At 44.9% G+C, this 114,141-nt stretch carries 122 protein-coding genes, 2 tRNA genes and 4 pseudogenes (1 of these 128 cut by a window edge); 38 read left to right on the forward strand and 90 right to left on the reverse strand.

All coding sequences use genetic code 11. The features are described 5' to 3' along the window. The 6 genes in view from NWE96_10080 to NWE96_10105 are tightly spaced (at most 12 nt apart) and all read right to left on the reverse strand, a layout consistent with a single transcriptional unit that may run on beyond the window. Window positions 1-1,264, reverse strand: the 5' portion of a protein-coding gene (locus NWE96_10080; GenBank protein MCW3984324.1) for a hypothetical protein. Its footprint begins 317 nt before the window's first position; only the first 1,264 of its 1,581 coding nucleotides appear in the window; its start codon is at window positions 1,262-1,264; its stop codon lies beyond the left edge, outside the window. Further along, the gene (locus tag NWE96_10085; GenBank protein ID MCW3984325.1) at window positions 1,261-2,919 is read right to left on the reverse strand and encodes a type II/IV secretion system ATPase subunit; all 1,659 of its coding nucleotides are present in this window, start codon (window positions 2,917-2,919) and stop codon (window positions 1,261-1,263) included. Before NWE96_10085 ends, NWE96_10080 begins: the two co-directional genes overlap by 4 nt. A gap of 12 nt (window positions 2,920-2,931) precedes the next feature. Further along, a complete protein-coding gene (locus tag NWE96_10090; protein ID MCW3984326.1) occupies window positions 2,932-3,633 on the reverse strand; it encodes a flagellar accessory protein FlaH in 702 nt (233 codons plus the stop codon). Beyond that, on the reverse strand, window positions 3,630-4,154 hold the full coding sequence (locus NWE96_10095) for a hypothetical protein (protein MCW3984327.1): 525 nt from the start codon (window positions 4,152-4,154) through the stop codon (window positions 3,630-3,632). The genes NWE96_10090 and NWE96_10095 overlap by 4 nt, the downstream gene beginning before the upstream one ends. Window positions 4,155-4,163: 9 nt before the next feature. Further along, complete coding sequence (locus NWE96_10100; GenBank protein ID MCW3984328.1) at window positions 4,164-4,661, reverse strand: flagellin; 498 nt, start codon at window positions 4,659-4,661, stop codon at window positions 4,164-4,166. A gap of 11 nt (window positions 4,662-4,672) precedes the next feature. Then, window positions 4,673-5,395, reverse strand: coding sequence for a hypothetical protein (locus NWE96_10105; GenBank protein MCW3984329.1), 723 nt, complete (start codon window positions 5,393-5,395; stop codon window positions 4,673-4,675). 348 nt (window positions 5,396-5,743) lie between these two features. On the opposite strand from NWE96_10105, the gene NWE96_10110 reads away from it, so the two are divergent. Genes NWE96_10110 through ftsY form a run of 4 tightly spaced genes read left to right on the forward strand, consistent with a single transcriptional unit; the run spans window position 5,744 to window position 8,017 of the window. Continuing rightward, entirely contained in the window at window positions 5,744-6,430 is a 687-nt protein-coding gene (locus NWE96_10110) for a translation initiation factor IF-6 (GenBank protein MCW3984330.1), read from the forward strand. Continuing rightward, window positions 6,427-6,657 carry a 50S ribosomal protein L18Ae gene (gene rpl18a / locus NWE96_10115; GenBank protein ID MCW3984331.1) on the forward strand — a complete coding sequence of 77 codons (231 nt, stop codon included), beginning with the start codon at window positions 6,427-6,429 and terminating at the stop codon, window positions 6,655-6,657. Before NWE96_10110 ends, rpl18a begins: the two co-directional genes overlap by 4 nt. A 1-nt stretch (window position 6,658) precedes the next feature. Then, window positions 6,659-7,099 carry a prefoldin subunit alpha gene (pfdA, locus tag NWE96_10120; GenBank protein ID MCW3984332.1) on the forward strand — a complete coding sequence of 147 codons (441 nt, stop codon included), beginning with the start codon at window positions 6,659-6,661 and terminating at the stop codon, window positions 7,097-7,099. A 12-nt stretch (window positions 7,100-7,111) separates the two neighbouring features. After that, the gene (gene ftsY / locus NWE96_10125; protein MCW3984333.1) at window positions 7,112-8,017 is read left to right on the forward strand and encodes a signal recognition particle-docking protein FtsY; all 906 of its coding nucleotides are present in this window, start codon (window positions 7,112-7,114) and stop codon (window positions 8,015-8,017) included. Between the two features lie 10 nt (window positions 8,018-8,027). Here ftsY and NWE96_10130 read toward each other — a convergent pair whose 3' ends face one another. Further along, window positions 8,028-8,387: a hypothetical protein gene (locus NWE96_10130; protein MCW3984334.1), complete on the reverse strand. Its 360-nt coding sequence runs from the start codon at window positions 8,385-8,387 to the stop codon at window positions 8,028-8,030. 243 nt (window positions 8,388-8,630) lie between these two features. Continuing rightward, window positions 8,631-8,707: transfer RNA gene (locus tag NWE96_10135), tRNA-Ile, on the reverse strand. Between the two features lie 505 nt (window positions 8,708-9,212). Between NWE96_10135 and NWE96_10140 the strand changes: the two genes are divergently transcribed. Beyond that, a complete protein-coding gene (locus NWE96_10140) occupies window positions 9,213-9,407 on the forward strand; it encodes a hypothetical protein (protein ID MCW3984335.1) in 195 nt (64 codons plus the stop codon). A 4-nt stretch (window positions 9,408-9,411) separates the two neighbouring features. Here the strand turns inward: NWE96_10140 and NWE96_10145 are convergent, their stop codons facing one another. After that, window positions 9,412-9,693 (reverse strand): hypothetical protein, encoded by a 282-nt coding sequence (locus NWE96_10145; protein ID MCW3984336.1) that lies wholly within the window; start codon window positions 9,691-9,693, stop codon window positions 9,412-9,414. 101 nt (window positions 9,694-9,794) lie between these two features. Here NWE96_10145 and NWE96_10150 point away from each other — a divergent pair, with 101 nt between their 5' ends. The 4 genes and pseudogenes from NWE96_10150 (at window position 9,795) to NWE96_10165 (ending at window position 11,666) form a co-directional block, all read left to right on the forward strand. Beyond that, window positions 9,795-10,169 carry a methionine-R-sulfoxide reductase gene (locus NWE96_10150; GenBank protein ID MCW3984337.1) on the forward strand — a complete coding sequence of 125 codons (375 nt, stop codon included), beginning with the start codon at window positions 9,795-9,797 and terminating at the stop codon, window positions 10,167-10,169. Between the two features lie 76 nt (window positions 10,170-10,245). Continuing rightward, window positions 10,246-11,052 carry a mechanosensitive ion channel family protein gene (locus NWE96_10155; protein ID MCW3984338.1) on the forward strand — a complete coding sequence of 269 codons (807 nt, stop codon included), beginning with the start codon at window positions 10,246-10,248 and terminating at the stop codon, window positions 11,050-11,052. A 36-nt stretch (window positions 11,053-11,088) separates the two neighbouring features. After that, a complete protein-coding gene (locus tag NWE96_10160) occupies window positions 11,089-11,424 on the forward strand; it encodes a cupin domain-containing protein (GenBank protein ID MCW3984339.1) in 336 nt (111 codons plus the stop codon). A 44-nt stretch (window positions 11,425-11,468) separates the two neighbouring features. Then, window positions 11,469-11,666 (forward strand): annotated as a pseudogene (locus NWE96_10165) (PIN domain-containing protein). Window positions 11,667-11,698: 32 nt separating this feature from the next. Here NWE96_10165 and NWE96_10170 read toward each other — a convergent pair. The 5 genes from NWE96_10170 to NWE96_10190 all read right to left on the reverse strand — a co-directional run bounded on the left by NWE96_10170 (window position 11,699) and on the right by NWE96_10190 (window position 17,101). Then, the gene (locus NWE96_10170; protein ID MCW3984340.1) at window positions 11,699-12,304 is read right to left on the reverse strand and encodes a nitroreductase family protein; all 606 of its coding nucleotides are present in this window, start codon (window positions 12,302-12,304) and stop codon (window positions 11,699-11,701) included. A 51-nt stretch (window positions 12,305-12,355) separates the two neighbouring features. Then, window positions 12,356-13,381, reverse strand: coding sequence for a zinc-dependent dehydrogenase (locus NWE96_10175; protein ID MCW3984341.1), 1,026 nt, complete (start codon window positions 13,379-13,381; stop codon window positions 12,356-12,358). Window positions 13,382-13,409: 28 nt separating this feature from the next. Then, on the reverse strand, window positions 13,410-14,207 hold the full coding sequence (lsrF, locus tag NWE96_10180) for a 3-hydroxy-5-phosphonooxypentane-2,4-dione thiolase (protein MCW3984342.1): 798 nt from the start codon (window positions 14,205-14,207) through the stop codon (window positions 13,410-13,412). A gap of 72 nt (window positions 14,208-14,279) precedes the next feature. After that, window positions 14,280-16,208, reverse strand: a complete 1,929-nt coding sequence (locus NWE96_10185; protein ID MCW3984343.1) for a PQQ-binding-like beta-propeller repeat protein — start codon at window positions 16,206-16,208, stop codon at window positions 14,280-14,282. A 131-nt stretch (window positions 16,209-16,339) separates the two neighbouring features. Then, the gene (locus NWE96_10190; GenBank protein ID MCW3984344.1) at window positions 16,340-17,101 is read right to left on the reverse strand and encodes a hypothetical protein; all 762 of its coding nucleotides are present in this window, start codon (window positions 17,099-17,101) and stop codon (window positions 16,340-16,342) included. A 721-nt stretch (window positions 17,102-17,822) separates the two neighbouring features. On the opposite strand from NWE96_10190, the gene uvrC reads away from it, so the two are divergent. Beyond that, a complete protein-coding gene (uvrC, locus tag NWE96_10195) occupies window positions 17,823-19,472 on the forward strand; it encodes an excinuclease ABC subunit UvrC (GenBank protein ID MCW3984345.1) in 1,650 nt (549 codons plus the stop codon). Here the strand turns inward: uvrC and NWE96_10200 are convergent. From NWE96_10200 to NWE96_10210, 3 genes are read right to left on the reverse strand one after another with little or no spacing between them, the layout of a single operon-like run. After that, window positions 19,432-19,992: a manganese efflux pump MntP family protein gene (locus tag NWE96_10200; protein ID MCW3984346.1), complete on the reverse strand. Its 561-nt coding sequence runs from the start codon at window positions 19,990-19,992 to the stop codon at window positions 19,432-19,434. The two genes, uvrC and NWE96_10200, sit on opposite strands and share 41 nt — an antisense overlap. 57 nt (window positions 19,993-20,049) lie before the next feature. Further along, the gene (locus NWE96_10205) at window positions 20,050-20,460 is read right to left on the reverse strand and encodes a nucleoside 2-deoxyribosyltransferase domain-containing protein (GenBank protein MCW3984347.1); all 411 of its coding nucleotides are present in this window, start codon (window positions 20,458-20,460) and stop codon (window positions 20,050-20,052) included. Between the two features lie 54 nt (window positions 20,461-20,514). Then, the gene (locus NWE96_10210) at window positions 20,515-22,011 is read right to left on the reverse strand and encodes an NAD(P)/FAD-dependent oxidoreductase (GenBank protein MCW3984348.1); all 1,497 of its coding nucleotides are present in this window, start codon (window positions 22,009-22,011) and stop codon (window positions 20,515-20,517) included. Between the two features lie 112 nt (window positions 22,012-22,123). Here NWE96_10210 and NWE96_10215 point away from each other — a divergent pair, with 112 nt between their 5' ends. Further along, window positions 22,124-22,996, forward strand: a complete 873-nt coding sequence (locus NWE96_10215; protein ID MCW3984349.1) for a hypothetical protein — start codon at window positions 22,124-22,126, stop codon at window positions 22,994-22,996. A 52-nt stretch (window positions 22,997-23,048) separates the two neighbouring features. On the opposite strand, the gene NWE96_10220 is transcribed toward NWE96_10215, so the two are convergent. From NWE96_10220 to NWE96_10235, 4 genes are all read right to left on the reverse strand, one after another. After that, entirely contained in the window at window positions 23,049-23,759 is a 711-nt protein-coding gene (locus tag NWE96_10220) for a PH domain-containing protein (protein ID MCW3984350.1), read from the reverse strand. A 2-nt stretch (window positions 23,760-23,761) separates the two neighbouring features. Then, on the reverse strand, window positions 23,762-24,259 hold the full coding sequence (locus NWE96_10225; GenBank protein MCW3984351.1) for a hypothetical protein: 498 nt from the start codon (window positions 24,257-24,259) through the stop codon (window positions 23,762-23,764). A gap of 189 nt (window positions 24,260-24,448) precedes the next feature. Then, the gene (locus tag NWE96_10230) at window positions 24,449-24,919 is read right to left on the reverse strand and encodes a hypothetical protein (GenBank protein MCW3984352.1); all 471 of its coding nucleotides are present in this window, start codon (window positions 24,917-24,919) and stop codon (window positions 24,449-24,451) included. A 91-nt stretch (window positions 24,920-25,010) separates the two neighbouring features. Continuing rightward, window positions 25,011-25,088 (reverse strand) — tRNA-Lys (locus tag NWE96_10235). Window positions 25,089-25,212: 124 nt separating this feature from the next. Here NWE96_10235 and NWE96_10240 point away from each other — a divergent pair. After that, window positions 25,213-25,785: a DUF4184 family protein gene (locus NWE96_10240; GenBank protein MCW3984353.1), complete on the forward strand. Its 573-nt coding sequence runs from the start codon at window positions 25,213-25,215 to the stop codon at window positions 25,783-25,785. An 18-nt stretch (window positions 25,786-25,803) separates the two neighbouring features. Here the strand turns inward: NWE96_10240 and NWE96_10245 are convergent, their stop codons facing one another. The 3 genes from NWE96_10245 to NWE96_10255 all read right to left on the reverse strand — a co-directional run bounded on the left by NWE96_10245 (window position 25,804) and on the right by NWE96_10255 (window position 28,231). Beyond that, window positions 25,804-26,469: a glycerophosphodiester phosphodiesterase family protein gene (locus NWE96_10245; GenBank protein ID MCW3984354.1), complete on the reverse strand. Its 666-nt coding sequence runs from the start codon at window positions 26,467-26,469 to the stop codon at window positions 25,804-25,806. A gap of 14 nt (window positions 26,470-26,483) precedes the next feature. After that, a complete protein-coding gene (locus tag NWE96_10250; protein ID MCW3984355.1) occupies window positions 26,484-26,822 on the reverse strand; it encodes an antibiotic biosynthesis monooxygenase in 339 nt (112 codons plus the stop codon). 221 nt (window positions 26,823-27,043) lie between these two features. Then, window positions 27,044-28,231 carry a CorA family divalent cation transporter gene (locus tag NWE96_10255; GenBank protein MCW3984356.1) on the reverse strand — a complete coding sequence of 396 codons (1,188 nt, stop codon included), beginning with the start codon at window positions 28,229-28,231 and terminating at the stop codon, window positions 27,044-27,046. Window positions 28,232-28,476: 245 nt separating this feature from the next. Between NWE96_10255 and NWE96_10260 the strand changes: the two genes are divergently transcribed. From NWE96_10260 to NWE96_10270, 3 genes are read left to right on the forward strand one after another with little or no spacing between them, the layout of a single operon-like run. Continuing rightward, window positions 28,477-29,538, forward strand: coding sequence for a phosphoribosylaminoimidazolesuccinocarboxamide synthase (locus tag NWE96_10260; GenBank protein MCW3984357.1), 1,062 nt, complete (start codon window positions 28,477-28,479; stop codon window positions 29,536-29,538). Next, a complete protein-coding gene (locus NWE96_10265; GenBank protein ID MCW3984358.1) occupies window positions 29,535-30,635 on the forward strand; it encodes a formate--phosphoribosylaminoimidazolecarboxamide ligase family protein in 1,101 nt (366 codons plus the stop codon). Before NWE96_10260 ends, NWE96_10265 begins: the two co-directional genes overlap by 4 nt. Beyond that, window positions 30,632-31,717 (forward strand): formate--phosphoribosylaminoimidazolecarboxamide ligase, encoded by a 1,086-nt coding sequence (locus NWE96_10270; protein ID MCW3984359.1) that lies wholly within the window; start codon window positions 30,632-30,634, stop codon window positions 31,715-31,717. Before NWE96_10265 ends, NWE96_10270 begins: the two co-directional genes overlap by 4 nt. On the opposite strand, the gene NWE96_10275 is transcribed toward NWE96_10270, so the two are convergent. The 3 genes from NWE96_10275 to NWE96_10285 all read right to left on the reverse strand — a co-directional run bounded on the left by NWE96_10275 (window position 31,714) and on the right by NWE96_10285 (window position 33,142). Next, the gene (locus NWE96_10275) at window positions 31,714-32,073 is read right to left on the reverse strand and encodes a DUF5615 family PIN-like protein (GenBank protein MCW3984360.1); all 360 of its coding nucleotides are present in this window, start codon (window positions 32,071-32,073) and stop codon (window positions 31,714-31,716) included. The genes NWE96_10270 and NWE96_10275 overlap by 4 nt on opposite strands. Next, on the reverse strand, window positions 32,070-32,303 hold the full coding sequence (locus tag NWE96_10280; GenBank protein ID MCW3984361.1) for a DUF433 domain-containing protein: 234 nt from the start codon (window positions 32,301-32,303) through the stop codon (window positions 32,070-32,072). Before NWE96_10280 ends, NWE96_10275 begins: the two co-directional genes overlap by 4 nt. Window positions 32,304-32,377: 74 nt before the next feature. Further along, on the reverse strand, window positions 32,378-33,142 hold the full coding sequence (locus tag NWE96_10285; GenBank protein ID MCW3984362.1) for a serine/threonine protein kinase: 765 nt from the start codon (window positions 33,140-33,142) through the stop codon (window positions 32,378-32,380). 134 nt (window positions 33,143-33,276) lie between these two features. Here NWE96_10285 and NWE96_10290 point away from each other — a divergent pair, with 134 nt between their 5' ends. The 4 genes from NWE96_10290 to NWE96_10305 are packed head-to-tail and all read left to right on the forward strand — an operon-like array spanning window position 33,277 to window position 37,287. Next, on the forward strand, window positions 33,277-33,951 hold the full coding sequence (locus NWE96_10290) for a hypothetical protein (GenBank protein MCW3984363.1): 675 nt from the start codon (window positions 33,277-33,279) through the stop codon (window positions 33,949-33,951). A 58-nt stretch (window positions 33,952-34,009) separates the two neighbouring features. After that, window positions 34,010-36,133, forward strand: a complete 2,124-nt coding sequence (locus tag NWE96_10295; GenBank protein MCW3984364.1) for a GTP-binding protein — start codon at window positions 34,010-34,012, stop codon at window positions 36,131-36,133. 2 nt (window positions 36,134-36,135) lie between these two features. Next, entirely contained in the window at window positions 36,136-36,996 is an 861-nt protein-coding gene (locus NWE96_10300; GenBank protein MCW3984365.1) for an 8-oxoguanine DNA glycosylase, read from the forward strand. A gap of 36 nt (window positions 36,997-37,032) precedes the next feature. Further along, window positions 37,033-37,287: a hypothetical protein gene (locus tag NWE96_10305; protein ID MCW3984366.1), complete on the forward strand. Its 255-nt coding sequence runs from the start codon at window positions 37,033-37,035 to the stop codon at window positions 37,285-37,287. Window positions 37,288-37,547: 260 nt separating this feature from the next. On the opposite strand, the gene NWE96_10310 is transcribed toward NWE96_10305, so the two are convergent. The 10 genes from NWE96_10310 to NWE96_10355 form a co-directional block, all read right to left on the reverse strand. Continuing rightward, complete coding sequence (locus NWE96_10310; GenBank protein MCW3984367.1) at window positions 37,548-38,132, reverse strand: hypothetical protein; 585 nt, start codon at window positions 38,130-38,132, stop codon at window positions 37,548-37,550. Window positions 38,133-38,136: 4 nt separating this feature from the next. Further along, window positions 38,137-38,724, reverse strand: a complete 588-nt coding sequence (locus NWE96_10315) for a hypothetical protein (GenBank protein ID MCW3984368.1) — start codon at window positions 38,722-38,724, stop codon at window positions 38,137-38,139. Window positions 38,725-38,952: 228 nt separating this feature from the next. Then, window positions 38,953-39,261, reverse strand: a complete 309-nt coding sequence (locus NWE96_10320; GenBank protein MCW3984369.1) for a YhbY family RNA-binding protein — start codon at window positions 39,259-39,261, stop codon at window positions 38,953-38,955. Further along, window positions 39,224-39,583 (reverse strand): ribonuclease P, encoded by a 360-nt coding sequence (locus NWE96_10325; protein ID MCW3984370.1) that lies wholly within the window; start codon window positions 39,581-39,583, stop codon window positions 39,224-39,226. The genes NWE96_10320 and NWE96_10325 overlap by 38 nt, the downstream gene beginning before the upstream one ends. 53 nt (window positions 39,584-39,636) lie before the next feature. Beyond that, entirely contained in the window at window positions 39,637-40,527 is an 891-nt protein-coding gene (gene rfbD / locus NWE96_10330; GenBank protein MCW3984371.1) for a dTDP-4-dehydrorhamnose reductase, read from the reverse strand. Then, the gene (rfbB, locus tag NWE96_10335) at window positions 40,524-41,531 is read right to left on the reverse strand and encodes a dTDP-glucose 4,6-dehydratase (protein MCW3984372.1); all 1,008 of its coding nucleotides are present in this window, start codon (window positions 41,529-41,531) and stop codon (window positions 40,524-40,526) included. Before rfbB ends, rfbD begins: the two co-directional genes overlap by 4 nt. A 6-nt stretch (window positions 41,532-41,537) precedes the next feature. Then, the gene (locus NWE96_10340) at window positions 41,538-42,041 is read right to left on the reverse strand and encodes a dTDP-4-dehydrorhamnose 3,5-epimerase family protein (GenBank protein ID MCW3984373.1); all 504 of its coding nucleotides are present in this window, start codon (window positions 42,039-42,041) and stop codon (window positions 41,538-41,540) included. 64 nt (window positions 42,042-42,105) lie between these two features. Beyond that, window positions 42,106-43,164: a glucose-1-phosphate thymidylyltransferase gene (locus NWE96_10345; protein ID MCW3984374.1), complete on the reverse strand. Its 1,059-nt coding sequence runs from the start codon at window positions 43,162-43,164 to the stop codon at window positions 42,106-42,108. Window positions 43,165-43,298: 134 nt separating this feature from the next. Next, on the reverse strand, window positions 43,299-44,867 hold the full coding sequence (locus NWE96_10350; GenBank protein ID MCW3984375.1) for an oligosaccharide flippase family protein: 1,569 nt from the start codon (window positions 44,865-44,867) through the stop codon (window positions 43,299-43,301). A gap of 160 nt (window positions 44,868-45,027) precedes the next feature. Further along, window positions 45,028-46,371 carry a UDP-glucose/GDP-mannose dehydrogenase family protein gene (locus NWE96_10355; protein ID MCW3984376.1) on the reverse strand — a complete coding sequence of 448 codons (1,344 nt, stop codon included), beginning with the start codon at window positions 46,369-46,371 and terminating at the stop codon, window positions 45,028-45,030. A gap of 95 nt (window positions 46,372-46,466) precedes the next feature. Here NWE96_10355 and NWE96_10360 point away from each other — a divergent pair, with 95 nt between their 5' ends. Next, window positions 46,467-47,336, forward strand: coding sequence for a sugar phosphate nucleotidyltransferase (locus tag NWE96_10360; protein MCW3984377.1), 870 nt, complete (start codon window positions 46,467-46,469; stop codon window positions 47,334-47,336). Next, a complete protein-coding gene (locus NWE96_10365) occupies window positions 47,333-48,340 on the forward strand; it encodes an SDR family oxidoreductase (GenBank protein ID MCW3984378.1) in 1,008 nt (335 codons plus the stop codon). Before NWE96_10360 ends, NWE96_10365 begins: the two co-directional genes overlap by 4 nt. 482 nt (window positions 48,341-48,822) lie before the next feature. Here NWE96_10365 and NWE96_10370 read toward each other — a convergent pair whose 3' ends face one another. The 14 genes from NWE96_10370 to NWE96_10435 form a co-directional block, all read right to left on the reverse strand. Further along, the gene (locus NWE96_10370; GenBank protein MCW3984379.1) at window positions 48,823-51,816 is read right to left on the reverse strand and encodes a hypothetical protein; all 2,994 of its coding nucleotides are present in this window, start codon (window positions 51,814-51,816) and stop codon (window positions 48,823-48,825) included. A 146-nt stretch (window positions 51,817-51,962) separates the two neighbouring features. Further along, complete coding sequence (locus NWE96_10375) at window positions 51,963-52,688, reverse strand: SDR family oxidoreductase (protein ID MCW3984380.1); 726 nt, start codon at window positions 52,686-52,688, stop codon at window positions 51,963-51,965. A gap of 68 nt (window positions 52,689-52,756) precedes the next feature. Further along, window positions 52,757-53,749 (reverse strand): polysaccharide biosynthesis protein, encoded by a 993-nt coding sequence (locus tag NWE96_10380; protein ID MCW3984381.1) that lies wholly within the window; start codon window positions 53,747-53,749, stop codon window positions 52,757-52,759. 162 nt (window positions 53,750-53,911) lie between these two features. Beyond that, a complete protein-coding gene (locus NWE96_10385) occupies window positions 53,912-55,144 on the reverse strand; it encodes a glycosyltransferase (protein MCW3984382.1) in 1,233 nt (410 codons plus the stop codon). A gap of 499 nt (window positions 55,145-55,643) precedes the next feature. Continuing rightward, complete coding sequence (locus NWE96_10390; protein ID MCW3984383.1) at window positions 55,644-56,792, reverse strand: glycosyltransferase family 4 protein; 1,149 nt, start codon at window positions 56,790-56,792, stop codon at window positions 55,644-55,646. 38 nt (window positions 56,793-56,830) lie between these two features. Continuing rightward, complete coding sequence (locus tag NWE96_10395) at window positions 56,831-57,688, reverse strand: glycosyltransferase (GenBank protein ID MCW3984384.1); 858 nt, start codon at window positions 57,686-57,688, stop codon at window positions 56,831-56,833. Beyond that, window positions 57,672-59,144, reverse strand: a complete 1,473-nt coding sequence (locus NWE96_10400; protein ID MCW3984385.1) for a B12-binding domain-containing radical SAM protein — start codon at window positions 59,142-59,144, stop codon at window positions 57,672-57,674. Before NWE96_10400 ends, NWE96_10395 begins: the two co-directional genes overlap by 17 nt. After that, window positions 59,141-60,097: a glycosyltransferase gene (locus NWE96_10405; GenBank protein ID MCW3984386.1), complete on the reverse strand. Its 957-nt coding sequence runs from the start codon at window positions 60,095-60,097 to the stop codon at window positions 59,141-59,143. The genes NWE96_10400 and NWE96_10405 overlap by 4 nt, the downstream gene beginning before the upstream one ends. A 2-nt stretch (window positions 60,098-60,099) precedes the next feature. Further along, on the reverse strand, window positions 60,100-60,870 hold the full coding sequence (locus tag NWE96_10410) for a glycosyltransferase (protein MCW3984387.1): 771 nt from the start codon (window positions 60,868-60,870) through the stop codon (window positions 60,100-60,102). Beyond that, window positions 60,867-61,124 (reverse strand): hypothetical protein, encoded by a 258-nt coding sequence (locus tag NWE96_10415; protein ID MCW3984388.1) that lies wholly within the window; start codon window positions 61,122-61,124, stop codon window positions 60,867-60,869. The genes NWE96_10410 and NWE96_10415 overlap by 4 nt, the downstream gene beginning before the upstream one ends. 121 nt (window positions 61,125-61,245) lie before the next feature. Further along, window positions 61,246-61,638 carry a hypothetical protein gene (locus NWE96_10420; GenBank protein MCW3984389.1) on the reverse strand — a complete coding sequence of 131 codons (393 nt, stop codon included), beginning with the start codon at window positions 61,636-61,638 and terminating at the stop codon, window positions 61,246-61,248. A 119-nt stretch (window positions 61,639-61,757) separates the two neighbouring features. Next, window positions 61,758-63,272, reverse strand: coding sequence for a hypothetical protein (locus NWE96_10425; GenBank protein MCW3984390.1), 1,515 nt, complete (start codon window positions 63,270-63,272; stop codon window positions 61,758-61,760). A 108-nt stretch (window positions 63,273-63,380) separates the two neighbouring features. Then, window positions 63,381-64,826: a DUF3131 domain-containing protein gene (locus NWE96_10430; protein ID MCW3984391.1), complete on the reverse strand. Its 1,446-nt coding sequence runs from the start codon at window positions 64,824-64,826 to the stop codon at window positions 63,381-63,383. 90 nt (window positions 64,827-64,916) lie between these two features. Next, window positions 64,917-66,173: a glycosyltransferase family 2 protein gene (locus NWE96_10435; GenBank protein ID MCW3984392.1), complete on the reverse strand. Its 1,257-nt coding sequence runs from the start codon at window positions 66,171-66,173 to the stop codon at window positions 64,917-64,919. A 681-nt stretch (window positions 66,174-66,854) separates the two neighbouring features. Between NWE96_10435 and NWE96_10440 the strand changes: the two genes are divergently transcribed. Further along, window positions 66,855-67,763: a matrixin family metalloprotease gene (locus NWE96_10440; protein ID MCW3984393.1), complete on the forward strand. Its 909-nt coding sequence runs from the start codon at window positions 66,855-66,857 to the stop codon at window positions 67,761-67,763. Here the strand turns inward: NWE96_10440 and NWE96_10445 are convergent. The 8 genes from NWE96_10445 to NWE96_10480 are packed head-to-tail and all read right to left on the reverse strand — an operon-like array spanning window position 67,747 to window position 73,644. After that, window positions 67,747-68,361: an MBL fold metallo-hydrolase gene (locus NWE96_10445; GenBank protein ID MCW3984394.1), complete on the reverse strand. Its 615-nt coding sequence runs from the start codon at window positions 68,359-68,361 to the stop codon at window positions 67,747-67,749. The genes NWE96_10440 and NWE96_10445 overlap by 17 nt on opposite strands. Window positions 68,362-68,365: 4 nt before the next feature. After that, the gene (locus tag NWE96_10450) at window positions 68,366-68,851 is read right to left on the reverse strand and encodes an HD domain-containing protein (GenBank protein MCW3984395.1); all 486 of its coding nucleotides are present in this window, start codon (window positions 68,849-68,851) and stop codon (window positions 68,366-68,368) included. Between the two features lie 23 nt (window positions 68,852-68,874). Further along, a complete protein-coding gene (locus NWE96_10455) occupies window positions 68,875-69,666 on the reverse strand; it encodes a DUF72 domain-containing protein (protein ID MCW3984396.1) in 792 nt (263 codons plus the stop codon). Then, on the reverse strand, window positions 69,659-71,125 hold the full coding sequence (gene ligD / locus NWE96_10460; GenBank protein ID MCW3984397.1) for a non-homologous end-joining DNA ligase: 1,467 nt from the start codon (window positions 71,123-71,125) through the stop codon (window positions 69,659-69,661). Before ligD (NWE96_10460) ends, NWE96_10455 begins: the two co-directional genes overlap by 8 nt. Then, window positions 71,122-71,949: a Ku protein gene (locus tag NWE96_10465; GenBank protein ID MCW3984398.1), complete on the reverse strand. Its 828-nt coding sequence runs from the start codon at window positions 71,947-71,949 to the stop codon at window positions 71,122-71,124. Before NWE96_10465 ends, ligD (NWE96_10460) begins: the two co-directional genes overlap by 4 nt. 3 nt (window positions 71,950-71,952) lie before the next feature. Further along, entirely contained in the window at window positions 71,953-72,831 is an 879-nt protein-coding gene (ligD, locus tag NWE96_10470) for a non-homologous end-joining DNA ligase (GenBank protein MCW3984399.1), read from the reverse strand. A 35-nt stretch (window positions 72,832-72,866) separates the two neighbouring features. Further along, entirely contained in the window at window positions 72,867-73,376 is a 510-nt protein-coding gene (locus NWE96_10475; protein MCW3984400.1) for a type II toxin-antitoxin system VapC family toxin, read from the reverse strand. Continuing rightward, complete coding sequence (locus NWE96_10480; GenBank protein MCW3984401.1) at window positions 73,369-73,644, reverse strand: hypothetical protein; 276 nt, start codon at window positions 73,642-73,644, stop codon at window positions 73,369-73,371. The genes NWE96_10475 and NWE96_10480 overlap by 8 nt, the downstream gene beginning before the upstream one ends. 255 nt (window positions 73,645-73,899) lie before the next feature. Between NWE96_10480 and NWE96_10485 the strand changes: the two genes are divergently transcribed. Together NWE96_10485 and NWE96_10490 are read left to right on the forward strand one after the other, a co-directional pair. After that, on the forward strand, window positions 73,900-74,523 hold the full coding sequence (locus NWE96_10485; GenBank protein MCW3984402.1) for a hypothetical protein: 624 nt from the start codon (window positions 73,900-73,902) through the stop codon (window positions 74,521-74,523). Window positions 74,524-74,701: 178 nt separating this feature from the next. Beyond that, window positions 74,702-75,040, forward strand: a complete 339-nt coding sequence (locus NWE96_10490) for a hypothetical protein (GenBank protein ID MCW3984403.1) — start codon at window positions 74,702-74,704, stop codon at window positions 75,038-75,040. 22 nt (window positions 75,041-75,062) lie between these two features. On the opposite strand, the gene NWE96_10495 is transcribed toward NWE96_10490, so the two are convergent. Beyond that, complete coding sequence (locus tag NWE96_10495) at window positions 75,063-77,597, reverse strand: hypothetical protein (GenBank protein MCW3984404.1); 2,535 nt, start codon at window positions 77,595-77,597, stop codon at window positions 75,063-75,065. 299 nt (window positions 77,598-77,896) lie between these two features. On the opposite strand from NWE96_10495, the gene NWE96_10500 reads away from it, so the two are divergent. Beyond that, complete coding sequence (locus tag NWE96_10500) at window positions 77,897-78,826, forward strand: hypothetical protein (protein MCW3984405.1); 930 nt, start codon at window positions 77,897-77,899, stop codon at window positions 78,824-78,826. A 223-nt stretch (window positions 78,827-79,049) separates the two neighbouring features. Here NWE96_10500 and secY read toward each other — a convergent pair whose 3' ends face one another. From secY to NWE96_10520, 4 genes are all read right to left on the reverse strand, one after another. After that, on the reverse strand, window positions 79,050-80,471 hold the full coding sequence (gene secY, locus NWE96_10505) for a preprotein translocase subunit SecY (GenBank protein ID MCW3984406.1): 1,422 nt from the start codon (window positions 80,469-80,471) through the stop codon (window positions 79,050-79,052). Between the two features lie 8 nt (window positions 80,472-80,479). Continuing rightward, window positions 80,480-80,902, reverse strand: a complete 423-nt coding sequence (locus NWE96_10510; protein MCW3984407.1) for a 50S ribosomal protein L15 — start codon at window positions 80,900-80,902, stop codon at window positions 80,480-80,482. Between the two features lie 1,217 nt (window positions 80,903-82,119). After that, window positions 82,120-82,560 (reverse strand): Ig-like domain-containing protein, encoded by a 441-nt coding sequence (locus tag NWE96_10515; protein MCW3984408.1) that lies wholly within the window; start codon window positions 82,558-82,560, stop codon window positions 82,120-82,122. A 187-nt stretch (window positions 82,561-82,747) separates the two neighbouring features. Then, complete coding sequence (locus NWE96_10520) at window positions 82,748-85,030, reverse strand: PQQ-binding-like beta-propeller repeat protein (GenBank protein MCW3984409.1); 2,283 nt, start codon at window positions 85,028-85,030, stop codon at window positions 82,748-82,750. Between the two features lie 155 nt (window positions 85,031-85,185). Here NWE96_10520 and NWE96_10525 point away from each other — a divergent pair, with 155 nt between their 5' ends. Continuing rightward, window positions 85,186-85,461, forward strand: coding sequence for a DUF2250 domain-containing protein (locus NWE96_10525; protein ID MCW3984410.1), 276 nt, complete (start codon window positions 85,186-85,188; stop codon window positions 85,459-85,461). Next, on the forward strand, window positions 85,449-85,967 hold the full coding sequence (locus NWE96_10530) for a hypothetical protein (GenBank protein ID MCW3984411.1): 519 nt from the start codon (window positions 85,449-85,451) through the stop codon (window positions 85,965-85,967). Before NWE96_10525 ends, NWE96_10530 begins: the two co-directional genes overlap by 13 nt. Window positions 85,968-86,134: 167 nt before the next feature. On the opposite strand, the gene NWE96_10535 is transcribed toward NWE96_10530, so the two are convergent. Continuing rightward, window positions 86,135-86,440, reverse strand: coding sequence for a hypothetical protein (locus NWE96_10535; GenBank protein ID MCW3984412.1), 306 nt, complete (start codon window positions 86,438-86,440; stop codon window positions 86,135-86,137). A 283-nt stretch (window positions 86,441-86,723) separates the two neighbouring features. On the opposite strand from NWE96_10535, the gene NWE96_10540 reads away from it, so the two are divergent. Then, window positions 86,724-87,293: a hypothetical protein gene (locus NWE96_10540; GenBank protein MCW3984413.1), complete on the forward strand. Its 570-nt coding sequence runs from the start codon at window positions 86,724-86,726 to the stop codon at window positions 87,291-87,293. An 81-nt stretch (window positions 87,294-87,374) separates the two neighbouring features. On the opposite strand, the gene NWE96_10545 is transcribed toward NWE96_10540, so the two are convergent. From NWE96_10545 to rplV, 17 genes and pseudogenes are all read right to left on the reverse strand, one after another. Further along, entirely contained in the window at window positions 87,375-87,866 is a 492-nt protein-coding gene (locus NWE96_10545) for a 50S ribosomal protein L30 (GenBank protein ID MCW3984414.1), read from the reverse strand. A gap of 2 nt (window positions 87,867-87,868) precedes the next feature. Next, entirely contained in the window at window positions 87,869-88,528 is a 660-nt protein-coding gene (locus NWE96_10550; protein MCW3984415.1) for a 30S ribosomal protein S5, read from the reverse strand. Window positions 88,529-88,986: 458 nt separating this feature from the next. Continuing rightward, window positions 88,987-89,574: pseudogene (locus tag NWE96_10555) on the reverse strand (50S ribosomal protein L18). 1 nt (window position 89,575) lies between these two features. Further along, entirely contained in the window at window positions 89,576-90,031 is a 456-nt protein-coding gene (locus tag NWE96_10560; protein ID MCW3984416.1) for a 50S ribosomal protein L19e, read from the reverse strand. A 170-nt stretch (window positions 90,032-90,201) separates the two neighbouring features. Then, window positions 90,202-90,594 (reverse strand): annotated as a pseudogene (locus NWE96_10565) (50S ribosomal protein L32e). Next, window positions 90,594-91,139, reverse strand: a complete 546-nt coding sequence (locus NWE96_10570; GenBank protein ID MCW3984417.1) for a 50S ribosomal protein L6 — start codon at window positions 91,137-91,139, stop codon at window positions 90,594-90,596. The pseudogene NWE96_10565 and the gene NWE96_10570 overlap by 1 nt, the downstream one beginning before the upstream one ends. A gap of 14 nt (window positions 91,140-91,153) precedes the next feature. After that, window positions 91,154-91,537, reverse strand: coding sequence for a 30S ribosomal protein S8 (locus tag NWE96_10575; protein ID MCW3984418.1), 384 nt, complete (start codon window positions 91,535-91,537; stop codon window positions 91,154-91,156). A gap of 17 nt (window positions 91,538-91,554) precedes the next feature. Beyond that, window positions 91,555-91,719, reverse strand: a complete 165-nt coding sequence (locus NWE96_10580; protein ID MCW3984419.1) for a 30S ribosomal protein S14 — start codon at window positions 91,717-91,719, stop codon at window positions 91,555-91,557. Between the two features lie 16 nt (window positions 91,720-91,735). After that, a complete protein-coding gene (locus NWE96_10585; GenBank protein MCW3984420.1) occupies window positions 91,736-92,275 on the reverse strand; it encodes a 50S ribosomal protein L5 in 540 nt (179 codons plus the stop codon). After that, a complete protein-coding gene (locus tag NWE96_10590) occupies window positions 92,268-93,032 on the reverse strand; it encodes a 30S ribosomal protein S4e (protein ID MCW3984421.1) in 765 nt (254 codons plus the stop codon). Before NWE96_10590 ends, NWE96_10585 begins: the two co-directional genes overlap by 8 nt. Window positions 93,033-93,165: 133 nt before the next feature. Then, window positions 93,166-93,519, reverse strand: a pseudogene (gene rplX / locus NWE96_10595) (50S ribosomal protein L24). A gap of 9 nt (window positions 93,520-93,528) precedes the next feature. Further along, window positions 93,529-93,927, reverse strand: a complete 399-nt coding sequence (locus NWE96_10600; GenBank protein ID MCW3984422.1) for a 50S ribosomal protein L14 — start codon at window positions 93,925-93,927, stop codon at window positions 93,529-93,531. A gap of 46 nt (window positions 93,928-93,973) precedes the next feature. After that, the gene (locus NWE96_10605; GenBank protein ID MCW3984423.1) at window positions 93,974-94,288 is read right to left on the reverse strand and encodes a 30S ribosomal protein S17; all 315 of its coding nucleotides are present in this window, start codon (window positions 94,286-94,288) and stop codon (window positions 93,974-93,976) included. Window positions 94,289-94,295: 7 nt separating this feature from the next. Beyond that, window positions 94,296-94,577 (reverse strand): ribonuclease P protein subunit, encoded by a 282-nt coding sequence (locus NWE96_10610; GenBank protein MCW3984424.1) that lies wholly within the window; start codon window positions 94,575-94,577, stop codon window positions 94,296-94,298. After that, the gene (rpmC, locus tag NWE96_10615) at window positions 94,574-94,876 is read right to left on the reverse strand and encodes a 50S ribosomal protein L29 (GenBank protein MCW3984425.1); all 303 of its coding nucleotides are present in this window, start codon (window positions 94,874-94,876) and stop codon (window positions 94,574-94,576) included. Before rpmC ends, NWE96_10610 begins: the two co-directional genes overlap by 4 nt. Next, a complete protein-coding gene (locus tag NWE96_10620) occupies window positions 94,877-95,662 on the reverse strand; it encodes a 30S ribosomal protein S3 (protein ID MCW3984426.1) in 786 nt (261 codons plus the stop codon). Beyond that, the gene (gene rplV / locus NWE96_10625) at window positions 95,663-96,148 is read right to left on the reverse strand and encodes a 50S ribosomal protein L22 (GenBank protein MCW3984427.1); all 486 of its coding nucleotides are present in this window, start codon (window positions 96,146-96,148) and stop codon (window positions 95,663-95,665) included. A 424-nt stretch (window positions 96,149-96,572) separates the two neighbouring features. On the opposite strand from rplV, the gene NWE96_10630 reads away from it, so the two are divergent. The 4 genes from NWE96_10630 to NWE96_10645 all read left to right on the forward strand — a co-directional run bounded on the left by NWE96_10630 (window position 96,573) and on the right by NWE96_10645 (window position 100,158). Then, window positions 96,573-96,863 (forward strand): hypothetical protein, encoded by a 291-nt coding sequence (locus tag NWE96_10630; GenBank protein ID MCW3984428.1) that lies wholly within the window; start codon window positions 96,573-96,575, stop codon window positions 96,861-96,863. A gap of 98 nt (window positions 96,864-96,961) precedes the next feature. Continuing rightward, window positions 96,962-98,023: a hydrogenase expression/formation protein HypE gene (hypE, locus tag NWE96_10635; GenBank protein MCW3984429.1), complete on the forward strand. Its 1,062-nt coding sequence runs from the start codon at window positions 96,962-96,964 to the stop codon at window positions 98,021-98,023. A gap of 85 nt (window positions 98,024-98,108) precedes the next feature. After that, entirely contained in the window at window positions 98,109-99,701 is a 1,593-nt protein-coding gene (locus NWE96_10640) for a glycosyltransferase family 39 protein (protein MCW3984430.1), read from the forward strand. A gap of 283 nt (window positions 99,702-99,984) precedes the next feature. Continuing rightward, window positions 99,985-100,158 (forward strand): hypothetical protein, encoded by a 174-nt coding sequence (locus NWE96_10645; GenBank protein ID MCW3984431.1) that lies wholly within the window; start codon window positions 99,985-99,987, stop codon window positions 100,156-100,158. An 8-nt stretch (window positions 100,159-100,166) separates the two neighbouring features. On the opposite strand, the gene hypD is transcribed toward NWE96_10645, so the two are convergent. Genes hypD through hypF form a run of 3 tightly spaced genes read right to left on the reverse strand, consistent with a single transcriptional unit; the run spans window position 100,167 to window position 103,829 of the window. Next, window positions 100,167-101,258 (reverse strand): hydrogenase formation protein HypD, encoded by a 1,092-nt coding sequence (gene hypD / locus NWE96_10650; GenBank protein ID MCW3984432.1) that lies wholly within the window; start codon window positions 101,256-101,258, stop codon window positions 100,167-100,169. Between the two features lie 12 nt (window positions 101,259-101,270). After that, a complete protein-coding gene (locus NWE96_10655) occupies window positions 101,271-101,495 on the reverse strand; it encodes a HypC/HybG/HupF family hydrogenase formation chaperone (GenBank protein ID MCW3984433.1) in 225 nt (74 codons plus the stop codon). Between the two features lie 51 nt (window positions 101,496-101,546). Further along, on the reverse strand, window positions 101,547-103,829 hold the full coding sequence (gene hypF / locus NWE96_10660; GenBank protein MCW3984434.1) for a carbamoyltransferase HypF: 2,283 nt from the start codon (window positions 103,827-103,829) through the stop codon (window positions 101,547-101,549). 99 nt (window positions 103,830-103,928) lie between these two features. Here hypF and NWE96_10665 point away from each other — a divergent pair, with 99 nt between their 5' ends. Both NWE96_10665 and NWE96_10670 read left to right on the forward strand, forming a co-directional pair. Next, on the forward strand, window positions 103,929-104,132 hold the full coding sequence (locus tag NWE96_10665) for a hypothetical protein (GenBank protein ID MCW3984435.1): 204 nt from the start codon (window positions 103,929-103,931) through the stop codon (window positions 104,130-104,132). 163 nt (window positions 104,133-104,295) lie between these two features. Further along, window positions 104,296-105,711 (forward strand): MEDS domain-containing protein, encoded by a 1,416-nt coding sequence (locus tag NWE96_10670; GenBank protein ID MCW3984436.1) that lies wholly within the window; start codon window positions 104,296-104,298, stop codon window positions 105,709-105,711. Window positions 105,712-105,782: 71 nt separating this feature from the next. Here NWE96_10670 and NWE96_10675 read toward each other — a convergent pair whose 3' ends face one another. Then, on the reverse strand, window positions 105,783-106,046 hold the full coding sequence (locus tag NWE96_10675; protein MCW3984437.1) for a hypothetical protein: 264 nt from the start codon (window positions 106,044-106,046) through the stop codon (window positions 105,783-105,785). A 224-nt stretch (window positions 106,047-106,270) separates the two neighbouring features. Here NWE96_10675 and NWE96_10680 point away from each other — a divergent pair, with 224 nt between their 5' ends. Continuing rightward, window positions 106,271-108,523, forward strand: coding sequence for a PocR ligand-binding domain-containing protein (locus NWE96_10680; GenBank protein ID MCW3984438.1), 2,253 nt, complete (start codon window positions 106,271-106,273; stop codon window positions 108,521-108,523). Between the two features lie 30 nt (window positions 108,524-108,553). On the opposite strand, the gene NWE96_10685 is transcribed toward NWE96_10680, so the two are convergent. After that, complete coding sequence (locus NWE96_10685) at window positions 108,554-109,882, reverse strand: tRNA (N(6)-L-threonylcarbamoyladenosine(37)-C(2))-methylthiotransferase (protein ID MCW3984439.1); 1,329 nt, start codon at window positions 109,880-109,882, stop codon at window positions 108,554-108,556. Window positions 109,883-110,090: 208 nt separating this feature from the next. On the opposite strand from NWE96_10685, the gene NWE96_10690 reads away from it, so the two are divergent. The 3 genes from NWE96_10690 to NWE96_10700 all read left to right on the forward strand — a co-directional run bounded on the left by NWE96_10690 (window position 110,091) and on the right by NWE96_10700 (window position 111,310). Beyond that, on the forward strand, window positions 110,091-110,246 hold the full coding sequence (locus NWE96_10690; GenBank protein MCW3984440.1) for a ribbon-helix-helix domain-containing protein: 156 nt from the start codon (window positions 110,091-110,093) through the stop codon (window positions 110,244-110,246). Then, the gene (locus NWE96_10695) at window positions 110,239-110,526 is read left to right on the forward strand and encodes a hypothetical protein (GenBank protein MCW3984441.1); all 288 of its coding nucleotides are present in this window, start codon (window positions 110,239-110,241) and stop codon (window positions 110,524-110,526) included. Before NWE96_10690 ends, NWE96_10695 begins: the two co-directional genes overlap by 8 nt. A 73-nt stretch (window positions 110,527-110,599) precedes the next feature. After that, complete coding sequence (locus tag NWE96_10700) at window positions 110,600-111,310, forward strand: DNA alkylation repair protein (protein ID MCW3984442.1); 711 nt, start codon at window positions 110,600-110,602, stop codon at window positions 111,308-111,310. Window positions 111,311-111,349: 39 nt separating this feature from the next. Here NWE96_10700 and NWE96_10705 read toward each other — a convergent pair whose 3' ends face one another. The 3 genes from NWE96_10705 to NWE96_10715 all read right to left on the reverse strand — a co-directional run bounded on the left by NWE96_10705 (window position 111,350) and on the right by NWE96_10715 (window position 113,917). Next, window positions 111,350-111,748, reverse strand: a complete 399-nt coding sequence (locus NWE96_10705; GenBank protein MCW3984443.1) for a hypothetical protein — start codon at window positions 111,746-111,748, stop codon at window positions 111,350-111,352. 28 nt (window positions 111,749-111,776) lie between these two features. Next, the gene (locus NWE96_10710) at window positions 111,777-112,703 is read right to left on the reverse strand and encodes a hypothetical protein (GenBank protein MCW3984444.1); all 927 of its coding nucleotides are present in this window, start codon (window positions 112,701-112,703) and stop codon (window positions 111,777-111,779) included. Between the two features lie 62 nt (window positions 112,704-112,765). Then, a complete protein-coding gene (locus NWE96_10715; GenBank protein MCW3984445.1) occupies window positions 112,766-113,917 on the reverse strand; it encodes a DEAD/DEAH box helicase in 1,152 nt (383 codons plus the stop codon). Window positions 113,918-114,141 lie beyond the last annotated feature (224 nt).

Genomic DNA, 114,141 nt, shown 5'->3' on the forward strand with positions numbered 1-114,141 from the left:
CCACTATCAAGGGCTGCGTAACCAAGACGACCGTCTGGAAACTGTTAGCCACTACATCCCGCAGCTTTCTGAGTTCCAAAAACTTGACAACCCTGTTTCCTAAAGCGTTACCGATAACGAGTGCATCTGCGCCTCTGCCCATGGAGTCAAGCAGAATCTTGTTGCTCATATGCACATGGTAAGATGAGGACTCTTCAGAAAGGGTTTCGAGTGCTTGCCTGTGGTTAATATCTAGTTTTAGTCGTGCGAGGGCGGCTTTGACGAGGTTGCGTAGTGGTCCAAGTTCCATGTGAAGGATAAAGGCAAGTGACGTTTTCAGATCCGAGGTTGAGGCCAAGTTTTCGCCCAGTGCCTTGAGGAAGGTTGGGTAGTTCTTGTCGATTTTTGCGACATGACGCTCTAGCAGGTACCCGAATATGCCTGGAATTATTACGCCTAAACCCATAACGATAAATGCGTAAGGCGCACCGAAATTGACGTATACAACGTACGCGAATACGGTTGATAGGGGTATGATTGTTAGGGCTGTTATTTTCATACAGGTGTAGAGTTTGGGCGGGTACTTGCCGATGTATACGATTTGTTCGGTTGGCGCGGAAGATTTAAAAAGGAAATACATGAGCACCGTGGACACGATAGAGATTATGTAGCCTAAAGGTATGACACTGGGGTCTATCATGAAAACCGTCATAATCACAAGAGTCATAATCAAAAAAACCGTAATGCTCTGAAAAGACGTGAAGACACCGCCCAAGGTTTCCATTGTTTTGATGGATCTTGAATAGTATCCTGCGTATTCTTCTACTATCATGGATGACTCGATTTCTAGGTACCCTTTAGGTTCTACACTTGAGAATGTGTTTGTGCAGCGTACAAGAATGTCCTTTAATGGGGGTTTGACTGTCTTGGCGACCTGCGAGGTGGCGTTCGTGATTCCGTAACCAAAATGGCTGGCTAAGTTTTGGATTCTTTTGAATACCGTTGAGTAATACCCGTATTCTTTGTTTTTTGCAATCGTGCCTATGAGGTCTGTTGGAGTTGTTTCGCCAAGTGAGAGACTATACATATGGAATATGACCGTGGTGAGTGCTTGGTCGATTCTGGTTTTGATGCTTCTTTTTTCCATGAACTTGAGCATACACCAAACGGCTAAGCCTACACCTAAACTGATCAATGCTTCGATTAGTTCTCTGTTGACCATGAAATAGACTGAAAAAATGACTGAAGGTGTCAAAATCAAAACTAGTTTTGTAGTACTGCTCAAACCCATGGGACTTTCATCTCTTTCACTCTTCGATGAACTTCCCAGACGCCTAAAGTTCGGGCGGCAGTCATGGTTTGAGTAACTTCGCTGTGTGTCGGATAGTATTCTGCTAAGTAATTGAGTATTTCTTCTCTTGCTTTAAGCTCCTTGTAGAGGTCTCGGATTCTGTCTTCGCCCCATCCTCTAAACGCCAAAACACGGTTTTCCAGATGGAAACTTGAACCCATGAAGCGGAATTTATCTAAGTCTTCATCGTACATAAAAGTAGGCAGATAGTTTAGTCGTCCTGCGTCAGGTTCGTAGCCGATTACCTCGTTTATTGAGGTACATCTGCGGATGAATTTGCTTCCGCGTTCGATTCTTGCTTGAAAAATCACCAAGTTTAAGCCATCTATGTGACTTTTTGGCACATCGATTGGGTAAGACGTGAGTCTTTGGAAGAGTTGTCCAAGGTTGCCTGCGTGCATGGTTGATAATACGGGGTGACCTGTTTCAACAGCTTGAAAGGCGATTTTGCCTTCTTCGCCTCGGAGTTCGCCCACAATGATGTAGTCGGGTCTCTGTCTTAGAGCTGCTTTTAGCAGGTCAAACATGGTTACCTGTACGCCTGTGTGCATTCTTGTGATTTCTCGAATCCAGTTTTTCTGGTAGACGTTGATTTCAGGGGTTTCTTCGATGCTGATAATTTTCGAGTCTGAACTGATAAAACTGGTAAGCGCATTCAAAGTGGTGGTCTTGCCAGAGGCAGTTTCTCCGCAGACCAAAGCAGTGATGCCTACTTCAAAGAGCATCCACAAGTAGGCTGCCAGTTCGGATGTGAGCGTGTGCCATTTGATTAATTGCGCGATTGATATGGGTTCTTTGGGGAACTTTCTTATTGTGAAGTTGCTACCTCGCAGGCTTATGTCCTCGCCGAAAACGATGTTAAGTCTTGAGCCATCGTTGAGGTGAATGTCTATGATTGGGTGTGTGTAGCTTAGGACTTTTCCATGCCGTTCTGCGATGTTTCTTAAAAGTTCGTTAATTGCTTCCTGTGAAACGTCAACGCTGGTTTCAAGGTTCCCAAAAGTTCTATGATAAACAAAGACGCTGCCTGCACCTGGAATGCTAATATCTTCAAGACCAGGGTCAGCTAAAAAGCCATCCAGAAAGCCGTGCCCAATTTTATCTCTCAAGAAGTGGTAGAGTAAGACATCTTGGTTTGCGTCTTTGGGTATTTTGACCATTTTTTTCTTGATTGCCTGTCTAAACAAACTGGCTAGAATTTGGGCTTTTTGATCACCGTATTCTTTTCCTTCTACAAGCCTTGCAACAGCGGTTTCGATTTCTGCCAGCAATTTGGGGTCTGGTTTTGGGGGTTCGATGATGTTATATTTGTTAACTTTTTCGCCCATAGTGATGTGAGCGTATATGCCTAAACCCAGAGGGTACATGACGTTTACTTTTTCGTTGAAATGTTCTGATTCTATGTTTAAAGTATACTGGGGCGGTTCCTCGAGATTTTTAACATAAGCGTCTAAATATGGATGCTTCTGTGTTGCGCTTTGCAGCGTTTCACAAATCGGTTGATTGAAAAGCCCCAAATCTTCCATCATTTTCGCAGAGTTGCCTTTAACGGGTTTTTCAGGTTTCTGTGTGGGGGTTTTATTTGACATGGGGGCACGCTCCTACAGTCTCACTCCGCTAAGAGGCATTACTCGTAAACCGATTTGGGGGTTAATTGCAAGCGTTATGGAGCTTTTTCTTTCGCCGTTTGCTCCCCAGAGCTTAACCGTTTTTAGAAGTTTGACGTCTATGCCTGAAATTGTGGCGGTTTCCATTACAAAGTAGGCGTCAGAGTTTGCTCTAAGCTTCATAACTGATTCAGATGAGAGAAATTCAGGGTGGATAGTAAGTATCACTGTTTTTCCATTTGAGACGAGGTTCTTTATTCGTGTAATAAACGAGAGAAATTCGTGGAGGGGTGTGTCAACCGTTAGTACACTCAAACTGTCTATGACGACTACGTCATAGTTCTCTTTTTTTTCCTCCAGGAACTTGGTTGTCACATTCAAAAAGAGAGAGCTCATGGGTTTGTTCCATTTTCCCCCTTCAACGTGGAGGGGATAGATTTTGAGGTACCCATAAAGGTAGTAACTGGAAGGGTCAAGTCTAACTGACTCCATCATAGCGAGATATTCTTTGGTCATAGCTTCGCTGGAGATGACGTAAACCCTTGACTTATGCTTCAACATCGCATAAGCGATTAACTGGACAAAAACAGTTTTTCCCGATCCATGGTTACCTTCAATCAAGATCAGACTGGGTGTAGGTATCCCGCCGCCGAGGTCTCTATCTAATTCAGGTATACCTAAGCGAACTACGCTCACGTCATCATACCCTCCGAAGTAGCTGCTGCACCGTAGTATGAAGCAAAAGTTACAGAAACAACATCGCTAGCTGAGATTTCTGGAGCTCCAGATGGAAGGTTTAGGCTAATTGTCGCTTGCTCGCCGGGGTTAATGTATTTGTGTGTGGCTGTGTTGAAGCTGTTGTTTGAGCCGATTACTTTGATTTCTTCTATAGAGTAGCTTTCGATGCTGTAAGAGTACCTCTGGGCGCTGCTTCCGTAAGATAAGATTATTGTGTTCCAGTTGTATCCGTTGGAGTTTTGGAGAAAGATGGTTTTTGAGCCAATATTTTTTACTGTTACCTCGCTTCTTGTTGCGGTAACTGAATCCACAGTCAACTGTATCTGCGTGTTGAGTTTATCATGTTGATTGCTTATGTAGACGCTTGTAGCGTATGAGATATCCTGCATGCTGGTAAGGAAGGCTGTGCAAACCGTAGAGAATAGCGCTACAAACCCTATAAGCACAATAAACGATGCAAGCCCGACTGAAAACCCCATGTCATCACCTCAAGATGCTGGCGCCGAAAAGAGGTAGTCACTTCCGATTCCTTTTGATGGAACTATTTTAGCTTCTAAAACTGAGCCATCAATGGCGCCAGTTGGATAAGCAAGAATTGTTGCAGTTTCACGTGGTTCCCATACGCCATTACCGTTAGCATCTGTAATGGTGAATTTTCCGCTTCCCCCCGCGGCAGTCGCATCGTAGTTATAGAGTTGGGCAGACCCATAGTTTCCAACGTAAACATCTAAGAAGGTGAAGTCATTAATGGAAAGTTTACCTACGTTTTTTGCGTATATAGCAAAAACGGGTGTCCCTGTCTGGTTTGCTGTAGCGTAAACTATCTCTACTTGAGTAGAAATCGTACTTTTAGCGTCACTGACCGCCTGAGTAAATTCGTTTTGAACAACATTACCCGTGTATAAGGCGCAGGCCACGAAAGCACTTGCTAAAATTACAGATGCTATAACCACGATGATATGCGTGATTGTAAGCGAGAAGCCCAACCTTTGCGCCTCTACTCATCTTTTTGCTTTTTCAACTGTTGCTCAGTTAAATCTATGAGGGCTTTCATGTCTTCAGGGTCTATACTAGTTTTTGACAGCGAAGCTGCCTTGTACATAAACAGCAGCAGATGACTTTTTGAGAAACCTATCAACCTGATCCTTTCAGCTGTAACAGCCAAAGAGTAGATGAATTCGTTGGCGTGTTTTGGTAGATAATTTGTCATTTCACATAGGTTAGCGAGTTGCCGTATGTTCTCTGCGGTTAATCCATCATCCAAAAGCTCCCAAATCCAATCCAGATAGGCAGTTGGTCTGATTGACGGCGTCTGAGTGATCGGTGGAAGCGGCATGGTGGGTTTAGGTATAGCTTCCTCAATTTGGGGGATAAGATCAGGTTTCTTTGGAGGAACCTCTTTTTCTTCATCAATGTTTTCTTCAGGTTTTCCTAAAACTAGGGATTTTACTCCTGGCGGAAGTTTCTCTGAACTAACTTTTTCTTCATCCGCGGTTCGCAATACGTTGAATGGGTTTTCCATCTCGCTAACGGTTGAACGGATTTCAGCTATTGATTTCTTTAGGTCACCCACAGCTGCTTGCACACTTTGTGACAAATCTTCAACGTCTGACCGAAGCGCACTTATGTCATTTTTTTCCGTAGCGTTAATGATGAACTGAGGTTTTTCTTTGCTTACGCTACGTGAGCGTTCGTCAGTACTGCTTCCGTTGGTTGGCAAACGAGTGTTCTCCTAAGGTGGGGGTTTGATGTAACTGTCTGCTCGTATGCCATATCTGCTTTACGAATTCTAAATCAATATTGAGCAGATATGTTGCCTGACACCATTTGTAGAAGTTAAATATCTATGGGAATCTGCGTCAGTGGCTCTTTTTTGAATCATTAATACATTGTTCAGTAACTGAATAGTATGATGTTTTCTATACTCGAAGAAAAATCCCAAACTGATGAATCAATGTACGCTTAAAGTCATCTGAATATGTAAACAAGGACTTTGCTATGCGTGAACTTTAAATGTGTGACTCCTGAACAGTATTGTCCGTAAATATAACAGCAAAGGTAGATTTTTTTGCCTGTTTACTTATCAAGCATCGTTGGAAGCCCAAGCATCGGCGTCTACTCATTGGCAAACGAAAAAGTAGTGATTATCCCAGTCATGGTGCCGCAGCAGAAAGCCCAAGAATTCGCCGACTGGCTCAAAGCTGACCTCATCTACACATCCATAAGCGGCTCAGTTCTCATCGGCGCCCTCGCCTGCGCTAACAGCAACGGCATGCTGCTCCCAAACTCAGTTCGCCAAGAAGAGCTTGACCGCATAAAAGCCGTCTTCAAAGGCAACATAACAGTTATGGAAACAAAAAAAACCGCCTACGGCAACCTCGTTTTAGCAAACGACAAAGGCGCATTGGTTGACCCCCGCTTCAAGGCTAAGGAAATCCAACAAATCTCTGAAACCCTTGGCGTGGAGGCGGTCCCTGCAGAAATCGCTACATTGCCATACGTGGGCTCACTTGCATGTGCGACTAACAAAGGCGTCTTAGCCCACCCCATGCTCAAGCCCGAAGAAAAGAAAATCCTCGAAAACGTCTTCAAAGTCCCCGTGGACGTGGGCACAATAAACTGCGGTATCCCCTATGTTGGCACAGGATTAATCGCCAATTCCCATGCAGCAGTCGCTGGTTCTTTGACAACTGGACCCGAGATGTTTATAATTGGGAATGCACTGGATGTTGTGCAGGAAGAGAAAAATCCATGAAAGCTTTCAAAGTAACCGGTGAAATCAACAAGCCAGAACTTTCCACTCCATTCGCACGCGAAGTCTTAGCTGACAAAAGCGAACACGCTGTTGAAAAGGTCTACGCAGAAATCGGTAGCAGACACCGTGTAAGGCGTTGCCACATCAAAATCAACGGCACAAAAGAGTTGAAAGCCGACGAAATTGAGAACCCGGTAGTTAAAAAAATCATTACTGGAGAACAGTAAATTGACTCAAAGAGCCCCTGCTGAAGAGGAACTTCGAAGACTCAGCGTAGAAATGCGCTACCTCGAGCAGACAGCAGAAGTGTTACAGCAACGCATAAACATGGTCAACACCGCCATAGCTGACCTCACATACGCCAACGCAACACTCGACGGCATAGAAAAAGAAAAAGAAAACACAGAGATGCTGGTTCCAATCGGCGGAAGCTCATACGTAAAAGTCAAACTAGCAGACCCCAACAAAGTCATCGTCGGCTTAGGGGCAGGCGTATCAATCGAGAAAACCCTCGCAGAAGCAAAAGCAACCCTCAAAGAACGCCTCGATGAACTCGAAAAAACCATGACCAGCGCCCAGCAACAATTCAGCCAAGTCGCCGAACGCATAAACAGCGGTCGCGGCAGACTAGAGTCGTTGCTTTCTGACGCACGACAAGCCAAACGTTAGAGCGTTTGAGCTATGTTTGAGAAGCTCAAGTCTGGTTTCAAGGGTTTAGTTACCAAAGTTACCACGACTGAGCTTAAAGAAGAAAACCTGACCCCAATTTTATCCGACTTCAAAATGAGTCTAGCCGAAAACGACGTGGCTTTCCCAGTCGCAGACAAAATCGGCGACGACCTAATCAAACGGCTTTCAGGCGTACAAGTTAAACGCCTAGAAGACCGAAAAAAAATCGTTGACGAAAACCTCCGCCAAGTCCTCCTCGAAGTCATGCTAACCAATATACGCATCGATCTACTGCAGAAAGCTGACGAAAAACGCGCCAAAAAAGAACCACTCACCTTAATGTTTGTAGGTATAAACGGCACTGGAAAAACCACCACCATCGCTAAAGTAGCCAAATTCTTCCAAGACAAAGGCTACTCCACCGTTTTAGCGGGCGCAGACACTTACCGAGCGGGCTCAATTGAACAACTAGAAGAACACGGCAAACGTTTGGGCATTCGAGTTATCAAGAGCAACTATGGCGGCGACCCCGCGGCGGTGGCTTATGACACGGTGAACCATGCTAAAGCACACGGCATAAACGTCGTCCTAATCGACACAGCGGGCCGCATGCAGACCAACCAAAACCTGATGAATGAACTCATCAAAGTCAAACGGGTCGTTAAACCTGACCTGACGATTTTCACAGTAGATTCACTGATCGGCAACGACGCTGTAATGCAGGCAGAAGAATTCAACAAAGCGGTCGGCATAGACGCAACCATACTCACCAAAGTCGACGCCGACGTCAAAGGCGGCTCAGCCCTCAGCGTAACATACGTAACTCAAAAGCCGATTCTATTCATCGGCGTGGGACAAACCTACAAAGATCTAGAACTGTTTAACCCTGACAAGTTTGTCAACATGATTCTCCGCTAAAAATGCGCTTTTAGGGTTCTTCGGCTTCTACGAGTTCAAATCGAATTTTGGCTGGGTAAATCCAATACGCCCTGATGAAGTCGTCTGTGCTTTGCTCTACGTCGATGGCTTCAAAGAAACCAATGAACTCCTTATCCACGTCAGCCACGTTTTTTGAGGTCTCTACCTTAAGGGTGAAGAGGTACTCGTTATTAACCTCTAAGGACTGCATATCAAAACTTGCAGGTACCTCGACAGCAAACATCAGATTAGAAACTATGTCTTGGACTGCAACTTTACGGACTGCGGCACTTTTGGTTTTAACAACTACTAAACGCTTGTCCAATTTTCGGAAGTTAAAGCCACTCTCAACGTTTAAAGAAGCCGACATAGAGTCCACAATCAAAACATGGAGGTTCACCCATAAAAACTCTCACTAACCCGCGGTCATAAGGAATCCAGTGTTCTGCCCCCTATAACTCCACCTAATTTTAAGGGACATTCGAGACCGTAACCGCCGACCTGCTGCTCTGTCCCTTCCCTCATATATAAGGGAGGGGAGGTAGCTGCAGAGAGGCTGCGCTATCCCAACATAACCAGATAAAAACTAAATTTTGGAAATGAATTTAATTAATGGTGGGCCCGATCGGATTTGAACCAATGACCAACAGATTATGAGTCTGGCGCTCTACCTAGCTGAGCTACGGGCCCACAGTGGCGTTGGTTATATTGCTGTTTCTGAACAGATTTAAACGTTTTTGGGGCTACAACTCAACGTTCGGTTTCTGGGTTATTTTCTTGTTGTTTGGGGAAATCGATAAGAAATCCATCAGTAAATCCGAATGGTGACTGGTCAGTGGAGTTAGTTATTTTTTTTACTGCTAAAAAGTTTACGCCTATCAGTTGGGCTGGATATTCAGAGCGTTTATGTCGTTAATGACTGCAAAGTCACCACAACTATCTCTTAGTCGCCTAAACCAGCGAATAACAAAACGCAGCAACTCATGGTCGTATTTTGTGGCCCCAATTCGCCTTTCTATATATAGATACAAGGGCAGGTTCAAGTGTTGGTTCTCAGTGGCCAATGCGACTGCCCGAATATATAAGCAGACCATTTAGTCAAAGAAGTTGGACACACTTCAATTTCTGAGTCAAGAAATCTTGACAAGAACGCTTTTAAACAAAACCTAACCCCAAAACCATTTTGGTGACTGCGATGAATAAAGCAATTCCTCTGCTGTTGATTTTGATTCTTGTCTCATCTGCTCTTCTGCTCTTGTTAGCCTTCACCATTTCCTCTTCCGCTGACCTTTCCCCCTTCCTCATAGCCGCAACCATCGTAGCATCGGTTGCCCTTTTAGGCGCTGTATTTTCGCTCTACACCGAAAACAGAGCCAAAAGCAGAGTTTAACAAGTTACTCTTTGCATTGTCTGAGGTTGCGTAACTCTTCCAGTGTCTGGTTGAGCATGGCGACGTCAGCGATGGCTTTAACTGCTGAAACAGGTAGGCAAACGGTGACTCTGCCGAGGTAGGGTTGCTTGAACCCAAACTTCTTGGTTGCCTCATCGGTTAAGTTTACGTAGAGGCTGGTTATTTGCCAAGTGCTCATGTCCAACTCTGCACTGTGCACTTCGCCTAACTCAAAATTGTCCGCCGTATAGGCTTTCTTCCAGAATAACCTTGTAATTTCAACCATAAAAGAAACCTTCACCTATAAAGTGCCAAACGCATCTTATATGCCTTCATTTAGAATACTATTTTACAAACCTTAACTATAATTATTGATGGTGACGTCTTTTGTCAGTTTCTCAACATCAAAGGAAACTCACGCCTGAAGAGGAACAAGTCATAGTTCACAAAGGCACCGAGATGCCCTTCACAGGCAAATACTACACTTTCTGGGAAAAAGGCACCTACGTCTGCAAACGCTGCGGAGCCAAACTTTACCGTTCAGAAAGCAAGTTTGAAGCCCACTGCGGTTGGCCAAGCTTCGACGAAGAAATCCCCGGCGCAGTTAAACGGCTACCTGACCCTGACGGAATGCGAACCGAAATTCAGTGCGCTAACTGCGGGGCCCACCTTGGGCATGTTTTCACGGGGGAACAGTTTACGGAGAAGAATACGAGGCATTGTGTTAATTCGCTGTCTTTAGAGTTTATCCGCGACAGATAGCTCGGCAGCGCCATAGTTCGCGAAAGAGTTATAGTGCCACTCTGTGTAAGTAGAGGTAGCAAGCGGCGAAGCAGCGATGTCGACGCCTACACCTGAACCCACAGTTGCACCTGAACCGTCTTTTTTGGGCGTACCAGTGGACACCATAATTGGAATCATAATAATCTCAATAATCGCTATCTCGCTTGAGCGAATTGTAACCCGTTATCTGTTGCGGTTTGCTAAACGCACAAAACTGGAGCCCAACGTAGCCAACAACCTCGCTTTAACTTTCCGCATCTTCGTGTTGATCGGAGCCGTTGCTGCAATTAGCCATGTGGGTGGATTTAGTGCAGATTGGATTGTTTCCATCTCAGCTATCGGTGCCGCTGCTGTCGGCTTTGCTTCGCAGAAAACCATCGGCAACTTTGTAGCAGGTCTCTTTTTAATCGCGGCGAGGCCGTTTAAGGTGGGTAACTATGTTCGAATAGGCACCGTGGAAGGCATAGTCACCGAGATTAACATTAACTACACAAAAGTGTTCACTGCCGCCAACAATACGGTTTCAATCAGTAACTTGCAGATTTTAGATAGAGAAATAACAAATTTCCTCTATGAATCAGTGGATCATGTGGACTTGTACTGTTATACTTTTGATTTGGGTTTTGATCACCTGGTTCCAGCAGACAAAATCGCCGAGCTTTTCTCTGAGGTTTTTTCCAAAATCACGCAGCCACTGCCCCGAAATCCCTGTGTGGTTTTCGCCCGTTCAACTGCCGCGGAGAGAGTTTTCACAATCTACCTCTACGTGAACAATCCGCAGGATATTTTTGTTCTTAAGCCAATGATTGCTCAAGAAATGTTCCAACGCTGGGATGAGGAAAGAGCTAAACTAAAGAAATAACCATATGTGAACATAATAATGCAGTTAGGGATGAATATGGCGAACACAAAAAAAGAATCACTCAATGCACAAGCAGCTAATCTGTCTGAGTTGATTGGTTACCAAGAAGGCTCAGTAGTTAGCCGAACAATAATTGACAAGAAAGCGGGAACGGTGACCCTTTTTGCGTTTGATGCCAATCAAGGCTTGAGTGAGCACACGGCGCCCTACGATGCCATGGTTTACGTGTTGGACGGCGAAGTCGAAGTTACAATCGCAGGTAAACCCATCAACCTCAAAGCAGGCGAAATGACCATCATGCCCGCAAACAAACCGCACGCTTTAGCTGCTAAAACGCGGTTCAAGATGTTGCTGGTTATGATAAAATCTTAAGCTTGTTTCTGCATTTATGAAGAGAAACGGCTAAACTAAGAACGGCATTGACTGAACAAGATTTTGAAGTAATTGACGTTACGGCTGACATCGCAAAGTCAGCTGCTGAGTTAAGGTCAAAATACAACATGTCGATGGCTGACAGCATAATCGCAGCGATAGCGCTGGCTCTGAAAGCAACTTGTCTCTCAGATGGCTCTCATTTTAAGGCGGTTAAGGAAATAGAAACTGACTGGATTTAGCAAATGCCCATCCAAGACAAGGACTTGCCAAATCACTTTTCATCTAAAGGTTTACCCCAAACATCAATGAAACAGTAAGCACCAAGCGTTTTTCTCGGCGGAATCTTGGGGGCTTCCGCAGGGTAACCAAGGATTATTAGCGCGGCCGGTTCAACCTCCGTGGGAATTGCCAAAACTTTTCTGACAGCCTCTTTTGCGAAGGCGGGTGCACAGAACCAGCAAGCACCCAACCCCGCCGCATGCGCCGCTAAGAGCAGATTCTGCAACCCTGCACCTAAACTTTCCACCGCCAAGTCCCTTTCAAAGCCCTGCCTTTGTGCATCGGGGAATTTTCTGAGCCCCTCCATCGTCAGACAGGCAAGAATGAGGGCGGGAGCTTTTGCAAATCTCAACTCTCTTTCACGGCGTAAGTTTGGGTCAACTTGCGAGCCTTCTTTTAAGAGGTCAGCGGCCCATGCATCAGCCAAATCTTTGGATAGTTTCTCTTTGACTTCGGGTTTTTCAATTATTATAAAACGCCATGGCTGGGAGTTATGCGCGGAAGGAGCCCACCCCGCCGCCTCCAAAACCTCCAAAACAAGCCTTCGCGGGACCTCTTTGGGCAGATACTTCCGTATGCTGCGCCTCTGCCTGATCAATTCATGCAGGTTTGACATAATCGGAAAGTAAGGGAAAAGGTGGTTTTATGTTTATATGCGATTGGGTTCCAAGATTACTTTTAGCGAGTTGCCTGCTTCGGCCATCAAACGGAAACCTTCCTGCGCTTCGGTTAGGGGTAGACGGTGGGTTATCATGCCTTTCACGTCAAGTTCCCCTGTCGCTAAAACGTGCAATGCGTCTTCGATGTCGTTGGGTGCGGCGCCGTAGCTTGTGCGCATGGTGATTTCGTTTCGCCAAAACTGGTTAATCGGCACGGGTAACTTGACGGTGGGGTCTGGTACTGCGAAGAAGAGGATTGTTCCGCCGTTTTCTACGCAGTCCATTGCTGAAATCGCTGCGGATGTGGCGCCTGTGCATACGACGACTTGGTCGGCTAAGTGCCCTGTTAATTCTTTGAGTTTTGCTGGCAAGTTATCTTTGGCGTCGAGAGCGTGGTGTGCGCCAAATTTCTTGGCAAGCTCCAAGCGGTATGGGTTGATGTCGGCGACTATGATGTTTTCTACCCCCTTGAACTTCGCTAGTTGTACATGGAGGATGCCTGAGATGCCGCTCCCGATGACGAGCAGGGTATCGTCGGCTTTTAGTTTGGAGAGGCGCTGCCCACGTGAAACGCAGGCCAGAGGCTCGATAAATGTGCCCTCCTCAAAGCTTAGGGCGTCGGGGAGCTTGTAGATGCCGTACTGCACGTTGATTTTTGGCACCAACACGTACTGTGAGAAGCCGCCGGGGTAGTAGTTGGTGGTGTGGAGTGTGTGACAGGCTGTGTGGTTGCCCCGTTTGCAGTGGCGGCATTCAAAGCAGGGAACGTGATGTGAGACAAATACGCGGTCGCCCACGGCCACGTTTTTGACTTTTGCGCCGACTTGGCTGATTACGCCTGTGGCTTCGTGACCCAATACACGCGGCGCCTTAGGCACGCGGTACCATTCGATGACGTCGCTGCCACAGATGCCGCTGGCCATAACTTTGAGCAGAACTTCTTCTTCGCCTGCGCGGGGCGTAGGAATCTCTTGCACGCGAACGTCATGATTATTGTAGTAAAAGGCAGCTAACAAAAAAATTCACCAAAGAAAAGAAGGCGGGTTAAGCTTTGCCCGCGATGATTTGGTTGTATAGGTCGTCAGCTTCTTGTGCGGTGTAGCCTTCATGGATTATAGCTTTGATGGCTCGGATTGAGGCGACGGGGTGCTCAGTTTGCCAGATGTTCCGTCCGAGGTTAACGCCTGCCGCGCCCTTCTGCATACCGTCGTAGACAAAGTCGAAGACTTCACGCTGAGTTTCGGTTTTTGGTCCACCTGCGATGACGACAGGAACTGGACAGCCGTCGATGACCTTTTCGAATTTCTCTTTACAATAGTAAGTTTTGACTACACGTGCGCCGATTTCCGCGACGATACGTGCGGCTAAGGCGAGGTAGCGGGCTTCACGTTTCTCCAGTTCCTTGCCGACAGCGCAGACAGCCATGACAGGTATGCCATAGTCTTCGCATTCGTCAACAAGCTTTGCGAGGTTGGTTAAGCTTTTGTTTTCGTATTTGCTTCCCACGAAAGCAGACATTGAAACTGCAGAGGCATTCAGTCGGATGATTTCTTGGATGGATGTAACTAAGGATTCGTTGGCTAAGTCTTCTCCAACTACTGAAACCGCGCCTGAAACCCGCATGATAACTGGCTTTTCAAGAGCAGGATCTACGCAGTTGCGCAGTATGCCCCGTGTGAGCATTAAGCCGTCGGCGTATTGTATGATTGGTTTTATGGTTTCGCCGGGTTTTTCAAGGCAGTGTGTTGGTCCTTGGAAGTAGCCGTGGTCGATTGGTAAGAAGAGGGCTTTTTTGTCTTTTTGGAATAATCGGTTTAAGCGGTTTTGCATTCCCCACTCCATATCTCATTGCTCCGAGACAGCAGTTGGCTTAAGAAATAAATAACCTTATCCTTTCAAGACAGAAAAAAGAAGTTAGGCTAAAAATAGCCAAAGCAAATAAACCGACAGAGCCGCCGAGAAAAGAATCAGCCATTGCTTTTTGCTGGCCTTAAAAATGTAGCGTCCATACATCGGGGGAATCGGAAAAGTATCAAACAATGCGTCTATAACACACATTGCCAACCCTGCACTGCCAATCAACACAAAGCCGCTTTCGAGCAAGACAAAAAAGAAGCCAGCAAAAGATAGAGATAAGAGGGCAGAGGCAACGGCCAAGGATTTGCCCAGTTGAGGGGTAAACTTGGGGGAATAGGAAACGTTGCGTGCAGGTTTAGAGAAAGGCGTCTTTAGCAAAAGAGTAGTTAAGACAAAGAGCGCCAAGCCAAGGTACCATATTTTATATTCAGTCCAGACCCCTTTACGCCTCGACATGGCGATTAATATGAATGTTTTCGCGAAACCCACAAGGATGCTGGTTGCAAAAAAAGTGGGCAAAATAATCAAAATCTCCGCTAACTGGTCTACTTTGACGTAGGCAAAAGACAACGTTAAAAGCCCAATCGCAACAGCGTAAACCACAAGCTCAATTTTGGTCGGTTTAAACACGGAGCCCGTTTTTTCTTCAACTTTGAGTTTGTGCTTGGAAATTATGAAGCTAGAAAGCCAACTCTTAACGCCTGAGGGCAGAACCTTTTGGAATTCTTTTGCCAACTTATCAGTGGGCACTCCCTGTGTGCTTACGGCGGCTATGGCTGCCGAGGCAACAGCGGTCCCCACTGCCGCTACCACAGGTGCGGCGATGGCATTGGCTGGTTGTGGGGTCCATACTGTGGTTGTCAGGTTTGTGTTTGTGGCTGGTGAACTGGTGGGGTTGGATGTCGTATTTGGAGCCGAGGGCGCAGGAGTTGGTGTTTCAGAGGTGACCGTTGGATTGTATTCACCGAAAGCATAGATGTTTTTGTCATATGCACCGACAAATATGGCGCCGTTAACAGCAACCATAGGCGCAAAAACACTTCCTTGAACATCATAACTCCACACAACATTGCCTGATTGGGCATTTAAAACATACAACACGCCACCTGAACCATAAGTGCCGATGAGCACTTTTCCATCAGCCAACGTGGGAGGCGCAAAAATCTTGGAGCCTAAAGGGTTACTCCACACAAGGCTGCCCGACTGAGCATTAAGGCAATATAGTGTGCCGCCCTCTGAACCAATATACAACAGCCCGTTGTCTATTGCTGGAGAGGACGAAACCTTGTCATCGGTCTGGTAACTCCAAGCCTGTGCTCCTGTACCAGCATCAAAAGCGTAGACGTTTTTGTCAGTTGAACCGACATAGATGACTCCGTCGGCGTATGCCGGGGAAGAGTTGGTGTAGGTGTCGCCGTCGTTTGTGTGGGACCTCCAAATCAAGCTGCCTGTTCCAGCATTCAAAGCGTAGAGGTAGCCGTCTTGAGAGCCAAAATAAACCACGTTGCCCACCACAACTGGTGAGGAGCGAATATCGCCTTGGGTGGCGTAACTCCAAAGTTCCGCGCCCGTCTGAGCGTTAAACGCATAAAATTTGTCGTCGGTCGAACCTACATAAACAACGTTTCCGACAACAGCTGGGGATGACCAAACGGCGCCGCCAGTGGGTACACTCCATACAGAGCTTCCTGTTTCAGCGTCTAAAGCGTAGAAGTTAAAATCGTTAGAGCCGATATACACCAAACCATTCGCGACTGCAGGGGAAGACCAAACGTTATCTCCTGTTTTGATGGACCACAAGGTAGCGCCTGTAGCTGCATCAAGCGCATAAACGTATCCTCCGAAAGTACCCGTATAGAGTACATTATCCACTACCGCAACTGAGGAACGGACCTGAGCGTCGGTTGCTTTAACCCAAAGCGTCTGGCTGGTTGCGGGAACGGATGAGGATGAACGCGCTGAATGCGCAAGGTCTCCGCTAAACATCGGCCAAGAACTCGTAGCTTGGCTTTTAACTAAGGTAACCGATAAAGAGCAGACTATAATTGAAATAAAAAAAATAAGGTTAGTTTAATCAATGTTTTCTGCAAGCTTTCTTCCTTCAAACATAATTTTATTTAATTTTGCACTGTTGGTTCGGGGGGTGGCGGTGGAGGCGGTAGCGAGTCTCCTATGCCCATTATGTTCATCTTCATCAGGAAATGCAGCACAAGCCCTGTAACCACGAAAGCTAAGAACTCCACATAGTATGGAACGAAGTCTAGGTAGACGAAGTCTGAGATCCAGTAGATGATCATGAAGCCTAAGCCGATTTCGCCATAGAGGAGCAATGGGGGGAACGGGAAGCTGATGTAGTTTTTAACTGCATAGAAAAGCCCAGCCATCGAGACAGCTATTACTGCGTCAGTGAAAGCCCATGTTAATCCTGCGCCTAAACCATAGACTGCCAATGAGAAAACGATGTAGAAGACCAACAGAATAATGTAGCTAAGCAGTACAAAGTTGAGTTTTGGTCGATAAACCCAGAACAAATAAAAGCCACCTGCCGAGAGCAGTCCCCAGAAGAATGTTGCTGGCAAGTAGAGTATGTCGCCGACTACTGATTGAATTACGTTGCTGCTTGAGATGTTGCTGAGCCAGAAAATTAAGGTGATCAAAGATACCGGCGCGCTGTAAGCAACTCCCCATTTCAGGGCGGCGCTTGGCTTCTTGTCTGAATTAATGAAGTAGAGGTATGTCAACATGAAAGCGGCAAACAGTTCAATTGCGTTTATTGCAAAGTCTTTTAGTTCCATAAGGATTGGGTCAACGGTTGGCGCCATTGGATTGAGGAGGTCGGTTGTGGTTCCCATGGGCGCGTAATCGTATAGTTCAGCCATGATGAAGACGGCGAGGAATACGCTGATGTAGATAAGTTCTTTTTTCCGGGTTTCCAGTTGTTTTTGATGTAGTCGGTTACTTGTTGTTGGGTGAAGTTAAAGCCTAAGAGAGCCATGGCTTGGTTGTTCGAGTTTTGAATATTTAACATTTTGCGTATCAGGTGTATGAAGGTTCAATTTAGTCGTTAAAAGCCAGCTTATTTAGCATATTATACAAAATGTACACGCAGAGTTATCAAAAAATTGTAAACCCGCCTCAGATTAAAAAGACACACACCACACACAAAAACTCCAATCTTCAGCAAACCTTTAGAGTTGATTTTCCATGTTTGCTTAAACCATAAATGACCTCATGCAGAGTTATAACTGTGATAGCGAAATCTTCTTGCTTTCCACGATACGCTTGAACGCTTGACTTCCTTTTGAGATTTTTTCTAGAATCTCAATCAAAACGTCTGAATCAATCACTATCATCAAAGCTTCGCCGATTTGCTCTTTTAACCCTGATTTCTGCGCGTATCTCGTCCTTTTCGATTTCAGAAAGCTCCACAGAGACTCTAAGCTTTGTCAATGATTCGCTACTCCCCTGTTTTCGGTAAGTCGGTCACATACATGCGAACATACTAAATTTTCTTCTTTAGACTTATCCCCACGTTTTGATGCTGGTTTTTGAGAAACGCTTAATGCATCCCTCGTTCTGTGAGATAGCAGCGGCAAACCCATGATTAAACTGTCCAGCCCATCCGAATTCAAAGCTAGCGACATCCCAACCGAGCCAGGCGTATACCTTTACCGTGACGAGGCAGGCGAGATACTCTACGTGGGCAAAGCCAAAAACCTGCGCAGCCGAGTAAAAAGCTACTTTTCAGGCATCGACCAACCCGCCAAAACCCGCCAGCTCCTATTGCACATTCGAAGCATCGACTGGATTGTGGTCAACAACGAGGTTGAGGCATTGCTTTTGGAGAACAAGCTGATAAAGCAGCATTCGCCCAAATACAACATCGACCTCAAGGACGCGAAAAGCTACGCTTACATCTCGCTTACTCGCGAGCCGTTTCCGCGTGTTTTGACGAGCCGCAAAGTTAGTCGAAAACTCGAATCCTTTGGCCCTTACACTGAAGGTTTTACGCGCCAAGACCTTCAACGCGCTGTCGTCCGCGTCTTCAAACTGCGCACCTGCAAAAACATGCATAAACGCGCCTGCCTAAACTACCACATCCACCTTTGCACCGCTCCCTGCGTCGGCAACGTGTCCGCCGAACAGTATGCTCAGCAAGTCAAGCAAGCCAGGTCTTTTCTTAGCGGCAACTACACGCAAACTATAGAGCAACTCACTCGCCAAATGCAGCAGGCCTCCGCAGAGCAACGGTTTGAGGAAGCCCTCGAACTGCGTAAACAAATCGCCTCAATTCGCCTTCTAACAGAGAGGCAAATAGTGGACAACGAGCGGCGCTTCGATCAAGATGTGATGGCTTTCAAGCGGGTGGGCGAGAAGTTGCATGTTGTACAGATGGGCGTCCGCAAAGGTGTTTTGTTGGGCAAAAAAGAGTTCACGGTGGATTTGCAGCCGCAGATCGAACAGGAATTTTTGAAAGCCTACTACACCAGCAATCAGATTCCACGCGAAATCCTCCTCAACCAAGCTGTCTGGCAGGAACCAGAGGAAAAGCATGCGCTCGAAGAGTTTTTGGCTGCTAAGCGGCTGGCGCCTGTTTCTTTGACTATCCCCAGAAAAGCTGACAAGTTGGCGTTGCTCAAGTTGGCGGAGAAGAATTTGGAGTCCACGCTCGAAGTGGACAGCGCAATCGTGGACCTGCAAAACAACCTTAACCTGCCCGCGTTACCCCGCATAATAGAGTGCTTTGACATATCTAACCTCGGCACCGAACACGTCGTCTCAGGCATGGTCGCATTCAAGGACGCTAAACCCGACAAAAAGAACTACCGCAAATTCAAAATCAAAACTTTCCAGGGGCAAGACGACTTCGCCGCAGTCAACGAGGTCGTCACCCGACGCTACACGCGCCAACTGGAAGAGAAAAACCCCTTGCCCGACCTCGTGGTAATCGATGGCGGACCTGGACAGGTCAGAGCCGCACAGGCTGCGTTGCAGAAGCTGGGTTTGCAGGTGCCGTTGATTGGGTTGGCTAAGGAACGCGAAGAAATTTATTTCCCAGATGACCCTGAGCCGCATGTTTTTGGTAAGAACAGCCGCATGATGCTTCTGCTAAGAAAAATCCGCGACGCCACCCACGAATTCTCGTTGGGCTACAACCGCAAACGACGACAAATGCAGGTCCGAGAAGAATTCAAACCCAAAAAGCGCTCTAAGCAAGTAGGTGCTCCAAAAGAATCCGCAGCCCAATAAGAATCAAAACCGCGCCGCCCACGATTTTTATTCGGTGACCAAACTGTTTGCCCAGTCCACAGCCAAAATAGAAGCCGACAAACGACAATCCAAACGTCACAGCGCCAATCACCGCAATAGGCACCGCAATCGCGGTTTGGAGAAACGCTAAACTCAACCCAACCATCAACGCATCGATACTGGTGGCAACCGCCAAAACCAACATCGTCCGCAACTTTAGGTCGACTGGTCCATCTTGTGGCTTCTCTTTTTTTAAGCCGTCGAAGAGCATTTTTGCGCCGATAAACGCCAGCAACCCAAACGCCACCCAGTGATCCACGCTGGATATGACGCTTTCAAGGCTCAAGCCCGCGAGGTACCCGATTGCGGGCATAAGCATCTGGAAACCGCCAAACGCCGTCGCCGTCAACAGCGCTGAGCGACGTCTGTTACCGGTGATGGTCATGCCGTTCGCAATTGAAACTGCAAAAGCATCCATAGCCAACCCGACAGCGATCAAGACGACGGTTAAGGCATCCACTAGTTACACCGTAATGCCTCTCTGCTAGCTTTACGCCGATATAGGCTTTTCTAAGACTCAGACAAATTCTTTTAGTGCCCCTTCTAATTCGTCAAAACTCTTGATTATTTTGTCTGAGTGGAAAACGATCCATGGACTGAGGCACTTTATGGGGGAGACCACGATGATTTTTTTGCCTTTGCGTTTGGCGTAGAACATTTCCATGCAAGCCCCAGCCGAAAGAATCGGCAAGTAGACGACCATGATGTCGCAACGGTCGGCGTCATCGAGGTCTCGCTGCACAAAATCAAAAGTAGGCACCTTATCCCACCAGCACTCCTCCGTGCCGTTGTAGAGAACACGCTCACGTTTCCATGGGTCGATAATTTGGAGCCCCAGTTTCTCGACGACTTCGGTTATGGTTTTTCGGTAGTCTTGCTGTTTTTCCATGCCGATGATGGGACCTGAAATGAACACCTGCTTCTTCATCGTGTGACCTTAACCAATTGACTGTTTTAAGATTAATATTGTTTCTCGATCACATCATGCGGTCTTGAATTGTTTGCCATCTAACTTGCAGAAGTCTTTGATGAGGTTGCGCCCCATAAGTGAAACAGTGCTTAACCCGATGGTTCCGCCCGCCCATTGACCCACACCGTAAAAGTTAGCTAAACCAGGCAGAGTTTTGAATAAACCGTTTTTGTTGATTTCTTTTTGGTGCTCTGCTGGTGCAGGCCAAGCTTGACAACCCCTATACAGCGCCGTCCAACGCTCCACAGAAATGGGGGTTGCTACGTCGATGACTTCGATTTTGCTTTGAAAGAGGGGGAACCGTTTTTCCAGCGCTGCTGCGATTTGGTCTGCGACTTTTTGTTTTTCTTTTTTGTAACCCTCTGGGTCCGCGGAGAGGTTTTTCCAGTAATCGTAGTTGGATTCCAGTACAACTTTGACGACTGTTTTGCCTTTAGGCGCCATCGTGGGATCAAAGTTGAAGATTTCGATATCCAAGCGGTCACGCGGGATACCCTCGATGGTTATGGGTTGCTCAAGGAAACAAACGATTGCATGGGGCTCTTTGGGGAATTCCATGTTGACTCCGTACCAGACTTCCAGCCCAAACGACTGCAGCTTAGGATACGCCCTATAGTATGCTTCTATGGTTTTGGTAACGTATTTACCTCCTAGCATGCCATAGATTGTTGAGTAGCCGTCAGCATTCGAAACGATGCGGTCAGCAAAATGTTCTGAGCCGTCCTCCAACTGCACACCCACCGCAACGTCGTTTTTGACTATGATTTTTTCGACCTTCTTGTTGTACTCTATTTCGCCGCCGAGTTCAAGGTAGCGTTTGGCGATGTTGCCTGAGAGCGCGTTTGAACCGCCGATGGGCCAGCCTGCATCACCTTTCTCTTGAACCGAGAGGAACAGCAACGGAACCAAAGTGGGCACTTCAGCGATGTCATACTGGATTGTGGGGATGGCTTTTCGTAGAAAAGGGTCGCTGAATTTTTCGCCGTAAGCTTTGATGTTGATTTTGCCGAACTTTACGAGTGTGCTCATTAGTGGTAGCATCTTGATTTTCGCAAATGTACCTCCCACCATGGCATCGAATAAGTCGTGTCCCCCGATTTTTCTAGCCGCATCCACAAACTCTTCTATGATTTTGCTATCTGCAGGAGCGAGTTGCTTTAGGTGGGCTTCAAGCTTGTTTAGGTCTGTGTAGAGGGTGAGGACTTTACCGTCTACATCCTCAACTTGTACAAACTCCTCAAAATGATAAGTCGCTGTGTCTTTGAGGGCGCCAAGTTCCTGCCAAAGCTGCGTGTAGACGTTTTTCACTTTTGGGTTTGTGGTGACTCCGAAAACGTTGTGAACGGCGTAGTCGAAGCTGTAACCTTTGCGTTGCCACGCGACGCAGACTCCGCCTGGTTTGTTCTGCATCTCAAAAATCTTGGTTTTGTAACCGTTCATTTGTCCATAGCAGCCTGTGGCTAAACCGCCGAGGCCTGCCCCGATTATAATGATTGATTTGCCCGCCAACTAAATACCCAAACACTGATGCCTGTTCCCAGTATTATACTCTTTTACTTAACAGCCAATCTGCTTGGTTGCAACTCTTATTAGACAAAGCAACCATACCACTACGGTCAAAATGTACAAAAACACCCTACTGCAAGAAAAAGCCGCAGCATACGACAAAAACAACGCCATAAAACACGAAGTCAACATCACACTCGGCAGACTAAAAGAGTTCAGACAAAAATTCACCTTCGCCGAAAACCTCGCCTCCATAGAGTGGCTTGACGCCGATAAACTTTACAAGGTTAACCCCGACGAAGTAGGCGAATTCTTCCAATTCATAGAAAAAAACCTCAACATCCAAGGAACACCAATCCAGAACAACTCCAACCTTTACCGCAACACCCGCCTCCAAATCAAAGAATTCCGAAACCTCCTCCGCACCACAGTAGATGACCGCAAATCGCTGGCTCAAAAAGTGGATGCTCCATGGGAAAGACTCGGCGGAATGTCACAGGACAAATTCTTGGCTAAAAAAATCATCTACTGCTTCAACTACGAGAAAGGGCACGTGCTACCCGTTTTTGCCAATCAACACATGCGGCACTTTGTTAACCGAGTGGTAGGTGTAGCTGCTGTACAGACAAAGTACCTTTCGCTTGGACAAGAATACGAGCACTACACCACAGAACTCCTCAACGCTAAAAACAGCTTGCCCCTCACAAAAGACTGGGATAACCTGTACTTTGCGCGGTTCCTTTACGCTACGTATCCGCCGCCAGATACTGAACCCATCGGCGTCAACGTCCAAAGCGAGCGAAAAATTGGCAACGCGGTATCGAATGAGCAGTTAGAGTTGCAGGGATTCATGAGGTTGTTGGGTGACTTGCAGAAGCAAAGCAAAATCAGCGGTGAACAGTTTAGGGAAAACCGCCAGTTATGGATGCAGCAACCCTCGGAGCGGGAAGCATTGATCCAGCGTCTAAAACGTTTACTAACTAATTAAACAGAAAAGGGTTCAATCAGCGAGTTAAAAACAAGAAAAAATGTGGCACCCGCTATTTCTTTTTTAGCAGGTCGCGTATTTCCCGCAAAGTAGCCAAAACCTCATCGTGGTTGCTACCTGTTGGTTCGGGTGTTGGCTGGTTTACCTCGGTCATTGTAGTGTAAGGTTCTCGGTATTTTCTTAGTTCTCTTAAGATAAAGTCGCGTACTTCCTCGTAGAATACGATGCCGTTGAGGACGGTTTCGGGGCCTTTCTGGTTGGGGCCTGAGTAGCCAGCGGTTTCTACGTGCACGGAGCCGATTTTGAACAGTCTGTCAAACGGGCCTGCTTTGCTTGATATGTTGGTTATGCATCTGAAGGGTACGTGTCGGCGGGTGATTGTTATGATGCCTTCTTTGGAGTAGATTTCAGGCATGGTGTCGCCGCTTTGGGCTTTCACTGAGTATTCTATGCTGTTGAAGTACATCGGCGTCAGAACCAAGGCGGGAATGAACCATAGTAGATTTGCTATTAGCGACCAGAAATTCACTGGCAGGATATAATCTTGGATTATTTGCGCTGCACTTGGACTCGCGGGGTCAGCGGCAGCCATGTATGCAACGGCTATAAACAAAAGGAACACCAACAGCAAGATGAATACGAAGATGATGATGTTTTGGACCTGCATCTTTTTCAGGTAAGCCCGGGATGGTTTGAAGATTGTTCCGCTGGTGATCTGCTCAACGGGCGGTCGGATGACTTTTTCTGCGTCGTTTTTTCCCATATCTATTCGCTTCCTTTTCGTTTATATCGCGGCGTTTCTTTGGCTGCTAGTTTGTTGAATACTGTGATGGCTTGTTGGGTTAGGCATAGCTGTTTTTCGTCTTCTCTTAATGTGATGTTGTACTCGCTGATGATTGTGCTCAGGGTTTCTTTGCATTCTTTTTCTTTGGGGCACTCAGGGCAGAGTTTTCCACCGTACGAGTCATGTTTGTACCAGACGATGACGCCGAGTTTTTGGGTGTAGACTATGTAGACTTGGCTGCTTGTTTGATAGTCGAAGCCGATGAGGAGGCCTTTGTAGTCTAGGAGGGTTTCTATGTCGAGGCGGTGGCTGTTGGCGTGGGCTTTGAGGGTTTTGGCGATTTTTTCTCTGGCGCGGTTTAGGACTCGGGAAACGTATGCGGGGTTCCATTGTGGGTGTTGTTCGGCGATGGTGCTGGTGGTTTTGTCTTGTTGGAATTCTTGCCATACTGTTGCTTCGTCTTTTGAGAGTGTTTCCATCACAATTTCCAATCTTTACCAAAATACAGTAAAGATTTACTTATATGGATTTCGGACAAACACAACCCAATAAAACACAGAACTCAAAAACCAGAGGTCGCTCACTAATGCCACTGAGCAATGAGTCCACAGGCACTATTTACCAGCAAACCACTAAATAAAAAACAGTTTATGCAGAGGCGTTTACGGTTAATTTGGCGTTAGGCGTTTTTTTGTTCGCCAAGTTAAACCGCTAAAAATTGTAAATGCTAAAAGAACTACAAAAACCGACACTTTGATGACCGTGAAGTCTTGAATGGCAGAGTAAAGTGCGAATGATGCTGGAAACGCCCCGACAAACAGACTGAAGAATATTGCTGGGGGCAGTTTGTAGCTGTATTTGTAGTCTTTTAGTATGCGTTTGCCAAAGTATAATGCTGCTAGGCGTCCCATGCCGTGGGTGCATTTTATGCAGTTGTAGCAGGGGCGCAGACACCCGATGAAGTGCAATACTCCATAGATTGCTATTAGTGCAACTATGAAAAATGCGATGCCTGTGTTTGTGTCATATAGCAGGAAAGCGACTGTGTCAAGAACGATCCATATGAAGAGGGCGAGGTTGCCTAATATTACTAGTTTTTCTGGGAAGAATATTGGTCGACCGTTTTTTGGTTCTGTCATGAACGCCTAATGCCTCGGATAAGATATAAGGTTTACAATGTTTTTGTCGCTAGTCAGTGTACCCGGGTTTCCCAAAACGAGAAGTGAACGGTGGCGGGCCCGACGGGAATTGAACCCGCGACCTAAGGATTAAGAGTCCTCCGCTCTAGCCTGACTGAGCCACGGGCCCACACGCGCTTTTTAAAAAGGTTCCATTGCGAAATATAGAGATTGCGGTTTCCCAACAAAGCTTGAAGCGGTCAACGACGTAAATAATTATTAGCCGCGTCCCCGTTGGACTTCTAGTCCTCAACATGCCTGTTACGCCATTCCATTACCCAATCGCAAAGATACTCCACCAACTTGGCGGAAAAATCAACCTCAGCTTACCCGCTTTAATCGTGGGTTCTATGGTTCCCGACTTGGAAGTCCCCTTCATATCTCTGGTGTCCCAAACGCAGGACAGACTGGTTCTCCACAGCTTAATCGGAGGTTTAACTCTGGGAACCACCATCGCAGTGTTTTTGACGGTGCTTGTTTATACCCCATTAGTCGGCGCGTTTTTTCCCGTAAACAAAGAAAACCTCAAGCAGAAATGCGCCTTTTCAGGGGTGGTTGTTGTTTCGTGTTTAATCGGAGTGTTGTCTCACGTTTTGCTGGATGTTGCCAATCATACATATAATCCGCTGTTTTGGCCCCTGCTCTCCGCAGCGCAAACTCCAAACCCACTTATCCAGCTTCTGGGCGGTCCAGACCTTGCGTCGCTGCTCGTTCATGGTTCTATGGGTGTGCTCTTTATTGGAATCTGTATAGTTAACCGCAATAATTTTTGGGAGCAATTACTCGTTGGAGACAAGCCCGCCAAAATTGAAAAATCGCTTCTTTGAGCAAAAACTGCAGTCGCATCATTGGCTGTTGAGTATGTCTGGTTTGTCGCTGGCGATGCCATCCACACCCTTCTTGAGGTAATCTTGCACCTCTTCAGGGGTATTTATGGTCCAGACGACGACTTTCAAGCCGTTTTGGTGCGCCTTCTGCACGTTTGCAGTGTGGGTAAACCTGTAGAGAGGCAACAGGTAATTGGCTTTCAGGGTCAATGCAGCTTTGAGGGGGTTGCTGTGTTTAGCATAGATTAAACCTGTGGGGATGGCAGCGTCGAGTTCTCTAACTTTTTTAAGGGCCTCCTCAAGAAAAGAAGTGATCACAACATCTTTTTCCATACCGCGCTTCCGCACTTCAACAAGAACCTGCTCTTCGCTGCCTTGCTCTTTGAGTTCGATGAAGACTTTGACTTTGCCCCTCAAAAAATCCAGCGCCTCACCCAAAGTGGGAACCTTCTCCCCATCTGAAGATAACTCCTTAATCTGGGCAAGAGTCAAATCGCTAACCAAGCCCTTGCCATTGGTGGTCCGCTTCACATCAGCGTCATGGATAACGACCAGTTCGCCGTCACGGGTTTTTCTGACGTCTAACTCGACAGCGTCTACGCCGATTTCTACGGCTTTCTTAAAACTCGCCAACGTGTTTTCGGGGGCGTAAGCTTTTGCCCCTCGGTGACCCACACGCAGCATCTATCCACCAACCGTTATGTGGTTTGGCGTATGGCTTCTTTTTCTATACGCTGGAACAACTCTGTGGAGAATATGCGGTAGTTCTTGCTGACAGGTGGTTTTTCTAGGTACTTTTGGATTTTTTGTGTAGTTTGGGCGAAGACGCCTTTTTCGGATGCTTTGCGGGATTCTTCGTCTTGCCAAAGAGTCAAAACCACTGCATTGTTAGGGTCCTCTTGTGGAAGCAGGGACATGTATCCGCGGAACCCCTCCGCATGTCTAGTTAGCGAGTTGAGCAGGTTGTCTAATTCTAAAAAACCCTCTTCTCGTTTGCCCGCCTTAAAAGTCCAAGTGGACATTCTTGCAAAAACCAAATCGTTCACCACTTACCACTTTGGAGTTTGGATATTTAGCGTTTTGGGCACAGGTATATAGCCAAATTCACGCGACGTCTCACAGTGTACCTCCCCTCCCTTATTTAAAGGACAAATCGAGTTTTTTTGCTTCGGTGGGCTTTAGTCTAAAAAAACACTTTTTGGGTCAACACGTCATTTGTTATTATCTGCAAAACTGTAGAAAAACTGGAAATATACGGTTAGGTGGTATGAATAGGGGGATTGTTATCTGCACTTTGTTCATGTTCGTGATTTAATAAGCCTGCTCTTTTAATCCATACCCACATTAGGATGCTACCAACCGCAGTGGCTCCAAACATTAACGCCAGATATGCAGGTAGAAAATCTGGCCCCAAAACCCAAACCGAGTTACCGAGCATGGTGGCGATGGTGTTAGGTATCAATATCGCCGTTCCAATTATCGTTAGGTAAGCGACTATTTTTGATAGACGGTTGTTAAGCAAAGTCAATCTGTTGTTGGATATCGTTAACTGATTGTTCGCGATCGTTAATTGATTGTTGTATATGGCTTGTGTGGCTTCTATTCCTGACGCTAACACTTCGGACATGTGCTCAGAAAGAGCAATTTGACTTTTAACTTGATCCACCATCGCAGCAAACATGTTTACAAGTTTCGGATCATCAGTGAGAAGTTCTGCGTCGCCGTAGCGAATCGTCTGCAGTACATCCACGCTTTCCCATAGTGCATTCAAATAAATGATGAGCGCGTGTTTCATCTCGTAGATTTTTGGCCCCAGAGTGGATTTATCTACGTCCTTATCCATTAAGTCGCGGTTTAGTTCGTCGCCGAATTCTTCGATTACTCGTAGGTGTCTAAAGTTGCTGTCATTGTTTGCTTCAAGTATACGGGATAGTACGATTGTTAGTCTATCTTCTGGTTTGCTTTCAGGAGGGATTTTGCGAAGAATTGTTTCTGAATACCTTCTTAGCCGCAAGAATCGTTTGTCAACGAGTCGGACATGGAAGGTTACAACTAGATTTTTTCGAATCAAAAAGACTAGCGGGTAAGGTTTAACGTCGTTTCCCCTAATCTGGATGGCGGGGAAAGTCAACCACATTTCAGTATCAAAATCAGAATAATTCAGTTGATCCCGAGAGGATAGACTTGCGATAAAGTTTTCACTGAAACCCATCTGGGAAGCTACCATAGGTAAATCATTCACGGGGTCATCGGTGATGTAGTCAACCCAGGTAATCACGGAGCGTTTCAACAAATCCATAAAACTTGCGGGTGATTCAGCTTCTTGTCTGATTGTTTTTCCTGAGGCTTCTAAACCCGTACAGAACCATCTTTTAGGGAGCAGTTCTAGTGTGGATGGTGTGGTTGAGAATCTCGTTTGTGTAGAGGTGTCTACCTGTGGATCCATATGGGTTGCGCTCCCGACGTTTATGTATTATATTAGTCCATGCATTGGTTGGCATAGTTAAATATTCTTTACTGTTAATTCAGGTTTTTTTTGATATGCTTGTACATTGATAAAGGTGTTTGGTGAGTTTTGCAAGCGGATCCTTGCTTTAAGTTTCAACAGCACTCACAGTCTATAAGCAATTATCTTAGGATAAAGCGATATAAAGGCAAAACAGAATATTCACAGCAACTGAGGAGACAAAGATGGGAAGCGTTAAAGATTTACAAATCATCACTAAACCAACCCAAACCGCCATGGGCACAGGCAGATTCCTGTTTTCTGACCGCTACAGCGTTTTTGACTGGGGCGAAATGCCCGATCACATCGATGGCAAAGGCGCTGCTTTGTGCCTTATGGGGGCTTACTGTTTTGAACAGCTAGAAAAGCTTGGTGTAAAAACCCATTACCGAGGCTTAGTTAACTCGGCGGGCAAAGCAGTCAGGCTTGATGAACTCAAAGAGCCCTCAAACATCATGGAAGTCGCTTTAGTTAACGTTTACAAACCCAAAACCAGCGTTGTAAACGGCAAAATAGTGCATGACTACAGCCAGTACAACTCTGCCCTCAAAAACTGCCTCATCCCCCTCGAAATCATCTACCGCAACGGCTTACCAGAAGGCTCATCCGTATTCAAACGACTAGCACAAGGCAAAGTCACCTTAGCAGACCTCGGCTTAGACCACCAACCCAAACCAGGCGAAAACCTCACCAAACCCATCTTTGACGTAAGCACAAAACTGGAAGAAACCGACCGCTACGTCACATGGACTGAAGCGCAAAAAATCGCAGGCTTAACAAACTCCGAATTAGCCGACATCAAAGCTGTCCTCCTAAAAGCTGACGAAACCATAACCAAAGCCGCCTCCAACGCAGGTCTCAAAAATGAGGACGGCAAAATCGAGTTAGCTTTCGACGACCAACGCAAACTCATGCTCGTTGACGTGCTAGGCACGTTGGATGAATGCCGCTTCACATTCGACGGTGTTCATGTTAGCAAGGAAGTGGCAAGGCAATTCTACAAAAAAACCCAGTGGTACAACGATTTAGAGCAAGCCAAAAAAGACGCGGAAGCCAAAGGCGTACAGGACTGGAAGTCACTTTGCAAGTCTCAGCCACCTAAACTTGACCCCAAACTTAAAACCATCATAAGCCAAATGTACACTTCAGTAGCTAACGAGATGAGCGGCAAAAAACACTTCAACACACCCCCGTTGCCCAAAGTTATTGACGATTACAAAGCGTTTATGGGTGAAACAACACCATGAATATGCAAGACAAAATAAAACAAGTCCTGATGGATTACGATCCCAAAAAAATCCGCATAGGCGTTTTGGGCTCGCACTCTGCGCTTGAGATTGCGTCAGGTGCTAAACAAGAAGGCTTCGAAACTGTGGTGGTCTGCCAGAACGGCAGAGAAAAAACCTACGCGCGCTACTACCGCAACGTTTTTGATAAATTCATTTTTCTTGATCAATTCGCTGACATAACTAAACCTGAAACGGTTAAGGAACTCCAAGATTTAAACACGATTTTTGTGCCCAACCGCAGCTTCAGCGTCTACGCAGGCTACGACGCCATCGAACAGAAATTCACCGTCCCCCTGATGGGCAACCGCTGGCTGCTAAAAACCGAAGAACGCACCGCACCCAAAAACCAGCTTTGGCTCCTAAAAGAAGCAGGCATTCAAATTCCAAAAGCCTTCAAGTCACCCAAAGACATCGACCGCCCAGTCATAGTCAAAGTCGCCGAGAAAGGCAGAACCATTGAACGCGCCTTCTTTTACGCCTCAACTCCTGAGGAATATGAGCGGGAAGCCGAGAAACGCATCAAAGCAGGCATAATCACCCGCGAAGCCCTCGAAGAATCAGTTATCGAGGAATACGTGTTGGGTGCGAAATTCAACGCTAACTACTTCTATTCACCCTTAAACGATGACATCGACCTCTTAGGCTTTGACCGACGCATCCAAACCGACCTCGACGGCGTACTTGACCTCCCTGCAAGAGAACAACTCGAACTAAATGTCGCTACACAGAACATCGAAATCGGCCACATGGGCGTAACCATGAGGGAAAGCCAAATAGAAAAAATCTTCGAAGCAGGCGAAAAATGGGTGTCAATCTGCCGCAAAGAGTTTCCCCCGGGAATGATTGGCCTGTTTGCCTTGCAGGGTGCAGTCACCAAGGATTTGCAGTTCCGTATCTTCGATGTCAGCCCACGTGTTCCAGGTTGCCCCTGTGTTGAACCAACATCGCCCTACATGAAGTACAAGTATGGGGTAGAGGTGGGTCCAGGCAAACGGGTCGCCATGGAAATTAAACGGGCCATCAGAAAACGGCGGTTAATGGAAGTTGTAACATGATCGACAGCGAAGCGATAGGCAAAATAATCGAAAAATACGATCAAACCAAACTCGCAGTCGGCACCTTGGGTTCCCATAGTTCACTTAACATTTTCAAAGGCGCCAAAGAAGAAGGTTTGCGAACGGTTTGTATCTGCAAAGAAAAAGACGCCATAATGTACCAAAAGTATCCACTAGTTGACGAGTTAATTATCGTTAAAGACTTCACCGAGTTGCTCAGCGAAAAACTTCAGGAGCATCTCCGCAAGCTCAACGTGGTTTTGATTCCGCACGGCTCCTTCACCGCATACCTTAGCACGGAACAATTAACCGACAACCTAAACGTACCCATGATGGGTAACCGACAGTTGCTCCACTGGGAAGCCAACCGCAAATCACAGGAGGAATGGCTGCGGCAGGCTGGACTGAGATTACCCGCCACTTTCAAGTCACCCGACGACATCGACCGCCTAATCATCGCCAAGCTCCAAGGCGCCAAAGGTGGCAGAGGCTACTTCCTCGCCAACTCGCCGAAGGGTTTCTACAAGAAAGCAGAAGAAATGATCAAACGCGGCTTAATCACCAAAGAAGACATAGAAAAAATCCACCTCCAAGAATACGCCTTAGGCGTCAACGTCTACCCCAGCTACTTTAGCAGCATCCTAAACAACGACGTCGAACTCCTCGCGATGGATCGCCGCTACGAATCCGCAGTAGACAGCATCGGCAAAATCCCCGCTCAGGAACAACTCGAAATCGACGTCATCCCAACATACACAGTAGTCGGCAACTTCCCCATCGTGCTTCGCGAATCGCTACTACCAGAAGTCATGCGTATGGGCGAGAACGTTCACAAAAAAGCCGCGGAATTAGCCCCGCCTGGAATCATTGGACCCTTCTGTCTCGAAACCGTAATCACCGACGACCTTACAATCTACACTTTTGAAATTTCGGCGCGCATTGTTGCAGGCACAAACGTGGGTATAGGTACTTCGCCTTATGCTTACTTGCGGTATGGGGAAAACATGTACATGGGCAGACGCATCGCAATGGAACTCAAAGAAGCAGTCAAACAGAAACGGCTACACGAAGTTGTAGCCTAAACTTTCTTTCTTAATCGATGTATTCGAATCCGATTTTCAGTAACTATTACGAAATTGCCTTCAAGTTCATTTTGGGCGTCTAAAACGTTAGAGAGAATTTCATAAATCTGCTGTGTTGACTTCGGCAAGAACCTTAACAAGACTATTCCATACGCCTTTAGTTTTCTTCGATAAATCAGTTCACCGAAGTCATCGTCGAAAGTTAAAAGAATTCTATTCTGGGCATTGGCAATTTCTAAGACTGCTTCATCTCCCAGACCAGCATTTATCTCCTTAACTGAGACGATGTCTATTCCCTTGTTTTTGAGGTTGTTAACAACTTTGGTTGAGATGTTTTCATCAGCAAGAAATTTCATGCTAAGGGGTAAACCTTCTCTTGCTTAACCATTTCAACTGCATACTTCAAAGCAGCAATTATGTCTTCACGCTTCAACTCAGAATACGCATCCAGAATCTGCTCAACCGACCAGCCATTAGCGAGAAGACCCAAAACAAACTCGACTGACAATCGAGTACCCTTAATGACTGGTTTGCCCACCAAAATTTTGGGGTCCACTGTGATTCTATCTTCCCAATCACTGAGCATAATCTTCGCCAATGGTTCTTAGGGCATTGAAAATATAAATGGTTTCGTATTTAGAACAGAAGAAGCAATGCAGGTTAATATTCGAGGCATAACCTCACTAAGTCTTCAAAGTTGGTGCGATTCCGGTTTTTTCTGTAATTCCTCAATCCTGAGATGAGTTTTTCTCTGTTTCTTTCGCCCAAAATCGTCGATATAGTTTTACAGGTTTCGCTATTGCCCTGAAACAGATACTGGCACACCGAGGTGACGTTGGATGCGTTGCGTTGGGTGCTGGCGGTTTCGAAATCCACGATGAACGGCTTATCTGTTCCATCTACGAGGAGGTGTTTGGGTGCTTTACTGAGTTCCCCGTGGTCGAGGCTGATTTCGTCGAGCCGCCAGCATTGCTCCAGAATGTCAGCTAAAACCTTTCGGACAACGGCTTTGTCTTTGTGTGTTTGAAGCCACGCCTCAAGCAGGTCTCCTTCAACAAGTTGCATCAGCAGAAAATGTTTGGTCACCGCCACAAACTTCGGACCGACACCAACAGAGTTGGCTTTGCACAGCAGTTCAGCTTCACGCTCCAAGCTTGCCCTGTCTGAGTCCACTCGCTGCATTTTAAGCGCCAACCGCTCGCCGCAGACACATGCCGTCACAACAATACCCACATAACCCTTGCCCAACACAGACAAAGTGAACGCTGAAGATTTACCACAGAACTCCAATGCTTCAACACCCAACTTGCGGAGTTCATCTATGCGGGGTTGCATTTCGCTGGGGGTTGCCTTAGGATAGCAAACTACGGATGCGTAGGGTTCCTCTTCGAGTTGGTTTAGGGTGATGACTGCTGATTTTGGCATGGCGTTCCGCTTAAATCAATGGTGCGAGGGAAAAAGCCTTTTCGTCTCAGCTGAGGGCCGGTGTGCGTCCAAAAAATACGTCTCCACCCAAAAATAGCCTCCAAACCGTCTTATTAACCCGATAAGTGGAGACTATGCCCGTTAGCTCAGACGCCAAAATATACATCAAAAGCGTCACCGTCGCCCTCTTAGGTGCAGTAGCGGCAGCTTTAGGCATAGTTGCTGTGGGACTTTTTGGAGATTACTTCAAAGCCAACCCATACCATGCGCCAATGATAGTTAGTTGGTCTTTAGGTATCGACGTTTTTGGCGCAATTGTACCCGTCTTTGTTGGGTTAGTTTGTGCGGGGCTTTTGTTTTGGTTCCGTTTTCCTATAAAAAAATTCGGAGTTGCCTTAGCAGCCTCGATCGTTTTAGCTTTTTTCCTCACCCGTTTAACCACTGAAGGCTTAATTGGATATCCACTGTTTTTTGCTGCAACCATTGCAGTAGTAACAGTCGCACTAAATTATGGCGCAAAAACTTTTACGAATCCGAAAAACGCCTTCACTTCTTTGCTGCTTGCCTTATCTTGTGTTCCCACCTCGCTAATTTTGGTTGATTTAGCCTATTCAGCCGTCCTTTCTGGCTCAGTCATAGGCGGCAACGGATTAGCCGACGGCATCATGCTTTCTACACTTTATGCACCCTTCGCGTTGACGGCAGCCTTGTCTGTTGTTTTGTATGTGTCTGAAACGGTTTTGTTGATTAGAAAACAGCAAACCACAACCAAACATCAATCGCCTCCAGCAACCGAACCAGTCATGTAGAATAAAAAAGATAATATGCACCTCGGCTCCAAACTATGGCTATCTTACGGGTTGTTAGATGCCGCGGTTCAAGCAAATCCCCCAAATCCAAGCCCTAATGGGCAACAAAGCACAAATTCGCAACATAGGCATAATCGCCCATATCGACCACGGCAAAACCACCCTGGCGGATTCTCTTCTGGCTGGCGCGGGATTACTTTCGCCACAGATGGCTGGCGTCGCGCGGGTGCTTGATTACCTTGAAGAGGAACAGAAACGCAAAATCACCATAAAAACCGCCAACATAACGTTGCTCTACAAGAAAGACGAGCAAGCTTACCTTATCCACTTAGTTGACACGCCTGGTCATGTGGATTTCACGGGTAAAGTCACACGGGCACTTCGCGTCACCGACGGGGCAGTCGTGGTGGTGGATGCAGTTGAGGAGATTATGGCGCAAACCGAAATCCTCACCCGCCAAGCCCTCGAAGAACGCGTCCGCCCTGTTCTTTTCATAAACAAAGTCGACCGCCTCATCACTGAGCTGCAGTTAAGTGAGGAGCAAATCCAAACTAAACTCACCCAAATAATCAACCGCTTCAACGACCTAATCGAACTCTACACCGAAAACCCCTACAGAGCCCAATGGAAAATCAACCCCGCCGCGGGTAGCGTGGCGTTTGGTTCGGCGCTGCACGGTTGGGGTTTCACTTATGGCATAGCAAAACAGCAGGGCGTCAAATTCACAGACATAATCAAAGCCGTCAAAGCAGGCGAGCATAATAAACTCAAAAAAACCCTGCCAGTGTATGAGGCGATTTTTGAAATGGCTACCACTGTGCTCCCAAGTCCGAGGGAGGCGCAAGCTTACCGAATTACCAAGATTTGGGATGGGCAGGTTGGCTCAAAAGTTGGCAAATCACTCACAAAATGCAGCGATGATGGACCTGCAGTGGTGTATGTAACGAACATTCATGCAGAACCTGGCGGCGACACTACGGTTTCGGGCAGATTGTTCTCAGGAAAAGTGCAAAAAGGTGACAGGCTGCATCTTGTGGATGCCCTCATTGACGCTGAAGTGAAACAGGTTGCCCTTGACATGGGCTCGTTCCGTGAAGAAGTCTCCGAGATTTCAGCAGGCAACTTGGCTTCACTGACATTGACTGGACGGGTTCAAGCAGGGGAAACCCTTGTTGACTTAGCAGATAAAGAGGGCATGGTTCCCTTTGAGGGCGTCAGCTATGTTTCTGAAGCCGTTGTCACGGTAGCTGTTGAACCCAAAAATCCCTCCGAAATCGAGGTGATGCAGCAGGGTTTAGCGAGACTGGCACTCGAAGACCCCAACCTCAAAACCGCAACAGACAAAGAAACAGGCGAGTACCTACTCAGTGGCATGGGAGAATTGCACCTTGAAGTAGCACTAAACCAGCTTAGAAACGAATGCGGCATCGAAGTCACCGTTTCGTCACCAAGAGTCGTATACATGGAGTGCGCCCAAAAAAAGGGCGTTGTTGCTTTGGCTAAAAGTCCAAATAAGCAGAGCAGTTTTTGGGTGCAGGTTGAACCAGAACAGGATGCATCATCACCGGAAGATGACAAGGGCATTATTCTGTCAATCGACGAGCACCGCAACGTATTTTTTGATTGTGAAAGCAAAACCGATTACGTCTGCGAAGAGGTTCTGGAGGCTATCATCGCGGGGTTCGAGTACGCTTGCGGTGCGGGGCCGCTGTGTGGTGAACCGATTCGGCATCTAAAAGTTAACCTCACTGATTTCCAGCTTGGCGAGGGTGCAGAGGCAAACTCTGAGGTTATGCGTGGCGTCGGTAAAGGGATTTTTGCAAGCTTCCTAACTGCCGACCCAACGCTCCAAGAACCAGTCTACAAAATAATAATTACTGTCGCCTCTGAACTTGCCAGTGAATCCTCCCGCATCCTCTCAACCAGACGAGGCAAAGTCACCTCGTTTGAACAAAAAGGACTCTTAACCCAAATCAGCGGCTACATACCAGTTGCCGAAACCTTCGGTTTCTCAAAAGAACTCCGCTCAGCAACCTCAGGCAGGGCTGTTTGGCAATCCTTCTTTGACCATTGGGAAAAAATGCCAAAAAAACTCGCCGCCGAAGTCATTGCTGAACTACGTAAACGCAAAGGTTTAGCGCCTGAAGTGCCTAAACCCGAAAAGTTCATGGAGCAGCAGTAACTATGCGGCTTGATGTGGCGTTTGATTTGGATTTTTCGCTCGGTTGCGGGCAGGTGTTTCGTTGGCGAAAAATCGGTGGTTGGTGGTATGGGGTTGTCGGCGACAAAGTCATCAAGATTCGTCAGTGCGGTTCGGATTTGGAGTTTGAGGGCGCCAACGAGGGGTTTGTGCGGCAGTATTTTGGGTTAAACGATAACTTAAAAGAAATCAGCCGCTGCATCTCTAAAGACAGCTACATCCAAGCCGCACTAAAGCGGTTCGAAGGGTTACGCATTGTGCGACAAGTGCCCTGGGAATGCTTATCCAGCTTTATTTGCGCTACCTACAAGAGTATAGCTGCCATAGAGTTGATGCTGCGTAAAATTTCAGAGAAATATGGAGAAAAAAGAGTTTTTGACGGCTGCGTGTTTCACACTTTTCCATCCGCGCGAAAGCTTGCAGGTGTAAGTGAAGAGGGGTTGCTTGGGTGCGGTTTAGGTTACCGCGCAAAATACCTACAGGCCACCGCCAAAAAAGTCGTTGAAGAAGAAATTGACCTTGAAGCCTTCCGGGCTCTGCCGTATTTGGATGCTCGGCGGAGGCTTTTGGAGTTTTCGGGTGTTGGTTTGAAGGTGGCTGATTGTGTGTTGCTATTTTCGCTGGAGAAGCCCGAGGCGTTTCCGGTGGATGTCTGGGTTAAACGGGTAATCCTAAACCACTACGCCGACAAGTTCCCCCAAGAGTTGGTAGCGAAGATGAAAAGTCACAACTCCTTAACAAACGGTGAATACATTAAAATTGGCGATTTTGCCCGCAGCTACTTCGGCTGCTATGCTGGCTACGCACAGGAATACCTCTTCCATTACGAGCGGACGCAACATTAAAATTGGCTTTACTGGCATTGCTTATTGGTGCTATTTATGAATGAAGGACGAATCGAAGAATTAATCAAACACAAACGCGAGTTTCTGCGCCAAACCAACCCTGACTACGCTGCAGGCGGAAACGACATGCTTGACGACGTCGAAGCGGCGCTTAAAGAGGCAAAAACGGAAATTGCCCATAACTTAGAACTTGTCAATTGCCTGCGCAAAGAACAGGGCGAACAAGCATGGCAAAAAGACTGCCTAAACATGTTTAACGCATGGTACGATAAGTGGTTTGGTAACCCATAAGTTCTGTTTTCCTTTTTTAGAAGTTGATGTGGATTCCTCTTATTTCATCTTCTTCCAGCGGAGGGCTTGGCTGCGATGTCTGTTTTAGGTTTAGCTGGTTTATGCTTCGGCAGACTAAGTATCAACTGTAGTTTTTCTACTATCCCTCGTCATTTAAAGCTGCATACGAAACCGTAACCGCAGAGGCTGCTGCTCTGCCACTGACCCCCCTCCCTTATATAAAGAACAAACGATTTTGGCAAGGAACATAGCTGCTTTGATTAATTTTTGGGATTGACTGTAACTGTGGCAGGCGGCTTAGCGGCTTTTCCGTGGTAAATTCTTGCAGCAAAGCAGAGTACCACAACGGCTATTGAGAGGTAGAAGGTCCAGTTGAAGAATGCTGAAACCGCAACTTTTACGGTTATGCCGCCTGAAAATATCTCTGGAAGTTGGAGAGCCGTTGACCCGACAAGCGGTAGGTTAACGCCTGTTAGCAGCCTTACGGATAAGTAAAGAACGAATAATTCCACTAAGAACAGTATGACGGCGTAGAGGGGTTTTTTGTATCCGAACCCCAGCAAGGGTTTAGCGTAAGATTTCGCGGGTATAACCGAGTAGACAAGCAGGGCTATGCCGCCTGCAAGCAGAGTCAACAGGCAAGCAAGGTTTAGAGCCCAAATGATCGGCACAGTGAGGACGGTGTTGAATATTGCGAAGTTGAAGTTGACTGGTGAAAAGTTGACGCTGGCTAAGGCTGGGTTGCCGACGTTGAATTGCCACCATGGAACAAACACTGAGGCAGCTATCAAAACCAGAGTCACGACGCCTGCAACTAAAGCTACGTAGTTTATTTGTCTGGGCATAAGTTTACCCCGTTATGGTTAATCCTGAGGTGGACATGGGAACGGTGATTTGGATGGGTTCACTTAATTCAACGGTTACCCCGTTGATGTCAATGACCGTGTTTACCAGCACTACTTGAGCTGGTTCTCCTGTAGCGTAGTGATCTAAGAAGTATGCTTCCCCAGCCTGCGTCCATGAACCAACCACGGTTACCAGAGCGCTTTCGCCAGGAGGAATCGTGTAAGCGTTGCTTAAGGCTACATTTGTGATTCTCTGGTGGTCGGGTGTTTCTACGTCTGTGCTGAGGTTGTTTAGGGTTAAATCTATCGTGAATGAGTTGGTTACGTTCACTGTGACTGAGAAGGTTCGTGCGGCATTGTCGATGTTTGCGCTTACGAATTCAGGCTGCACGAAGCTGCCAAAAGGTGAATCGTCTCCACCACCTGCGTTGTCTGTGATAAATAGGCTTGAGTCGCCGTTAACTAATCCTTTAACTTCGGGCGGGATGATTAAGCCGCTTAAATCGTCTTTGTAAATGTATATTACTGCGCCAACTGGCCCAACTACTAATCCTATGCTTATTAAGAGTAGAACTACCCCTATTAGCTGCATTGAAGCTTCCTCAATATACAAGATACCCCTGCCCCGCCTTTAAGGTTTATTCATCCTCAATCAGCAAGAGCATAATGCATCAGGATTTAGCCAAAAAAAACATTGATTTAAAATCAACCAATTAATTTTAATGCATAAAACACTAACATTAACTCCTAATTTTTACGCCCGAAGAAGCCCATGGATTGGAGACACCTGTATCTAAAACAAAAACTATACAAATTATGGTTATGACTGAGTTGGCGGGGCTTCAGGCGACCTGCGCTTCCTAAACAGGATAAAAACGTGCCCCCGCACTTCTACCAAAGCGGCTTCTGTTTCTTTTGCAGCTTTTTTTGCTATTTCCTCAGCCGTCGTCAACTCTTTGAGCGCAGCCGGGAGTATTCTGACTTTCACCATCTTATTCTTTTGGAGTTGCTTTTCCATCTCGGCGATTGACTGCGGTGTTAAGCCGTCTTTGCCCACCCAAATCGTCGGGTTCTCATCTTTTAGCACGTGCCTAACGTGGCGCTTCATCCTTGTAGTTATCTTGCTCAACTGTCTTTTGCACCTTTTTCTTAATCATATAACGGGTTTGTTTCCCGCAGTTTAAACATGTTACTACGACGTGAGGCTCCCTTTTCTGCTTTACCCTAACCCGACAGTTAACCCCATGCACAAACAGCGCGTTGCAATCTTTGCAGGTTTGTCTTCGGAATTCTGTTGGTAAACGGATTTTGGCCGCCATGGCAATGCGCCGCACAGAGCCGATGTATTGGGCTGCCAGTTTAGGGTCGGCTTTAACTACTTTTTTGGCCTGCTCAAAGAGTATCTCGATGCGTTGATTAGCAATCTGCTTAATGCTACTCTGCTTCATCATAACTGTAACAATGCAGAAAGGCACGGTTCGCTTACATAATACTTGCGATGTCACTAAGCCTTTTTCTCTGAGAGTTCCACTTTAAGACGTTCAAGCGCCTCATCTAACGGTAACGGTTTACATTGAAGGGTTCGCTGAGCCAGCGAAGTGTCAAGCGAGGAGTCAACTGGACGTTTAGCTGGCCAAGTGAACTGCGATGAAGCAACCTTGTCGATTAAGGTTTTATCTAATTTGAAGGTTTCAGCGATTTTGAGGGCGAACTCGTAGCGGCTAACCCGCGTAGCACCAGACAAGTGATAGATTCCAGTTAAGTGCCGTTCAATGGCTTCAAGCGTCATCTCGGCGAGGTTAGTGTTAAGTGTGGGGGTGTTCCATTGGTCCTTGACAATTTTGACCCGTTCACCTTTTTGCAGGGTTTCGATAAGCCAGAGCGCAAAGTTTACTTTTCCAGCCGCAGGAGTGGCGCCATAAATTACGCTGGGACGGGCGATGAAGAATTCGGGTAGAGTTTGGACGATTTCTTCGGCTACGAGTTTGGTTAACCCATAATAGTTTATGGGGTCAGCTGCATCTGACTCTACATAGGGCGCTTTCTCGCCGCTGAACACGTAATCTGTTGAAATGTAAACCAGAAATGCTTCCTCACGCTCGGATGCTTCCCTGATGTGTTTTGTGCCGTCCACGTTAACCGCCCAAGCCAGATGCTTGTTTAATTCACATTTATCTACATCAGTTAAAGTTGCAGCATGAACAACCACATCAGGCTTAACTGTTCTAAAAACATCGTCAACTTCCGCTTTAACTGAAACGTCCAGCTTAACCGATTTACCATAAACCGACTGAACCGAAAGGTCAGAAGAATAAACCTCAAAACCCCTCTCAAGCGCCAACTGCGCAAGTTTTGAACCGTAAAGACCGCCAGCACCAGTAATCAGCAGCTTCAACGGGAACCACCCAGCTTCCAAGGTGTCGGATGTAAAATCACATCAGTCGCAAACGGGGTCCACCAATGCTCATTTTTAAGGTACCACTCCACTGTTGACTCTAAAGCCTCCTGGAAGGTGGCTTTAGGTTTCCAACCTAACTCCTTGCGTGTCTTGGAGGAGTCAAGGCTGTAGCGGGTGTCATGCCCAGGTCGGTCTTCGACGAAGGTTATGAGGTCTTCGGGTTTTTTGAGTAGGCTGATGATTTTTTTGACTATTTCTATGTTGGTGACTTCGTTGCCCGCGGATACATTGTAGATTTCACCCGGCTCACCTTTCTCCAGCACGGTGCTTATGGCTTCACAGTGATCGGTAACGTAGATCCAGTCGCGGATGTTGGTGCCTTTGCCGTAAATTGGAATAGGCAAGTCCCTTAGGGCGCGGATGACTGTTTTGGGAATTAGTTTCTCAGGCATTTGGTAGGGTCCAAAGTTGTTTGTGCATCGAGTAATTGAGACATTTAAGCCGAAGGTTTTGTGGTAGGACAAGACGAACATGTCGGCGGCGGCTTTGGATGCCGAGTAGGGGTTGGATGGTTTAGGAGGAGAATTCTCCGTGAAAGAACCCTCTAAGGCTTCGCCGTAAACTTCGTCCGTAGACACTTGTAGTAGGCGGGCTTTGTGGTTGTGACGACGGATGCCCTCCAGAATCGTGAAAGTTCCTAAGGTGTTATTTTGGAGAAAAACGTTTGGGTCTACGATGCTTCGGTCAACATGCGTTTCCGCGGCGATGTTAACTACTGCGTCCACTTGGTGGATTAGGCGGTTCATGAGTTGGGGGTTGCAGATATCGCCTTTTATGAAGGTGTAGCGTTTATCGTTCTCTATATCATGCAAGTTTGCAGGATTCGCTCCGATGCCTACTTTGTCGACGTTTATAATTTCGTAGTCAGGGTACTTTGCAAGCATGTGCCTGCAGAAGTTGCTGCCGATAAAACCTAAGCCGCCTGTCACTAACACTTTCATGGTTCATCACTTATGTGGTGGATAATTCCAATCCCAACTTTTACCAACACGCTCATCGGTGGTTTTCCCGTTGATTTTCTTGGGAATGAGTGTTGGGTCATTCCAAGCCCGCCGTTCCTCGTCAGGGCTCTTTGAATCATACAGTTTAGTTGTAAAATAAACGAGCATAACAGGTTCTGTGCCTACTGCTTTGAAGCCGTGCCAGTAGTGACCCGGCATCCTGACTACCTGCAAATCCAATCCGCTTGAAACGATTTCATTCAATTCGGCAGATTTGTCGTCGAAGGCACAGATTTTTGCAGCCCCCCCAAGCACCAAGAAGTAATCCACCTGTCCTCTTAGGTGGCGGTGCCAAGCGCGAACAACACCGGGATAAGTAAACGAATGATTAACTTGGACTATTGTGTCGTCTCCGAAGAGGTCTTTCCAGTCCGATCGCATAGCTTCGCAGAAGAAGCCTCTCTCGTCAGAGAACCGCTTTACTGGCTTAATTCTTATCCCGTCTAACATAGCTGTCTTGCCTGTCTGTCAAGTTATCGAATGAAAATATTTATAATATTCCCCAATTCAACCCCTAGACTTCGACTTCCGAGAAATCGCCTACATGTAACTTTATTGTTCGGTTGCGTTGGTTGCGTGCTACTTTTGCGTTTTTGCCGATTAAGCTGTCCTCTAAGCGCTCAACATCTTTTATAGTGACGTTTTCTTGCACGACACAGTATTCGAGGTTAGAGTTGCATATTTTTGAGCCGCCACCGATGCTCGTGTATGGGCCAATGAAAGAGTTCTCAACCAAAACGTTCTTGCCGATAACACAGGGCCCTCGGATGGTGCTGTTCACGATTTGGGAACCTTCCGCGACCGTTACTCGTCCATCTACGGTGCTGTTAGTTACGGCACCTTTAACGTCGCGTTCTATGTATTCGTCTAAGATTTTGGCGTTAGCCGAGAGTATATCGTCTTTTTTGCCTGTGTCAAGCCACCATGAATTGAGGATTTCAGCCTTCACAGAGAAACCCATGTTAATCATTTCTTGAATAGCGTCAGTGATTTCAAGTTCGCCCCGCCAAGACGGCTTGATGCGTTCTATGGCTTGGTGGACTTTGTTGGAGAACAAGTAAGTACCTATAATTGCGAGGTTGCCCATGGGTGTTTTTGGCTTCTCCACAAGGCGTACAATGTTGCCTTTTGCATCCAGTTGGGCTATGCCGAAGGCAGAGGGGTTATCGACTTCTTTTAGGATTATAAGCGCATCCAAACGCTCAGCCTTGAACTTCTTAACATACGCCTCTAAACCTTGACCAGTAACGTTATCGCCAAGACACATAACAAAGGAATCTTGCCCCAAAAACTTCTTAGCAGTCTTCACGGCATGCGCTAAACCTAAAGGCTCCTGAGGAATATAGTTCACGCTAAAGCCCCAAGTGGAACCGTCGCGAACGTAGTCTTCGACGAATTGACCCGTTTCATGTGCCGTGATGATGCCGACTTTTTTTACCCCAGTTGCCGCAACTTGATCTAGAACGTAACCTAAGATGGGTTTGTTAGCTACTGGAATGAGCTGTTTGGCGCAGGTAAAGGTTAAGGGACGTAGCCGTGTTCCTTTGCCGCCGCTTAGAACGAGCGCTTTCATGTCAATCGTAACCTGTAGTTGAATTTGATATATTGAGTTGGATTTCTCAGCGTTATATGGCTTCCTATAAAGAGCCAAATTACACACAAAACACAGGGCAGAAATAAACCGAAGCATTATTGCGATTAAATGAACTATTTGGGCATCAGTTTCTCCATCAAATTAAGAACAAGGTTTATGGGTTTACGCAGAGGCCCAAGTCCATCCACGATCTGCCTAATGTTCACAAGGTCACTGCTACTTAACGTCCTTGTCAATACAACAATCAGTAGAAAAACAGCCACAAACAAAACTACACCCAACAACAAACGGATGGGACTGCTAAACGGCAACCAAGAAACCACTAAATAAGTCGCAACACCAGTCACACCTGAAGAGAAAAGAATCTTTGCCGAAGAAACCCAATCTATAGAAACACCATACCGCCGTTTAATGTACACCAAACTCCATAGCAACGGAGGAACAGCAACCAAAATGGTTGTAACTATCAAACCTATTATGCCAAATTGAGAAACCAAAATAAAACTCAAAGGAAAACCAACAATCACAGTTAAAATGCTCATTTTCAAGTTAAACTTCGTATCCCCTTGACTATTAATCAAATTACCGATACTTAACGTGCCCAAAGCAGACATCAGGTAAGTAATAGACAATAACACCAGAAACAGAGGCGCATGCAAGTAGCGGTCCCCAAAAATCGTGCCTATCGCAGGCTGCGCAAGCGACATCACAATAGCAGTAACTGGCACCACTATGAGTGCAGCGTATTTTACTGAATACTGAAAAACATTCTGAAGAACCTCAGGCTCTTTCTGATAGTTAAGTTTTGAAAACGCAGGCAACAACATCGTAATCACCGGAGTAGCAAAGAAAGTAATCAAAACAACAAAGTTAGTCGCAACCGAGTAATTACCTATCGCAGCATTATCCGAAACAAAAATCGGCAAAATAATACCATAAAACTGAGTTAACAAGCCGGTCAAAATAGCACCTATAGACAGCGGCAACCCATACTTGAGCATCATCTTGGTAGTTTTAATTATCTCCAAACCGCCGTCAGCAGATTTGGGCAGGGAACGGTACAGCGTATACATTAATAAAACTCCAGACATACCCGCAATCATAACCGCTACCGAATAACCAACCACAGCACCAAGAGTACCCAAACCGACCAAAACAAGCCCAATAATTAGAAAAGTCTTAACCACAGACTGAACAATCAACATAATACTGTTAAGATGCATCTTCTCAAGTCCCGTAAAAGCGGCCGTCGCAGTATTGATAAGTGCACCTGACAAAATGAACAAAGAAGTAATTTGAATCAATTGAGCAATCGCAGGACGCTGAAAGACATCAGCTAGAAAACCCGAAATAGCAATTGAAAGCAAAGTCAGAGCTAAACCAAAAACAATCTCAAAAGCCAACCCAGATACAAATATACTCCTAATTTTAGCCACATTATTTTCGCTGTTATACTGCGCAGAATATTTAATCATGGCAGTGTTGATACCCCAATCCCTAAAAATCGTCATAATGTTGGGAGCAGCAACAGCAATGGCATAAAGACCCATGTTGTCTTCGCCTAAAAATATAGCAATAAGAATCGTACCGATCGAAGAGATAAGGGTGGATGCAACAAGCCCCCAAAGTAAGTGAAAGCCGCCTTTAGCTGAAACTTTTGCCATATCAGTAGCTTTACTCAACGCACTCACCGGTCAGGGGTCATTTTAGTTTACTGTTGGTGTTGAGGTGATGTTTATCGCTTTTGGTATGAATGAACAAAAAATTAGAAGAAAAAACAAAAAGTAAACAGTTTGCAAGCCAGTTTGTGGGCTATTTTGTGTTAACAAGATAAAAAAAGAGTTAACGCCCCAACCCGATGGCACTAAACCGCAATCTTTTCCCGTATTCTTCAGGGTCGTAGATTCGTCTACCATCAATTAGAATAGGCTGCTTCATAAGCGCCACAAACTGGTCAGGAGCAAGTTTTTTGAATTCAGGCCACTCCGTCACCAGAATGCAACAATCAGCACCCCTCAAACACTCAACAGCAGACGACGCATAATGGATCGAGTCCTTGAAGATGGCTTTGGCAACCTGCATAGCAACAGGATCATAAGCAACTACACAAGCACCACAATTTAACAGTTCATTGATTATAGGAATAGCCCTTGCTTCACGCATGTCATCCGTGTCAGGTTTAAACGCCAACCCGAGAATCGCAATTTTTTTACCTTCCAATGAACCAAGCTGCTGTTTGCAGAATTCAACTGCCTTAAGAGGCTGCTTCTTGTTAACACTTTCAGTAGAATCCAACAACTCAGGCGAATAACCAAACCCTTTAGCGCAAGCAATAAGAGCTTTAACATCTTTAGGAAAACAAGAACCCCCGTAACCTAAACCTGCATCCAAAAACAATGGCCCAATTCGCTTATCCAAACCCATCGCCTCAGCCACAACTTTAACATCTGCACCAGGAATTTTTTCACAAATGTTGGCGATTGTGTTGATGAAGCTGATTTTTGTGGCAAGCATAGCGTTACTGGCGTATTTGATCAGTTCAGCCGTAGACAACGTTGTTCGAATTATCGGCGGAACATGTGAACAGTAAAAATCTCGATAGAGAACTTCAAGCATGTCGCCTGCTCGTTTATCTTGTGAACCAACCACCACGCGGTCAGCGTTTATTGTGTCCTGAAACGCGGAGCCTTGACGCAGAAATTCAGGATTCATGCATAAACCAAAGTCTTCTCCGCATTTCTTGCCAGATTCCCTTTCCAAAATGGGCAATACAACGTTCTGAGTGGTTCCCGGAACAACAGTACTCTTTATGATTGTTATATGATAACTTTTTTTGTGTCTTAACGCCTTACCGATACTGACCGCTGCTGATTCTATGTATTTAAGGTCAATACTGCCATCGAATTTGCTAGGAGTCCCAACAGCCACGTAAGTAAAGTCAGTTTCCAATATTGCCTTTTTCGCCTCGTTAACTAAACCCTTCAGTTTTCCTGTGTGGATGCTTTCGGAAAGTTTTTCTTGAAGACCAGGCTCAAAAAACGGCGGAATACCCTGATTTATCTTTCCAATTTTTTCCGCATCAATGTCACATGCAATAACAGTGTAACCCTTACTTGCCAAACCCACAGCAGTACATAAACCGACGTATCCAACGCCTATAACTGAAATTTTAGGTTGATTTCTCAAATTGGACATCCTTCATTATAGATTGTTAATTTGGTTTAGTAATCATCTAAATATATATGGGTTAACATATCAGAATGAAACAAAGGGAAAGATTCATGGTGCGCAAAGTAATTATTCCCGCCGCAGGACTAGGCACTCGCCTTTTCCCAGCCACCAAAGAGCAGCCTAAAGAAATGCTCCCAATATTTTCAAAAACAAACAATGGCGACATGATTGTCAAACCGGTTGTGCAACTAGTTTTTGAACAACTCCATGAAGCAGACTTGAGAGAGTTCTGTTTTATTGTTGGAAGAGGCAAAAGAGGCATCGAAGACCACTTCACACCCGACATTGGATGCGTAAGAAACCTTGAAGGAATGGGAAAAAATGGCCAAGCATCTGACCTCGGAGGATTTTACAATAAACTGGAAACTTCTACTATAATGTGGGTTAACCAGCCAGAACCGAAAGGATTTGGCAACGCAGTTTTAATGGCTCAACCCTTTGTACAAAACGAAAGCTGCCTAGTTCACGCAGGAGACAGCTGTATCATATCAAAAAATATGGATTACCTAAAAAGGCTCCTTGAAGGGTTTGAGCGGTTTAACGCGGACGCCGCCTTCCTCGTATTAGAAATCGACAACCCCAAACAGTACGGCATAGTGGAAGGAGAAGAGGTGGAGCCAGGCTTTATTCGGGTAAAATCGGTTGTTGAGAAACCCGAAAAGCCAAAGACTAACTTGGCAATAATGGCGATGTATATTTTTCGCCCAGTAATCTTCAAAGCCTTAGAAGCAACTAAACCAGGCAAAAACGGCGAAATCCAGCTAACCGATGCAATCCAGAAACTCGTAGATTGGGGACTAAAAGTCTATGCAGTAAAATTAGACAAAGACTATATGCACTTAGATATCGGTAGCCCCGAACGATACTGGGAAGCATTAGAATTATCATACCAGCAATTTTGTGAGAGAAAAACAAAATGATTGACAACATTATCAGAGAAGACATAGAAAAAATAAAGACCAACGTAAAAGGTGACGACGCATTTGCTGAGAAGAAGGTGCTGGTGACTGGCGGAGCAGGGTTCATCGGCAGCTGGATATGCGACGTTCTGTTAGACTTTGGCGCGAACGTCACCGTCGTTGACGACCTTTCAACCGGAAGGATAAAAAACATAGATCACTTGATGGACAACAAGAACTTCAAATTTATACAAACCGATGTATGCCATTTTCAAAGTCAAGAAAAGTTTGATTACGTCCTTCATATGGCTGGACACGCATCACCCGACGAATACCAAAAACACCCAATCGAAACCCTACAAACCAGCGCTTTAGGAACCTTCGCCATGGCAGAGCTATCCAGAAAAAATGATGCTGTGTTATTGTTCTCTTCCACATCTGAAACTTATGGCGACACAGAAGTAATTCCAACACCAGAAACTTATTGGGGAAAAGTGAATCCGATTGGCCCGCGTTCCTGCTATGACGAGGGCAAACGATTCGCTGAAGCACTACTTATGGCTTACAACAATCAGTATGGATTGGATGTCAGGGTTCCTAGAATCTTCAATTCTTACGGCCCACGCTTAAGAGAAGACGGACTATACGGAAGAGCCCTATCACGGTTTGTTTTACAGGCGTTAACTAATCAACCAATAACTGTATATGGTGACGGTAAACAGACGCGGTCGTTCTGTTACATAAGCGATACGGTGACAGGACTTTTACTGCTAACAACCAATCCTAAAGCTAACGGCGAAGTAGTCAACGTTGGCAACACTAAAGAAATTACCATTTTAGAGCTTGCACAGAAGATAAAAGAAGTTACTAATACGAAGTCAGAAATAGAATTCTATCCTTTACCAAAAGATGACCCAAAAAGACGCTGCCCAGATACACAAAAACTCCAAACTATAGTAAACTGGAAACCTAATGTAAGCTTAGAAGAAGGGTTAATACGAACAGTCCGATGGTTCAAACGATAAAGTCTAAAGTATTTATTGATATGGATGGCGACCATTACATTTGGGCTTTTTGTAATGTTTTTTAGTGTCAGGTCTTTAGATTGGGCTCTGTATGGTTGTGACTTGTAGTGTGATTTCTTCGAAAAATAAATTTGTGGTTTTAGTTGGGCTTTGTTAGAAAATATTTAAAGCAATATAAGAGCTGCTCAATCTACTTTAGCAGAAAAATTGCCCGAAAACCAATAGAGAAACATATTTAGCAACCAACCCCTACCCTCTACTGTTCAGAACCATCTTAAGATTAACCCTATAAAAATAACACGACTATCACAAAGATAAGAGGTTACCATAATGAAAACACCGCCTACCCAACAGCTACTAATTGACTAAAATTACTAATCCCACCATTAAAACTTTCTGTCACCGATCTGCACAAGTTACATGATTAAAAGGAAGGCGGATATTTAGCGTACCTAAAGGCAGTTTATTACAGCAGTTTAAACTTAAAGAGATGAGGCAGAATGGCGGTAATAAAAACATTTACTTATATTGATTTTATTTCTTAGTGCATATATTGCACAGAGGAAAAAAGTGCAAACTATAGACGCTACTATACCCACATAAAAAATGTTTTGTGTTTGAAACTCCAAAGTTATTGTGTATGTTCCTGTTTTATTAATATACCAACTATTAGCGTACCCGTTAGCAACGAAATGATATTCATTACATATTTTTTGTCCATCTATACTAGCAATCCAATTGTCATCGTATGATTCGCTGAAAACAAGGAAGAAGGGTTCAGAAGAATTAATTTGCACAGAGTATTTTGTTGGATTTTGTTCTTGGAAAGAAATATTAGGTTTATAGAAATCCTTCATGGGCAGTTTTTGTAATTCTGACATATCATTTTGGTCACTTAGAAAGACAATTGTGTTATCAGGTTTGAAAAAGTCGGTATCTATGATTTTATAAAGTTCTCCCAAATTGTCAGCTAATAGGTAGTTATTTGTTGCATAAATATGCTCAGGACCAGCTGAGTATTTATTGTTAAGATAAAAATGCAAATCTCCGAATGTTTCTGTTAAATTAAGATAATAAAGGTCAACTTCTTTACCCTCAACAATGGAAAGATTACTAATTTTGAGTTCAGTTTGTTTATTCGAGTGTAAATTTACTAAAGCAACATTAAGCTGAGTTACACCTGAAAGATTAAATTGTTTATTAGGAATTTCCGATGGGTAACGAAGGGGAATAAGAATTCGGGTCCAATTATTAATTTGAGAAGAAAAAATTGCGTATTGCTGGTCAATTGACCCTACCCATCTGACCAAGTTACCCGAATTATCGTAAAGTTCTACAAAAAGCTGTCCAGCGACATTGCTTTTAATCCAAAAATGTAAGAAGGATAAACCTGTCCAGTTTCCATATCTGGCAGGAATTTTATACGATAATCCAAAAGAGTTACCTATTGTTAGATAATCTGAACTGTTACCCTCCATTGCGATACTGCCATGCCTACCTACGCCGTCTTGCATATCAGCCTCTATATTGGTGTTAATTCCCCATAAAGATGCCCAACCATTTTTTGAATTGGTACCAAAAAAGTAACCATTATCCATTATTTGTGTTTCATTTGAGGTAACTTTACTGGTATCTGTTGGTTCTAAATTAGTGTTCAAGCCAGATTTGAGTTCTTCAGAGGAAAGACCTATGTTCATAAGGCTATAGTTATAATCGTCGTGTACAACAACATATTTGACATTTAACATGTTCATTATTTTCCAGCCATTCTGATTACAAAGCCAAGAACCCAATAAGTTTGTACACAAAGGCTGAACTATTGGATCACTCATGCTACCATACCAGCCTCTGCTTATGGTAGTGGTGTTGAACAACATATAGTTGGGATCACCACCTGCATACGGTTGTTCCCAGGTAGTAATTATACCACCTTCTGTAGCGATCATCGGTAAAGTAATCATACGGAAATCACCGTCTTGGTTTGAAAGCCAGTTATTAGCATCATAGTAGTAGCTCGGAATTTTTGCATGTGAATAATACCATGGGTTAATCCAAGCTACATCAGTAAATACGTCGCCAGTCCACATAGGCCAAGGGTAGATAACAAAAACACAAACGCAAACAATACCTACCATACTAGCGGCTACAATTTTACGGTTTAGTTTATGTAATCTATGAGAGGATCTTATAAAAGTTGAGGGTTTGCCACGAACAATGCGATAAAGTTTACTTAGGCCAACTCCAAAAAGGAAAGCATATGCCAAAGGTATAATAACACCAAGTTTTTCAAAAGGATTTCGATAAACCTGCAGAAAAGAAAAGTTATTGAAAAACCATGTAAAAATTTCGCCTAAAGGTGGAGCTGAGCCTTTCGCTAGAAACAAAGAGGTTACTGCCAATAAAACAAAATAAGTAACGTATCTATTTCTTTTTGTTGTTAACAGAGAACTAAAAACAATCAAAGGGATTAGGAGACTAATAATCAAAAAAGGTATTGAGTGATAAATAGAACCCCAAAGATATTGTGGGGAATAGGTACTTGATGCGTTCCAAACCAAACGCGATACAGATAACACGTCAATTTTGCTGCTAAGCACCTGAAGAGTATATAGGTTAACGGATTGAGAAAGTGCAGAAGAAATAGCACTATTAAAACTAAGGTAGGGAGCTATCCACCATAAGTTAACAAGAACCCATGTTATGAATATTATTATTGTAAATTTTAAAGAGAATAGAATATCAGGTCGTTTTCTTATATTTAGCAAAACAAAGAAGCCTAAATATGAGAAAATAACCAACCAAAAGTTGATTATCATAGCAGGGTGTATAAACGAACCAGAAAACAAAAGCGATAGTATACACATAACTAAAGCATTAGGCAAACTTTTTTTTGTCTCAAGACCTCTAATATAAAAGAGCAAAACAAATGGAAGCAGAACAGCCATAAACATTAAACTTACTTGAAAACGTTTCCAAATTTCGACCATCGCAAAAGGGGATAGCATATAGAAGAAACCAGCCATAAGCGAGGCAGGCAATTGAATGTTTTTTTCATTGATAAGCTTAAAAGTCAGACAGTACATGGATAAACCGCTCATTGAGACTAAAATGAAAAACAATATTTGTTCTACAGCTATAGGTGAGAAGCCAATATAGTTTAGAAACGCCATAAAAGAGGTGTAAGATGTTGAAGAAATTATTGCAACTGCTCCTAAACCAGTACCAAAGCTTTGAAGCCACAAATATCTGAATACATCGAATTGACGACCCGGGAAGTAAAAGTTAAGACCGTTTTCAGCATACCCAATCATTCCCCATCTGAACCAAATAGATATGAGGATTAAGCCAACTATTGGAAAGAAAGAAGCACCTAAGATGAAGCATTTATGTTCCTTGATATAATTGGAAAAGCGCTGAAATTTTGGACTATTATTTAAGGTATTCAGTTTAGTTTCACTCAGCCAGCCGAGTACCATGGAATTGCATAGATTGCTATTATCTTTTCTGTTATTAAAATTTCCCGAATACATTCCGAAATAGAAAAAAGCTCACGAATGAAATGAAAAATGTAGTTAATCGTGATAGGGAATCGAGAATACTACATCAAAAGAAAGAGGCAAGACTATTTAGTGATATTGAATGCTGTTATCCTCTCTGACTCCAAACTCATATCGCGCGTTAGGGGAGGGCCAATATATTCGTCTAATGTCATTGGTTTAATATCATGTGTGGTTACTTTTGCCAAATCGAACATTGATAATTTCTCTTTGCCACAAACATGAAGTATGCCTGTGAATTGTTTATCGACAACAGATTTTATAGCTATTGCCAAATCGTCAGCAAAAAGGTAGGTTCCATAACGATCCACAAATGCTTTAGGATACGGCCATTTTTCTCTAGCAACAAAGTTTGTTCTAATAATGAGCCATTTTGATAGTTCCGCGCGCTTTACAATGAATTCACTTAAAAGTTTTGTTAAAGAGTAAAAATTTTTAGGTTGCGGTAAGTCACTTTCTTTATAAGCACCTTTATCGCCATTAAAGACGCAAGCTGTGGATACATATATGAAATAGCAGAATTTATTATATTTGATACATGCATCCACAATATTTTCTGTACCTCTAACATTTACTTGCCATGCAAGTTCTTTATTTTCCTCGCACTCCCTAATTCCAGTAATGGCTGCACAATGTATTATTGCTTCAGGCAAATTTTCTTTTACGAAATCAAACACACGAGGTCTATCTGTTATTTCGAGTTGTTCATGAACAGGATGGTAGGAATCTGGGAAAACTTTGATGAGTTCGCGTCCCAATTTTCCACTAGCACCTGTAACTAATAGTTTCATTTTACCTCACTCTCTTAAATTAAGTAACTTAAAAGCTATCTGATTTTGCACATCATTTCTAAAAGGACTCATTGAATCCAGCCTTGATTTTTTAGCAATTCAATAATTTGTTCCGAACTAAGCATATCTGTATTGTTTGAAGAGTACTCATTTATATTCCTAAATAATTTCGGCTCATCAATTTGCCCGTGCTGATAAACAATATAATTATTCTTAGTTTCGACAGCCCGCCTTAATTCTTCCTCCGAAACCAACACTTCATGAATTTTCTCGCCGGGTCTAATACCGACCTCTTTTATTGGGTAATCCTTCCTTTTAGTCATTGCGTAACTCATCGCCTTAGCTAAGTCTATTATTTTACAGGCAGGCATCTTTTTGACGAAAAGTTGGCCTGTTTTGCCCTCAACAGTAGCTTGGAATACTAATTCGATAGCTTCGTCTAGGGTTAACAAGAACCGTGTCATTTGATAATTTGAGACGGGTAAAAATTCGTTATTTTTTATTCTCTGCTTAAAGAGAGGAATAACACTTCCACGACTACCTACAACGTTTCCATAGCGTACACACACAAATTTGGTATTCGGATTTTTGTTCCCAGGGTTTAACATTATTTTTTCTTGTATTGCCTTGGTCATGCCCATGACGTTTACTGGTTTAACCGCTTTATCTGTACTTACTGAGACCACAACGGAAACGTCATTAGCAATAGCAGCCTTTCTTATGTTTTCTGCACCGATTATATTTGTCTGTACAGCCTCAAATGGTTGAAATTCACAATTGGGCACTTGTTTAAGTGCTGCCGCATGATAGATTACGTCTACGCCTCTGGTTGCCTCAAAGACTCGCGGATAATCTCTAACATCCCCAATTAAGAATTCTAAACAGTTGCCCTGAAAGCTATTCTGCATTTCGTACTGTTTAGCCTCATCACGACTGTATACTATAATACGAGATGGTTTAAATTTCAATAAATATCGAATAATTGTATTTCCAAAGCTGCCTGTTCCACCGGTAATTAAAATATTTTTGTCTTCAAGATATTTGGCGATTATTTCATTCATTACATTTTCACTACTATTGCATTGACTCATCATAATATCAATAGAGGCTTTTTATAGATATTCCTTTAAATCGCGAATCAACCGAGCATACTTAGTGACACCACCGCTTATTTGAACACTTAAATAAGAATGGGTTAGTCCGAGATATATAGCGTTCAGCTTTCAAGTTGAAATTGCACCCAAAAGCTCTGCACAACGCTTATCCCAATCCCAATCCATTGCACAATGCACAGCATCATTGGATACTTTTTTATAAAAATCGCTGTCATTTAAAAGCTTTAGAATATTGTTAGCGAATTTATCCAAACTGTAGCATGGAGTCTTAATCATGCCTTTTGGATAATAGCTTCTTAATGCAGGTATATCAAAACTAACACCGGGTAATCCACAAATCATGGCCTCGCAGGCAGCCATACCCCCACTATCGATTATTGAAGGATGAAGAACTATTTTGCTTTGCTTTATGTACTCAAATTTTTTAATTCCATCAATAAAACCAAACAGTTTGATGTTGTGGCTAAGCCCTTTTTTATTAATTTTCTCTATAACTTCATCTTTTAGAGGTCCATCTCCAAGAACAGCTAATTTTGCAGCGGGTTTTTCTTGACAAACTTTTTCCCAGATATCAACAAGTTCTCTAACACCTTTCTCCAAACATAAGCGGCCGATAAATATTGCATCAAAAAGCTTCTGATAATTAGGAAGTTTTAGCGGAGTTTTGGTATCTATACCACCTTTTACTGCTACTACACTTTCAGGAGACAAACGCTTGTTAACAAATTTTTGTCGATCGAGGTCATTTGTAACAAAAATCATGTCTGCATGGGATAATACTATGGGGTAACTAATTTTTTGTGATAAAAAGTACATTATCGCTTTTAAACGCCTTGAACCAGAATAAAAAGAGTCCCTTCTAAAGGGATTGGGTAATAGTAAATAAAATCCTGCAACCCACTTAACCCTCTTTCGAAATCTCAGTTTTAGAATCAACGCAGGAAGGAAGTCTGGCCAAAAATCAGATGCAGAGTAAACAATATTTTTTTTATCATTAAAAGTAAGTCTTAAAGCTGCTTTACAGCCTTTGAAAACACGATAAGAATAAGATGAAAAGAATCCAAATTTTTTAAATTTAGACGCAGACCAACAAATGTATTTAACGTCCGAAAGTTTGTTACGTTTGCACATTTCTAAACCATCTTCTGAACTATAAATGCAAACGTTGAAACCTGTTGCACCCCAACGTCTAGCGCACTCAATAAAAATTCGGTCGCCACCACTTATGCCTGTACCAAAAGCTGCGTTAGCTATTATATGAATAGAACAGTTAGAAGGTGTAGCCGAAGAAGCAAGCTCTGAGTTATTTTTTTGGAAAGTATTTACCCCCTTAATACACACAATTGCAGCATAAGATATTAATCAACACTTCTATTTTCTAGATGCAATCACAAATAATGAAATGTGCTGATTTGCTGATTAGTAAATTGCCGGCTACTGTCAGGTAGAGCCAGAAAATGTTCGCTTCGAATTAAACCACACACCCCAATCAGCTAAATTAAGATATTTATTTAACAACAAAATATTTTGGTTTCTAATTTCTCCACTACAAGCACCTGCATTTTAGAATCATTCTAAAGTAACCAGAATTCGAACTATTATATATTACTTTGAAACCTAACTTTATGCAAGAGATCTGTCAAAGTCTTTTGGAATAGAACCTAATAAGTGGATTTGTTGGAAAAAAAAATGTCTACAAAAAATAGTAAGCACCCTTTGTTTTTTTCAGTCGTTTGAAAATAGAATTTGTTCTTGGTGACCGGTTGAGAAGGAGATCTGCAAAACGTTCCAGTGCTTTTTTTGGACCCTATAAGGTCATAATATTCAGCGGTCAAAGTAATCAACTCACGTAAGACTGTTCTATTAAATATGCATTTTCAATGCCAAATCTAGCTTCTGCATAAAGCCTACAACATTTTCTCAGGGCTTCAAGGTTTTTGCGCTCATACAAGCTTATTAAAGCATGATATAAATCGTCAACGTTTGGTTCTACAAGAATTCCGATACTAGGATCCAATGCTTCAGGAATACCGCCTTTGTTTGAAGCAATAACCGGAGTCCCACAAGATAGCGCTTCTAATATAACACGCCCAAATCCTTCTTCGTAGATCGATGGAATAATTAAAACATCAGCCGCATTGTAGTACAAACCTAATTGAGCATTATCGATTTTTCCAAGATAAATGACGTTTCCCATATTAACCGACGCTGACTTTACTGCCGTGGATAACGGGCCATCACCAATGAAAACAAAAGATATATCTTTTTTATTGACTATTCTTGAAGCTACTCTCAGAAGGTTTTTAACACCTTTTATTTCCAATAATCTACCTACAAAAAGAACGACGAATTTATACTCTAAACCCAACTGTTGTTTACAACCCAATCTATTAAGTGGCTTAAATATTGACTGATTTACCCAATAGGTATAAACGGCAATTTTTTGCTTATCCAAACCAATTTTTATTAGTTCCTCTTTTGATTTTCTTGCAAGAGTTAATACCGTAGATGAAGATAAAGTTAGTTTCAGTAATTTGGCAAGCAACGGTTTTTTAGGCAAATCGTAAATAGCGTGTATACTAACAATGACTTTTTTTCTATAGATCTTTCCTAAAACTTTCCCAATAAAAGCAGCATTTATACCATGAGCGTGAATAACATCAATTTTTTTATGGACAGCAGCCATAAAAAAAAAGGAATAAACAAATAAAAGTGGTGTTAAATAGATAAATTCAAAAATAGGATAAGGTTCCAACTTATGGAAAAGGTTATTCCCAACCCAGTTAATGCGACGGATTTCTATTGAAGTATGTTTTTCAAAAGAAAGGGTCTCGGCATCAGTAGTAAGTGGTTTATAGGTTAGTACAAAGACTTCATGACCGTTGTTCCTGAGGAAATTACACAAATCATCTAAATGAGTCTCTACTCCACCAATATTAGGGCTAAAGAAGGGGGTTAACATCAAGATTCTCAATTTTTTTTTAATCATAATCAAAACCAATCTTTTAATTGCAGCAAATCACACTTTCACCTATTCAGCAAATAAGCAATTGCAACACCCAACCTTAAGAAATAGAGACCGAAGGTAAATAAAGGATACCTTAATAACCGTTTCCATTTTCCGTTCTCGATAAAAATACCAAAAAATCTATAACCAAACCCTATTTGTTTTGCAATTTCCAAGTCAGCGTCACCCCATTTTTGAGCATACTTTCGAATTCCATCTGCATAATAAACTTTCTTTTTAAGATACCGAGTTAAGTTAAACCGACCTTCATTGTGATAAATGGGAGCAACGATTACATCAGGACGACTTATTGAGCGTACTTTTCTGTCAAAGTCCCAATCTTCTGGACCAACAAGATTTTCATCGAAGCCACCTACCTGAAAGAACAACTCCTTTCGAACGAACCTCACAGCATCTACAACAGTACCTGTATAAAAACTCCGCTCAAAATCTCTAATTTTGATCCATAAACCTTGGCCGATTATTCGCTCAGGTATATAAATAGCATCAATAAGTCCAAATTCACTTTTCGTAACACATTGCTGGATAACATTGGGACTTAAAATCATATCTGCATCGAGATAAATCAAGTATTTACCGCGAGCAACCTTGGCACCATGATTTCTTTGCACAGATCGTTCATTTCCTTTAGAAAAAATATTCTCAGTATACTTTTTGGCAATTTCAACTGTCCTATCAGTTGAAAAGTTATCAACTATAATCAATTCTATATTCGGGTAGGTTTGATTTTTAATTGATAGGATACAGTTTTCGATATTTTTCTCTTCATTTTTGGTTGTAACAATTACGGAAACTAATGGTTCATTTTCTGTCTTGATAAGATGAAGATTTTGCATATGCTTATCCTGATTCGCCAAAGTCTTTTACGTGTCCCAATACTTTTGCGGCCCCTTTAATTGAGTATCTAATATCACGTAAAGAACGTATTCGAACAATCTGTTTAAGCATGTATTGAGGTGACAAAAATACTTTGTATATTTCGTCGCAGAGTTTCATAACTTCTTCAGGAGTCATATCAGGAGTAATCATCACGGGTTCTTTCATATCGAATCGATCATAATCAGTAGCGTTAATTCGGAACCAGTGGTTGTTTACGGCTTCGGCATACAATTTGCTTCCCGGGTATGGAATTACAACGGTTGATTGTAAAGTGACAGCCCAACCTTTTTGCATGAGAATTTTTGCTAAGTTTAGGGTACTTTGGGCATCTTTGCGGGTTTCCCATGGATAACCAACCATGATTGTTATATGCGGTTCCAAACCTTCCTCACGCGGTACTCTGCATTCATTCAAGATTCCGTCGACGGTGGTTCCCTTATTGAGCCTGTCTAATGTCGCTTGACTTCCTGATTCTATCCCGAATAATAGCATCCGGAAACCGGCTTTTTTCAAAAGACGGTAATTTTCTCGATTTAATGCGCCAAATCTCATGTTGCAACTAAACTGGATTTTCTTGTTGTAGCCTCTTTCAATCATCAGGTTGGCAAACTGTTTAAGCCATTCTCCCACCGGAAAACAGCCTGTATCATCGAACACCGATTTAACCTTGTATTTTTCGATTAAAAATCCAACCTCATCGGCTAATCGTTCAGGCTTCATAACTCTAAAAGTTGGGTAGAGAGTAGGCCATGAACAGAATGTGCATCCACCGTCTTTTCTCCACCAGCAATCGCGTCCTGCCATTGTGTAAGCGCCGGGAGTGACTTTGAAGTTACCGTTTCGTTCGCTGTAAAGCTGCCAATGTGTCAAATCACGATTAATAAAAGGTAACTCGTTTAGGTCATGGTTAAGTTTGAACTGCCCGGTATTTTTTATAGTTTCATTTTCGCGGTACCATATTCCAGGTTCCAGCAGCTTAGTCTTTCCGCTTAAGAAATCGACCAAGTTAACTATCAAAAAGTCGTAGTCGCCGCCGGTTAGGATGAAATCAACTTTGCTCTGTTCCATGGATTCCTGAGGTAGCGCTGTTACGTGGTCTCCGACCAACACAATTTTTGTATCCGGAAGAACTTTTTTTACTTCGTTAATTATGGACCAATGCTTCTTGACCACGGGGGTCTTGGTTTCAATCATCATTACATCAGGGCGCACATTTTCGAGATCGCTTAGCCATCGATTGTAAAGTTTTTCCTCGGCGATACCATCGTCCCAAACAACTTCATAGCCAGCATTAGAGAGCATTGTTGCAGCGTAAGCGGGGACAACGGGGTAGATGTAGGTTGGGGAGTTGAAGTATTGGAATTGTCTGTTCTGGCTGAGTAGAGGTACGCCTTTTTCTGAGTGCAGTGGTGGATATGAAATTGTTATTTTCATCTTTTCAAGTCTCGCTTGAGTAAGCCAGATAGGAAGTAAATGCCGTAGGTGATATGTGTTACTATTATCCCAATCCAAACTATAAAAAACAGTTTAAGACTTCTAACCTGTTGTGCAGCGGCAATTGAGCAAGAAATAAGATACACCAGTAAACCTAACACCATTATGTAAATAAAGTATGGTATCAATAAAGAAAGTATCAATCCAACTGTTAACGATAATATTAGCACAGATGGGAAAAAGTATGTTATTTTTGCAGAATTTTGCGGATATTTCCTTGCAAAAAGTCCCCTGTGTTCTCCAAATCGTGAAACTTGTTTGAGGTGCGGTTTGAAGAGGGAACGACGATGGTGATAGACAACTACCTCTGATGACTCAATTAGTTTTTTCCCAAGTTTTCTTATCCCTAAGCACATAAGGGTGTCTTCGCCTGGCCAGTATTTTTCATTCCAACCGCCTGCAGCCAAAATTACCGATTTTGGGGCAATGAAATTGCAAGAGTGAATGTCATCTGATTCAAAATTGTTCTGTGTTTTATACCTTTTTGACAATGTGCCAACCATAAAAGAAGACATAACTAAGCCACTGGCTTTTTGCAGTAAACTATCTTTTGGTGGTGTTATTCCGGGTCCGCCTACACCGCCAACCGAGGGATCTTCAAGTATCTTCGTTGCGTTAGTTAGCCAGTCATTTCTTGGATAGGCATCGTTGTCTATAAAAGCACAAATTTCTCCTCTTGATTTTGCGACACCTATATTGCGTTTGGTTCCAGGAGCTACAGGTCCGGTAGCAATAATTTTAATTCCATCAATCGTTGGAACATAGGTGTCGGGTAGCAGTATTATTTCAACATTTGGATAATCTAAGCGTTTACAACCTTCGATACATTCTGTTGTATATTCGTCAACTATTTTGCAAGGGATAATGATTGATACCAGCGGTTTTGTAAACATCTTTATTCACGAAAAACAAAAGAGACCATGTTTTGCAGACCGTTCTTTTTTACTACGGAACGCTGATACCAATGTATAATTCTGAGCCTGTAGGCTATTCCAAGTAAATCAAGGAACATGTGGCATATTTCGGTTGGTTTGAATTTAGCGTCTAAATTGATGTTTACAGGCATTTCTACAACTTTTAGACCCTTCAGATGTGCTACGGCTAATAATTCAACGTCGAAGGCGTAACGTTTGACGGCTAGTCTTGGAAAAATGTCTATAAAAGCACTTTTTTTCATGGCTTTAAGTCCTGATTGGGTGTCTTTAAGTGGAATCCCTGTCAATAAACGAACTAACCCGTTAAAGCCTTCGCTTAATATTCTTCTGGAAAGGGGAACATTTACTTTGGAGTTATTGTGTCTCTTTGAGGCTATGACGATATCGCCATCTTTTAATGCTTCAAGGTATTTGGAAATTGTTGTTAAGTCTATTTCTAAGTCACTATCTGCGAAGACAACGATGCTTCCGTTGGCATTTAAGAAACCTGTTTTTACAGCGTAACCTTTTCCCACATTTTTTCTATAAGTTACTATTCGAACGTGTCCGTTTTTTCCTGCATATCTTTTTGCTTTTGTTAGGGTTTTGTCTTTGCTGCCATCGTCGACTACTACTATTTCGTAGGGCAGTTGTTTATCTGCTATAACTGCATCTATTGTTCCAAGCATGTCTTCGATGTAGCTTTCTTCGTTGTATGCGGGAACGACAAATGATAATTCTACTTGACTCATGATAAGGCTGCCTCGTGTTCAGAAAGATTTTTTCGATATCTTAAAAAACAAGCCAACTGCAGTACAACACCGATAACTAAAGCGTAAAAGGCATAAATGGCTATTGTGTCAGCTAATTGCGCTGAACCAGCTGATAAGGAAACGGCAGAACTTAGCAAAAGGGTCATAAATGCAATTATGAATGGTGCGCCCCAGTTTTCTTTAACGTAGCTTCTAATTTTTGTCATAATTTGATTAGGACCGTTGTTTGTCATAGTCATTGGACACTATTATGTCTGGTTACTTTGATAAGGCTAAGAATTTAACGTTTGTGATAGTTTTAGAGGTCGGGCAAACGAAGTATATTGATTCATTAAAGGTCAAATGGTTTTACACTTAACCTTTGAATATTTTGAGGTTATTGATATGGATCGCGGTCAGAAACGCGGCAAATGAGAAATCAAATGCCCAGGCAGCAGCGTAAAGATTTCCAAGCTTCTGAGCAATGTTGCTAATCTTTTTGGCTAAATGTAACCCAATTTCCCTCAAACGAACGGAAAAACTGTTGTTTTTCAGGGTTTCTTCAAGCTTTCTGGTAAGAGAGAGAATGCTTTTTGCCAATGTTTCGCTTTTTATGAGTTCAACGACTTTTATTGTTAAATCTATTAGGGCTCTGTCTATTCTTTTTAGTGTTTTAAACCATGCACCGGAACGGATTGCTTTTGTTTTTAAAGCTATCAATTTTCTCTTATCAAGAAAGTTTGAATGAACATTTGAGGTTGAGTCCATATCTAGTAGTTGACCCTTTTGTTGTTTTTAGTTAACATCTACTCCTTTGTATTTATGATTTACGTAATATGGCTATGTTTATTTCGACTGTCAGAGAAAGTAGGAATTGATCGATCGCATTAGGAAATGGGGAGATAGTGATATATAGCAATTTCTCCTGTACGGTAGACTTCTACAAAGGATGATGACAAACTTGGTTGCGCGTACCAGCCTTTGCCATTTATCCACCAAATAACGTAAATTTCTTTGTAACCGTCTTGGATGGCCAAAGTTGCAGTTTGGTCTGGTTCTTCAAAGCCATAGGATATAACAGGATTTTCTTTTAGGTTTAGCAGTGCCCAGCCATAAAAAACTGTATGTGTAAGCATTACTGCGGTGCTGTTGGTGTTTTCTTTGAACCATTGAAAGGCTTTCTCTGTATCTTGGCAGTCGATTTTTGATAGGGTATTTTGTTGCATTGATGTTGGTATCTGGTAGACGTAACCGTTAGCATGTTCGGGGTTGAAGTACACAAATGGGTGTTGCGGATTCATAAATATGAAGCCACCGCTTAGAACACATGTTGATAATACGAGGTATAGCACAGCTATTCTGTGAACTGGAAATTTTACTTTCTTCCAAGTGTGGGACTTCAAGATGCTTATGGATTCAACCGCGTAGAATGAAAGGGGATAAGATAAAATCAATAGCCATCGATAAGGACTAACAAATGCTGTCGGAATCAACAACAGGATCAAACTCAAAAAGAGCCAGCCTCTTAATTGCGGATTCCCAAAGTGCTTGAGACTTATCAGTACTATGGGCAACAGTGGTATGTAACAGTATAACAAGAAGCCCCCTTCAGCCATTAACATTGATGAATATGAAGTGAAGCCTGTCCAGCTGGCTAATGACGAAACAATGTTTGTGGAGTAGTTTTGAAATCCTGCTTGAGTTATATCATTCAAGTATACGATAACTAAAAAAAGAATCGATGCAGGTATTGAAGCAACTATCAGTTTCAATGATTTGTCGTCTTTTCTGATGTACTGATTTAGAATAGTAAATACGATCATGCCAAGCAGAATTACAGACACCAACTGGTGCGATAAAACTACCATCACCAAAATCAATGAAAGAAGGGTATATCGTTTCCATGAACCAGTACGACTGTTGGAAAGAACTATTAAGGCAAAGAAGAGGAAAATTAAGCCCAGTTCTTCTCGAAGTTGATCCCATGAAGCCCTTAACGCGACAAAGTAAAGAGTACCTAAAAAGGCAGTGAATAAACTTTTAGCAGTTGACCAGCGTAAGCCGTTCTTTGCATACAAATAAATTGAAAAACCTAGTGCACCGAGTAATAATGGAGAAAGTATTTTTAATACCATAATTGGTGAAGCCCCGACGGCTACAATGGGAAGAAAAATTGTGTAGAACAATGGAGCAGTTGCTATGTAGGTTGATGGATTTACGCCGTTTTGTAGCCAATGCAGGGTGTTTGGTACGTAGAAACCAATCGTGTCAAACCCCGTAACGTATGGTCCCATTAGAATTTCAGGAATCATCCGAACCATAAGGGGTATGATAAAGGATAACAGAGGAAAGAAAAGGGTTTTTCTTTCAAGCTGACGAATTAAATGTTGAAGGTGAGTCACTTTTGTTCTCCAGTTTTATGCTAGACATGTTGAATTGATTTTGCTGTTTATTTGTATGCCTATTATTCATATTAACTCCGATTATGTTAGTGGCACTGCATTTGTGAATCAAACACGGAGAGCGTATTTTGCTGCCGCCAATATGAGCGCATTAGTATTTCCGCCCATTTTATCAAGCACTGTTGCTAGTGAGGGGTCGGTGTTGAAGTCTGCTCCGTGGTAGTATCCATTTTTCGGGTCTGGGGAGACTTTCTCTAGGTATATACTCATTTCTTTTGCAAAAGTGGAGTTGTAAATAGCTAGAAAGCTTAGAGATACTTTGCTGTAGATTATGGGGTTAATATCAATAAGTTTCTCACTATTTGATATTTGCCACGTGTCTCCACTGGCACGTACAACCCACTCCCAGATAAATCCGTATTGACTGTCGCCTTCACTAAAAGCTACATATTGACCCGTTGAGTTGTATCTCGCTTCATGAGCCAAATACGTATCGTTCATAAGTTTTCGTATCCTATCATTTGAGGGCAATTGGAAAAAAGAGTATAGCAACGGTTCACATGAAATTTCTGCCTTTGGTAAAGTAACGCCGTATGTTGTAACATTTCCGGAATACATTTTATCGAGTATTTTACCAGGCACTGTTTCAAGCTCATTAGGCCAAAAGAAAGCAAAACCACTTGCACAGTAGTAAGAATACACACTTGGAGAGTTAACAAAATCCTTAAGCAGTGGAACTAGAGCTGCATAGTCTGTTCGATTGCCGTAACTATTATAAACAAAACTATCTATACGTGAAGCAAGAGAGGGCATGTAAGTTTTGAGGTTATATAGAGCAACAAACAACGTGCCAGTATCGATTACGTCTACGCCGTTTTGGGTTAAGTATCCTTTTCCGTCCGATGCATAGAACCAATATGGAACCTTGGTTGTACTGTTAAGTTCTCGAGTTTCAAGAAAGCGGATAACTTTTTCTAAACGCGCAGTGGCTCCCCATTCACCTGTTTTAGTTATCAAACCTATTTTTTCAGCATCTATCACTGCTTGAATGTACACACCTAAGTCCCAATCAGTAAAGTAATTCCAGCCGTATCCTGAAGCTGGAAGCCCAGTGGTGGAGTCGACTCCTCTGCCAACTTGGTAGTATGCCCAAGCGTTCGCAGCCACTGCCTTCCAAACGGTGCTGTTAAGGTAGGGTGAAGACTCGATTAATCCAGCTGGTTTGTTTATTTGGGGGTCAATTGTGGGCACTCCCCCTGCAGAAGATGGGACATGTGTGGGTTTCCGCGTGGTTGTTGGACTTGGACTGATAGTCTGAGTTGCGCTGGGCGTAGCGGTTGGGTCGTTCACAACGGGAACAAACTCGGTTGGGGCAGGTTTTTTGGTGTTCATTATGAATCCGAATGCAGAAACTAAAAGTATCGCGGAGATTGTGATGCCGATTATGATTTTTTCTATTTTACTGAAGTGCCAAAAGCCACCATTTTTTTTATTTGTCCATACGGTTCTAAAGTGTATTTGATTTCTGTTTTTTTCCGCGTTACCGAGCTTCATGGAGACACTTCTTTTTTATTGGCACCTAACTCTATATTGGGAAGATAATTTTGTTTGTCTTTGATTTAAGATTATGCCCAAAAGCACGACTCAAGAAAAGAGTCCACCTTGAACTGTGCCTCTGTGGATTGAGCCTGTTTTTGTGGTTTTCGTCCAGTCTCTTCGGCGCCTAAACACCAGTTTAAGGAACGCCCAGCCTGCAATCACCATTTGAATTAACCAGTAAATGTAGATTGAAGGAATCCAAAGGATATTCTTCAACCTGACGGGTCTTTCTGTGGAAATTAATGCTATGCCGATGGTTGCTAAGGAAACTGCGGTCAAGGCTATTATTAGCCCCGTAAAGTTCAGCACGGGGGTGCTTTGAGAGAGGAAAATCGCCACAAAAAACCAGTTAATGTAGCTTAACAGTGAAACAACCATCATGAAAGGCCCGCCCAGAGAGATTTCCGCGTCTATGGTGCGTTTGTTTATGTTGTTGAGCAGTCGTCCGTATTTTATGGCTGTTTCCATGTATCCTCTGTACCATCTGACTCGCTGTTTGAATAGGCTTTTTAGGCTTGCAGGTGTTTCTTGGCCTGAGCAGATGTCGGGGACGTATTTTATCAGGTGGTTTTTTTCGACGAGTCGTAGGGCTAATTCTACGTCTTCTGTTAGGGAGTTGTCGTCCCAGCCGCCTAACTCTTGGAGGACTGTTCTTCTGACGAATTGGCAGCTTCCCGTTAGTGGGACGAATAGTTGGAGTTTTTCTCGTCCACCCATGAGCATTCTGAACCAGGCTTTTTCTTCCATCGAGATGACGCGGGTTAGTATGTTGCTTTTTTCGTTTATAGATGTGGTCATGCCTTGTATTGCCATGATTTTTTGGTCGTTGAAGTAGGCGCTGGCTTTTGTTAGTACGTCTGGTTCGGGGACGCTGTCGGCGTCAAAAACTGCCACTATGTCGCCTGTTGCATGTGTTAATGCGAGGTTTAGTGCTGCGGGTTTGCCGCGGGTGTTTTGTTCTGTGATGATTTGGAAGGTTTGGGGATTTTTTTGTTTGAATTCGTTGCATATTTCTATGGTGGAATCTGTCGAGTTTCCATCGACGACTATAACTTGGAGTTTTTCTTTTGGGTAATCTATGTTTAGTATGCCGTCTAAGCAGCGGCGGATGACTGATTCTTCGTTTTTTGTGGGAATTATAAGTGAGTAACTGGGGAGTGCTTGTGGGGTGTGTAGGGGTTGTGTTTGTGATTGGTTTCTTCGTTTGTTTCTGATCCCCACGTAGATGATGGAGCCGTTGTAGATTGACCAAAATAGCAGGAGCGCTAATAGAATGATTGATGTTATTTCGAAGATGACCATGCGTTTCCTGCCCTCAGAGGTCGATTTGCCCCTTCCAAACTGTTTTTATGTTTAGTTTTTTGGCTAGCAATTCCCATTTTTGGGGGGGATACAAACCGATATTTCATTCCATTGTTCACTATACCGTTTTGTGCATTTTAAGTTTTGTTTTATTACTCCTTATTAAATAAACTAATTAAACCCATTCTTTAGTACAGGATAGATAAATAGGTATCCCAATAGACAAGACACCGATAACTATGGAAATCCGCTTAATCTGGTCTTTTCTAGGCGGTCTTGAAAGCTCTATTCACAACAACCAACGGTTTGTGTGGGCGACTGCGTTTTGGCTTCGGTGGGCTTAAGCGGTTGAGGGGGTTGTGGATGATTTCGCCTGCAGTTTGGCTTAGTGAGAAGCGGTTTGAAGTTGAGGTCCATTGCGTTTTTTTCTAATGCCCCACTTATGGAACTAAAAGTTCAACTTAAAGTTCAAAAACAAAAGTCAACATTGAAAACCACGCGACGTCTCAGCATCTACCTCCCCTCCCTTATATAAAGCAAAACCCTTAGACGTTGATCTTCTGTCACTAACCTATGCTTTTTCGATCTGTTGATTCAGTTTGGTTTTGATTAGAAAGTTTTCGGGGTGGAATTTAGGAAACCTTAAAACGAGTCAAACCCGTTCTATTAAAGTAGGATTTTATGAAGTTTTCAGCGATTATGTTAGCGTTTATTCTTTGTTTGGCTGCTTGCTTTAGCGGTGATGTTGCGGTTGGGCAGGATGGGGATACATATTCTCTGCAGCTTCAAGGCTACGTTTGGAACCACTCGACGCTGTCAGCGCTGGTTGTAACTACAGAGAATGAATCGTGGTGGAACCCATCCTACGTCAACGACACACTTCGAGCGGTCGGGCAATGGAACAACGCCCTCGAAGCGTACGCGGGCAACTACACCGATTACGCTTACCTTGCGAACCTAAAAATCAACCCGCGTGTCTCCAGTGAAATTCGACCCGGCTACGACCTCTACATTTCATGGGTTGAATCCTCGATAAGCAATATGTCTGATGAGGTGGGGTTGGCTCAGACTTTTATCCGCGGCGACAACACCATAATAAACTGCACCATAACTCTTGCCGCTAAAACCAATCACGGTGTCGCCCTCAGCGCTACAGATATGCAGAATATCGCGTTACATGAGGTGGGACATGGATTAGGGCTGGGTCACAGCAACTATACAGGCGATTTGATGTATTCACTGTACCGTTTGGGTGATTCGCCAGTTGCAGTTTCAACTTTGAACGTCTATGGCGTGGCGGCTGTTTTCGGGTGGATGCCTAACCCGTCGGGGTTTTTGCCCATCAGCGGCTGGTTCAAGCAGAACTCGGTTTCTTTGTCGGCTCAAAATTATGGTTACTTGTGGGTGGCGCCAGAGAATTCTCCGCCGCAGTCATTAGCTGATAATGTTGTGGTTCAGTTTTTGGTTTTGATGTGGGGGCTTTTGTTGCATCCTGAAATCGGGTTACCCGTGGTTGGTTTAATTTTGCTTTTTGTTGTTTTAGTCCTTATTCCAAGAAAAAGGAAGCCGACCGTTAAGGTTGACTCATGAATTCGATGAATTCGCTTTGGGTTCGTGGTTTTAGGACGTAGTTGGTTTTTCTTTCTTTGCCGATGGTCGAGAAAGGCATTCGACCGTAGTCGTGTCCAGGGTATACCTCGATTGAATCGTCGAGTTTTAAAAGTTTGTTAAAAAGGCTGTCGTAAAGATTTTTTGCATTTCCGCCTGGCAAGTCGGTTCTGCCGCATTCGCCAACGAAAAGTGTGTCACCAGTTAAGAGTTTCTCGTTGGCTATTAGCAGGCAGATGCTGTCTGGGGTGTGGCCGGGGGTATGGATGATTTTTATTGGGATTTTGCCGACGGTTAAGGTGTCGCCGTCTTCGACTTTTAGGTCGCTGTCCAGTTTTGTTTGTTTATGGGCAACTGTTTGGGCGGCAAAGAGGGCTTTTAATTCGGTGTTGCCTGCGGTGTGGTCTGAGTGCCCATGGGTGTTGATTATGTATTTTAGTTTCAGGTTTTGGGTTTTTATGGTTTTGATTATTTCAGAGGCGTTATAGCTGGGGTCAACGACTGCGGTTTCTTTGGTTTCTGTATCAGCTATGAGGTATGAGAAGTTGTCGCCGTGTAGTTGGATTTGCCTAAAATACATGAAGTCACCGCTGCTCTTTCTGTCTCTGCGTCAGCCAGCTTTTTGCCAGTTCCTGCCCTTTTTTTGAATAAATCAGCGATACGATTTTGTTCCAGTTGAAGCCTTCGCGGGCGTTGTAGTAGGGGTATTCTTGGGGGGTGAGCATGACGAGTTTGTCGGCGTCGTAGAGGGCGAGGAAGGGTTCGGAGGGGTTGTCGGGGTGGTCGTGGTGGGTGGCGATGATTTGGCAGACTTGTTTGATGAATGTGTCTGGGCAGTTTAGTTGTTTTAGGAGTTGGGTGGCGATTTGGGGGCCTTTTTCGTATTGGTCTTTGATTGTGCAGCCGCCGATGTCGTGGAGGATGATGGAGGCGTAGGTTAAGTCTTGGAGTTCGGGTTTTACTGGGAAGTTTTGTTTTGCGATCTCAAAAACCCGTTGTGTATGTGATACTCCGAAGTCGTTGTTCTCCAAGATAGGTGTTGCTAGCTGCCAAAGTTTGTTGATATCCATATTTTCACTGTCTTAGTTGATTTTTAGAAGTAACTGGATAAAAGCTGTTTCGCTTCATCGCCAGCTTTAGGTTGCGTATCGATCAGTGCAGAAAGTGTTGATATGTCTTTTGGCGGGAAGCCTGAGTAGTATTTTGCGAAGTAGCCAAAAACCTCTGTTTTGCTTAAAAATGGCTTGAGTTTTTCAGCCCACAGGGTTAAGTCAGCAGTTTTGTCGATCTCGAGTTTGCCCAATGTGCCGTTAACGGTTTGTCGAGTGCCTTCCCAGCGTATATACAGAAAAGCGCCAGTCACTTCTCTGACCTCAGCCATGATGGCGTTGTCTGCCCATGCCAAAGCGACTCCGTTCTCACGTAGCAAACTGTAAAATTCGGGGGTTAACCAGCTTTTGTTTCTGACTTCAACTACGTAGCGATGATTTTTGGGCAGTTTTTGAATATAATCGGCTAAATCGGCGAAGTGCTGTGCAGTGAATGTTGGCGGGAATTGAAGAAGGAGCGGGCCAATTTTTTGCTCTAAAAATGCAACGCGGTTTAGGAAGGTTTCTGTTTCGGGTTGGCAGTTTTTGAGCATTTTGATATGGGTTATAAGCTGGGGAAATTTGAGTGCAAACAGGAAATCCTCGGGGGTCTGGGCTGCCCAGTTTTGGATTGTTTGCTGGGTTGGGATGCGGTAGAATGTGCTGTCAACTTCTACCGTGTTGAATTGGTTAGCGTAGTAGGAGAGGTAGTCTTTGGAGGCTGTTTTGGCGGGGTAAAAGTTGCCCTTCCAAAAGTTGTAGCTCCAGCCAATCGTGCCCAGATGCAGCTTAGGCATGGCTGTCTTTTCCCTTCAGCAGCAACCAATTCTTTTGGTCCTCGGATGTTTTGAGACGAACCAGAACATAGCGGCCTTCAAGACGCTGACCGTGCAGGTTGACTTCGATTTTGTCTTTCTCCCAAAGCTTTACGTCAAAGTGGCCTTTGTCCCAGATTTTCACTGTCCCCGCCCCGTATTGCCCCTTTGGGATTTCACCCTCAAAACTGGCGTATTCGTAAGGGTGGTCCTCGGTTTCTACAGCGAGGTGACGTACGTTGCTGGTTTGGGGGATGCCTTTAGGAACCGCCCAACTTTTCAAGACGCCGTCTTTTTCGAGTCGGAGGTCCCAGTGAAGTTGGCGCGCGTGGTGTTCTTGGATGACGTAGATTTGGGGTTCTTTGGTTTTGTTGGTTCCTTTGGGTTCGGGGGTTTGTTGGAAATTGCGTTTTGATGTGTATTCGGAGAGTTTTTCTTCTGTGGGTGGTTGGGGTTTGGGGGTTTCTGCTGTTTGTGTTGTGGGTTGTGTGGGTGTTAGTTGGTCGAGGGTGCATTGTTCGGGTGGTTTGTCTTCTCTTAATCTTTTGAAACGTGCCATTCTTAGTTTTCCATCCTTTGTTACAACTTGATAGGCGACTTCACAGACGAGTTTGGGCTCCAGCCAAGTGACTACGTCGCCTTTTTCAGGCTCAAAAGGCGCAGCATCCGTGGTTATTTTCTGGAATTTAGCCATTAAGGTGCGGAGTGTTTGTTCGGTGAAGCCTGTGCCCACTTTGCCCACATAAACAGGCTGCTTGCTCTTGTCGTAGAGCCCCAACAGCAAAGCGCCAAACGTTTGCTGCCGCACGTTTTCACCTCGGGTGTAACCAAAGATGATGCAGTCACAGGTTTTTAGCTTCTTTATCTTTAGCCAACTACCTGTGCGTAAACCTTCCTCGTATCGGCTGTCCTTGCGTTTCGCGACAACCCCCTCCAGCCCCTTCTCCAAAATCAGCCCAAAGTAGGCTTCCCCTTTTTCTTCGATGTAGTCGCAGAGAAGCACGTTTGAGCCTTCTTTTAGCGCGTCTTTGAGGATAGCTTTGCGCTCCATCAAGGGCAAGTCCAAAAGCGGCTCACCGCCCTTTTCTAGAATATCAAAAACTACGTAGACCGCTGGTGCGCGTTGCATTTGCCGCTGGATTTCACCCGCCGAAACTGCTTGTCCACGTTTGAGAAGCGCTTGGAAGTCAGGTACACCCTGCTGCATCACGACGATTTCGCCGTCCACCACGATGTCTCTGCCCAAGCTTGTCAATTGCTGCAGTTCAGGGAAATTCTGCTTCAGTTCTTTACCGTTGCGGCTCCGCAAACTAAACGGCTCCTCCACATAGGCGATGGCGCGGAAACCGTCCCATTTAATTTCGAAAATCCACTCAGCGTCGGTGAAGGCTTTCTGCGTGTCGAGTGCAAGCATGGGGCGGTAGAGGCGGCTGCGGGTCATTTCTTTTCCAGCTGCTTTAGGGTCTCACGCAGGGCAACCATGAGGTTTTTGGCTTCGACTTCGGGAGCTTTTTCAACTGTGATTTTTTCGCCTTTCATTTTCTGCTCCACCAGTTTCTGGACGCGCTGCATGTAGGTGTCTTCGAATTCGGCTATGTCGAAGTCGCCTGAGAGGTCTTTGACGATTTTTACTGCCAAGTCCAATTCAGATTTCTCTGGTTCAGGCAGCTTTCCCAATTTTTCGAAATCCCGTGGGTCAACCACATCGTAAGCGTAGCGCAGAGTCGTCAGCACCAACGCCCCTTTGTAAGTGTGCAACAGTGCAGGGTACTCTTTGGTGCGCAGCGTTATGCGTGCAGCGCCTGCTTTATTGGTTTTCTCAAGCGCTTTTAGCAACAGGCTGTAGGCGTCTTTGCTTTTGTCAGGCAAAAGTGCGTAGGTGCGGTCGAAGTAGATGGGGTCAACGGAGAAGTAATCGACGAATTTGCTTATGCGGATGCGTTTGCCAGATTCAGGCCGCACAGCATCAAGCTCTGCTTTTTCGAAGGTTATGTATTCGTTTTTGGCGACTTCGTAACCGCGGACAACCTCATTCCAAGGCACGATTTGGTCATCTTTGGTGCACATTTTCACGTACTTAAGTGGGTGTCCATCCTTTTTATGTAGAAAATGGAAAGCTACGCCTTTATCGTAAATCATCGAGTACAATTTTACGGGAACATTGACCAGTCCAATGGTTATTGAGCCTGACCATATTGAGCGGCTGGGCGCGGCGGCGCTGGATTTCTCAGTTTGGGTCGCCTCGAGGTTTTCTTGCTCAGTCATACCTTAAATCTCCAGTTGATGTCTCTTTTGAAAAAGGTCTCTCCACGGATCCGCCCTGCGTTGGGGGACACTAAAGATGGTGTAGTCCGCTGGATTTAGCCCTTTCTTAACTTCACTCCACTCCAAGGGGGTTGAGGCTGAAGCGTTGGGTGTGGGGCGGAGACTGTAGGGGATAACCATGGTGCGCATAGGCGAATTCTGCAGATAATCCGCAAAAACTTTGCCAGGTTTCTTGGTGTCCTTGAATTCAGAGACTACCAAGCTGTTTTCTTTGGCGAGTTCGACGCCGATTTTATGCACAAATGCCCGTGCCTGCTCAAAACTGTAACGCGGCTCAATAGGGATAACGACATGCAGCCCTTTTTTGCCCGAGGTTTTAACGAAAGCCGATAGACCCATACCGTTAAGTTTGTCTTTTAGTTGCAGGGCGACTTCGGCGGCGTCGCTGAGGGTGGCGGGTGGTTCAGGGTCCAAGTCGAAGAAGAGCAAGTCAGGCTTGTCTATGTCTGTGGTGGTGGAGAAGGGCATGTGGATTTCCAGCGCCGCCATGTTCGCCAGCCAAATTAGGGTGTCAAGGTCGTTGCAGACGATGTAGCGGACATCCCGTTTCGAAGTCGATGAGTAGATGGGGTAGAGTTGGACCCAGCGGGGGGTGCCTTCGGGCGCGTTTTTTTCGTAGAAGCTGCTTTCTCCGTTTATACCGTCGGGGTAGCGGGTTAAGACGAGGGGGCGGTTGGCGATGACGGGGAGAATTTTGGGTGCCATGCGAATGTAGTACTCGATGACCATGGCTTTAGTGACTTTAGCTTCGGGGTAGAAGACCTTGTCCAAGTTTTTTAGCTCTACCTTCGTTAACTGTTTTAACTCGTCAAGGTCTTCCATAGCTATTACCTTTCAAAAATTACCCGCATGAATGATTAATCCCGCTTTTTCGCTTTGTGCGTTTGTTTTAGGCGTGCCTCTAATTCATTTTGGTTTTTAGTTAGGTTAATGGTTTCTATTCCTGCATGGGCACTTGCTTGGACAAGTTTTTCATCCCCTGTCAATAGAGCATCAGCTTGGCTATACTGAGAACTGGCTATTTGGAGCGCGTCAGCCTCGTAGATGTGGTGGGTCAGCAGTAGCTTCCATGTATCCAGCAACATCGGAGTTTGAATAGGAACGATTTCAAGTGTTTTTAGACGTATGAGCTTTAACAGTTCGTTGGCGAAATGTGCTAATGTTTCGTCATATTGATCTTTGGTTAGCCAGCCTCTTCGGAGTTTTTCATCAAGGACACCTAACACTTCGCCGAGGTTCCACAACGAAAAAACTATCGTCAGTTCACCTGCTTCTGCTTTTTCATATATTAAATCAGCTGCTTCGGTTCCAGGTTCGGTTAGGTATCGTTTTAGAATTGCACTTGTATCGAGGTAGAGTTTAAGCAACCCGTTTATGCCTCATTGCGCTGATGATTTCTTCTGATGGAGGACCTTTGAGCGTGGGACGTTTTTCTCTGATTTCTTTTGATGAAGTCTCTTTTTTGGGTATTCCGAGTTTTTTGAAGGTGGATGCGATTTCGTCGTCAACAGTTTCGTTACGGAGTATGCGTTCTACTTCGTAGCTTAGTTTTCGGAGGCTGCCGTGTTTTTTGAAGACTTGTGTTTTGAAGTTGCCCCAAACTTCGTCATCTAAATATACTGTTACTTTAGTCAAAGACAACCACACTGGTTTACTGGTAAACCAGCATATAAAGTTGGTTAAAACACGAACATAAAAAACCCAGAAAACAAGATACAATGTACAAATGCACTGTTTTTCATCAAAAATCGCTCTTTTTTACAGTTAACCCTATATAGGCAGCATCACATAATTAAAAATGCTGAATTAATCAAGATAAAAGGTAACTTTTCACTTACCAAGTAATCTTTTCGAGGTAATTCGCTAAAAAATGGGGGAGATATTCAAAAAATGAAGCCAAAGAAGCCCACACTTGAAGACCAACTTGCGTTTATCTCAGCGCAGCATGAAGTCTACCCAACCGAACTCTTCGACGCCCTAGTCCGATCCAAAGACGAAGGCAAAAAAACCGTCGGAGACTTAACCGTCGAATACCGAGGCAACGTAAACAACCAAGCCATTTTCCTAATAACCAAAGAAGGCAAAGTCGTAGCCCAATTCCGCGTCCCAGACCAAACCCTCAGAAGAACCGACGTCTCCTTTGACAGTTCCATGGAAACTGGTCGGGTACGTAAAGAAATAGCAAAACAAAACCCCGCACCAACGCACCTCAAAATCGAGGACCTGCGAGTCGGCATGAAAAAAATCAACGTCCTCGCCCAAGTGGTCCAAGTTGCCGAACCCTCAAAAGTGCACACCCAATTCCGCGACAACGCAGTAGTCTCAAACGCTGTAATCGAGGATGAAACAGGCAAGATTCTGCTCTGCCTCTGGGACCAACAAGTAAACACGGTACATGTAGGCGACTCGGTCGAAGTGAAGAATGCGCATGTTGCGATGTTTAAGGGTGAGAGGCAGTTGCGGTTGGGCAAAAACGGAACTGTACGCTTATTGGAAGAACCCTTAAGCAGTTAATCCAAATTTTTTTTAGATTACGGTTTTTTAAATTCTAATTTTACAGTTGATTTACCCCCCTGCTGCCTTTTGGTGGGTAGCAAACAAATTATAAACAAAGAAGCACTTAATTGAGCACCAACAGGGCTAACGCTAAATGAACACGGCAGAGCAGATTTGAGAATGAAGGAGAAAAAAGATGAATAAGCAAGGGTTAGCTGCGTTTTTCCATTCTCAATACTCGGCTCAAGGACTAAAATACCGAGCTTCACTCATTCAACACATAGATAATCCCTATCCAAAGCTACTGCTCTTGTTAGCGGAGTTGCGGGAATCCAAAAAAATCGGAGCACGGGACGCAAAGACGCTGGTTAAAGCGGCGCGGCTAGGAAAATGGGATCGCGTCGTTTACTGCCTAAATGCCGTGTATTCAATGGACCAAATTGAGCAGAGATTGGGGTTGTCTAAGCTTAGCAAGCTCAACAAAACAGATAAAAACGCAAGCCCTAAAATTTTGGATCCAAAGAATGACGTGTAAACCTTTTTAGTTTTACAGCCTGCTACATTTTGCTGACACTTGCATCTAGGGCTTGCTCTTTCTTCATTCGTTGCCCGCGATACGCCAAAAGTAGAATCACTGACAAAGCAATGACAAAAGAAACCACTACGAAAACCAACAGAATGGATAGACTTGTGGTCTCTTGAGCACCATAACTGGCCTCTATTAAGGTGGGTTCATCAATTACTATCGGTGAAGTGGCGTTTACATCCATCAAAGTGTATACCTTATCCGCTAGCAGGTTCGATATTAAGGGTTCAAAATTGAAAGCAAGTTGCGTGCCATTCTCAACCCACAGGGTATGAGGCAACTTAGAATAGCCGATAGGGGTGTCTGCGACGGTTAGGATTGTTCCTTGAGCATCCGACAACACACCATCTTGCTGAAAAGTCACTTTATACTGCGTCACATAACTCCCAGTTATCAGAGTGGGGTGAGTTATGGTTTGGGGGCGGTCATCGCCAACGAAACTGTAGCGAGTATCCTGAACTTCGTTGGTCACCTGATCTATGAATATGCCCAAAGCTTGCTTGCCTAAATCAACCCACTCCGCCGATGGAAGAGGAATTGAGGTTGCGTTTCCAGATGCAGAATATGTGACCAAGAACTGCTTTGAGTAATCGATTTTCTGGCTGAATTCATTTGGGATAGACATGGACCCTGCTGTTTGGGCGGTTAAGTATCTTGTTTGTCCAGCATTAATGTAGGCTTGAGTGCTCCATGAATAAGTTCGTGCAGAGACATTGCTAATAGTTATCGTGTTAGTTGAAGAAAAATAAAGTTGTCCTCCGAATCGTATGCTCCAAGTTGTCCCTGACGGCAAACCATTCGCGGTGAACCTGACTGTGTAGCCATTTACAGTTAGGTTTGCAGTGTCAGTTAGCCCCTTGTAAGTTGCCGTAACGATATAGTCCCCAACGTTGTTTGCAGTGACAGAGTTTCCAGTCACAGAAGCACCCGGTACAGCAAAACTCGTTGATTCCGTAACATCACCCAAACTATTACCTAATTGGTCAAAAGCGGTTACGGTGTAGCTTTGTGAAAGCCCAGCGGTGACGGCAATCGTTTTGGGATTGATAGTTATATACGCAAGCAGTGCGGGGTTGGCTGTGACAGTCAGGGTTGCAGTATCTGACAGCGAATCCAGTGTGGCTTTGATTGTCCAATGGCCTGCTTTCTCAGATGTGTACTGGCCGAGGCTTTGATTCCAAGAACCCCCTGCAGCGGAATCAATGGTCCAAGTTACTGAGCTTGTTGCATCCCAAGTGTTGTAGCCATCTGAAGCAGTAGCAGTAAAGCTGACCGATGAACCTGCCGCAATTGAAGTTGTTTTGGGAGCCACCGCGAGAGAAGTTGCAGGCAAGTGCCCAACCACAACCAAGGTTGCTGTATCTGATCTTCCACCGTAAGCGCCTATTATTGTGTAGGTGCCTGAAGCATTTGAGTAGACGGTGTTTCCAGATATGGCTACATTTGAGTTGACACAGCTGTAAACTGCTGAGACGCTCCAACTGTTACCGAATGTGTCATATGCAGTTGCGGTGTACGATTGGGAAACGCCAGCGTTAACGGTTGATTCTTTCGGCGAAATGATGATGTGATCTAAATAGGTCAAGTCTGTTGCATATGTGACAGTTAAGGCGGCAGTAGCAGTTTTACCCCCGTATGAAGCCTGCACAGTATAGACGCCTGCTACTCTTGAAGTGTAAACGTTTTGTGCCCATGAACCGCCGTCTCCGCCACCGAGAATACTCCAGTCAGCTATAGTGCTGATGTCCCATCTGTTGCCTAAAGAGTCAAAGGCGGTTGCTGTGCCAGTTGCGGTGCCAGGAGCAGCAATTGATGCTGGATTAACTGAAGCAGTGATGTAAGCAAGAAACTCTGGGCTGGTTGCTGGAGTTACGTTCAATGTGGCAGTCGCCGTTTTGTCTTGATAGGTGGCAGTAACAGTCCACACGCCAGCCTTCTCTGAGGTGTAAGTTGCGCCATTCCAGTATCCGCCCGCATCCAGAGTGATGCTCCAAGCTGAAATTTTATCAGTTACATCCCATGTGTTGTCGTATGAGTCCGTGGCGGTGGCAATGTAGGATTGGCTTGAACCAGCAGAAATGGTTGATGATGCTGGGCTAATTGATAGGCTAACAACATCAGATTGATTAGTTGTTGGGGTGACCGTCAAGGAAGCTGAGTCAGATTTGCAACCATAAGACGCAGTTACAGTCCAAGTGCCAACCTTGAATACTTTTACAGAATTACTGTTCCAAACATAGGTTCCTTCACCACTATTGATACTCCAAATTACGTATGGGCAATCTGACAAGTCCCAGCTGTTGCCGCATTTGTCATAAGCAGTTAGCGAGAAAGTTTGCCACTGACCCGCCATTACACTGCTGGTTTTTGGAGTAATAGTTAGGTGGTCAATGTGGGGGAATGAATGGGATGGTCTTGCGTTTACGGCGGCTAGATCAGTGTACACTAGTAATTGCAATACGATGGCTGATATTAGAATAAAGGTCAGCAATCTGGTTTTTTTCATTTACCCTTTTTCTACCTCAAAGGGGCGACAGAGACAAAGGAGCATCATCTCTCCTTGCTTGTTTGCACTCGAATCGCCCTTCTCCTTACTCCACCCCATAGAGTCAAAATGATCATTTTTAAACCTATTTCCAAGCAACCAAAACATCGTTTCAAAGAAAAAACAGATGGATACTATGATTCAACCGCAGGTTTCAATTGAAGGTTGAATCGCTAATTCTGGTGCGAATTGAACCCTTGTTTTACAAAACTCTTAAGTGCCCAAAATCGATAAAATATTTAAGGATTGGAGTAGGCGCAATGAGCGGGAGCCTTAAGGAGACCGTCAACAGGTTACAGGAGTTGGAGAAGCAGAAACTGCAGCTTCAGGCAGAAGTTGAAGAATTAAGGAAAATGGCTGAAGCAAAAGCTTCAGCGCTGTCAAGCGAGATATCCAGTTTACGAGAAGAGATTAATTCGTTAAAGTTGCTGATGGCAGAAGATTCATCTCAGACGACAACTCAGCCGCCACCCGAAGAAAAAGTGTCAACTCTTAGCGGGTTTGTCGAAAAAACCTGTGAAAGGCTAAACCAGTTGGGCAACCAAGTTTTTTCAGGTTCACCGTACAAGCAGAATTTTGATAAATGGATGGCTGATACAAGGGAAACGATTGCAATTTTTATGGCTAACTACCCAGTTATAGATGACCAGTTCATCAAAGAACAGGCTAAAACGCTCCGGGAAATTGAAAGTTTACTATCACAGAAAAAAGTTGAAGAATCAAACATAGAAGCACTGAACAAAAAATTAGTTGAAAAAAATCAACTACTTCAGGAGACAGAAAAAGAGTACCAACAAAAATCAACCGAGTTGAACGCTAAAAGAAACGTAGAAGTTGAACCATTAACGAATAGAATTCGCGATTTAGAAAAAGAGATCCAAAGCCAAGAAGACAGCATTAAAAGAAAAATCCTCCTCAAAACCCCCGGGAGGCTTCCTCAAGCAAAACAGAACCTAAAATCCGCCAAAGATGAGCTAGACTCGGCGATGCAGACCCTTAATTCTGAGCAAGATAAGCTTCGGGTGGAATATGAAAGTAAAAAAAAGGCGATTTTGGAGGAGATTGGGCGATTAAGCGGTGAACTGGAGAGAATTAAAACGGACACAACAATCGAAGCAAGGCGCAACGCGTGTAAATTGCTTGTGAACGCAGTAAACGGTCTGGTTGAAAGAAACGCAGCAATAACCTAAATTTAACTCGCAGAAAAGGCAAAACATCGCTATTTTTCTTTTATAAAATGGAGTTCACCGTGAGAGGTTGCGTTATTCTGAAGCTTACGGATACGTTTTCGTATGCGACTTCAAATAAAGAGCTATAGAAAAAATCTCAGTTAAACCAACGATGCAAACTGCGTCTAGTGGACGTTTAATGATTCTAAAAATGGAAAGAAGAGAACCCAGTTAAGGGTTAGGTTTATTCGCCCAGTATTCTTCTGAACGCTGGGAACATTTCTGCAGCGCGTTCACGCATAAGCAGCTCGTAGTACTGGTAGATGATGCCGACGCTGAGCAAGATACCTGTGCCTGTACCGAACGCGCCGAGGAAGTCGCTTATTCCAGCCACTAAACCGACGATTATACCGCCTAAGACGGTGACGACTGGGATGTAGCGTTTAAGGATCTGCTCGATTGGGCGTTCGCTGCGTCGGTAACCGGGGATCTGCATGCCGCTGCTCATGAGTTGTTTGGCAACTTTGCTTGGTCCTAAGCCGCCGACTTCCAGCCAGATAAGCGAGAAGACGGCACAGAAACCGACGAGTATGCCTAAGTATGCTGCTGCGCGGAGTGGGTCAGCGGCGACGCCTTGAATGTTGTGAGGTGAAGTGACCAAGTAAGCTAACCCGCCAACGGGATAAACGTTGGTGGAGCCGTCGCTTACGGTTACGTTGTAGTCGCCTATGATTTGGAAGAACAGGTTAGTGCCAGGCGCAGGTTGACCCATTTGGCTCCACAGTAGCTGCGTAAAGAAGTAGACGTTAGCGAACAATGCACTGGCGAAGATGACTGGGAGGTTGCTGACGTAGAGGAGTTTAATTGGGTATCTGCTGCGGAAGCCCTTGTAGCCTGCGTAGCTCATGGGTAACTCGATTCTGACACCCTGCAAGTAGATGACTATTAGGAATACAGAGATGGTTGCAATGAAACCGACTAGTGAGGGGTAAACGCCGCTTGTGGTACCAAAGACCCATTCAGTAGCCGTCATTGCGCCACCGAGCAACTGCTGCAGTGAACCAAAGAACAAGCCGGTGGGCGGCGAGAACATGCTCCAGACTATGTTTTGAGCTACACCTGCCATGATGAAGAGGCTGATACCGCTACCTAAGCCCCAGCCCTTCTGGACAAGTTCATCCATTAACATAACGATTATGCCTGCGGCTATCAACTGGAAGAAAATCGCCAGCATTACAGGGACACCGATTGCGCCGTACATGCCGCTTAAGATGTATGCGCCTGCTTGGACGCCTGTTAAGACGATGCTGAAGACTTTGCTGGCGGAGGTGAAGAGTCCTCGGTCTTCAGGGTTAGATAGATCGCATTTTATTATGCCTGAACCTGCGAGTAACTGCAGAATTAAACCTGCGGTGACGATGGGGCCGATACCGAGCTCCATGAGGGTGCCTTGGTTTGAGGCAAAGATAACACGTAAGGAACCGAAACGGTCTTGTTGCGCTGAACTGACGCCGTAGAGTGGGATTTCGGTCATTACAAGGAAGATTACTAGGACAAGGGCGGTCCAGAAGATTTTTTCGTTAAAGCTGACTTTGCGTCCAGGCTTTTTGATTTCAGGTAAAACTCTGCCTATTGGTTTGAAGAGGCTGAGAAATCTTCCGGCCATTCAGCTGCTTACTCCTCGGAGGCTTCTACTTCTGCTTCTGGGAGTTCAAGTTTTCCGCCTGCTGCTTCAATTTTTTGCTGGGCGGATTTTGAGGCTGCTTTAACTTGGACGGTTAGGGCTTTGGTGATTTTGCCTGTGCCGAGGAGTTTGGTGTAGCCGAGTTCGGTGAGGTTGATGCTGCTGCCGGTTGCGAGTTGGTCTAGTTTGTGTAGGTTGATGGTTTTTTCTACTCTGTGTTTGCTTTGTGGAGAGGTGAAGCCGTGTTTTCCAAAGTAGTCTGGTTGGCTTGTTACGACTTTGCTCCACAGGTGTTTGTGGCGACCGACTTTACGGTTGCCTTTGCTACCTGAATCGCGGTGTTGTCCTATTCTTCCGTAACCTTGAGTTCTTGAGCCTCTGAATTTCCGTATTTTTCTTAGTTTATGGGGCATGGTGATCTGCTTTTCCTAATGCTGTTGATTCAGCTTTTTTAAGTTTGATTTCTAGCACGCCGTTCTTGTATTTCGTGTGCGTTTCGTCTGGAATCACTACCTTCGGCAAATTTAAACTTTTATAGTATCGGCGCTCTTTTGATTTGGCTGACAGCGTGACTTTTTGATCTTTCACATTAATCTTGAAGGTTTCCTTATTAAAGCCTGCGATTTCGGCTATGATGGTTATGTTGTTGTTGTCCTGGAAAATGTCGATTAGGGGTTTGGGTTCCTCAAACTTTTTCTTAGCGTAACTGCTGGATGTGCGGAAATTGGGAATGGCACTCTTCGCCTTTGGGGTGATTTTGGATTTTTTTGTTTCCCCTAAATCTTTAAGGTCTAACCATTTACGGTTCTTGTTGGTTCTTCTCCATTTTGCACTCGTGTGATGTCCCCCTCCAGATTAACGCATCTCTATGAAGCCATTATAAAACGTATCGCACAGAAAGGGTTAGAAAATCCCTGACCAACACGACGTAGATTAATGCTAAAACTAGCGATAAATACAACCCGCAAGCAGCCAAAGATAGAGCAAAAGTCGATAGTTAGAGAAGGCTTTGTTTTGTTATAGCACCTTATATAAAGCAGTAGAAGAATCTGCACCCGCAACAGTTAGAACCACGCGACCTCTCAGAGCTGACCTCCCCTCCCTTATTTAAAGGCAGAAAAACTCGTTAAGCTATAATTCGACTGTTAACTAAGAAGCCCGTTTTTGGGATTCAATTTGGAGGGATTTGCGTAAATTTTATAACACAAAAACCGCCTGTATTCATTTGAGGATAAGAGTCAAAAAAAAGTTCGCAGGCCAACGCAGGTCACAGGTCTGAGGCAGGCAGAAGCCAAGCGACAAATCAAACTAACCAGCCAATAGCAACCGATCCATATGCTATCAGAAAGAAAATGTAGGGAGAAAGGAAACCGACTCTTGTCCTCTCCCTCCTTTTTCTTACTAAAAGCGTTTATTGCTTGCCACATCCTCCCCGCCCCTTATATAAAGGCCGAAAATTAAATTGAAACTAAGTTGGGTTTGCTGGGGTTTCTGGCAAATGTTTTCTTTAGGAGAAAAGAAAAATGCAAAACCACGAACGCAACATTCATAAATTGAACCAGAAACCCACTCAGCCCCATCTTGGATTTCAAAGAAAAAGGGAGGGAAAGATTTTCACAGGTTTTTCACTTTATGGTCGCTTTCTTGTGACGAGCAATGCAAGTACAACGCCGACAATTGCGATTGCAACGATTATGCCAATAACTGCGGGTATGAAGTATAGATCTGCCATTGATTGTACTGGCTGAATAGGTGTTGGTGTTACGAGTTCATTGACGATTAGGGTTTGGATTTGACTGTTGCTTGCTTTGTGCGTAGAATCTCCTGCCCAGGAAACGGCAACTGACCACTCACCTACTAGGTCAGGAACAAACTTGACTGTAAAGCCTCCGTTGTCGTCAGTTGTAGCGTTTATCGTTAGGGGGTTAGAGCTGTCACCTTTGCTGAAATAGACAGTCATCGGAACTGCACAATGAACTCCATTTATGCTACCTGCAACTGTAACTATTTCACCCTTAAAAATAGTGCTGGGGCGCAGTTCAAACGAGATATCAGTATTCGCTATTGTCATTGGAGCTACTTCTTTCAAACAGTAAAGTTCCCACGTTAATGTTGAAACGTAAAGTTTACCATTATATGGTGTCGGTATTGAATGGAGGTTTGCGCCGCCGCCGCTAAATTGGTAATATGAAAGCTTTTCGCCAGTTAGAGCGTCAACAACGTAGAGGGCACCGTTTTCATTAACGTAGTATATCCTGTTATAAGAATAGGATAGTCCCGGAGCATTGTTTTGTCGCGATAGGTACGTACTCCAGAGTTCTGTTCCATTGAAAAGCATTGAGACAAGTAAGACCAAAAAAGTTTGTTAAATAAACCTTACCGTATTGATATAGCATAGCGCAGTTTTGACTAACGCCAGTTGCCTGTTGTGGAGTCCCTGGATTGACCTCAGTGACGTATGTCCAGATAGTTTGACCTGTTGTAGCGTTTAATCCATAGTTTGTTCTGTAGTTGCTGCGTACAAACACCATGCCAGCACCTATGGTTGCAGGTGCCGAAATGCTTCCGCCTGGAACTGTAACGTTCCAAATTTGCACTCCTGTAGTAGCATTTAGTTTGAAGATATAGCCGGTGGTAACGTACCCTGTTACAACATTCGCTGGAATAAAGAGTTCGTTGCTATGGGTATCGATAGTTGGTGCTACAGAGATCGATGCGGTAGTGTTATAGGCCCAACGCTCAGATCCTGAAGAAGCATCTAAGCAGTAAACTATGCCATTAGCGGTTCCTACGTAGACACAGCCATTCGCAACAATCGGTGAACCAGTCGACCTTCCTGAACCAGCATTCGTTGCCCAAAGTAACGTTCCTCTCGTTGCATCGAGACATAGAACTGTACCGTTTTCTGCACCTGTATACACTTTATTGTTAACGACTGCAAGTGTACTGCTGAAGCCGATTATGCCTGTAGAGTAGTTCCAAATTTGTGCACCAGTGTTTCCGTCAACTGCGTATATAGTTCCATTTATTGTGCCTACGTAACATACGCCATTAACTAGAGTTGGTGATGAGACCATGCCGCCATCTAATTGGATTGTCCAATCGTTTGTTGGTGTTGTAGGTCCATTTCCAAAGGATGTGTGGGAGGGGTCATTGTATTGCATTGCCCAATCTTGGGCAGCGTCACTTATGCACCAAACTTCGTCGAGAGTCCCTGTATCGCCAGTTATTCCCTGACTTGGGAAATTATACCCATATGTGAAGGTACCATTTTTGTACTTTGTAACTTGTGGAGTAAGGTATAGGTTGCCATAAGCGTTGCATTGCATATTGAAAGGGGGTCCGGATTCAACAGGTGCTGACCATATCAGTGTTCCATTGTATGCATCGAAACAATCGAATTTAGAATACGACAGCTTACCTGATATCGGGTCTTGATATTGGTTTTCACCCATCTGTACGTAAACCTTTCCGCCTGCCACAGTTATAATATTTGAGTAACCTATGCCAGGTCCTGAAGCAGACCACACAAGCACTCCTGTAGTAGCATTAATCGCATAAACATTATTGTTTTGGTTGTGCTCAAAGAACATGCCGTATGCAGCAGCGGGAGAAGAAGCAAATTGGTTAAGGTATGGTGTGTTTGGATTGTATTTCCAGATTAGTTCACCAGTTGTTATGTTCCAGCCGTAGAAGTTGCCATTAAGTGATCCAAAGCCCAGCACGCCGTCTATAGCGCTCATACCGTAAGTGAACACGCTGATTTTTGTTGGTGTGACCCAGACGGTGGTGCCTGTTGTTGCATTGATACCTAATAGATATTGATTTGAGGTAGTAAGTACACAGATTCCATTATGTTCTAATGCAACTGTTTCGCTACCATATTTGCCGAAATCTGTCTGGTTTGCTCTAGTCCAGAGCAATGTCGGAGGTTTCGACGCATCAAGTAGGGACCAAGCCTGTAATGTAGGATTAATCATGCTGCCGGTGAAAATAATCTTTAGCGAGGGATCGTAACCTATTCCGTTGAGTTGTGTCAGTCCGTTAAATGTTCCTGCGTCTATCATAAAACCTGGGGGAGCAGTCCATACTATTGTTCCATCGGATATCTTGTATGCATTATTTCCTGCTAAGAAGACGGTGTTGTCAAGTTTAATTATTGAGCCAACAATTGGTTTCTGCCAAATGATCTGACCTGTTCCCGCATCTAAGCAGTATGTAGTGTTTCCGGTACCATAGTAAACAGCGTTATTTTGGACTAAGATTCTGCCACCTATAGCAATGGGTTGTGAGCATACTCCTGGAATGCAAGTTCTCCACGCAATGTTAAAGGAACTGGGACCAGGCCCGTCACTAGCAAAAGACCTAGAGGTATTTCCTGTTGCCTGGCCATAATCATATCGGAGAAGACTGCCAGATATTGTGGTATTTGTTGTTTGACCTTGGGTTGTCATCGGCATATTTGAAAATATCGTTATGACCGAAGATACCACAAGTATTAACAGCATAGCTGCAACTTTTTTTTCATATATTTTTTTCATTTTTCATCTCGCCCAATGTTATTTAGGGGAGTACTATTCGCCACAAAACTTTATAAAATATTGTAAGAAAGAAATTTTCGGACAACTAAGACAAATATAAATAAATTATAAAAGCAATTAAGCATTAAAATTGAAAAAACGGAGAAAGTTGAGATTTGGAAGAAATAACACAGGTATTAAAAGAGTTAGGGTTGACCCAAAAGCAAGCAAAGATTCTTCTAACCCTAAACAAATTTGAGTATGCTACAGTGAAAGACATATCTGAAGCTGCAGATGTCCATCGTCAAGAAGTCTACCAAGTTCTTACAGAGTTACAAAAAATGGGTTTGATAGAAAAAAGAATCGGAACACCTAATCAATATAAGTCCACCACAATTTCTGAAACATTAAATATTTTGCTTCAGAGAAAAAAAGTTGGATGTCAGTTATAGAGAAAAAAACCGCAGAATTGACGAGACACGTCACTCTCGAAAAAATGTCAAAAGAAACTGAGAATGAATTTGTTTTTATATCGGGAATTGAAAGATTCACTCACTTATTGGACAAATGTGCATTCAACGCCCATACAATAGATTGGATTCTTGTATTGGATCATTTTTCATTTCAAATCGCAGACAAATTGAAAGAAAGGGAAAGGAAATACAGGGATGATGTGAAAATAAGGATAGTTACTTCCTCACCAGAAAATCTTTCACCTTTAAAGTTAAAAGGTAAAGATGTTGAGATTCGATTTGTTTCTTTTCCTATCCCAGCAGACATAGCGATTTACAATGGAAATAGGGCACATATAGCGCTTTTTTCAAATCGGAAAAGTACTATGCAAAATGAAGTAGCTGCCTTAACATCAAATAATCCGTGTTACGTACAAGCGATCCAGAACTATTTTGACATATTATGGCAGAACTCAATAACTATTTATGCTTATCCCGAGAGGTAAGTGTATTTTTTTTTAAAAAAAAAATACAGGTGAATGAAACACTGAGACCTTATAGGAAGGTTTCCTATAGAAAGAAAATTAGACAATAGTTGACACAATTATCCGTGAATACTTTCTTTAGTACCACCCTTTTGCAAACCAGCAAAAGGGACTGCAATGGAGGTCTCTTATAGTTCGGGTACGTCGTCGAATTGGTCGACTGGTTTAATCTCAGCATCCGTGCGCAGATAATCTTCGCCGTTAATAGTGACTAGATGCACATCTTGACCTTTCCGCCACTTACCCATCGCAGTCCTAAACACAGTGGAGTAGGTGAGACCTTTTTTGATGTTGGCGATAACTTCTTCTCTTGAAACTATAGCGGTTTCACTGACCATGCTTCCGAAGTCTGAATGTACCTCTAAGGATTCTATGCGGTTCTCGTTAGGGTGTGTTTTTACTGCGGAAACCAAGAAATCTGCCCACTTCTGCAAACAATTCACCAAGCCCGATGATACTTAAAGTATTATTTAATGTTTTTTGCATGATAAATCGACATTACAGGAACAACTTCTAGGTGGTAAGAACAAATATTCAATTTAAATTGCTAAATAATTCAGCTAAAAGAAAGGAGGGGTTGCATGTCATAATCTTTAAGTGGAATGATTATGGTTCACTGTTTGGAAGGGAGAATATTTGAGGGGAAAACAGATTGCAATAGGATTAATCCTTACGCTAAGCGTTGTTTTACTCTGCTACAGTTTATACATTGGTGTTATGATTGGGGCTGACTGGTTCGGCAAAGACGCTGAATTTCAGTGGCACATGAACAACTACATCGTTATGGACGCTAAATACGCCTACAGCATTTTCGGGTTGGCTACGATGGCCATCGGCGGCTTAGCTACAGGGTTAGCGATGGCAGCTTTTTTCACGGTGACTAAAACCAAAAAACACCTCATCATGCTTGTTACGGCTTTTTTTGTAGCCATCGCTATGTCTGGACTTGGTTTTAACACGCTTGACTTTATGCTTGGCTGCTTCTACTGGACCAACATGACTTATCCGCCTCCGGTGCAGGTTCCAGTTTTTGGTGCAGTGGATGTTTGGAATTTCTATTTCTTCTTCTTCGTTGTACCATTATGGTTCAGCGGGTTCCTCATGGGTTCAGCCGCATCATACTACGCGTTCGTGGTTCAACCCAAGCAGGCAGCGGCAGCATACATAGCCAACAGAAAACTTGGCAACTTGATTGCTCACTCAGCGATGCATAAAGATTACTTGGCAGAATCCAAAACCTTCTCAGTAACCAGAAAAATCAGAGAAAACTTTGAAAACACCAACTAATCTTCCTTGTTTTTCATAACTAAACCTAAAGAATACTGGAACAAAACTGAAATCTAAAAAATTAAAGATGGAAACGCAGGTTTAAACCATGCGTTTGACGAGGTCGTTTATGGCTTCGCCGCGGTAACCCGCTTCGCCGCCTACACGGAAAGCGTTTTTGGTTTGACCCTTGTAGCCTTTGCTGGGTGGATGCAGCTTGAAGCGTGGTTCGACGCCTTCGATTTTGCTGTAGACAGTTTTGCAGTTGACTATGGCGTCTGCGAGGTCTTCGATGCTTTTGAATCCGGCTTTCTGGACGAATTCTTCGCTGAGTTTTTTGTTGCCTGCTAAGCGTCCGCGTTTTGTAAGCATTGCTACGACGGTTTCTTTTGTGGGTTCGCCCCAAGTGACATAGTTGTTTACGCGTTGGAGCATGCCTTTGTAGGCTGGTCTGCTGTCGATGATGACTGCGTGGTTAGTGTGTGTTAATCGGAGTAGTTCGAGGGTTTCGCGGGCTTCCTTCATTGCGCTGACAGTGCCGCGTACTCTAACTACTACGAGACATTTGCATTCTTCAGTTTTCTGTTGTGACATGTTTACTTCACCCAATCAGTTGTTGTAATCAAGTTGTAAGTTTTCTTCAAACCGTCAAAGATAGCGTACGCGTATGATGGAACGGTTCTGGTGGAGCCGTAGCTGCGCATCCAGAGGTCTTTAACGCCTGCTAAACCGAGGATGACTTTGGCGACTTCGCTGCTGACTAATCCTAAGCCTCTTGGGCCAGGGATAATTACTGCTCGGACACCACCGCATTTACCTTCAACTTGGAATGGGATGCTGTGTGGTTTACCGCAACCGCATTCCCAACTACCACAGCCCCGTTTAACTGGGATGATGTTTAGTCGGGCGTTTACTGCTGCTTTCTCTATGGCGTTGCGGACTTGGCTTGCTTTGCCTTGACCGAGGCCGATGTAGCCGTCTCGGTTGCCTACTGCGACGATGGCTTTGAAGCGTGATTTTTCGCCTGCGTCAGTTTGTTTCTGTACGAGGTTAACGTTGATGACTTCTTCCTGTAAGTCGGGGATCAGTGAGTCAACGATTTGTGATTCGCTGATTTTTATTCCGCTTAGGAAGACTTCGTCGATGCTTGTGATTTTGCCTTCTTGAACCATTTTGCCCAAGCGAGTTTTTGGTACCCACTGTTCTAGGCTGGCTTGGCGTCTTTCGCTGTCTCTACTTTTATCTCTTTGACTCATTCTTTGTTTTCACCCTTCTTGGTTGCCTTTTTGGCAGGTGCTTTTTCTTTAGCGGGAGCTTTCTCTTTTGCAGCTGCCTTCTTCTTTGGCGCCGCTTTTACTTTAGCTTCTTTAGCTGGAGCTTCTTCAGTGACTTCGGCTTTTTCAGCTTTTGCCGCTTTAGCTTTAGCAGGAGCTTTTTCGGCTTTGGCAGCTTTGGGGGCTTTGGCAGGTTTTTCTGCTGGAACCTCTACTGGCTCAGCTTTAGCTTCAGGTGCTTTTTCTTCAACTTTCGCCTTTGGAGCTTCTTCTTTAGCAGCTGGAGCTGGTTGAGGAGCTTTCTCCTTTACTGGAGCTGGAGCCTCTGGCGCTTTGGCTGGAGGAGCCTTTTCCTTTGGTGGAGCAGCTTTCTCCTTTACAGGTGCAGGTTTAGCAGATGCTTTTTTCGGTTTAGCTTCAGGTTCGGGAGCAATAGTTATTCCTTTGAAGGCTGCGGCTATGGCGGCTTTAACTGCGCGGTAGTGTTCAGGAAGCTTTTCTGGCGCGACCTCTGCAGCGAGAAACTTGGAGAATTTGGCTTTGTACTCATCAGAGCCTACACCTAATTCTTCAGCATAAGTTGCTATGTGGTCACCCTTGTTGCGGTCCGCCACGATTTTTTCTTCACCATGAGGTACCTCAACGCCTGCGTCGAGAACACCATTGAGAACAGCGAAGACTTTGCTGCCTTTGGTTGGGATAACCATGCCGATGTCGAGGATAGCTTGGTTTATGCCTGCCGATTTGGCTTTCAACCCGCAGAGCAAACCTGTCAGGTAAGCTGCGGGGATGTTGCCTGTGGCGGCTTTCCAACCGTATTTCTTGATGAGTTCACGGCTGTTAGCGGATACAAGGGTTTGATCGCCGATTGCTTTAGCGACGATTATCTGTGCTGATACGTTTTTAAGTGATGGACGCACGACAAGGCGGGGTTTACCTGAAATAACCATAGCTTTACGGGCTTGGTAATCAGTTTTACCTGCACGTCTGCGTCTGAGTTGTACTCGGTAGTGTGCACTTTTTGCCATCTTAACGTTTCCTCCACTGATCGTTTGCTTTTAGGTTGCGTTCCATTTCGGCTATGGATTGGAATCTGCCACTGCCAGCCATACGGTAGTATTGAGTGTAGGTGGCTTCGGTGATTACTCGGCTTGCTTTGAGCTCGCGGAGTTTTCGTCGCAATGATCGGATTCTGATCATCCAAGCGTCTTTCTTGGTAACCTTTGCGTAGCCTGCGCCTTTGACGCTGCCTGGTCCGCTGCGTCGTCCAAGGCGTTTTTTGCCTCGGATGGTTTTTGCGCGTGAGCGGCTTACGCCCTTTTCAGGTAATGAAACGATGACTTTTTCGTGAATGAGTTTTCTGACTTCTTCACGTGTGATTGCGCCTTCAACGTCGTCTATGCGTTCAGGGTCTATCCAAACGCGGTTTTGGCCAACTTTGAGAATTTGAGCGGCTAGACGTCTCTGTCCACTTAGGTTGGTCATTGTTTGTCTTCTCCTTTCTTAGGTTTTGATTTCTCTTTTTTTGCTTCTTTCTTCTTGGGTGCAGCTTTGTCTTTTTTGGGCTTCTTTTCTTTAGTTTCTTTTTCTTCTTCTTTGCTTTCCGCTGCTTCTTCAGTTTCCTCTTCTTCGGCTTCTTCTTCGGTTTCCGCCGTTAGTTTGAGGTTGAGGATTTTGAGGTTAAGTTCTTTAGCTTTAGCGATGATTTCTGCACGTTTACGTTTGCCTACAGTGTGGGCTATGCGAACTGCCTGAGTGTTAACGTCGATGCCAGCTAGGTCAGCTACGTTGTAAACTATGACTTCTTCGTAGCCAGAGGGATGAAGGAATCGGGCAACTTTTGGTCCCTTATAACCCATGCTGGGTCCTGGAGGCCAACCCTTGATTTTTCGGCGGATTTTGTTGTCGAGTCCGCGTGGGCGACGCCAACTGGTGCTGAAGCGGTCAAAGCGCCAGCTTTCAGCGCGTACGAATTTGGGCTTCTTGTTTCTGGCGCGTGCCCTAACTTGGAGTGCTTTTCGTGATGGAGTAATTTTCTTTTCGCTCATTATGCCATTCCTTCGTTACGTTCATAAGTGTATAAACCGTCAAGGAAGACTCGCGGGTCTTTTCGGCGCACCTTGGTGGATTGCTCGATGTTGGCGGCGGTTTGGCTGACGTCTTCTAGGTTTGCGCCTTGTAGGATGATGTCTTCTGCTTCGATTTTGACTTTGACGTCGCCGAGGATTTTGACGCTGCGTGGTCTGCGTTCACCGGTAAAGTTTTCGATAAGGACGTTTCTGCCTTGAAGTTTGACGGATATTGGGAAGTGTGAGAAGACGATTTTCATCTTGTATGTGTAGCCTTTGGTAACGCCTGTAATCATGTTGTTTATGTGTGAGTAGATGGTTCCTACCAGAGCGGTTTCCTTTTTGCGTGGCCACTTAGCCGAAATTCGAACGGTTTTGCCTTGGCATTCAATGGCTACTGGAGCATAAGAGAAGTCGCGTGTTAGGTTACCCTTCGCACCTTTAACGTTGACTGTTTTGCCGACTACGTTGAGTGTTACGTCGTCTGGAACTTGAATGGTTCGGGATACTTCTGGAAGCCGCATAAAACGTTTCTCTCCTAGTACACGAAGGCTAAGAGCCTTCCTCCGATGTTCTTTTCTTCAGCATCCTTGTGAGCGATGACGCCTTGAGATGTTGAGACAACCATGATGCCGACGTCGCGGGAGGGAAGGAATTTCTTTTCCCAGTCCTCGTACTCGTCGGCTTTAACTGCAAAGCGTGGCTTTACGGGGCCGCACTTGTTGATTCTGCCGAGGAGTTGGACTTTGAATTTCCCTTGACGTCCGTCATCGATGAATTCGAATTCGCCTATGTAACCGTTTACTTGCATGATGCGTAGAACTCGCCCCAGTAGTTTAGAGGCAGGGCTAATGATGCATTCGCGTTTGTTGCGTGTTTCGTTGTTTATGATGGTTACGAGACCATTTGTTAAAGTGTCCATTTTCTTTCTTTTAGCTCCTACTCATATTTCTTGAAACCTAATTTTGGGGCAGCCTCTCTAAAACAGTGCCTACATAAATATAAATTGTAACGTCGAATAACGGGGCCGTATGAACCGCATCTTTGACATGGACGTGAACCTTTGCCGTATTTTCGTTCTTTCTTGACTTGCTGTTTTCCCATACATTCACACTCTGTTTTAGACGATTTCGACTCCTAAGGTTTGTTTAATGAAGAGAATCGATTCTTCAGGGGTCAGGACATGCTTTGGACCGATGGATTTGCTTTGGCGCTTTCTGGTTTTTACTCGTTGACCAGGACGGTTGACAGTGACGCAGATGTCCATTCCGAAGATGCCGATTTCAGGGTCATATTTGACGCCTGGAATTTCGATGTGTTCTTTGAGGCCGAAGCTAAAGTTACCACGTACATCGAACGCTCGTCTGGCGAGTTTGTTGTCGACAACTGGAAAGACCTTCTTGAGGAAGTCAATTGCTTCCTGCTTGCGCAAGGTCACAACCACCGCGATGGATTCACCTTCACGTATACCGAAGTCGCGGATGGTAGCTTTGGCTTTCTTTTTAACCGGGTTGCGTCCGGTGATTTCTTTGAGGACTTTGTTAGCTTTCTCTAGTGGTTCGCCTGATTTGCCGACGTTGAGGTTTACGACGACTTTTTCGATGCGGGGTTTAAGCATCGGGTGTTGTTCCCAGTTCTGCAGGATCGCTTCTTCAGACAACGTTTAGTGCCTCCAGCGTGTTAATCATTGGCGCAGCTTCTCCGATTGAGAACACAAAGTCTAAGATGGTTTGGTAGCGTGCTCCGTTTTGGTCTTCGATGATGACTAGGGCTTGGCGACGTTTTTTGGCTTCGGTTTTTTCGATTTCAACGATTTTGCCCATTTTGCCGACGTTCTTTCCACCTGTGATAACTGCCAAGTTGCCTTCTTTGATTTTCAATGTTTCAACAACTTGTTTTTCTGGGTATGAGACTTTGAGTACGTCGAATGTGTCGTAGGTTACTTCAACGGGGTTCTTTGGGTCAGCTACTTTAACAAGAATGACAGAGCCGTCGTGAACTGCGATTTGTACACCGTTGTGGACAGTGGATTTGTTTTCGACTCTAAGCAAAGAAAAGTTAGATTCTTCTTTGCTTATTGGAGCCAGATACAATCCCTTGTGAGACGGCATAACACGGTAGTATTTGTTGCTTTCAGGTAAAGAGATAACATCCATTAAACCAACAGGGATATCGTCTTTTTTGTAGACTTTACCGTTAACTAGAACCTTGCCGTGTGTAAGTATGATTTTGCCTTCTTTTCTTGTTTCAGCAACACCTAGCATATCACGCAACACTAGGGTCAGTGGAACACATTTATGCAGTGAATGTGAACCTGAAGAGGGCTTAACAACCCACGGTTTCTCTTTTCTGTGAATTTGCCAGAATGCTGGTGCTGGCTTACGTTTCAGCCTTGCAGTTTTTCCTTTTTTACCCAATTTATTGTCCTCCTTCTTCAGAGGCTTCTTCCGCTACCTTTTCAGGTGCAGCTTCTTTTTCCTCTGTTTGTTTCTTTGCTGCCTTGGCTTTTGCTGCGGGCTTTGCCTTGGCTGCTTTCTTTGCTGGGGCAGTTTTGCGTCCCAGTATGGTTTCCTTGCGGTATTTATCGTCAAGGTTTAAGGTGCGAATTTGAACTTTAGATGGATGAACACCTAGGAAGATGTTTGTTCCATCTACTTTTTCGCGTGTTAAACCTTCCATGTAGATGCGGTATGCTTTGAGGTCTACACGCGAAACTTTGCCCTCGAATCCTTTGTTGTCGCCGCGTAAGATGCGTACAGTGTCGCCTTTGCGGACTGGGAGGGTTTTTGCTCCTTTCTGGGCTGCGAGTTCACTTGACAGTGGTGCAGCCATCATTTTGTGCCGTTTGTGAGCTGGAGCGTTGTAGACCATTTTTCTTTGTTTACTAGGATTTTTAACTTGCATTCTTTACACCTACACGATTATGCTGGAGGCGCTTGCGATTCTTGGCCAGCGTTCAGCGGCTTCTCTTGCTACTGGACCGCGGATTTCTGAGCCTTTCATTTCGCCTTCAGGAGTAATGATTACTGCCGCGTTATCTTCAAATTGAACCCAGACGCCATCCACTCTTCGGAATGCACGTCTTTGTCTGACGATGATTGCTTGGAAGATTTTTTTACGCATGTCTGGTGAGCCTTGGCGTACTGAAACGGTTACTCTGTCGCCGACAGTGGCGGTTGGGTAACGTCTGAGTCTTCCTTTGTAACCCATTGCTTGAATTAAGCGTAGAACGCGTGCACCTGTGTTGTCGGCGCATCGGAGTTCTGAGCCTGCAACTAGTCCGCGGCTAAGTTTTTGGCCGTGGGACATCATGCCTTTGGCGATTAAGCCTCTTCCTTTTGCTTTCGCTGCACACATATTATCGTTCCTCTCCTACTTTCTCAACGACCACAAAAGAAACTGTTTTGCTGAGTGGTCTGCACTCGGCGATTTTTACGCGGTCGCCTTCTTTGACGTCAATGCAGGGGGGGTTGTGTGATGGGATGTGTCCGTGTCTGCGTTCGTATCGTACGAACTTTGAGGAGAACTGTGTGAATTCTCTGTCAACGATAACGGTTTTGTCCATCTTTGCTGAGTGAACTACGCCCTCCAGTACACGTCCGCGGACTGCGAGTGTGCCGTGGAATGGGCAGTTTTTGTCGTCACAGGTCTTTTTTGGTTGCTTAAAAGTCATCGACATATTACCATAGCCTCTTTACGCTTTTCTTTAGCCGATCTTCTGAGCGGCCGACTAATAGTTTACCGTCAATCTCAACGACTGTACCGTCGCTGAAAGTGAAATCGAAAGTTGCAGCTTCCTTGATTACGCTGCGGGTTCTTCCTTCACGTTGGAGAAGGAAAGTGTTTCTTGTTTCCCCTACCACTAAGCCGCCGACGCCCATAAGGTTCATGTTTGGGCTTTGGGCGACTACGCCTTTGGCTCCGATGAATTCGTAACGGATTATGTCAGGGGTTATTTTCATTCGGGAGTTTTCTCCTCAGTTGCTTCTTTTTTGGGCTTTGCTTTTTTTGCTGGCTTTTGCTCTTTCTTTTCTGGTGCTGAGGGTGCCTTGCGTAGCCCAAGGGCTTGTTCGTTTTGTACGGTTAGGATTTGCGCGATGGTTTTGCGTAGTTGGCGTATGCGGGTTGGGTTTTCAACTGCGCCTCCTGCGTTAACCATGGTGCGTATGCGTGCAAGTTCCACGCGTAAATCGATTAATCGCTGTTCACGTGCTTCTGGTGAGAGAGCTTCGATCTCTTTCATGCGCATGATTGGAGCCATTTACTGTTTTTCCTCCGCGGGTTTTTCTTCAGTTTTAGGTGCAGCTTCAGCTTTAGGTTCATCTTTGACTTCTTTTGTTTCGGCTGCGGGGGCTTGTTCTGGTGCTGCGGGTTCAGTTGCAGGCGCAGGGGTTGGAGCTGGTGCTGCTGCGACTTGTGGAGCGGGTGGTGCAGCGATTTCTTCTTTTGGTTCAGGTGCCATGATTGTGACTTTGTCTGGGAAGTATGCGTCTGGAGGCATGATTTTCACGCGGACACCGATCATGCCTGGTTTGAGTTGGACGTGTACTTCTGCTGTTTTCATCGCGCGTAAGGCGGGTTCACCAACGATTGGGTAGTGTCCTGCGCGGAATTTTTCGAAGCGTGCACGTTCAGTGGTAAGTTTTCCGCTGATGACGATTTCGCATCCGAGTGCACCTGCTTCCATGACTTGGTTAAGTGCCCAGAAACCTGCGCGTCGGAAGTGTACACCACGCTCTAAAGCGGATGCAACGCGGTTTGCGACGACGTGAGCGTTGAATTCTGGAACTTCAATTTCTGAAACCGAAATCTGTGGGTTAGCAACTTTAAAGTTGTGTTCCAGTGAAGCGGCGAGTTCTTTGATGGTTTCTCCGCCTCTGCCGATAACTAAGCCTGGGCGCATAGCGTAGATGACTACGTGGGTGCCCAAGGGTGTTTTGGATAAGTTTACTCCGCCATATCCGGCTCTTTCAAGTTTTTTTTGCAGAAACTCATCAATTTCTGTTCGTTTAATGGATTCTGTTATAAAACGTTTGACTATGCTCATTTACTGTTCTCCTGAGGTGGCTTTTTCTTCGAGCACGATTTCAACGTGGGTTAAGACGTCATATTTCGGTGATGCTCGGCCGTGTGCTCTTGGGGTGTAACGCTTTAGTTTAACGCCCTGATATGCAGCGCTATGCATGACTCTGAGGCGATCCACATCTAGGCCCTTGTTTTCGGCGTTGGCTTGAGCTGCCTGCAATACGCGGAGGACTTGTTCAGCGGTTTTTACAGGGTACCTGCCGACGCAGCGTTTTTGCATACCGCCTTTGTGGCCTAATTTTTTAGTGAATCGTGTGTATGGGACTGGCCTTTTTTTGGCTACTACGTCGCGGAGGAAATCTTTGGCCTGTGCAAGATCCATGCCTTTGATGGCTTTGGCGACCTCGCGTGCAGCTTTGTGGGATATTTTGAGTTCTCTTCCGCTGGCTTTCGCTGTTTTTTCTGGATTAAGCATTTCGTTGATTATTGAGTAGCCCCATTTTGGCATTATTATTTCTCCGATGCGCAATCAAACACGTAAAAGCAATTTATATGGCTTTCCGTATCACAACTAAGATTTTACTCTAAACTGAGCAAGTGGTTGTTCCGGCGAAGGAACTATTCGAACGCCATGAGGTGTATAGTTTCACGATTACATTTACTCTTTTATAGTTTACCCAAAAAACTCGGGTTGCCGCGGAGTTCTAGGTGTTTTTAGGTTTTTTCGTTAGTTGTTGTTGGTGGAAAGTCGCTATACACAACAACCAGTGGGCTTGGCTTTGGTTTCTGTTTTGGTTTGGGCTGGTTTTAGCGGTTGCAGGCTGGTTGTGGATAGTGGCACAATTAGATTGGGTTTGTGTCTCAAACAGGCCTGCTGCCAATTTGGGCATAACTTAAAGAGCATGCGACCCCACTCAAACGCAGGTATAACCTTGAAAAACTGGAAAACCATCGGAAAAATAGCCACCTTCTTTGCCATCGCAACCTTCGTTTTCACCGCTTTCCAAGCCGCAACAACATACCTCCTACTCGCATTGTACAGCACCGGCGCCCCCGCAGAATACATCATCCTATACGTCCTCAACACCATAACACCTTACCTGGTAATTGCAGTGCTCTCACTAATCGTTGCAGTCATGGCTAAAGGAGAAGGAGAAGAACAGCAACAAGAAGAAGCATTACCTCAAGAGGAAGAAGAACAAACCCCAGAGGTCAATGCCTAAATTTTTCTACCCCCACTTACGGGATTTTTGCGATGCGTTTATTTCAGTCATTTAGGGTAGTCTATTCAAGCAAAAAACCCCAAAGAGCCCGATAAACCATGGAAAAAACTGAGAAAATCACTATGTTGCATGGCGCAGGAGGCACCGTCATGCATGACCTCGTCAAAAACTACATCGTAAAAGCGTTTGGCGGCATCGGCAACGCGGAAGTTCCCCTTGAAGCCATGGACGACGCAGCAGTCGTCGGCGACATAGTTTTCAAAAGTGATTCCCACGCAGTGAAACCCATCTTTTTCCCCGGCGGAGACATCGGGCGCATAGCCATCTCAGGCACTGTCAACGACATCAGCTGTTTGGGTGCGCAGCCGTTTGCGTTGGCGTGTGGGCTTGTTTTGGAGGAGGGGTTGGCGCTTTCGGATTTAGAGCGCATCCTCGCAAGCATGCGGGAAGCGTGCCTGGAAGCCGACGTGGGCATCGTCACAGGCGACACTAAAGTCGTCGAAAGGGGCGCGTTAGGCGGCTGTGTTATGAATGTTTCAGGCATCGGTAAACGCACCCCTGCTTTAGATCACAACCTCACAATAGTCAAGAAAAAACGGGAACTCAACGCCCGCTGGACATTGGATTCAAACCTTGCCGCAGGAGACAAAATCATCCTATTGGGCGCTATAGGGGACCATGGAATCGCTGTGCTTTCGGCGCAGCAGGGGCTAAAGTTTGGCAGCGAAATCAAATCCGACGTTAAACCCCTAAACCGCATGGCACAGGCGCTCCTCGGCGAGGTAGGCGGGGTTGTCGCCATGAAAGACCCCACCCGTGGGGGTTTGGCAGATGCGCTAAACGAGTGGACAGAAAAATCCCACATCGGCATCTTAACCCACGAAGACAAAATCCCCATCCACCCAGACGTGCAAGCTGCGTGCGAAATGCTCGGCTTGGACCCGCTTGAAATCGGTAACGAAGGTAAACTCATCATAGGAGTCATCCCAGAAAAAGCACAGGAAGCGCTAGAGTTTCTGCGGGGAACCCCTCAGGGCAGAGAGGCACAGATAATTGGGGAAGCTACGGCGGAGTTTAGGAGGGTTGCGATGCAGACGGCGGTTGGAGGAAAGCGGATTATTGCTCGTCCAGTGGGTGACCCTGTGCCGCGCATCTGCTGATGAATCGAGTGCGTGTTCCTTAGCCCAAATCAGGGTATTTTGCAAAAATTAATAAAAAACATACGCCGAAAAGCTACAGAAGCATATGCTAAACTTAGACCCCGGCAGGTTTGGGCTTAAGCGATGGCACATACTACTCCTAACCCTTTTTGTCGTCTGCGCCGTAGGTTTCTCGATACATTTAACGTACATGAGCGCGGTGTGGGATGAAACAGTACGCCTTCTAGGCGGATTTATGATCTACCAAGGCAGAATCAGCGAGTACCTCATGTTTACGCGGTATCCGCCCTTGATGGATTTTGTCACCGCAGGCTACTTCGGCGTCTTTGGAGCCAGCGTTTTCTCGGCGCGGCTGGTTTCCGTAACTTTTTCTCTACTCACGTTGGCAGCGGTGTTTGCGCTTGCCTCCAAAGCGTACGGGCGTAAAGTGGCGTTTGTTTCCTGCGCTATACTGGCGACTATGCCAGGCTACATTTTCATCTCACGAGTGGCGCTTCTCGACATTCCCATCACTTTTTTCTTCACGGCCACGCTTCTGATGTTTTTGGTTTGGTTGCATAGCGGAAAAAACAGCGCTATAATTCTCTGTGGATTACTGTTGGGGTTGGCGACTTTGACGAAGTATCAAGCCATCGTCGCGGGGTTGGTTATTTTGGTTGCTTTGCCGCTGCTTTTCTACCGCAACAACTACTTCAAAGCTAAAATTTCCCGTTTTCCGCTTCTGCTTGCGTCTGCGGCGGTAATAATTGTGCCCACGTTGGTGTGGATTTATTCGTCGGGGATTTTGTGGCAGTGGCTGGGGCTGATGCAGTCAAGCGACACCTTAACCAACGTTTACGGCGCCCGTTTCCCCCTACCGATTTTCTACATGCTAGAAACAACCATGCCCTTTGACTACATGCATCCAATTCTGCTGCCTGTTTTTGTAATGGGTTTGTTGGGGCTTGGTTTCTTGGTTTGGCGCCGAAAACCAGAAGACAAACTCCTGCTCGTGTGGTTTGCTGTAGTGTATGTCTTTTTTACTTTTGTGGGAACAAGAAGTTGGCGTTACGTGATGCCCTTTTTTCCAGTTTTAGCCATCTCAGCATCCAACCTAATCATATTTCTATACGCAAAGTTTGCCGACATCTGGCGTTCTGCACAGACGCCTTCGAACAAAAAGTTTGTTGCTAAGCTGTCGGCGGGCGTTCTAATTTGCTTATCTGGGGGTGTGCTTGTTGCCAGCGTGGTTGACGCGTATAGTTGGATATCTGAAGACTCCAAATACATCGAGTTACCTGAGACGGTTAACTACATAGCAGAAAGGTTGGGGCAAGACGATGCAGTGATGGTGGTATGTGGAGTTAACTTGGTGAACCAGAAAGGTGTTGAGTTCTACTTGAAAGCCTACGAATCTAAAACCAATAAAGTGCTGCTCTACCCACTTGAACCAGCAGACACCTACACCCCGAACTTCAACATAACCACCCTGACCAAGCTATGCAAAACCAACAACGTCAAATACCTGATTCTCTTCGAAAACCGAGGCGAAACCTACTACAACTCAACCTTGACGGCGGCGTCAATAGGGGAATTAATACGGGATAGCGGCGAATTTAGCCACGAGGCAACAATTGGGGTGAAACCTAACAGATTTTTTGTGTTCCAAGTTAACGGCACAGCAAACACCGTGGGTTAGTTGAATCAAGGGTCAGTTTGTCTGCTGGTTTGTTGTTGCATGGATGTACCAACATCGGTATTTATGGCACAAAACAAAGTAGTAAGTTAAGGACGCTTAAACGCAGGTGTTTCCCCTCTCTCTTCCTGAACTTCCCTTCTTGCGTTTAAGCTCTCCTTTAATTTATCGTTTACAACGTTTTAGTGGCAAGTTAGGGCATAAAACGATAGACCGCTGAGACGACATTAAGAATATAATCAGTGACGCAATGTTATGTATAAACCAAATTTAGAGGGGAAACAGCATGGCTCAAATTAAACAAGTTGAAAGAATAGATAAAGAAAGAAGTTACCGCATCGACATAGGCGCCTACGGAAGCATATGCATCGAAGCGCCAACCAAAGAAGAATGCCTTGAACTATTCCGAGAAGTCACCAGCACCAAACGCGAATCCAAAATCGAACAGGCAATCCGCTAAACTCTCTTTTAAGGCGAGTTGGCGGCGACGTTCTTTGCCCACACACGGCAGGTACCTTCACTGCTCACCATACAGGCACCGACGGGTTTAGCTGGAGTACAGGCTTTGAGAAACATAGGGCATTCTTTAGGCTTAATTTTCCCAATAATCACCAAGTGACACTCGCAGCCCAACAGAATATCTTTGCCTTTTTCCAATTTTACGCCGTATTTTTTGCGGGCATCGTAGGTTGCGAGGGATTCGCGGAGTTGCAACGCGGAGTCGGGGAGTCTACCTATGCCCCGCCAGTTGCCAGCCGTGACCTCAAAGGCTTTCTCGATCATTTCTTGAGCTTTCTTGTTACCCTCGGGCTTCACTACCCTTGAATACTCGTTTTCGAGTTTAGCATCGTTTTCGCTGTGCTGCTTCACAATCATGTAGATAGCCATCAAAACATCGTTTGGCTCAAACCCAGCAACTACGGTGGGCATTCGGTACACCCGTGTGAAGAGTTCATACGGTTTCAAGCCAATGATGGCGCTTACATGCCCCGGCGCGATGAAACCGTCAATTTCAAGGTCACCCACGCCAAGGAGCAGCTCCATAGCGGGGGGGATAAGGCGATGCGAAACCAAGAAACTAAAGTTCTTAGGCAAATCCCCTAACGCTTCAACGGCAGTTATCGGAGCAGTGGTTTCGAACCCGACAGCATGAAACACAAAGTCCTTCTGTGGTTCCTTCTTTGCCATTTCCACCGCGTCAGAAAGCGCATAAACTATTCGAACGTCAGCGCCGCCTGCTTTAGCCTCCAAAAGCGAAGATTCACTTCCCGGCACCCGCAACAAGTCACCGAAGCAGGTTATAACATTCCCCTGATTAGCCAGCAGCACAGCCTCATCAACCTCTGCAGCAGGGACGATACACACTGGACAACCAGGTCCAGCGATAACCTCCACGTTCTCAGGCAACAAACTGCGCAACCCAAAATGGGTTATAGTCCATTCGTGCGTTCCGCAGACATGGCAAATCTTTACTTGCCCCTTCTTCGGTGCAACTTCACGGATTTTTTTTGCGATGCTCTGGGCCAACTCGGGGTTTCTAAAGCGGAGGTTCGTTGACACAAAGATGCCTCGCTATTCTCCAGTTGAAGCGATAACGTCGTTCCAGAGGCTCAAAGTTTCCAGCGCCTCTTGTTCTTCAAGAACTTGGATGGCGTAGCCTGCGTGCACAAGCACATAATCGCCCAGTTTAGCCTCAACAAGCGACACGTTAACTTCCCTCAGCACGCCCTGGCCGAAGTCAACTTGGGCAGTTTCGCCCTGTAGAGACATAATTTTGGCAGGAATAGCTAAACACATAAACATCAGATACCAAGGAAATGGGTTTTGGGGCGATAAAAACTGATTGGTCTAAAAAGATGAAAATGATGCAACAACTGCTTGACCAAAAGAGACTCCGCCGTCGCCTGCTGGAACCGCCTCATGCACAAAGAAACTTAAACCCGCCGCTTCAACCGCCAACCGCATGTGATGTGCGAGGAGTTGGTTGCATGCTGCGCCGCCTGTGAAACCCACGTTTTTTGTGCCCTGAACCTGAGCTTGCTCAACAGTCAAAGAAGCAAGACCCTGAGCTATGTAAGAATGGGCGGTGTATGCTAAATCTGCAACAGAAACCCTACCTAAACTGTCATAGATAGCCTTAATCAAGTAAGAAGTCCCAAGTATATTTCCATAAATCTGCGGTTTAAGCTGCAAAACGTCCCTGCCAGTTAACGCTGCGGATTCCAACTTCATCGCAGGTTCCCCCTCATAGGTACGAGCCGTACAGATGCCTAATAGAGCCGAAACCGCGTCAAGAACCCTACCGCAACTAGTCGTTTGAACCACGCCTGTGCCTTTTCTTAGTTGGTTTAAGATGAGTTCAGCTTCCATTTCCCCGTAAGATAGCAGGTTGCTGTTTTTCAAAAGCCACTCCTGAACTTCAACGCCTGCCTTGTTGAGCATCGCCGCCGCCAAACGCACAGGATAACGGCTAGCCAAGTCGCCACCCAAAAGAGCCTGATGCTCTAAATGACCCAACCTACAGAACTCCGCTGAACCATTTCTTGCGTATAGAACTTCACCGCCCCAAGCCTCGCCGTCGGAGCCGTAACCGTAGCCATCACAAGTCACCGCAACAACATCGTCTAAACCGTGCTCCGCCATCAACGCCGCCGCGTGTGCAAAGTGATGCTGCACCTGAATCAGCGGCAACCCCTGCGACTCTGTCAGCTCCTTGGCAAGGCGGGTGGTGTTGAATTTTGGGTGTAAATCGCAGGCGATGACCTCGGCGTGGGTGTTGGTTAGGTGCTGGAGGTGTGTGGTGGCTTCTTGGAGGAAGGTTTGGGTTTCGAGGTTTTCTACGTCGCCGATGTGTTGGCTTATGAAGGCTTTGTCTTCGTGGAGCACACAGGCTGTGTTGTTTAATTCGCCGCCTAACCCTACCACGCAGCGCTTGGATTTGTGTTTGAGGCGTATTGGGGCTGGGGCGTAGCCACGACTTCGGCGTAGAAAAACTGGGCGGTCACCGTGCAGTCGCATCACGCTGTCGTCGCATCGGTGAGCGATTTTTCTATCATGAAACAAGAAGTAGTCTACTGTTCTGCCGAGTATTTTGAGGCCTTCAGCGTTGTCTTTAACGATGGGTTGGTTTGGGGGGTTTGCGCTGGTCATAACAAACGCGGAATCAGCCACGCCGTCAAAGAGCATGTAGTGCAAGCCCGTGTAGGGCAACATGACGCCGACATTGTGCAGGTTAGGCGCAACCAACGATGAGAGGTTATATCGGCTGTTTTTGGTGAGCAAAACGATGGGGCGCTGAGGAGATGACAGCAATTCCGCCTCCTTTGCCTCCACCACACCAAAACTTTTAGCCGCCTCCAAACTCCGCGCCATAATCGCAAAAGGTTTCTCCTTGCGGTGCTTGGTTTCTCGAAGCCTCAGCAACGGTTCCTCAAGCACAGTCGACGCAGCAATGTGGAACCCACCATACCCCTTCACCGCCAAAATGCTACCCTCCGAAAGGAGCCGTCCAGCTTCCCGCACAGGGTCGCCTACTTCTACAGGTTCGCCGTCGCATGTGGTTAGGTAAGCTTTGGGTCCGCAGGTTGGGCACGCCACCGTCTGCGCATGAAACCGCCTGTTAGCAGGATCCACGTACTCTTTTTGACAGAAGCCGCACAGCGGAAACTCGCGCATGGTTGTGTTTTCTCGGTCGTAGGGTAGTCGCTCGATGATGGTGAAGCGGGGACCGCAGTCGGTGCAGGTTATGAAGAAGTAGTCGAAGCGGGGGTCGCTTGGGTTGCGGAGTTCAGTTAGGCATTGGTTGCAGATGGCTATGTCGGGTGGTATGACGGAGCCTGATTGTTCGGCTTCTTGGGAGCTCTGGATAATCGTGAATTGGCTGTGTTCGTTTTTGCCCAAAAGCTCGGTGCGTTGGATTTGGTCTATTCTGGCCAGCGGCGGCTTCTCAGCCTGCAAACCAGCCATAAACGCCTCGATTTTTTGCGTGTCTCCCTCGAGTAGGATTTCTACGCCCGCGTCACCCCTGTTCTGCACATACCCCGCTAACCCGTGCTTTACGGCGGTACGGTAGATGAAGGGACGAAAACCTACGCCCTGAACAATACCCGAAACGACAAGTTTGACACGCAAACAGTTAACCTTAACTTAACTTTGGGTCGAGGTAATCTCTTATACATTTCTAGATTTTCTCAGACAACCCTTAAAACAGCTAAAGAACAATCCCAATGTATGAAGCCTGCTACGTTTGCCGTCGCTTTCGTGCTCACTGTATGCTTAGTCCTAGGAGGCGTGGCTATGTTCCCTGTTTTGGCTCAGGCGGCAACAACCAACAATGAGGTTGTTTTCGGTTTCTTTTTGGGGCCGTTTGTGGTGGTGCTGTTTTTCTGTTGGTTAGGCGAGAAACTGTTGCTAAAAGTCTTCAAAAGGCAATAGTGGTTTTCGCAGCTTTAAATAAGGGAGGGGAGGTAGACGCTGAGACGTCGCGTGGTTTGGCTTGAATTTCTGTGCATAAGCTTGCAGTTACCCAGTTACTTCTTACAAAAGTATTATACAGCTCAATAGACTTATAGATGCGTTTAAGGGGTTAAGGGTATCTTTGAACAGTATCGAGCAGAATGCTGAAACCCTTTCAAGTTTCGGTATGACAGTTAAACAAGCCAAAGTCTACCTATCGCTAGTTTTTTTAGGCACCGCTGCGGTTGGCGAAATCTCCAAGCATTCAAAGGTTCGCCGAGAAGAAGTTTATCGCATTTTGCCGAAGCTGGAAAAAATGGGTTTAATCGAGAAGACCCTGAGCACCCCTGTTAAACTCAAAGCCACCTCAGTGGAGAACGCCCTTGAAATCCTAATAAAAAATGAGGAAGAAAAAGCAAAGAATCGCATTGCAGAGTTGTCCGCCAAGAAAGCAGAGTTTCTCAAACATTTCCAAACCAGCTCCAAAGAATCCAAAATGGGTGACGGTGAACAGTTCTCTTTAACTTCAGAAAAAGCTGTTGCCTTAAGCAAAATTAAAGCTCTAATAGACCTTGCTCAAACCCAAATCGAATATGTTTCTTCACGTGAAAAAATTCTTCAATTCGTCAAGTTCTATTCCGAATCACTGATCGCCGCCGTCGGTCGGGGCGTAAAATTTCGCTTAATCTCCAATCCAGCTAAAGGGGGGGAAGATCAACTAAGAAAAGCCATCCGGCAGGTGTTTGCAGATAAATCCGGGGTTTCTGTTCGGTACTCTGAAAGTCTTCCCAACCACTTCTTGATCGTCGACAGTAAACAGGTTTTAATCGCCACCTCAACGGAGGGTTATTTGGCTGATAAACCCTTGTTGTGGTCGAATAATCTGCCGCATGTTAGCGTTTACAAAAAACTTTTCGAAGACCTCTGGGAGTCCTCCGTTGAGTTAGTTCCTCTGAACGTAAGCAGCGATAGCGAGCGGCTCATAAGCTTCGTTAAAAAGATGAAGCCTTCCCAACACGTTATTCTTTTGTATGAAACAGTGGACGCAAAATTCAAAGTGCTCTTAACTTACCTTAAATTCGGTTTACAGAATGGCGAAGCAGCTGTTTATGTTTGTTCTGAGTCAAGTGTGGAGGAAGTAACTGCCGCCATGACGCAAATAGGCATCGACGTAGCCAAACATCAGAAAAGCGGTGCCTTGAAGGTTTTAGATTATACACAACACTACATAATAGATGGCCAATTTCAAATAGAGACAACAGAACAGCTTTGGAGAAAATATTTCGATGAAGCGGTTTCGCGCGGTTTTAGGGGTTTACGTGTGGCGGGGGAGACTGCTTGTTTCTTCAAACACAACTTGGTCAAGGAACTGGTTGATTACGAGCGGTATTTGCATAAAAACCCCAGTGTACCGATGATCGCTATTTGCGCTTTCCGCGCAGAACAACTTATGAATCCAAATAATCCAGTTAACGTCTACTCAGAGCTTGTGAAATCACATGGAAAAGTGCTGTTTAGCTGGTTAGACAAAGAGCTTGGTCGCGTCGCTATAAGTTAACTCCAAGATGCAGCGTGTGCTGGTAGTGTACATTGCGCTGACTATGTTGTTTACTCCTGTTTTGCGGCATCTTAGATATGGTTAATGTAGTTTTGTCTTAGGCGTTTGCTTTTCTTAGGTGTGTAATGAATTTTTGGCGCAATAAAAATTGAATTGCCCTCTCTGAGGTGCTCTATGATAGCGTTGAAATCTATGGTTGAACTCTCCACAACCTCAACCGACTGACTGTCATCGTTGTGGACAAACATAATATCAAACATGGCTTTGTCTATGTTTGATCGGCCAAGCGGTTGTTGCCCCTCGCATCTTGGGTTTGCCTTTTCTTCTAAATTCAAACTCTTCTGCATCTATCTTCCCTCACTGTGCCTTGAGCCTTATTTGTTGAAACTTGTCTTAAACTCATGTGACTGTAGGCTTGACACAACAAGTGAATCAGCATAAACCGAAAACAATGCTGGAACTTCTGTTTGCTCCCTCGCTATCTGACCTTTTTTTGGGGGTTTTTGGGTAATATTGATAAGCAAGTTGCGTGAGCAGTTGGATTCAGGTGTAACTCTGGTTGGATAGTGTACCGTCTCGACTGAATGCATACGAAAAGTCCGATTTTGAGGGACAAGAATTGGCAAACATAATGGATGTTGAAGCGTTCCAGTCGATGATGAATGACCTTTACGCTGTTACCAAAATAAGTTTTGCAATCAAAGACCTCAAAGGAAACGTGTTGGCTTCCGCGGGCTGGCAAGATATTTGCACAAAATTTCACAGGGTTAATCCGCAGTCGTTTTGGAATTGTTTAGAAACCGACATCCAGCTAACTCAAGGTGTTGCAAGAGGAGAATTTAGGGCTTTTAAATGTAAAAATAACATGTGGGATATCGTTACCCCCATAATCATTGGTGAACGGCATGTTGGGAACCTTTTTTCGGGGCAGTTTTTTTTCGACGACGAAGTGGTAGACAGACAAGTTTTTGTTGAGCAAGCAGAAAAGTACGGTTTTGACAAAGACGCTTACCTGGCTGCTTTGGACCGCGTTCCAAGGTGGAACCGTGCGGTAGTTATGAACCTTATGCATTTCTACGCGAAACTTTCTGAAATGATTTCCAAAATTAGTTACATCAACCTAAAACTAACCAAAGCCTTATCTGACCAGAAACTTGTCGAAGCACAGCTTCGAGAAAGCCACCATGACCTTATGCATGCTCAAGAAGTAGCTAAAACTGGAAGTTGGCGGTTAAATCTCCAGAACAACGAGTTAACATGGTCGGATGAAACATACAAAATATTCGGTATCAAAAAGGGCACCCCCTTACATTATGAAACATTTCTCGGTTTAGTTCACCCTGAAGACCGAGAAACAGTAGATAAAGCATGGAAAGCGGCGCTTCGCGGAGAAATCTACGACTTGGAACATCGGATACTTGCTCAAGGGGAAACTCGTTGGGTTCATGAAAAGGCCGAGTTAGAATTCGACCAAAACGGTTTACTTATCGGCGGCTTTGGCACCGTTCAAGACATAACCGAGCACAAACTCAATGAACAGAAGCTCCGTCGACTAAACCGCGCGTTGCGGGCAATTAGCAACAGCAACCAAGTTTTGATGCGCGCCACCGACGAGGCAGCTTTCTTACAGCAGGGTTGCCGAATTATTGTTGAAGACTGCGGGTACACTTTGGTTTGGATAGGTTTTGCCTTGGATGACGAAGCGAAATCGGTTAAGCCGATGGCTTACGCAGGGTTCGATCAAGGCTACATTGATGCTCTAAAAGTCACTTGGGCAGACACTGAACGTGGGCAAGGTCCAACAGGCAGGGCTATCCGAACAGGTCAGCCTCAGATTTGTGCAGATATGCGTACTGACCCAAATTTTGCTATTTGGCGTCCATTAGCGGTAGCTCGTGGTTACTCTTCGTGTATCGCGTTACCTCTAATGTCTGAGGGTAAAGCTTTTGGTGCAATAAACATTTACTCACGTGAGCTTAACCCGTTTTCTGATGACGAAGTAAAGTTGCTCGCCGAGTTAGCCAGCGACTTTTCACATGGCATCATGCTACTTAGGATGAAGGCCGCTGCTAAACATGCTGAGGAAGCTTGGCGTTTGAGTGAGGAACGCTTCTCGAAGGCTTTTAACCAGAGTCCAGTTGCGTTGAGTATTTCACGACTTTCTGACGGCCGATTTGTCGATGTGAACCAGACATTTCTTGACCTTTTAGAGTACAACAGAGAAGAAGTCATTGGTTGTACTGCCCCTGAACTTAACGTGTTTGCTAATCCGCATGCTCAGAAAGAGTTCTTTGAGATTTTCAGTAAAGAAAAAAGTGTCCGCAACGTAGAAGTTACTTTTAGAACTAAATCGGGCAAGTTGATTCCAACTATTGTTTCAGTAGAAAAAATCTCCATAAACAACCAAGATCACATAATTACAACATTTGTCGATATCACTAGGCGTAAATTGGCAGAGGGGCAGCTTGCGAAAGCAAAGCATGAGTGGGAACAAACTTTTGATGCCCTTCCAGATATGATTGCAATAATGGACAAAAAACACAGGATTCTACGAGTTAACAAAGCTATGGCTGACCGTTTAGGCGTTAAGGCTGAGCAGTGTATCGGGATGCCTTGCTTTAGGTGTGTGCATGGTACGGATGTGCCTCCTGAAGTTTGTCCGCATTCACAAACGGTTGCTGATGGTAAAGAACATACTGTGAAACTTTTTGATGCTCGGCTTGGAGATATTGCCATTACTACTACTCCGATTAGGGGTGATGATGGGAAGCCGTTTGCTTCTGTGCATGTTGTTCGCAGTCTAAAAAAATAGAACATGCGGATTCAAGTTAACCGTTTCGAATCAAATAGCCACGTAACCCAACTCGTCACTGTGCTCTTCTTCTACAACCTTGCCTTTGAGGTAAGTCTGGGCGGCCCCCTTAACTTCAACCTTACATGTTTTACCTAACAACTCTTCGCTACACTGAACAACGACAGGTTTGTACGCGAAGTTGCGGCCAATCCATGACCCCTCGACTTTGCCCTTTTCATCAAAAAACACCTGGCCACTCCAGCCGATCCAACGCTGGTTGCGTTTCGCTGAAATCTGCTTCGCCAACTCCGCTGCTATGCTGCTTCGATTTTTGATTTCTTCTTTATCCACCAACCCTTCGCGGATATTCCAGGCTGGTGTTTTGGGTCTAGCGAAAAATTTGGAGACGTTAGTTATGTCTGGTTCAACATCTTTGAGTAGTTGCAGTGTGTGCTCAAATGCTTGCGGCGTTTCACCTGGATAACCCACGATGACGTCGGTGGCAACTGTTAAGTCGGGGAATGTGTCTCTGAAAGCTTCGACGGTGGCTTTGAATTGTTCAACCGTGTAGAATCTCTGCATTTCTTTGAGGACGGTGTTGTCGCCGCTTTGCACGGGCAAATGTAGAAACTTGAAAACCCGCTCCGACTCAAAAGCACAGATCAACCGTTCTTCGATGTCGGTGACCAAATTAGGCGTCATCATGCCCACTCGAACCCGGAAATCACCCTTTAACCTGTCAATCGCCAAAAGCAACGCCGCTAAGTCGGTTTTTATGTCTCTGCCGTAGCTTGCCGTGTCCTGTGAAGTTAACCAAAACTCTCTTGCGCCCGAATCGAAATCAACCTGTACACGTTGGACTATGTCTTTTATGTTGTAGCTTCGCAGGTGTCCCCGTGCTTGCACAACGCAGCAGTAGGCACAGCTGCCTAAACACCCAAAATTAATCGGAACGATACTAACCACAGGGTTGCTTCGCTGATGGGGCAAACTGAGCAGTGGATTCTCTTTCTTAGCTGATAGGTCAGTGACTTTTTCGCCAGCCAAAACACGCCCCACAATATCTACGATTTCTCCGCCGAGCGCTGGCCCAACAGCACCGTCAAAGTGGACTTCGCGGCTGAGGCGTTCAAAGCTGATTTTAGGCAGGCAACCTGCAACGACGATTTTTTTGTCTTTCGGGGCGCCTTTTATGTCGTTGATTATGCGGTTCTCGGTGGGTCCTTTCACGGCACAACTGTTGTAGATTATGAGGTCTGCTTCCGCTTCGGATGTGGTGAGGTTGTAGCCTGCTTGTTTTAGACATCCGGACAGGGTTTCGCCGTCGGCGATGTTTGAGGAGCAGCCGTAGTTTTTTATGTGGACTTTTGAGGGCATTTGTTACCTGTTCGTTAGTTGCTGTGTCTTGGCATAAAAACGTGTTCCCTGTATGGGGGAAATTGACAGATACCTGATACATACCCCATTTGTCATTTATAAATTATGGAACCAACATGTTATGTGCATATTTGTTTCATAATATGTAGAAGTATAAGTGTCCAGTAGTGGTGTATAGTCATAAAACCCGCAGGGAGAGTTAACTCGCTTGAAACTAATCACTCTGTATCTACCTGAAACGTATATAAAAGCTTTGGACCAGTTGGTGGACGAACGGTTCTACCCCAACCGCGCCGAAGCCATACGAGTTGCAATAAGAGACTTAATCAGTGCAGAAGTTTGGAGGAGAAAAGGCGTTGACTAAACCCCTACATGACGAATTAAAATGCCCCCTAATGCCCGAAGACGTGAAGGTTGAAGTTGCGCCCTCAATCATCGAAACTCCTTTGGTGATTGCGGCGCCCTGCATCAGCCGTAAACGCAAAACTGGCAAAGTAAAAGTTAGGATGGTTAAAACAAAAGTGACTGCCAAAAAGAGTCGACTAGAAAAAGTCACCAGCCACCTCTACGACCTCGACGACTGCGGCGGCCCAGAAAAAACCCTCAACATCGACTTGGGCCTCTACCAAATGGAAGACTTCTAGTTCTTCCTACCCACCCTTTTAGTCGCATAATTCTTAATAAAAATTAATATCTACTTGTTAGCTGCTTGTTGTTATGGTCTCTATCCTAAACGGTATACGTGCCGATCTGCAAGCAAACGCAGACGAAAAAACCAAGCAGACTGCGCAGCACTTCTTTAAAGAACAAATCAAAGTTTACGGTATAAAAACGGCTATTGTTGGCAAAGTCGCAAAGAAGTATTGGCTTCAAGTCAGGCTTTTAGGAAAGCAAGATATTTTTGGTTTATGTGAAGACCTTCTGCGTTCAGGCTACATGGAGGAAGCCTTCGTCGTTTCCAACTGGCTGTCAAAATACATTGACAAACTCGAAGCCATCGACATAACCACCTTTAAACGCTGGATCGAAAACTACGTGGATAACTGGGCTAAATGCGACAGCTTCTGCAACCACACCGTCGGCGATTTAATCCAGAAATGCCCTGAAATTGTCAGCGAAGTGAAAAGCTGGGCAAAAAGCCAAAACCGCTGGCTTAAACGCGCTGCTGCTGTATCCTTCATTGTTCCAGCAAAGCGCGGCAAATTCCTCAAAGACGCCTTCGAAATCTGTGACGCGCTACTCTTGGACGGCGACGACTTGGTGCAGAAGGGATACGGTTGGCTGCTCAAAGAAGAAAGCCGTGTGCACCAAAAAGAAGTCTTCGACTACGTGGTAAAACACCAAAAAGTTATGCCGCGAACGGCGCTGCGTTACGCGATTGAGTTGATGCCAAAAGAACTCAAAGCAGAAGCCATGAAGAAGGAATAACTGCGGACCGCCTAAGTGGTAAGCTGGTTATTTTAGGGTTTAATTGATTGGTTTTTTCCAGCCGCCATTACTAAATCGTGCAATCGCTCCAAACGGAATCGCCAACAGCGCCACATCAACCACCGCGGCAACCAGCAAAGACCATCCCAGTGTCGTCTGGAAGACCAAGTTTATGGTTGTGAAAGCCAGCAAGAGGAAGATGCCGTTTAGCCAGAACTCTACCTGCCAGCCTTTGGTGCCATAGAGGATGTTTATGAGAAAAATGTTTAGAGCGCCGACGGCTATGGGTTGAATCAAGTAAGTTACCACCAGCAACAAGGCGAAACCTATTGGCGGCATGTACATCATAAAAGACGTTTGGGCGCCATCGAGATAAAACGCAACTTCTGATAAAACACCTGTTAAGATTATGCCTTGTAAGAAAAGCTTCGCTATCAAAGGTAGCCGTTGTAGTCGTTGACAGATATCAGACAATATTTTTAGCAATCCATTCACCTACTGCAGTTTCTGTTGGTGTGCCTCTTATGCCGTAATGGTCTGCGGCGCTGTTCCAGTAAACAAGCCAGCAGCCTTTTAATCCCATGTTCTTGTAGAGTGTTAAGCCTTTTAGGATAAAGTCGGTTTGGGCTTGACTGTTAGATGTAGACATGCCGAACTCTGTAATCACTACGTCGCGGTTAGTGATTTTGTGCAGTACATCGACGAATTGGGGTGAGAGCACCAAAAACGCATCCATGAAAATGTCCAACCCCACAAAATCCAGCTTTTTACTCAACTCAATCGGCACGTTAGTTCGGATTATGTAGCTTATTCCGAAATTAGTGTAGAGCTGCACGTCAAGATGATGCGCCTGAACCGTATCATACATTATGTTAAATTTTGATGTGATTTCGTCGTCGGTGAACATGGCTCCTAGCGTCCAAGTCGAGGACAGTTCAGGCTCGTTAAAAATCTGGATGTATGCGAGGCGGTGTCCCCAGCGGTTTAGGTAGTAATCCACTTTTTCGGGTGTGTCTAGTGTTTTGATAACTAAGGCGACGTCTAAACCGTAATATTCGGTGGCTGCAAAAAACGCGTCGTTTTTGCGGTTCTGGTAGTGAGTATAATCTTCAGTGTCGCATTCCATAGTGATTCGGATGACTTTGAAACCTAAATCATGAATCCGTGCGACTTGGCCATAGATCTCTGATAAATCATCCTGTTCAAAGACATAATGAATCCCCACTTGAAACTCGGAATTGTTCTTCTGTGCCGACGCATAATACTGATAAGGAAAGAAAAGCTGAACAAACACCAGCAGAATACAACAGGTGATTATGATCAAGTTTTTGATTAGGCTTCTGTTTGTGAACTCTACAACTTCGTGAGCGATGCCCGCGACAATTTTATTCATGCACAACAGTATTGACGGAGTCAACTTTTATATTTTAATCAAAAACGGACTAAAAAGAAAGTTTAGAAGAAGCTCTGAATAGGTGAGTCTTCTTGAGTGTTTCCGCATTGGGTTTTGATTTCTTCGATTCTGGTTTTAGTCAAGGCTTTGATGTTGTTAAAGTTAGACATTTCGCCGTAACTAACAAGTGTGATGGCTGTTCCGTCTTCGCCTTTGCGTGCGGTTCTGCCGATGCGGTGGAAATAGTTCGGTGGGTCTTCGGGTACGTCGTAGTTGAATATGTGTGTGATGTCGGGTATGTCGAGACCTCTCGCGGCGACGTCTGTTGCGACCAGAAGGGTTCGTCTGCCGTGGCGGAATTCGTTGATTGCGCGGTCTCTTTGAGCTTGGGTAAAGCCTGCGTGAAGTACTTGACTGCGGTGGCCGCGTTTGTAGAGTTGGTCGGCTAAGCGGCTGGTTTCGTGGCGTGTTCGGCAGAATATGATGGCTTTTTCAACGCGGTCGTCTTGGAGTAAGTCGCAAAGGGCGTTGAGTTTGCCGCCTTGGTTGACGACGAGGTAGTATTGTTTCATTTGTGTTAGCGCGATTTCGTCTTTGCTTACAAGGATTTTCTGTGGGTTGCGCATGTACTTGTTGGCGAGGCGCATGACGTTTTCGTCCATGGTTGCACTGAAGAGGGCGGTTTGGCGGTCGCGTGGGGTTTTGGAGAGTATGAATTCGATGTCTTCTATGAAGCCCATGTCGAGCATGCGGTCAGCTTCGTCTAAAACAACAAAACGCACTGAACCCAAGTTTAGCACTCTGCGTTCCATGAGGTCGATGAGTCTGCCGGGGGTGCCGACGACGATATTGACTCCGCTTGCGAGCGAATGAATTTGTTTGTTGATTGATTCTCCGCCATAGACGGCTAGAACCTTAACCTTGGCGTATTTGCCGAATTTTGCGATGTTATCGGCCACTTGGTTGGCTAATTCGCGTGTGGGTACCAAAATGAGTCCTTGGACGCCGCGGATGTCACGGTTTAGGTTTTCTACCATGGGAACGCCGAAAGCGGCTGTTTTGCCTGTTCCTGTTTGTGCTTGCCCGATGACGTCTTTGCCTTCGAGTAAGGGCATTATTGCTTGAGCTTGAATCGGAAAAAGTGTGTCAAACCCAAGTTCGTTTATACTTCTTAGGACTTCTGGTTTTATCGGTAAGTCCTTAAATGATTGCATTTGCATTTCTACTGTTCTTCTGCCACAGATGTTTTTTCATGCTTTTCTGAAAGCTTGGCAGCTTTGTGATACATGAGTTAATGTGACAGCCACATGTTGGGCTGGGGCGTATAAAAACTTTTAGCAAAAATCATTGCAAAATCAACGTTCAGAAGCCCTAAAAACAGCGAAAACACCGCAACTGCTTAATAAAGCGTCATTTGGGTCAGCGATTAATTGACGAG

It is taken from the genome of Candidatus Bathyarchaeota archaeon (assembly GCA_026014685.1).
In the GTDB taxonomy this organism is placed as follows: domain Archaea; phylum Thermoproteota; class Bathyarchaeia; order Bathyarchaeales; family Bathycorpusculaceae; genus Bathycorpusculum.

Bases quoted from the DNA above. Each gene is read 5' to 3' on its own strand.
- NWE96_10085 (MCW3984325.1), bottom strand. From the start codon at position 2,919: ATGTCAAATAAAACCCCCACACAGAAACCTGAAAAACCCGTTAAAGGC.
- NWE96_10095 (MCW3984327.1), bottom strand. From the start codon at position 4,154: ATGGGGTTTTCAGTCGGGCTTGCATCGTTTATTGTGCTTATAGGGTTT.
- rpl18a (MCW3984331.1), top strand. From the start codon at position 6,427: ATGAAAGCTTTCAAAGTAACCGGTGAAATCAACAAGCCAGAACTTTCC.
- ftsY (MCW3984333.1), top strand. From the start codon at position 7,112: ATGTTTGAGAAGCTCAAGTCTGGTTTCAAGGGTTTAGTTACCAAAGTT.
- NWE96_10130 (MCW3984334.1), bottom strand. From the start codon at position 8,387: ATGTCGGCTTCTTTAAACGTTGAGAGTGGCTTTAACTTCCGAAAATTG.
- NWE96_10140 (MCW3984335.1), top strand. From the start codon at position 9,213: ATGAATAAAGCAATTCCTCTGCTGTTGATTTTGATTCTTGTCTCATCT.
- NWE96_10145 (MCW3984336.1), bottom strand. From the start codon at position 9,693: ATGGTTGAAATTACAAGGTTATTCTGGAAGAAAGCCTATACGGCGGAC.
- NWE96_10155 (MCW3984338.1), top strand. From the start codon at position 10,246: ATGTCGACGCCTACACCTGAACCCACAGTTGCACCTGAACCGTCTTTT.
- NWE96_10160 (MCW3984339.1), top strand. From the start codon at position 11,089: ATGGCGAACACAAAAAAAGAATCACTCAATGCACAAGCAGCTAATCTG.
- lsrF (MCW3984342.1), bottom strand. From the start codon at position 14,207: ATGGAGTGGGGAATGCAAAACCGCTTAAACCGATTATTCCAAAAAGAC.
- NWE96_10185 (MCW3984343.1), bottom strand. From the start codon at position 16,208: ATGTTTAGCGGAGACCTTGCGCATTCAGCGCGTTCATCCTCATCCGTT.
- NWE96_10190 (MCW3984344.1), bottom strand. From the start codon at position 17,101: ATGGCTGAACTATACGATTACGCGCCCATGGGAACCACAACCGACCTC.
- uvrC (MCW3984345.1), top strand. From the start codon at position 17,823: ATGATTAAACTGTCCAGCCCATCCGAATTCAAAGCTAGCGACATCCCA.
- NWE96_10205 (MCW3984347.1), bottom strand. From the start codon at position 20,460: ATGAAGAAGCAGGTGTTCATTTCAGGTCCCATCATCGGCATGGAAAAA.
- NWE96_10215 (MCW3984349.1), top strand. From the start codon at position 22,124: ATGTACAAAAACACCCTACTGCAAGAAAAAGCCGCAGCATACGACAAA.
- NWE96_10220 (MCW3984350.1), bottom strand. From the start codon at position 23,759: ATGGGAAAAAACGACGCAGAAAAAGTCATCCGACCGCCCGTTGAGCAG.
- NWE96_10225 (MCW3984351.1), bottom strand. From the start codon at position 24,259: ATGGAAACACTCTCAAAAGACGAAGCAACAGTATGGCAAGAATTCCAA.
- NWE96_10230 (MCW3984352.1), bottom strand. From the start codon at position 24,919: ATGACAGAACCAAAAAACGGTCGACCAATATTCTTCCCAGAAAAACTA.
- NWE96_10240 (MCW3984353.1), top strand. From the start codon at position 25,213: ATGCCTGTTACGCCATTCCATTACCCAATCGCAAAGATACTCCACCAA.
- NWE96_10245 (MCW3984354.1), bottom strand. From the start codon at position 26,469: ATGCTGCGTGTGGGTCACCGAGGGGCAAAAGCTTACGCCCCCGAAAAC.
- NWE96_10255 (MCW3984356.1), bottom strand. From the start codon at position 28,231: ATGGATCCACAGGTAGACACCTCTACACAAACGAGATTCTCAACCACA.
- NWE96_10260 (MCW3984357.1), top strand. From the start codon at position 28,477: ATGGGAAGCGTTAAAGATTTACAAATCATCACTAAACCAACCCAAACC.
- NWE96_10265 (MCW3984358.1), top strand. From the start codon at position 29,535: ATGAATATGCAAGACAAAATAAAACAAGTCCTGATGGATTACGATCCC.
- NWE96_10270 (MCW3984359.1), top strand. From the start codon at position 30,632: ATGATCGACAGCGAAGCGATAGGCAAAATAATCGAAAAATACGATCAA.
- NWE96_10275 (MCW3984360.1), bottom strand. From the start codon at position 32,073: ATGAAATTTCTTGCTGATGAAAACATCTCAACCAAAGTTGTTAACAAC.
- NWE96_10280 (MCW3984361.1), bottom strand. From the start codon at position 32,303: ATGCTCAGTGATTGGGAAGATAGAATCACAGTGGACCCCAAAATTTTG.
- NWE96_10285 (MCW3984362.1), bottom strand. From the start codon at position 33,142: ATGCCAAAATCAGCAGTCATCACCCTAAACCAACTCGAAGAGGAACCC.
- NWE96_10290 (MCW3984363.1), top strand. From the start codon at position 33,277: ATGCCCGTTAGCTCAGACGCCAAAATATACATCAAAAGCGTCACCGTC.
- NWE96_10295 (MCW3984364.1), top strand. From the start codon at position 34,010: ATGCCGCGGTTCAAGCAAATCCCCCAAATCCAAGCCCTAATGGGCAAC.
- NWE96_10300 (MCW3984365.1), top strand. From the start codon at position 36,136: ATGCGGCTTGATGTGGCGTTTGATTTGGATTTTTCGCTCGGTTGCGGG.
- NWE96_10305 (MCW3984366.1), top strand. From the start codon at position 37,033: ATGAATGAAGGACGAATCGAAGAATTAATCAAACACAAACGCGAGTTT.
- NWE96_10310 (MCW3984367.1), bottom strand. From the start codon at position 38,132: ATGCCCAGACAAATAAACTACGTAGCTTTAGTTGCAGGCGTCGTGACT.
- NWE96_10315 (MCW3984368.1), bottom strand. From the start codon at position 38,724: ATGCAGCTAATAGGGGTAGTTCTACTCTTAATAAGCATAGGATTAGTA.
- NWE96_10325 (MCW3984370.1), bottom strand. From the start codon at position 39,583: ATGATGAAGCAGAGTAGCATTAAGCAGATTGCTAATCAACGCATCGAG.
- rfbB (MCW3984372.1), bottom strand. From the start codon at position 41,531: ATGAAAGTGTTAGTGACAGGCGGCTTAGGTTTTATCGGCAGCAACTTC.
- NWE96_10340 (MCW3984373.1), bottom strand. From the start codon at position 42,041: ATGTTAGACGGGATAAGAATTAAGCCAGTAAAGCGGTTCTCTGACGAG.
- NWE96_10345 (MCW3984374.1), bottom strand. From the start codon at position 43,164: ATGAAAGCGCTCGTTCTAAGCGGCGGCAAAGGAACACGGCTACGTCCC.
- NWE96_10360 (MCW3984377.1), top strand. From the start codon at position 46,467: ATGGTGCGCAAAGTAATTATTCCCGCCGCAGGACTAGGCACTCGCCTT.
- NWE96_10365 (MCW3984378.1), top strand. From the start codon at position 47,333: ATGATTGACAACATTATCAGAGAAGACATAGAAAAAATAAAGACCAAC.
- NWE96_10370 (MCW3984379.1), bottom strand. From the start codon at position 51,816: ATGGTACTCGGCTGGCTGAGTGAAACTAAACTGAATACCTTAAATAAT.
- NWE96_10375 (MCW3984380.1), bottom strand. From the start codon at position 52,688: ATGAAACTATTAGTTACAGGTGCTAGTGGAAAATTGGGACGCGAACTC.
- NWE96_10380 (MCW3984381.1), bottom strand. From the start codon at position 53,749: ATGAATGAAATAATCGCCAAATATCTTGAAGACAAAAATATTTTAATT.
- NWE96_10390 (MCW3984383.1), bottom strand. From the start codon at position 56,792: ATGATTAAAAAAAAATTGAGAATCTTGATGTTAACCCCCTTCTTTAGC.
- NWE96_10400 (MCW3984385.1), bottom strand. From the start codon at position 59,144: ATGAAAATAACAATTTCATATCCACCACTGCACTCAGAAAAAGGCGTA.
- NWE96_10405 (MCW3984386.1), bottom strand. From the start codon at position 60,097: ATGTTTACAAAACCGCTGGTATCAATCATTATCCCTTGCAAAATAGTT.
- NWE96_10410 (MCW3984387.1), bottom strand. From the start codon at position 60,870: ATGAGTCAAGTAGAATTATCATTTGTCGTTCCCGCATACAACGAAGAA.
- NWE96_10415 (MCW3984388.1), bottom strand. From the start codon at position 61,124: ATGACAAACAACGGTCCTAATCAAATTATGACAAAAATTAGAAGCTAC.
- NWE96_10420 (MCW3984389.1), bottom strand. From the start codon at position 61,638: ATGGACTCAACCTCAAATGTTCATTCAAACTTTCTTGATAAGAGAAAA.
- NWE96_10430 (MCW3984391.1), bottom strand. From the start codon at position 64,826: ATGAAGCTCGGTAACGCGGAAAAAAACAGAAATCAAATACACTTTAGA.
- NWE96_10435 (MCW3984392.1), bottom strand. From the start codon at position 66,173: ATGGTCATCTTCGAAATAACATCAATCATTCTATTAGCGCTCCTGCTA.
- NWE96_10440 (MCW3984393.1), top strand. From the start codon at position 66,855: ATGAAGTTTTCAGCGATTATGTTAGCGTTTATTCTTTGTTTGGCTGCT.
- NWE96_10445 (MCW3984394.1), bottom strand. From the start codon at position 68,361: ATGTATTTTAGGCAAATCCAACTACACGGCGACAACTTCTCATACCTC.
- NWE96_10450 (MCW3984395.1), bottom strand. From the start codon at position 68,851: ATGGATATCAACAAACTTTGGCAGCTAGCAACACCTATCTTGGAGAAC.
- NWE96_10455 (MCW3984396.1), bottom strand. From the start codon at position 69,666: ATGCCTAAGCTGCATCTGGGCACGATTGGCTGGAGCTACAACTTTTGG.
- ligD (MCW3984397.1), bottom strand. From the start codon at position 71,125: ATGACCCGCAGCCGCCTCTACCGCCCCATGCTTGCACTCGACACGCAG.
- NWE96_10465 (MCW3984398.1), bottom strand. From the start codon at position 71,949: ATGACTGAGCAAGAAAACCTCGAGGCGACCCAAACTGAGAAATCCAGC.
- ligD (MCW3984399.1), bottom strand. From the start codon at position 72,831: ATGGAAGACCTTGACGAGTTAAAACAGTTAACGAAGGTAGAGCTAAAA.
- NWE96_10485 (MCW3984402.1), top strand. From the start codon at position 73,900: ATGAAGCCAAAGAAGCCCACACTTGAAGACCAACTTGCGTTTATCTCA.
- NWE96_10490 (MCW3984403.1), top strand. From the start codon at position 74,702: ATGAATAAGCAAGGGTTAGCTGCGTTTTTCCATTCTCAATACTCGGCT.
- NWE96_10495 (MCW3984404.1), bottom strand. From the start codon at position 77,597: ATGAAAAAAACCAGATTGCTGACCTTTATTCTAATATCAGCCATCGTA.
- NWE96_10500 (MCW3984405.1), top strand. From the start codon at position 77,897: ATGAGCGGGAGCCTTAAGGAGACCGTCAACAGGTTACAGGAGTTGGAG.
- secY (MCW3984406.1), bottom strand. From the start codon at position 80,471: ATGGCCGGAAGATTTCTCAGCCTCTTCAAACCAATAGGCAGAGTTTTA.
- NWE96_10510 (MCW3984407.1), bottom strand. From the start codon at position 80,902: ATGCCCCATAAACTAAGAAAAATACGGAAATTCAGAGGCTCAAGAACT.
- NWE96_10515 (MCW3984408.1), bottom strand. From the start codon at position 82,560: ATGACAATAGCGAATACTGATATCTCGTTTGAACTGCGCCCCAGCACT.
- NWE96_10520 (MCW3984409.1), bottom strand. From the start codon at position 85,030: ATGAAAAAAATATATGAAAAAAAAGTTGCAGCTATGCTGTTAATACTT.
- NWE96_10530 (MCW3984411.1), top strand. From the start codon at position 85,449: ATGTCAGTTATAGAGAAAAAAACCGCAGAATTGACGAGACACGTCACT.
- NWE96_10540 (MCW3984413.1), top strand. From the start codon at position 86,724: ATGATTGGGGCTGACTGGTTCGGCAAAGACGCTGAATTTCAGTGGCAC.
- NWE96_10545 (MCW3984414.1), bottom strand. From the start codon at position 87,866: ATGTCACAACAGAAAACTGAAGAATGCAAATGTCTCGTAGTAGTTAGA.
- NWE96_10550 (MCW3984415.1), bottom strand. From the start codon at position 88,528: ATGAGTCAAAGAGATAAAAGTAGAGACAGCGAAAGACGCCAAGCCAGC.
- NWE96_10560 (MCW3984416.1), bottom strand. From the start codon at position 90,031: ATGACCAACCTAAGTGGACAGAGACGTCTAGCCGCTCAAATTCTCAAA.
- NWE96_10570 (MCW3984417.1), bottom strand. From the start codon at position 91,139: ATGCGGCTTCCAGAAGTATCCCGAACCATTCAAGTTCCAGACGACGTA.
- NWE96_10575 (MCW3984418.1), bottom strand. From the start codon at position 91,537: ATGGACACTTTAACAAATGGTCTCGTAACCATCATAAACAACGAAACA.
- NWE96_10580 (MCW3984419.1), bottom strand. From the start codon at position 91,719: ATGGGAAAACAGCAAGTCAAGAAAGAACGAAAATACGGCAAAGGTTCA.
- NWE96_10600 (MCW3984422.1), bottom strand. From the start codon at position 93,927: ATGATGTCCCACGGCCAAAAACTTAGCCGCGGACTAGTTGCAGGCTCA.
- NWE96_10605 (MCW3984423.1), bottom strand. From the start codon at position 94,288: ATGACTTTTAAGCAACCAAAAAAGACCTGTGACGACAAAAACTGCCCA.
- NWE96_10610 (MCW3984424.1), bottom strand. From the start codon at position 94,577: ATGAAAATAACCCCTGACATAATCCGTTACGAATTCATCGGAGCCAAA.
- rpmC (MCW3984425.1), bottom strand. From the start codon at position 94,876: ATGGCTCCAATCATGCGCATGAAAGAGATCGAAGCTCTCTCACCAGAA.
- NWE96_10620 (MCW3984426.1), bottom strand. From the start codon at position 95,662: ATGAGCATAGTCAAACGTTTTATAACAGAATCCATTAAACGAACAGAA.
- rplV (MCW3984427.1), bottom strand. From the start codon at position 96,148: ATGCCAAAATGGGGCTACTCAATAATCAACGAAATGCTTAATCCAGAA.
- hypE (MCW3984429.1), top strand. From the start codon at position 96,962: ATGGAAAAAACTGAGAAAATCACTATGTTGCATGGCGCAGGAGGCACC.
- NWE96_10640 (MCW3984430.1), top strand. From the start codon at position 98,109: ATGCTAAACTTAGACCCCGGCAGGTTTGGGCTTAAGCGATGGCACATA.
- NWE96_10645 (MCW3984431.1), top strand. From the start codon at position 99,985: ATGGCTCAAATTAAACAAGTTGAAAGAATAGATAAAGAAAGAAGTTAC.
- NWE96_10655 (MCW3984433.1), bottom strand. From the start codon at position 101,495: ATGTGTTTAGCTATTCCTGCCAAAATTATGTCTCTACAGGGCGAAACT.
- NWE96_10665 (MCW3984435.1), top strand. From the start codon at position 103,929: ATGAAGCCTGCTACGTTTGCCGTCGCTTTCGTGCTCACTGTATGCTTA.
- NWE96_10685 (MCW3984439.1), bottom strand. From the start codon at position 109,882: ATGCCCTCAAAAGTCCACATAAAAAACTACGGCTGCTCCTCAAACATC.
- NWE96_10700 (MCW3984442.1), top strand. From the start codon at position 110,600: ATGGTCTCTATCCTAAACGGTATACGTGCCGATCTGCAAGCAAACGCA.
- NWE96_10710 (MCW3984444.1), bottom strand. From the start codon at position 112,703: ATGAATAAAATTGTCGCGGGCATCGCTCACGAAGTTGTAGAGTTCACA.
- NWE96_10715 (MCW3984445.1), bottom strand. From the start codon at position 113,917: ATGCAATCATTTAAGGACTTACCGATAAAACCAGAAGTCCTAAGAAGT.